This is a genomic window from Kineosporia babensis, from assembly GCF_021129305.1.
GTDB lineage: Bacteria > Actinomycetota > Actinomycetes > Actinomycetales > Kineosporiaceae > Kineosporia > Kineosporia babensis.
This window is the reverse complement of the sequence record NZ_JAJOMB010000015.1, coordinates 1-115343: the sequence shown is the minus strand read 5'-3', so window position 1 is coordinate 115343 and position 115343 is coordinate 1. Positions and strand designations below refer to the sequence as shown.

Here is a 115343-nt window from a genome sequence, read left to right as displayed (position 1 = left end):
TCCTTGTCAGTGCCGCCCGGCCTCACTCGGGGGCCGGCGGTCACCAGGAGAAGCTCTTGCGTTCACGAAGGTTGCGTTCCGGTCTGCGGACCGGCGTGGCCGGGGCGGCTGCGGTCGTCGCCTCGGTCCTGCTCAGCGGTTGCGGTCTGCCCCAGGTCTCGGTGGTGCGATCGGATGCGCCGGAGCCGACGGCGACTGCGAGCACGGCGGTGGCCGAGCCGATGTCCACTCAGGCGGCCCCGGTGCCGGAGGAGGCCGCCGCACCCGCCAAGAACCAGCAGCGCAAGGTCAGCTACCCGTACACCGGTCAGGACAAGTGGGTCGTGGCGCCGGCCGGCTCCACCGGGATCAGCGGCAAGTCCGGACCGGTGCTGCGCTACCACGTGGCCGTCGAGCGCGGGATCAAGGGTGTTCCGGCCAAGCAGTTCGCCGAGCAGGTGGTCACCATCCTCGACGACAAGCGCAGCTGGGCCGGGCAGGGCGGGCTCCGGCTGCGGCAGGTGGGTCCCGACGACGCCGCGGACTTCACGATCCGGCTGACCACCCCGGGCACCCGGGACGTGTGGTGCGCTGACGGCCCGGACGGCTACACCTCCTGCCGCAACGGCGACAACGTGGTGATCAACGTGGCCCGGTGGGTGCACGGGGTGGAGCACTACCCCGCGCCGCTCAAGGTCTACCGGTCGTACCTGATCAACCACGAGACCGGGCACCGGCTCGGGCACGGTCACGAGCTGTGCCCCGGCGCCGGGCAGCCGGCGCCGGTGATGCAGCAGCAGTCGCTGGGCATGCACGGCTGCAAGGCCAACGCCTGGCCCTCGCCGAAGGGCAAGGCCTACCAGGGCTCCCCCGGCGAGTACGCCGACCCGATCCCGCAGGAGTCCACCGGCACCCGCTGACTCTCATTGCCCGGTCGAGGCCGCCCGGCGCCGGGACAGCGCGTCCACGCTGGCCGCGAGCAGCAGCACCGCCCCGGTGACGATGAACTGGATACCGGACTTCTGGGTGATCAGCGGCAGGCCGTTCTGGATCACCGCGACCACCAGCCCGCCCAGGATCGCGTCGATCACCCGGCCCTTGCCGCCGAACAGCGAGGTGCCGCCGATCACGGCCGCGCCGACCGCGTACAGCAGGGTGGACGAGCCGCCGGTGGTGGGTGAGACGCCGTTGCTGTACGAGGCGAACAGGATGCCGGCGAACGCGGCCATCATCGAGCCGATCGCGAAGCAGGCGATCTTGACCATCGGCACGTTGATCCCGGCCCGGCGGGCCGCCTCGGGGTTGCCGCCGACCGCGTAGACGTGCCGGCCGAACCCGGTGCGGCCCAGCAGGAAGGTCAGCACCAGCAGGAACACCAGGGTGACGGGGACGATCAGCGGGATGCCGCGCAGCGAGCGGATCGCCGGGTTGACCGCGCGCTCGGCGTTGAACACCAGGGTGACCGCGACCATGATCGCCGCCAGCCCGGCGACCTTGAGCCCGATCACCGCCGGGCTGACCACTGGCAGCCCGGCCCGCCGGCGCCGGGCGCTGCCGAGGAACGCCCCGGCCGCGTAGCCGCCGACCACCAGCAGCGAGAGCACCCAGCCGAGCGCCGGGCTGAGGTTCTTGTTCAGGATCGACAGGATGGTCTCGTCGCTCAGGCTGATCGTGCCGCCCTCGCCGACCACCAGCAGCAGCACCCCCTGCAGGCCCAGGAACCAGGCCAGGGTGACCACGAACGAGGGGATCTGCAGCCGGGCCACCAGCGCACCCATCACCGTGCCGATCACCAGGCCGGTGGCCACGCAGGCGAGCACCGCCAGCGGCCAGGCCACCCCGTGCTCGGTCAGCAGCACCACCAGCACGGCCGCGCCGACCCCGGAGGTGTAGCCCGCCGCCAGGTCGATCTCGCCGAGCAGGAGCACGAAGATCAGGCCCATCGCGATGAAGATCACCGGGGCGGCCTGGTTGAGCAGGTTGGCGGCGTTGCGGGTGGAGGCGAAGCTGTCCGGGCGCATCGCCGAGAAGAAGATCACCAGTGCGACGAAGCCGAGAACGGCCGGCAGCGAGCCGACGTCGCCGCCCCGCACCCGGTCCAGGTACCCGCGAAAAGCCCCGGCCACGGCCTGGTCCTGGGTGTCGGAGGGCACAGCGGTTGCGGTACTCATGCCACGGCCTCCTGAGCCAGGGTGGGCGGAAGACCGAGATCGCCGCTGCGGCCCGAGGTGATCAACTCGACGATCTGGGTGGTGCTGGTGCTGCCCGCGTCCACCTGGGCGGCGGTGCGGCCCAGGTACAGGGCGCACACGCTGTCGGCCACCTGCAGCACGTCGTTCATGTTGTGCGAGATCAGCACCACCGCCAGGCCGTTGTCGGCCAGCCGCCGGACCAGGCTCAGCACCTGCTCGGTCTGCGCCACCCCGAGCGCGGCGGTGGGTTCGTCCAGGATGACGACCTTGCTGTTCCAGAGAACGGCTTTCGCGATCGCCACGGTCTGCCGCTGACCGCCGGAGAGGCTGGACACCTTCTGCCGCACCGACTTCAGCGTGCGCACCGACAGCCCGCGCAACGTCTCCTCGGCCCGGCGTTCCATCGAGTTCTCGTCCAGGGTCAGGCCGGAGCGAATCTCCCTTCCCAGGAACATGTTCTGGACCACGTCGAGGTTGTCGCACAGGGCCAGGTCCTGGTAGACCACCTCGATGCCGAGCTCCGCAGCCTGTTTCGGATGGCTGACCGAGACCGGACGGCCCTCGAAAAGGTATTCACCGGAGTCGAAGCCGTAGATCCCGGCGATGCCCTTGACGAAAGTGGACTTACCGGCGCCGTTGTCGCCGACCAGCGCGGTGACCTTGCCCGCCCAGGCGTCCAGGCCGACGTCCTTGAGCACGTGCACCGCGCCGAAACTCTTGTTGATCCCCCGCAGGCGCAGAACCGGGGCCGGATCTTCGGTCATCTGCTCGCCGCTCCCACCCGTGTCCGCGTCACTGACGCGAAGATAGGTAGATATGACCGAATTGACCAGCGATCTGTGCGGGATTGGGGTTTACGGCGACGAACGGTAGCGGGAATGTCCCCAGCCACAACCAATGGGAGACGCCCGCGCGTCCGTTGCGCACAATCGTCTCAAATTTTCGGTAACCACCACCCACAAAACTGGAGACGCCCGCGGCCAGGTGGCCACGGACGTCCCCTTGCGGTTCTGCTGATCAGCCGACCAGGCTGCGCAGCACGTACTGCAGGATGCCGCCGTTGCGGTAGTAGTCCGCCTCACCGGGGGTGTCGATCCGGACCACGGCGTCGAAGGCGACCTTGGAGCCGTCCGCCTTGGTCGCGGTGACCTTGACGGTGGACGGGGTGGAACCGTTGTTGAGCTCGGTCACCCCGGCGAAGTCGAAGGTCTCGGTGCCGTCCAGGCCCAGCGAGTTCGCGCTCTCGCCGGCCGGGAACTGCAGCGGCAGCACACCCATCCCGATCAGGTTGGAACGGTGGATGCGCTCGTAGCTCTCGGCCACGACCACGCGCACGCCCAGCAGGCGGGTGCCCTTGGCCGCCCAGTCCCGGCTGGAGCCCGAGCCGTACTCCTTGCCGGCCAGCACCACGAGCGGGATCTCGGCGGCGGCGTAGGCCTGGGCCGCGTCGTAGATCGTGGTCTGCTCGCCGTCGGCCAGGAAGTTCCGGGTGAAGCCACCCTCGACGCCGTCCAGCAGCTGGTTCTTCAGCCGGATGTTGGCGAAGGTGCCGCGGATCATCACCTCGTGGTTGCCCCGGCGGGAACCGTAGGAGTTGAAGTCCTTGCGGGCCACGCCGTGCTCGGCCAGGTAGACACCCGCGGGCGAGTCGACCTTGATCGAGCTGGCCGGGCTGATGTGGTCGGTGGTCACCGAGTCACCCAGTTTGGCCAGCACCCGGGCGTTCTGGAAGTCCGTCACCGGAGAAGGCTTGATCTGCATGCCCTCGAAGTACGGGGGCTTACGGACGTAGGTGGACTCGTTGTCCCAGGCGAAGGTGCCGCCCTCGGGGGTGGGCAGCGACTGCCAGCGCTCGTCCCCGGCGAACACGTCGGCGTAGTCCCCGACGAACATCTCCTTGGTGATCGAGTCCTCGACCACGGCGGCGACTTCCTGCGCGCTGGGCCAGATCTCGTGCATGAAGACGTCGTTGCCGTCGGAGTCGGTGCCGATCGGGTCGGTCGCCGGGTCCCAGTCGATCGTGCCGGCCAGCGCGTACGCGATCACCAGCGGCGGGGAGGCCAGGTAGTTCTGCTTGATGTCCGGGTTGATCCGGCCCTCGAAGTTCCGGTTGCCGGACAGCACCGATACGACGGTCAGGTCGTTCTCCTGCACCGCCGCCGAGATCGCCTCGGGCAGCGGGCCGGAGTTACCGATGCAGGTGGTGCAGCCGTAGCCGACCAGGTGGTAGCCGAGCTTCTCCAGGTACGGCACCAGGCCGGCCTTGGCGTAGTAGTCCATGACCACCTTGGAGCCCGGCGCCATCGTGGTCTTCACCCACGGCTTGACCGAAAGACCGCGTTCCACCGCGTTCTTGGCCAGCAGCGCGGCGGCCAGCATGACCGAGGGGTTGGAGGTGTTGGTGCAGGAGGTGATAGCCGCAATGGTGACGTGACCGTGGTCGAGCTCGGTCTTGGTGCCGTCGGCCAGGGTGACCGGGACCCGCTTGTGCGGCCTTTCGGCCTTGCTGCCGGGCTGGGCGGGCTCGTCTGCGGCTGTGCTGCCGGAGGTTGCGGGGGCGTCGCTGGCCGGGAAGGACTCCTCGACGGCCTCGTCCTGCTTGCCCGGCGTCCAGTCCTTGACGTAGTCGGAAATGCTGGCGCGCCAGGCCTGCTTGGCCCCGGAGAGCTCGATCCGGTCCTGCGGGCGCTTCGGGCCGGCGATGCTCGGGACGACCGTGGACAGGTCCAGCTCGAGGTACTCGGAGTACTTGGCCTCGCTGGCCGGGTCGTGCCAGAGGCCCTGCTCCTTGGTGTACGCCTCGACCAGGGCGACCTGCGCCTCGCTGCGGCCGGTCAGGCGCAGGTAGTCCAGGGTGACCTCGTCGATCGGGAACATCGCGGCGGTGGAGCCGAACTCGGGGCTCATGTTGCCGATCGTGGCCCGGTTGGCCAGCGGCACGGCGCCCACGCCCGCGCCGTAGAACTCGACGAACTTGCCGACCACGCCGTGCTTGCGCAGCATCTCGGTGATGGTCAGCACCACGTCGGTGGCGGTCACGCCGGCCGGGATCTCGCCGTTCAGCTTGAAGCCGACCACCCGCGGGATCAGCATGCTGACCGGCTGGCCGAGCATCGCGGCCTCGGCCTCGATGCCGCCGACGCCCCAGCCCAGCACGCCGATGCCGTTGACCATGGTGGTGTGCGAGTCGGTGCCCACGCAGGTGTCCGGGTAGGCGACGCCGTCGCGCTCGAAGACCACGCGGGCCAGGTGCTCGATGTTGACCTGGTGCACGATGCCGGTGCCCGGGGGGACGACCTTGAAGTCGTCGAAGGCGGTCTGGCCCCAGCGCAGGAACTGGTAGCGCTCGCCGTTGCGCTGGTACTCCAGCTCGACGTTCTTCTCGAACGCGTCGGGCCGGCCGAACACGTCGGCGATGACGGAGTGGTCGATCACCAGCTCGGCCGGGGCCAGCGGGTTGATCTTGGCCGGGTCGCCGCCCAGGTCGGCCACGGCCTCGCGCATGGTGGCCAGGTCGACCACGCAGGGCACGCCGGTGAAGTCCTGCATGATCACCCGGGCCGGGGTGAACTGGATCTCGGTGTCGGGGTTCGCGTTCGGGTCCCAGCCGGCCAGCGCGCGGATGTGGTCGGCGGTGATGTTCGCGCCGTCCTCGGTCCGCAGCAGGTTCTCCAGCAGGACCTTCAGGCTGTAGGGCAGCTCGGCGGCGCCAGGGACGGCCGAGAGCCGGAAGATGTCATAGCTGGCGTCTCCGGCCGCGAGTTCGCCGCGGGCGCCAAAGCTGTCGAGGCTTCTCACACTGCTCAACGAAGAACTCCTTAGATCGTCTTAGATCGTCGTGTCACCAGGCATCATACTGAAGTATCTCGACGTCAAGATAGTTAGGCTGGGCTAACTACCCCCGAGCCTGCCCCCAGTTGCGGGCCGGTGCAGGTCGGCGCACCGCGCGCCACCACGGCGGGGCGCGGAATGCCACCGGGTTGGCCGTGGTGAACATCGCGCCGGGTGTCGCAAAGTGGGGCCTCGCCGAGCCAGACGCTACCGGCGCGGTGAGCGGCCGAAGCCGGAACCACCCTGACGACGCCGGTTCGGGGCAGGACGGCGGGAGGACTCAGCGGCGGCGGGGACCTCGGAAGGCGAAGGGCGCTCGCCGGCGGGGACCAGGACGGCGACGCATTCCACGTGGTGGGTCATCGGGAACAGGTCGAACGCCCGAAGACCGTCCAGCTCGTAGCCCAGCCCGGAGGCGAAGGCCAGGTCGCGGGCGAGCGCAGCCGGGTCACAGGCCACGTAGACCACTACCCGGGGAGCGAGCGCGGCCACCTGCTTCATCACGTCTTTACCGGCGCCGGAACGCGGCGGGTCGAGCACGATCACGTCGGCCCCGCCCTGCGCCAGGGGGCCACCGTCGGCGGCGAGGCGGGGCAGCACCCGGGGTACGGAGCCGTTCTCGACCCGGACCTGGCCCAGGTCGTGCAGCCCGCGCCGGGCGTCCGCCGAAGCCCGGGCATCGCCCTCGACCAGGAGCACGCTGCCGGTGACGCCCACCTGATCCGCCAGCCCGGCCGCGAAGAGCCCGACGCCGCCGTAAAGGTCCACCGCCCGTTCCCCCGGCTGGGCCTGGGCGGCCTCGAGAACAGCATCGAGCAGGGTCTGGGCGGCAGCGGGGTGGACCTGCCAGAAGCCCGTGCCGGTGACCCGGAAGGGCCTGGGGGCGCCCGCCACGGTGACCTCTTCCGAGACCCACGTGCGGCCCTTCACCTGGTGCAGGCCCTCGTCGTCGCGGGTGGCCACGCAGGCCTCACCCAGCTTGGGCATCCGCAGCGAGGGACCCTTACGTCCGGCGACAGCCTCGGCCACCACCAGCGGGGCACCGGTAGACGGTTCGACCACCTCGACCGCGAGCGCCCCCGGCCAGCGGGCCTGGGTGATCCCCAGCGCTGAGGCCGCGGGGGAAGCGATCAGGCATTCCTTCACCGCAACCACGTCGTGCGAACGATGCTTACGCAACCCCGGACGTCCTTCGGTATCAACGGTGAACCGCACCCGGGTACGCCAGCCCAGCCCGTCCCCCTCCGGACCTTCCACCACCACGGTGGGCACCTCGTCCAGGCGAGCAATCCGGCGCAACTGCTCCATCACCACGTCGGCCTTCATCCGCCGCTGGGCGCTGAGATCGGCGTGCTGCCAGTCGCACCCGCCGCAGATCCCGGCCACCGGGCAGGGCGCGGGTACCCGGTCCGGCGAGGGCTCCAGCACCTCGGCCGTGTCTGCCCGCCAGAACTTGGCGTCCGGCGCGGACTCGGTCAGCCGGGCCAGCACCACCTCGCCCGGCAGGGCGTGCCGGACGAAGACCACCCGCCCCTCGTAGCGCGCCACGCAGTGCCCGCCGTGCGCCACCGGGCCGACCTCCAGCTGGATCAGCTCGTCGGTGACCAAGCCGGGCCCGGAGGCGGCGTCCGGGGTGACGGAGCTCTTGGAGTCCAGGGGATCGCTAGGCATTCTGTTCCTTCTTCGCATTCTCTTCGGTACCCGCCGGCGGCGGCACTGCACCCCGCCGCGCATCGCCCGGGGCCGGGCGGTTCTCCCTGCCCAGCCGGTGCCGCGAGGAGCGCAGCTGCCAGGGCACGCTGGCCACGATCACGCCGGACATGAAGTGCAGACCACCCTTCAGCCGCAGCGCGCTCTGGTTGTGCAGCAACTGCTCCCACCAACGCCCCACCACATACTCGGGCACGTACACCACGACCAGATCACGGGGGCTGTCGCGGCGGATGCTGCGCACGTACTCCAGCACCGGGCGGGTGACCTCGCGGTAGGGCGAGTCCAGCGCCCGCAGGGGCACCGGGATGTCCCGACGGTCCCATTCTTCCTGAAGCCGGCGGGTCTCCTCACCGTCGACGGTGACCGTGACCGCCTCCAGCACCGACGGTCGCGAGGCCCGGGCGTAGGCCAGTGCCCGCAGCGTGGGCTTGTGCAGCTTGGACACCAGCACGATGGCGTGCACCCGGGAGGGCAGCACCCGCCCGGCCACCTCGTCCTCCTCCGCCAGCTCGGCCCGGACCTTGCGGTAGTGCCGGCGGATCGCCAGCATCAGCCCGAACAGCAGGGCCATGAAGATCAGGGCCAGGTACGCACCGCGGGTGAACTTGGTGATCAGCACCACCACCAGCACGCTGCCGGTGATGCTCAGGCCGATCGCGTTGATCACCCGGGAACGCTGCATCCGGCGGCGTTCGGCCGGCTCCTCGCAGGTGCGCAGCAGCCGGGTCCAGTGCCGCACCATCCCGGTCTGGCTCACCGTGAACGAGATGAACACGCCCACGATGTAGAGCTGGATCAGCCGGGTCACCTGGGCGTCGAAGGCGATGATCAGCAGGCTCGCGCCGACCGCCAGGGCGACGATGCCGTTGCTGAAGGCCAGCCGGTCGCCGCGGGTGTGCAGCTGGCGGGGCAGCAGGTCGTCGCGGGCCAGGATCGAGCCGAGCACCGGGAAGCCGTTGAACGCGGTGTTGGCGGCCAGGATCAGGATCAGCCCGGTGGCGAAGGTGACCAGGTAGAACGCCGGTGGGAAGCCACCGAACAGGGCAGCGGCGATCTGGCCGATCACCGGGTCCTGGACGTAGCTCTCGCCGACCGGCACGCCGTCGCGCAGCAGCTGCTCACCTGGGAACTCGGCGAAGCGCACGTGCATCAGCCGGGACAGGACGATCGTGGACATCAGCATCAGCACCGCGATCGTGCCGAGCAGGGCCAGCGTGGTGGCGGCGTTGTGGCTCTTCGGCTTCTTGAACGCCGGCACGCCGTTGCTGATCGCCTCCACCCCGGTCAGCGCGGCGCAGCCGGAGGAGAACGCGCGCAGCAGCAGGAAGGCCCCGCCCAGGCCGACCAGGCCCTGCTCGAACTGGGTTTCTGGGATCAGCTCGAGCACCGAGCTCTCGGCCTGCGGCAGGTCGCCGAAGAAGTACTGGACGAAGCCCCAGCCGCTCATCCCCAGGATCGCCACCATGAACACGTAGGTGGGCACGGCGAACGCGGTGCCGGACTCACGCACTCCGCGCAGGTTGATCGTGGTGAGCAGGACCACCACGCCGACCGCGACCAGGGCCTCGTGGCCGCGCAGGAACGGCAGGGCCGAGGCGGCGTACTGGGCGCCGGAGGAGATCGACACGGCCACGGTGAGCACGTAGTCGACCAGCAGGGCACTGGCCACGGTGATCCCCGCGGTGGGGCCCAGGTTGACCGTGGCCACCTCGTAGTCACCGCCGCCGGAGGGGTAGGCGTGCACGTTCTGCCGGTACGAGGCCACCACGATCAGCATCACCAGGACCACCGCCAGCCCCACCCAGGGCGAGAGCGCGTACGAGGTCAGGCCGGCCGCGGCCAGGGTGAGCAGGATTTCGTCCGGGGCGTAGGCCACCGACGAGAGCGCGTCCGAGGCGAACACCGGCAGCGCGATGCGCTTGGGCAGCAACGTCTCGCCCAGCCGCTCGCTGCGTACCGGCCGTCCGACGAGCAGCCGTTTGACGGCGCCGGGAAAGGAGGGCACGGCCGGTCATCGTATTGCGATACAGCTGTCGCGAACCGGAGACAACGAGCGAGCAGAGGGAAAAGTTGCCGCCGACGGCCCGGGTGCTGCGCCCGGGGAGCCGGCCCGCCCGCCGCAGCGGTGTACCTTCAGCGACGGGTCAGGCCGAGAGGCGGCCGCACCGCGCCAGACAGGTCAGCTGAGAGGGCCGACGAGACGTGCACTTCGTGATCATGGGATGCGGCCGGACCGGCTCCACCCTGGCCCAGATGGTCGAGGACCGCGGGCACACCGTCGCGGTGGTGGACCAGAACGCGAACGCCTTCCGACGGCTGGGGCCGCATTTCGAGGGACGGCGGGTGGTCGGGCCCGGGTTCGACCGGGACACCCTGACCGAGGCTGGGATCGAGGACGCCTACGCGTTCGCCGCGGTCAGCAACGGCGACAACTCCAACATCCTGGCCGCCCGGGTGGCCAGGGAGACGTTCGGGGTGAGCAACGTGGTGGCCCGGATCTACGACCCCGGACGCGCCGAGGTCTACCAACGTCTGGGCATCCCCACCGTCGCCACGGTGCGCTGGACGGCCGACCAGATGGCCCGGCGTCTGCTGCCGGCGGGCGCGATCTCCGAGTACCGCGATCCATCCGGCGCGGTGATCCTGGCCGAGGTACAGGTGCACACCGGATGGGTGGGCCGCCGGATGGTCTCCCTGGAGGCGGCTTCCGAGGCGCGCGTGGCCTTCCTGACCCGCCTGGGCGAGGGCATCGTCCCCGGGGCCGACACGCTCTACCAGGAGGGCGACCTGGTGCACTTCGTGCTGCGCCACGACCGGCTCACCTCGGTGGAGCAGAGAATGGCCGTACCGCCGTCGAAGGATGAGCACTGATGCGGATCGTCATCGTCGGAGCCGGGAGTGTGGGCCGCTCGATCGCGCGGGAACTGCTCACCAACGGGCACCGGGTGCTGCTGATCGACAAGGACCCGAACGCGATCCGGGTGACGAGCGTGCCGGAGGCGGAGTGGCTGCTGGCCGACGCCTGCGAGATCACTTCACTGGCCGACGCCGGGCTGGCCGAGTGCGACGTGGTGGTGGCAGCCAGCGGCGACGACAAGGCCAACCTGGTGGTCTCGCTGCTGTCCAAGACCGAGTACGGGGTGCCGCGCACGGTGGCCCGGGTGAACACCCCGGCCAACGAGTGGATGTTCGACGAGGCCTGGGGCGTGGACGTCGCGGTCTCCACCCCGCGGCTGATGACGGCGCTGGTCGAGGAGGCCGTCTCGGTCGGTGAACTGGTCCGGATCTTCACCTTCCAGCAGGGTCAGGCCTCGATGGTCGAGCTGACCCTGCCGGCCGAGTCGCCGCTGGCCGGGACCACGGTGGGCGAGATCGTCTGGCCCGCCGACACCGTGCTGGTCGGGATCATCCGGGGGGAACGGCCGATCGCGCCGAGCCGGGACGACGCGCTGGAGGCCGGTGACGAGCTGATGTTCATCACCGTGCCGGAGAGCGAGGACCCGTTGCAGGAACTGCTCAACCCGCGCGGCTGAGGTCAGTGCGCCTTGGGGGGTGCGGGGGTACCGACGGTCGCCGGGGGGACCTTGCTCAGCACCCGCCAGATCAGCCAGAGCGCCACCGCGAACAGCGGCAGGCCCAGCACCAGGCCGTTCAGCATGCCCAGCAGCGAGGTCTGGTCGGCGATGATCAGCGGCACCTGGACCACCAGGCGGACCAGGAACAGCGCCACGAAGATCCAGGTCGCGGTGACGAAAGCCTTGTACCGCGGCCGGTTCTTGCGCCACTCGAACATCTCGCCGGTGAGCGGGCCGACGAACACCCCGACGATCGGCCAGCGCACCGCGATCGAGAGCATCGCGCCGAGCGCCGAGCCGCCGTTCTTCAGGATGCTGGGCAGGAAGAAGTCCGAGGCCCGGCCGGTCTTGCTGGCGATGTAGGCGCCGATCCCGATCCCGATCGCCCCGGAGAAGATCTGGGTCAGCGGCTCGCGCCGGACCAGCCGGACCAGGGCCAGCACCACCAGCGGGGTCAGCGCGGCGTAGACCGAGGGCCGCAGCTCCTGGGTGATCGCGAAGGCGATCGAGAAGACCGTGTAGGGCAGGATCGACTCGATCACCCCGCGCGGGCCGCCGATCGCCTTCTTCAGGTCGAACTCGTCCGCCACGGCCTGGGCGAACGAACTCTTGCCGGCCTTCTCGGCGGCGTTCTCGGCCACCTGCTCGGCGCGGTGGTGGTCTCCAGGTGCGGGGGCGTGCCCGCGCGGCTGGTCCGGCATCGGCTCTGTTCAGCTCCGGTCGGCTCTAGTTCGTGACTGGTCTGGTCGGTGAGCCTAACCCGAGGTCAGCTCGGACCGCCCGGAACCAGCTCGTAACGCGGGTTGAAGATGGTGGCCGTACCGCTCGCCTCGCACACCACACCCTGGACCCGGATGCGGCGGCCGGGCTCGACCCCACCGATGTGCCGGCGGCCCAGCCAGACCACCGAGATGCTGCCGGTGCCGTCGTACAACTCGGCGACCAGCGCGGGAACCCCGGCCCGGGGGCGCAGGGTGACAGCGCGCAGGGTGCCGCAGACCATGGCCTGCTGGCGGGAGCGGAGCTGGTCGATCGGGGTACCGCCGAGCCGGACGGCCTGCTCGTGCTCTTCGTCGGCGTGCACCACGTGCTGCGGTGCGGTGAACCGGGCCAGGGCCCGGAAGAAACCGGAACGGCCCGGCGACCCGGTCTGCTTTTCGGCCGGTGCTCCAGCGTGCGGTCCGGCCTGCGCCACGACCTGCCTGACCGGCGCCTGATCACCGGTGATCTGCTTACCCACGGCCTTCAGCGTACCCATCACGAACCTGCTTCCTGCCCGCTCCCGGCCTGATCCGGAAGTGGCCATGCGCACTCTTTTGCAGGTGTCGACCTGTTGCTCAACAGGCTGTTTCACATTCTATTCCGGTAGTGCGCCTCGTTCTTGGCGTACTGACGGGACACCATCGGGCACCCTCGGCCGACACTGCGTGATCGGGCACCTAGACGGCAGGCAGCCGCCCGGCCGAAACGACGGAACAGGAAGTGGCCGAGAGTTCAGCCGGACGGGGCAGGCCCCGAGCATGCGCCCTGCCCAGGCGCTCTGAGACGCCCTTAGAAGCTCCGAGGAGCTCTGGCCGAGGAAATCGCCCAGGGGCCGGGCCGGCGGTCTATATCTCAGATACCCGGCTGCCCAGAAACAGAGTGCAGCGCCAGGGCGCCTCGGCTCCGGGACGGACTCAGCCACTCGCTGCTCGCAGGGTGCGGTTCGCTACATCGGGGCAATAAAATCTGGGTATAGCAAACTTTATTGCCCCGATCCTGGGATGCGCCCACCGTCACCGGACGAGGAAAGCAAATCCTGGATTGCGCGGGTCAGCGCACTTCGGTGATCTCCGGGCCTCGCTCGGGCGGACGCAGGGTTTCCTTCTGGCCTTCGCCGGCGGCCTGGCCGGCTTCCTCGCCGTCGGCCGGGTGCGCGTTGTCCGGCAGGCTCAGCGGCAGCAGCTCGCGCGGGGCCATCGCCTCGGTGCCGCGGACCACCACCACGTCGCGGACCAGACTCTCCAGCTCCAGCGCCTTCTCCTCGTCCAGCGCCGCCGCCCCGTGGAACACCGCGCGCAGGAACCAGCGCGGGCCGTCGACCCCGGAGAACCGGGCCGGCTGCAGCACCGTGCGGCCGTCGGGGGTACGCGCGGGCACCTTGGCCAGGAGCTCACGGCCGAACACGCCGGGCACGTCGTCGACCTCGCCGCCCTGCCGGCTCACGCTGGCGGAGATCTCGGCCCGGATGTCGTCCCAGATCCCCGAGGTGCGCGGCGCGGCGAAGGCCTGCAGCTGCACGGCGGAGTCGTTGAGCTGGACGGTGGCCGCGATGACCTTGTTGGTCTTCTCCTCGATCTCCAGGCGCATCTGGATGGTGCCCTCCTTGGCGGGCAGCCGGATCGCGCCGAGATCGATGTAGGTGACCTCCGGGTCGGCCTCGGACTCGTCCCAGGGGCCGTTCGAGCGGTCGTACACCTCGGTGGGACCCGAGACCGGGGCCACCGCGTCCGCGTCCGCGTCCCCGGACGCCGCGGAGGTGGTCTCCGGCTCGTCGGTCGGGGACGACTCGTCCCCCTTGTTGCGTCGGAACCAGCTCATCAGTGCTCTCCTCGTTGCGTTCCCAAGCCCGTGCCGTCGTCGGCGCCGTCAACGCCCGCGGTGGTGCCGCTCGTGCTCTGAGTGGTGCCGAAACCGCCGGTGGAGCCGAACCCGCCGGCCCCGCGGGCCGAGCCCGGCAGGCTGCCGGCCTCGATGAAGAACGCCCGGCTGACCGGCTGGACCACCAGTTGCGCGATCCGGTCACCGCGACGCAGTTCCACCGGGGTGCTGCGGTCGGTGTTCAGCAGGGTGACCCGGATCTCGCCGCGATATCCCGCATCGACCGTGCCGGGCGCATTGACCACCGTCAACCCGAGACGCGCGGCCAGGCCGGAGCGGGGGTGGACGAAGGCGGCGTACCCCTCGGGCAGCGCGATCGCGATGCCGGTCGGGACGGTCTGCCGCTCGCCCGGGGCCAGCGTGACGTCGATCGAGGTGACCAGGTCGGCCCCGGCGTCGCCCGGGTGCGCATAACCGGGCACCGGAAGCTCGGGATCCAGGCGCTGGACCAGCACCTCGACCTGGCCCGGGACGAAGTCCGCCCAGTCCGCGGAGGCGCCCGAAGGCGCGGAAGACGTGCTCACGGTCGGACAGCCTATCCAGCACCGGGACCTGCTCCGGTGCCTTGGGCCGACGCAGCCGTCTGCGCAGGTCGCGGACGGGTGGTGCGAGGTGGCCCGAAGGCGGCGTGGGAAGCTGCTCACATGAGCCCGGATCAGACCCCGGCGGCGGCTTCCGCCCCGGCCCAGAAGGTCAAGAACCTCACCGAGTCCCTGTGGCCGACCCCCGGCGTATGGCTGGGTTTCACTGCCTTCGGAGCGGCCTTCGGGCTGATCCCGGGCCCGATCAACGTGCCCTTCGCGATCGGCACGGCGGTGGTGATGGCCGCGGTGGTGCTCGGCCTGGTGGTGCTCTGGACGCCCCGGCTGGACCTGACCAAGGGCGTGTTCAGCGCCGGGCGCGCCAAGGTGCCGGCCACGCTGGTCGCCAAGGTCGAGCCGCTGGACGCGGCCGAGATGAGGACAGCGCTGGGCGCCGGGCTGGATGCCCGGGCCTACCGCAGCACCCGGGCCTGGGTGAAGACCGGGATCAAGGTCACCCTGGACGACCCGCAGGACCCCACGCCGTACTGGCTGCTGTCGACCCGCCGCCCGCAGGAGTGGGTACGGGCGCTGGGCTCGTAGCCGTCACGGCCGCACGAGCCCCCAGCGCCCACCCCTGCAGATCAGGCCGCGCATTCCTTGCAGATCAGCTGGCCGTTCTTCTCGCCGGCCAGCTGGCTGCGGTGGTGCACCAGGAAGCAGCTCATGCAGGTGAACTCGTCCGCCTGACGAGGCAGCACCCGGACGGACAGCTCCTCGTTGGACAGGTCGGCACCGGGCAGCTCGAAACCTTCGGCCGCCTCGGTCTCGTCCTCGTCGACCTGCCCGGCGGACTTGTCCACCCGGCGGGCCTTCAGTTCCTCGAGCGAGTCCTCGTTGAGGTCGTCGTCGGTCTTGCGCGGCGCGTCGTAGTCGGTTGCCATCTTTAGGTCACGCTCCGGTGTGTGGAACTCACGCGGGACGTGCCCCGGTACCGGATTCGCACATGCGAACCCGGTCTGGTGCGCGCTGCCCCCATGAGAACAGGATTGCTGGTCGTTGCTTTGCTGGTGGTGCTGTCGCCGAATGCGGTGCTCGCGCCCTGCTGGATCAAGGTCGTTGCTACCGGACTGTGGACTAACGCGCCCGGGGCCGGATTTGTGCCCGCTCTCGCGGCAGGGATTGTGCACCAGTCGAGCCTGCTTGGCCATACCGGCACACCGAGAGATCGACACCGATTCCCGTCACAGTGAGAACCGCCGATAACTCTCCGTACCCGGATGTGGCGCCTAACGGGTGGACGTTACGAAATGTTCCCGCACGTGTTCGACGGACGGCACCGGACCGCCCTGTCCGGCAACTAAGCGTCGAACGTAGAGTGGCCGCCGGTGCAGTGCGTCTCACGGTCGTTGCGCGGGCTTAACCGGCCCGTCATCACCCGTGGGGCGCAACCTGCGCCAGTGCCGGAGGAGATGGCTTCCGGCGCTGTTGGGCTCGCGGATTGGCGTCCGGGGGCGAGTGAGGGAGAAAACCACATGAGCGAGTTCGTCGCGCAGATCAGGGGCCGTGCGGCAGAGGCGCTGAGCTGGCTCCAGGAGGCACAGAACAGCGGTGACGAGTACCTCGTCAACGTCTCGCTCGACCAGATCGAGTCGATCGCCCGGGTGGCGGCCGACCACAGCATCACCCTGGAGGGAGTGGCCGAGTCGCTGAGCGCCTACGGCCTGTCGGTCCCCCAGGGCCGCGCCGGTGAGGCCACCGCCTGAGGGACCACCCTCGGCCGGGCCTAGGTCGGGTCGGAGTCGGCGTCCAGCTGCCCGAGGACGTCGCACAGCCCCTCCAGGAGGGGGGACGCCGCTCCGACGACCATCGCCCCACCGGCCGGAGCCCCACGCAGGCCGGCCAGCGCACCACCCGCCTCGGTGAGCACCAGCACCGCTGCGGCGATGTCCCAGACGTTCACGCCCCGCTCGTAGTAGGCGTCCACGGTCCCGGTCGCCACCCCGCACAGGTCCAGCGATGCACTGCCGATGCGGCGGATGTCACGCACCTGCGGGAGCACCCCGGTCAGCACCCGGGCCTGTCCGGCCCGACGGGTCGCGGCATATCCGAAGCCGGTGGCCACCAGGGCCTGGCCGAGCTCCGGCGGCGGCCCCAGCTTCAGCTCCCGCGGCGCCGAGCCGTCCCCGGGCTGCAGTTGCGCCCCCAGGCCCCGCCCGGCCGTCCAGGTCTCGCCGGTGGCCGGGTTGTGCACGCAGGCCGCGACCGGCTGCCAGGCCCCGTCCACCGTCGGGTCGCCCTCGACCACGGCCACGCTGACCGCGTACGCGTCGATCCCGTAGCGGTAGTTCACGGTGCCGTCGATCGGGTCCAGCACCCAGGTCAGGCCGGACTCCCCCGGGCTGTAGCCGGCCTCCTCACCGAGCAGGCCGTCGGCCGGCCGGGCCTCGGCCAGGCGCTCGCGCAGCAGCCGCTCCACGGCCTGGTCCATCGCCGTGACGATGTCGGTGGAGCTGGACTTGGTGCCGGAGACCTCGCGGGCGTCCGGGTCCTCGGCCAGACCGGCCCGGATCAGGTCACCGCCGGCCCGGGCGACCTGCTCGGCCAGTTCGCGCAGCCCGGCCGGATCCACCCCGGCGGAGCTCATCGGGCCGCCTCGCCGACCGGGGCGGCCGAGGCCTCGGCGCTCTTGTCGATCGGCAGCACCCAGTCCACCCCGCAGGCCGCGGGCTTGTCCGGGTTGCGCAGGTTGGTGCAGCAGGTGGCCGGGCAGACGTCGTGCCAGGCGCCGGCGCCGGCCTCGGAGGGCCGCTGCGGGTTCTCGCCGCGCTCGGCCGCCGCCCGCTCCACCACCAGCCGGGCCAGCGAGGCGGCGAAGGCCGGGGCCCGGCCGGACGTGGCCGCCCGGACGAACGGCAGGTCCAGGCCCTGGGCGATCTCCTCGGCCTCGGTGTCCAGGTCGAACACGACCTCCATGTGGTCGCTGACGAAGCCGATCGGCACGACCACCACCCCGGGCACCCCTTTGGCCTTGAGCTCGGCCAGGTGGTCGCCGATGTCCGGCTCCAGCCAGGGCTGCGAGGGCGGGCCGGAGCGCGAGCAGTAGACCAGGTCCCACTCCGGCACCGTGCCGACCCGCTCGGCCACCGCGGCGCACGCCTCGCGGTGGGTCTGGGTGTAGGCGTTGCCGAGGGGGCCGGAAGCGTCGTCCATGACATCCGGGATCGAGTGCGTCACGAAGACCACGCGCGAGCCGTCGGGCAGGCTCTGCAGCGCCGCTGCGACCGAGTCGGCGATCGGCTGCAGGAAGCCGTCCTGGTCGAAGTAGTGCCGGATCTTGTCGATCCGCAGGCTGCGGCCCTCACGGGAGAGCGTGATCAGCGCCTCGGCCAGGTCCTCGCGGTACTGCCGGCAGCCGGAGTAGCTGGGGTAGGCGCTGGTGACCACCGTGAGCACGCGCCGGGCGCCGGCCTCGTGGGCCTCGCGCAGCACGTCGGTGGTGAAGGGGGCCCAGTTACGGTTACCCCAGTAGACCGGCACGTCCCCGACCCCGGCCAGGTCGAGCTGCTCGCGCAGGTTCGCCAGCAGCAGCCGGTTCTCGTCGTTGATCGGGCTGCGGCCGCCGAAGTGCTGGTAGTGCACCTCGACCTCTTCGAGTCGCTCGCGCGGGATGCCCCGTCCCCGGGTCACGTTCTCCAGGAACGGCATCACCTCGTCCGGGGCCTCGGGCCCGCCGAACGAGAGCAGGAGGACGGCGTCGTACGGCTTCAAGGAGCTCACCCGTAGATCCTGCCAAGTCGCGCCGCGACCCGCGCGTCCGGGTCCAGGTCGCCGCGCCGTACCAATCGCCGACCAGCCGCCGACCGGCGCGCCTCCCACCGGGACCGCCCGAACCCGTCCAGGATCGGTCCCCTCCCGAGCCCTACACTCAGTGTGATTTCATCGATACCCCGTGTTCAATGTGGACAACGGGGAGATGGGTGTGGTTTGGATGGATCGCCGACTCGCCCAGTCATGTGCTTCGCCGACGAGGTACGAAGTGGCACAGTCTTCACGCAGGTCCGATCTGACCTGGGGTTGCCGGAGGGAGTGAACATGGAAGATCTTTCGCTCGTCGGCGTCCACGAGGACGGGGAGCACCTGCTGCTCTCCGGCCCGAACGGCCAGCGCTTCCGGTTACGGGTGGACGACGCGCTGCGCGCGGCGATCCGCCGGGACCGGGCCCGGCTGAGCCAGATCCAGATCGAGACAGAGGGCCGGCTGCGGCCCCGGGAGATCCAGGCCCGGATAAGAGCCGGCGAGACGGCCGAGGAAGTGGCCGAGGCGGCCGGGCTGGCGCTGGAGCACGTGCGCAAGTACGAGGGTCCGGTGCTGGCCGAGCGTGAGTACGTCTCGGAGCAGGCCCGCCGGGTGCGGGTGCGGCGTCCGGGCGGCGGCGAGTCCCTCTCGCTGGACGAGACGGTGACCGAGCGCCTGGTGGCCCGCGAGGTCGACCTGGACAGCACTACCTGGGACGCCTGGCGCGGCGACGACGGCCTGTGGGTGCTGTCGCTGGAGTTCATCGCCGGTTCCACCCGGCGGCAGGCGCGCTGGACCTACAACGCCGGTCTGCGGCAGGTCACCCCGCACAACGACGAAGCCCGCTGGCTCACCGAGGACGAACCGCCGCAGCCCCAGGCCGAGGCGGCTGCGACCGCGCCGACCGGGATGCGCCGGCTGAGCACGGTACGCGGCGCCGACCGCCCGTACGACCAGGAGATCACGGCGCGCGCGACGTACGAGGAGCCCGCCGCCGTCAATCTGCTGGACACGCTGCGCGAGCGGCGGGGGCGCCGTAATCGCGCGGTCAGCGAAGAGGAGGAGCGCGGGGGGCAGCCCGATCCCGTGCGCGAGGCGATCGACACGCTGCTCAGCCGCAGCGACACCATGGGTGAGCCACCGGCGGCGCACCCGGCCCGGTCCCGTCCGCAGGATGCGCGCGACGGGGAGGTGCTGGTGCTCCCTGAGGCCGAGTCGGTGTACGACCTGGACTCGGCCGAGTCGACGGCGCGGGCGGATCGGCCCGACCGCGACAGCCTGGGCCGTGACCGCGGTGAGCGGGAGCGCTCCGAACGCGAGCGGGAACGGGTCGAGCGGGAACGCCGCGAACGGTCCGAGCGGGAGAAGGCCGAGCTGGAGCGGGCCGACCGCGAGAAGAAGGCCGAGGCGGAGGATCCCGAGCGGGTGGTCGACGTGGCCGCCGCCGAGAAGGAGGAGCCCGCCCCGGTTCCGGCCGGTCGTCGGCCGGCGAGCAACCGCAAGCAGCGCCGGGCCAGCGTTCCTTCTTGGGACGACATCGTTTTCGGCCAGCGTCGCGACTGAAACGACAACAACCGATGGGGGACGTGGTGCGTCAGGCGCGCACCACGTCCCCCGTTGGTTTGTGGTGACCTAGAACCGAACTGGAGACGTTGTGCGCCAGACGCGCACGGACGTCCCCCATTGGTCGGTAGTCAGGTCTGTGAGACCAGGAGCGGGATCTCGGTCTCCACGCTGGTCCGCGAACCGTGTAACCCGAGCAGCCGTAGAACCTGCGGGCGAGCGGTCCGGGAGTCGACCACCGCTACCTCGGTGATCGCCGCGGTGAGTACATCGCCGATCCGGGGTAGGACGTGCGGCTCGACCGGGCCGAACCACCCCTCGTCCACGGCCTGTTCGCGGGTGACCACGGTCATGTCCTGCCCCACCCGGGCGTGCCAGGCGGCGGCCACGTCGTCGGCCGCGCCGGCTTCGCAGTACAGCTGCAGCGAGCGCGGTTCCCCGCCCAGATGCCTTACCCCGGTGAGTAGTTCGGGCTCGTCGGCGATGTCCAGCCGGTTCTCGAAGGGCACGTCGACCATGCCGTGGTCGGCGGTGATCACCAGCATGGAGTCGGCGGGCAGACCGGCGGCGAGGGCCTGGGCGGCGGCGTCCACCCTCTCCAGCTCGGCGGTCCAGCGCCAGGAACGGCAGCCCTGCTCGTGGCCGATCTTGTCCAGGTCGCCCCAGTACAGGTAGATCAGCGCGCCCTGGCCCTTGGCCCGGCGGGCGGCGGTGATCGCCACCTCGACCCGTTCGTCCAGCGACTGGGCGGCCACGAACCGGCCCCCGCGCTGCACCGCCTCGGTCAGGCCGGAACCGTCGAAGTAGCCCGGGCCGATCCGGACCACTTCCCGGCCGGCCGCCACCACCTGCTCGAACACGGTGGGGGCGGGCTGCCAGGCGCGCGGGTCGACCGCCGGGTCCCACATCAGCTCGTTGAACAGCTGGTCGCGGTCCGGGTCGAGGACGTCGAGGGCGACCAGGCCGTGCGCGCCGGGCGGCAGACCGGTGCCGAGCATGCCCAGGCTGGTGGCCGTGGTGCTGGGGAAGCCCGAGCTCAGCCGGGTGGAGTGCGGGTTCTGGCGCAGCCGGCGCAGGAACGGTGCGTGGCCGGAGCTGGCTTTGAGCAGCTGATCGCCCAGGCCGTCCACCAGCATCACCACGACCGTGCGGGCCTTGGGCAGCGGACCGCGTTTCTTGTCCAGGGAGAGGGCGACCGAGGGCAGGACGTCGGCGAGGGTGCGCATCAGGCGCGGGCGGTGGCGGCCGACAGGGCCCGGGCGAACCCGGCAGCCTTGCGGACCGCGGGCTCCCCCTCGGCCTCGGCCGAGAGCCGGACCGTGATGTCGTCGGAGGCCAGGGTGCCGGTGTAACCGTGGTCGGCCTCGCAGTCCGGGTCGGCGCAGGAGGCGGGCTCCAGGTCGACGCGGGTCAGCGAGCCCCAGCCGATGGTCAGGCTGAGCTCCCGCGGGACCGCTCCGCCCCGGTGCTGCTCGGGCGAGGTGACGGCGTGTGAGAGCACCACCGAGGTGACCTTGCTCAACGGCACCGCCTCGGTCGAGGCCGAGGCGTAGGGCTCGGGGCTGAGCGCGTCCGGGTCGTGGTCGTCGGCGTGCGCCACCACCAGCCGGGTCGACGTCAGCGAGAGCACCGTGACGTGCCGGCGCACCTCCACCCGGTCGAACGTGGTCTCCTGCTGCACCAGGTACGACAGCACCTCTTCGCCGGCGATCGCCACGTCCAGGGCGTCCAGCACCAGTGCCGGGTAGAAACCGGCCCGCTCCACCTCGGCCACCAACTCGTCGGGCAGGCCGCTCGTCTGGCTCACGGCGGCGTCCGTCCCGGGTCCTTCACGCATTGCCCCATCTTGTCACTCCGCCCAGATCCCGGCGCAGACACGCCCTAGGCACCCGGCCCGGCCGGGCTCAGCTGGGCAGTTCGCGGCGCACCGAGTCGGCCCGCTCGATCGGCCGGGCCACCCGGATCTGGGCGTCCAGCACGGCCAGCCCGGTCTCGGCCACCACCACCGGGTTCAGCTCCAGCTCGGCCACCTCGGGCAGCTCGTCGGCCAGCACGGCCAGCCGCCCGAGCACGTCCTCCAGCGCAGGCACGTCCACCGGGGCGGCGCCCTTGTGACCGAACAGTTTGGGGGCGGCCTTCACCGAGCGCACCAGGTCGGAGATGTCCACGTCGGTCAGCGGCGGGATCCGGTGCGCCACATCACCCAGCAGGCCCACCGCGTCGCCGCCCAGGCCGAACGAGACCACCGGCCCGAAGAGCGGGTCCTCCACCGTCCGCAGCACGCAGGCCACGCCCGGCTCGGCCATCCGCTGCACGACCAGCTGGTCGGTGCCCAGCGTCCCGCTCATCTGGGCGAAGTCGACGCGCAGCTCGTCCTCGTCGTCGATGTTCAGCCGGACTCCCCCGAGGTCGACCCGGTGCCTCAGGTGCGGCGCGGTGGTCTTCAGCACCACCGGGTAGCCCATCTCCTGCGCAGCCTGCACGGCCGCGTCGGCGGTGCTGACCGAGGTACGCGGCCATAGCTTGATGCCGAAGGCCGCGAGCAAACGGGAGGCCGCCTCGGGCTCCAGGAAGGCGCTGTCTTCCCAGGGAGAGGCGGCGAGTGCCTCGGCGATCACCTTGCGGGCAGCGTCCAGATCCACGCCGGAGGGCTCGAACCGCTCCCCCGGGTCACGCCGCCGCCAGCGGGCGTACCACTCGGCTTTGGCCAGTGCCCTTACGGCTTCTTCCGGCGTGGGGTAGGAGGGGATGTTGGAGAGCGCGCTGTTGATCCCGTGCACGCCGACGAAGCAGGCAACCACCGGGATGTCCGGGGACTGGGCCGACACCTCGGACAGCGCCCGGGCCACCTGCCCGGCTTCGGTGGCGATGGGCGGGATGAACGCGGCCGCCACCGCGTGCACCTCGTCGGCCGCGAACGCCTCGGTCAGCGCCGCGCGGAACTGCCCGGCGTCGGCCTGCGGGTGCAGCGCGACCGGCTTGTGCACGACCACCAGGCCCGCGGCCACGCAGGCGTCCGCGATCAGGGTGCTCAGCGCGTCGCTGTTGCCGACGATGGCCACGTTCGGCCCGGCCGGCATCGGCTGGTGCATGACTACCTGGGCCACGTCCAGCATCTCGGCCACGGTCTGCACCCGGATGCACCCGGACTGCCGCAGCATCGCGTCGAAGGCCTCGCGCGGCGCGGTCGATGCCCGCACCGAATGACCGGGCGGCACACCGAAACTCGACAGGCCGGACTTCAGCACGATCACCGGTTTGGACCGGGCCAGCCGCCGGGCGATCCGCGAGAACTTGCGCGGGTTACCGAAACTCTCCAGGTACAGGCCTACTGCGTCGGTGCTGGCGTCCTCTTCCCAGAACTGCATGCAGTCGTTGCCCGAGACGTCCGCCCGGTTGCCCGCGGACAGGAAGGTGGACACCCCCAGACCGCGCCGCTCGACCGCGTCCAGCACCGCCACCGCCAGCCCGCCGGACTGCGAGAACAGACCCAGACGGCCTTCTTTCGGAAGGTCCGGGATCAGCGACATGTTCAGCCGGACGGCCTCGCCGGCGTTGATCAGACCCCAGGAGTTCGGCCCGACCACCCGCATCCCGTGCGAGCGGGCCAGCCGGACCAGTTCCCGCTGGCGGGCCAGGCCCTCGGCGCCGGTCTCGGCGAAACCGGTTGAGACCACCACCATTCCGCGCACGCCGTGCTCGGCGCACTCGCGCACCACGTCCAGCACCCCTTCGGCCGGGATCGCGACCAGGGCCAGGTCGACCGTGCCCTCGATGTCGGCCAGGCTGCGCACGGTGGGCCGGCCGAGCAGCTGGTCGGCCTCGTGGTGGACGATGTGCAGCTCACCGGTGAATCCGCCGGCGATCAGGTTGGCCAGCAGCTTGTGCCCGACCGTGGCCGAGCGCCGGCTCGCCCCGATCAGGGCCACCGAGCGCGGGCTGAGCACCCGTTCCATGCTGCGTGCTTCGGCCCGGTGCTCGCGCGACTCCATCACCGCCCGGGACTTCTCGGTCGGGTCGATGGTGAACCGGACCTCGATCACCCCGTCGTCGAACCGGCTGGTGAGCTCGTACCCGGCCTCACGGAACACGGTGAGCATCTTGCGGTTGCGGGGCAGCACGTCGGCCACGAACCGGCGGATCCCGTTCTCCCGGGCAGCCGCGGCCAGGTGCTCCAGCAGCACGGAGCTGATCCCCCGGCCCTGATGCGCGTCGCTGATGTTGAACGCCACCTCGGCTGCGTCGGAACCGCGGTCCAGGCGGTCGTAACGGCCTACCCCCACGATGTCCTCGCCCAGGATCGCCAGCAGCGCGGCCCGGTCCCGATGGTCGACGTTGGTGAAGTGATGCAGGTCGCGCGGCGACAAACGGGGCATCGGCGCGAAGAACCGCAGGTAGGTGGAGTCCGGAGACTGGTGCATGTGGAAGCGCTGGAGCGCATCCGCGTCCTCGGCGGTGATCGGCCGTAGGTGCGCGGTGGCACCGTCGCGCAGTACGACGTCCGCCTCCCAGTGCTGGGGGTAGCCCGGTCGCGCCGGCGGGTCGTTCATCACCTGGCCCACGTTCACCAGGCTACGCATCAACCGGTGGCACGCGCGTCGGGCCTTCTGTCCTTTTGCTCACGCGGTTCATTCCCCCGGCGCCGCCACGGGCGTTCCGTGAAAGTCTCCGACCATGGAATTCGAGGATGTCGTCCGCGCCCGCCGGATGGTGCGCACCTACGACCCGAACCGCCCAGTCCCCCGCGACATCCTGGTCAAGCTCCTCGATCTCGCCGTCCGGGCCCCGAGCGCAGGCTTCAGCCAGGGCTGGGACTTCGTGGTGCTCAGCTCCCCCGAGCAGGTAGGCAGGTTCTGGACCGCGACGGCCGAGCCCGACAAGGAGCCGGACCGCTGGCTGCGGGGCATGCAGACCGCCCCGGCGCTGATCGTCTGCCTGTCCAACCGCGACGCCTACCTAGACCGCTACGCCGAACCGGACAAGGGTTGGACCGACCGCGACGAATCCCGCTGGCCGGTGCCGTATTGGGACGTGGACACCGGCATGGCCTCGCTCATCGTTCTGCTCGCGGCGGTGGATTCGGGGCTCGCCGGCTGCTTCTTCGGCGTACCCCCAACCAGAACGACGGACGTCCGCCAAGCCTTGGGCATCCCGGAGGACCGCCGCCTCGTCGGAGTAATCAGCCTGGGTTATCCCCCGGCCGACGGCGCCGACCGTAAGTCGCCCTCGCTGCGACGCGGCCGCAGACCAATGGGGGACGTCTGCCACGACGGATCTTTCGGCTCGCCTTGGCGGCGGGAGGAGTAGGGCCTGTCCTGTGGATCAGGGCCGTAGCGAGGAGGTGCCCGGGGCGCTGGCTGGGCGTGGCCGGTGGGGCCCCTCGCAATGGTTTTGCGTGGGGCCACGCCGGACGCGGTCAGACGGCGTCCCGGGTGCCCCGCAGTAGGCAAAGATCCACAGGACAGGCCCTAGCTGCTCAGACCAGGATGAGCCCGGCGATCCAGACGGCGGTGGCGATCAGCCCGGCGGCCAGTTCGATCAGGATGGACAGGCCGACGGCCCGGACCGCGGCCAGGGTGGAGGGCCAGGCGGACGAGTGATTTCCCAGCCGGGTCAGCTCGGCCAGATAGATGCCGAGGACGAAGCCGATCAGCAGGCCGATCACCGGGATCAGGAAAAACCCGATGACTCCCAGTAGCGCCCCGAAGGCCAGCGTGATCCACGGCACACCGCCCTCGCGCAGCCGCTTTCCGGGCAGCGTGTACTTCACGATCGTGCCGAGCACCAGCACCGCGGCCGCGACGCCGAACACCGTCCAGCCCGCGGCCGAGGACTCGGCCACCGCCCAGATCCCGATCCCGGCGGCGACCAGGACCAGACCGGGCAGGACCGGAACGATCACGCCGGTCAGGCCGACAAGGATGAGCGCCGCGGTCAGCAGGGCCACGGCGCTCATCTCAGGTCAGGTCAGTAGTGGGCAGAAATCGGTTCAGCGTTCGCCCTCGGGGGCGGTGCTGGGCGTGGTGGTAAGGCTCTGCGACTCGTCCTGGATCGAGGCCGAGGCCGCGGTCAGCGCTTCCTTGTGCGCGTGGCCGTGGTGTCCGCAGAACAGCAGCTCGCCGCCGCCGGGCAGGGTGACCCGCACGTAAGCACGAGCACCGCAACGGTCGCACCGGTCGGTCGCGGTCAGCGTTTCTTGAGCAATGGCAGCACCCACTGGTGACCTCCTTGAACATCCCGTCGTACCAGACGGACCCTGACGGGATTGGACATCGGTGACACTGAGAGAACAGTCAACCAGGCTTCGGGCTTCCCCGGGACGTCAGACGGCCCCGTTCGCTGTCCGCGTAGTCACAGCGAAACCACTGGACGCACTTCTGTGATCACACAGAGCTACCGAGAACACCCTCCGGAGCACCCCCGAGAGACCCTCGGCACGCTGCGGATCCCGGCGCGTTGGGAACCACGCCCCCAGCCATCCGGGTAATCTGCCCGCAAGCGGGCCGAAAAGACGCCGTCCCGGACTCCCCCGCGTCCGGGATATATTCGAACGCGCGTTCGACCCGCACCACAGACCTGATGTCGCACCACCCGATCAGCAAGGAGCCGCCCGTGGCCGTGCAACCCAGCGAGACGGCCCGGTCCCGCGCCGCCAGCAACGGCAAGCGACCGGCTACCGCGGGCGCACGCAAGTCCGGCGGGTCCGACTACACCGCTCGCCACCTCTCGGTGCTGGAAGGCCTGGAGGCCGTCCGCAAACGTCCCGGCATGTACATCGGCTCGACCGACTCGCGCGGCCTGATGCACTGCCTGTGGGAGATCATCGACAACGCGGTCGACGAGGCGCTGGCCGGGCACTGCCAGCACATCCGCGTGGTGCTTCACGCCGACGGCTCGGTCGAGGTGCACGACGACGGCCGGGGCATCCCGGTCGACGTGGAGCCCAAGACCGGCCTGACCGGCGTCGAGGTGGTCTTCACCAAACTGCACGCCGGCGGCAAGTTCGGCGGCGGTTCGTACAACGCCTCCGGTGGTCTGCACGGCGTCGGCGCCAGCGTGGTCAACGCGCTCTCCTCCCGGCTCGACGTCCAGGTCGACCGCGGTGGCCAGGTCCACGCGATGAGCTTCCGCCGCGGTGAGCCCGGCCTGTTCGACGGCCTGGACCCGGAGGCCGAGTTCACCCCCTTCGTGGACAACTCGGCCCTGCAGATCGTCGGCAAGGTCAAGCGCGGGGTCACCGGCTCGCGGATCCGCTACTGGGCCGACCGGCAGATCTTCATCAAGGACGCCACCTTCTCCTACGACGAGCTGGTCACCCGGGCCCGCCAGACCACCTACCTGGTCCCGGGTCTGGAGATCGTGCTGCGCGACGAGCGCGGCCTGCCCGGCACCCCCGGCGCCGACGGCCCGGTCGAGGAGAAGTTCCTGCACGAGGGCGGGATCGGCGAGTTCGTCGAGTTCCTGTCCACCGACACCGCGGTCACCGACGTCTGGCGGCTGGAGGGCACCGGCCACTTCAAGGAGAACGTGCCGGTCCTGGACGGCCGCGGCCAGATGGTGCACACCGAGGTGGAGCGCGAGTGCTTCGTCGACGTGGCGATGCGCTGGGGCACCGGGTACGACACCGAGCTGCGCTCTTTCGTGAACATCATCGCCACGCCCAAGGGCGGCACCCACGTCGCCGGGTACGAGCAGGCGATGCTGAAGACGCTGCGCAACCAGATCGCCGACCCGGCGAACAAGCGCAAGCTCAAGTTCAACGAGAAGAACGACAAGATCGAGAAGGACGACGTGCTCGAGGGCCTGACCGCCGTCGTCACCGTCCGGCTGGCCGAGCCGCAGTTCGAGGGCCAGACCAAGGAGATCCTGGGCACCAACGCGGTGCGCGGCATCGTCTCCCGGGTGATCGAGCGCGAGCTCACGGCCAAGCTGACCAGCGCCGCCCGGGCCGAGAAGGCCCAGGCCACCCTGGTGCTCGAGAAGGTCGTGGGGGCGATGCGGACGCGGGTCACCGCCCGCCAGACCCGGGAGACCCAGCGCCGCAAGAACGCGCTGGAGACCTCGTCGCTGCCGACCAAGCTGAAGGACTGCCGCAGCGAGGACGTGGACCGCTCGGAACTGTTCATCGTGGAGGGCGACTCGGCCCTGGGCACGGCGAACTTCGCGCGCAACAGCGAGTTCCAGGCGCTGCTGCCGATCCGGGGCAAGATCCTGAACGTCCAGAAGGCCTCGATCTCGGACATGCTGAAGAACGCCGAGTGCGGGGCGATCATCCAGGTGATCGGGGCCGGCTCGGGCCGCACCTTCGAGCTGCCGGCCGCGCGCTACGGCAAGATCATCCTGATGACCGACGCCGACGTGGACGGCGCGCACATCCGGACCCTGCTGCTGACGCTGTTCTTCCGCTACATGCGCCCGCTGGTCGAGGCCGGGCGGGTGTACGCGGCGGTGCCGCCGCTGCACCGGGTCGAGGTGATCGGCTCCGGCCGGCAGAAGAACGAGATGGTCTACACCTACTCCGAGCAGGAGCTGACGAAGCTCCTGGCCGACCTGAAGAAGCGCGGTCGCAGCTGGAAGGAGAACATCCAGCGGTACAAGGGGCTGGGTGAGATGGACGCCGACCAGCTGGCCGAGACCACGATGGACCCGCGCCGGCGCACGCTGCGCCGGGTCCGGATGCAGGACGCGGCCGCCGCCGAGAAGGTGTTCGACCTGCTGATGGGCAACGACGTGGCCCCGCGCAAGGACTTCATCGTCGAGGGCGCCGCCCGCCTGGACCGCGAGCGGATCGACGCCTAGGCCCAACGATCGCGGCCTGGTGACGGTTTCACCAGGCCGTGGTCGAAGGCCAGCACCACCGCACCGGCCCGGTCGCGCACGCCCAGCTTTGAGAACACCCGGCTGACGTGGCTTTTCACCGTGCCTTCGCCGAGGACCAGCCGGGCCGCGATCTCGGCGTTGGTCAGCCCTTCGCCGATCAGGGCCAGGACCTCACGCTCGCGCGGGGTGAGCACATCCAGCGCCGGTCCAGCTTCCGGGCTCGGCGCGCCGTCCCGGTAGGCACTGAGCACCCGCCCGGTCACCGCCGGGTCCAGCCAGGAACCGCCTTCGGCAACGGTTTTCACCGCTCGCTGCAGATCCGCGGCCGGAACCCCCTTGAGCAGGAATCCGGCTGCCCCCGCGCGCAACGCCCCGGCCAGCACCTCGTCGTCCTCGAACGTGGTCAGCACCAGCACCGGCGGCCCTTCCGCGGCCCGCACCCGCCGAGTTGCCTCTACCCCGCTCACGCCCGGCATCCGGATGTCCATGACCACAACGTCCGGTGCGTGTTCGGCCACCGCGGAGACCACCGACGTCCCATCGCCCAGTTCTGCGACGATGTCAAAGCCGAAGCGGGGTCGCAGGATTCCGCGTAGCCCGGCCCGGATCAGTTCCTGGTCGTCGACCAGCAGCACCCGGATGCTCATCGGGGCAGCACCGCCTCGACCCGCCAGCCATCCTGGTGAGGGCCGGCGCTCAAGGCTCCACCGACCGCTTCCGCACGCTCACGCATCCCAGTCAGCCCAGAACCACTACGAATTGGGGACGAGGGACGCGCCGGGGTACCGACCACCAGTTGGGTACTGATTGCGTTCTGGGTCAGCTCGACAGTCACCGGTGCTCCGGGTGCGTGGCGGGTGGCATTGGTCAGGGCCTCCTGGAGGATCCGGTAGATGGTGAGCCCTTGAGTGGCGGTGAGCTCACCGAGTTCGTTGCGCAGGCTGATCTCGCTGCCGGCCCGGCGGAAGGACTCGATCAGCTCGGGCACATCGGCGAGACCGGGCAACGGCGTCTGAATGCTCTGCCCCTTCAGCAGGCCGACCGCCGCCCGCACCTCCGCCAGCCCGGCCTGGGTCAGCCGCTCGGCCTCGGCCAGCGACTTCTCGGCCTCCGCGGGATCCTCTTCCAGTGCCAGCCGGGCGCTGCTGATGTGCAGCGTGGAAACTGTTAGGGCGTGGCCGATCACGTCGTGCATCTCACGGGCGATCCGGGCCCGTTCCTCGGCGGCGGTGCGGACGACCAGCTCGGCCTGGGTCTGCTTCAGCTGCTGCATCAGCTGGTCCTGACGCCGGGACTGCACGCAGGCGTACGAGGTGAACAGCGTGCCCGCGATCCAGGCGGCCCAGCCGGTGTCGGGCACCAGCAGCCACTGCCCGCCGAGGATCAGGCAGAGCACCCCGGCCAGGCCGAACGCCACTCGCTCGGGCAGCGCGTAGGCGGCCCAGCCGGCCAGGATGCACATCGAGAACCAGCTGAAGGTGGCCGAGCCGCCGTAACCGATCACCGCCGAGGCAGCAGCGATCAGCAACAGCCCGGCCAGCAGGTTCCGGCCCGAGGTGCGGTTACGGGCCAGGGCGACCGCGATCGCCGCAGTCACACCGACCGCGGCGATCCGGGCCCACGTCGGTGTCGGGCCGAACGGGAACACCGTCCCGGCCAGCGCGAACACCGTGACCGAGATCGACGCGACCCATCGAGGGGATCGCTCGATCACGGTCATGGCCACAGGCCTCAGTGTCACAGAGCGGTCCGGCGCACGGCCAACACCGAGGCGATGACGGCCAGCACACTCACCGCCAGCAGGGCTCCGGTCTCGTTGCCCAGGCCCAGCCACGGCCCGCGCATGGCGTCGGTGACCAGGGTCAGCGGCAGCACCTCGGCCACCGAACTCAGGGAGTCACTCATCGCGGCCGGGGGCGGGCCTCCCCCACCGAGCAGGAACGACGGGAAGTACAGCACCATGCCGACCGCCTGGGCAGCCCGGGCACTGGGCAGGAGCGTCCCGAGCAGCACGCCCAGCGCCACGAAGAACAGGGAGCCGGCCAGGGTGGCAGCGAGCACGCGGACCGGGTCCTCGACGGCGGGTACGCCGTAGACCGGTGCGGCCACGGCCAGCAGCAGGACGGACGAGACGGCGATGGCCAGGAGCCCGACCGCGATCTCGGCCACGGCGAACGACCAGCGGGGGAAGCCGGAGGCGGTCAGCCGACGGAGCACGCCGCGCTCGCGGTAGGAGGCGATGTGCACCGGCAGCATCACCAGGCCGGTGGCGCCGATCACCACGGTGACGTACGACGCTACGTACCAGTGCGCAGGATTCACCGGGAACGCCGCGTCCGGGGTGGTCCCGAACGATCCACCGATCACCAGCATGGTGACGATCGGGAAGACCAGGACGAAGGTCAGGGTCATCGGCTCGCGGCTCAGCATCCGCAGTTCCGAGACCAGCAGCCGTCGCGCGGCCGAAGGATGCCGGGTGACGGGCGCGGCAGCGGTGTTCGCGGTCATGACGTCTCCAGAAGGGTCAGCAGAGCGGTTTCCAGGTCGGGGATCTCCACCCGCAGGTCGGCGGGGATCTCGCCATTGGCCAGCAGCCAGGCGCCGGTGTGGGCGATCACGGCCCGGCCCCCGGTCACCGCCACCTGATTGCCCTGCCGCGAAACGTCCTGCACCCCGGGCAGACTGCTGAGTTCCTGAGTTCTCGGTGAGGGCAAGCTGAACCGGACCGTAGCCCAGCCACCGTGCCGCGCCACCAGATCGGCCGGCGTGCCCTGGTCCAGCACCCGCCCGGCGCGCATCGCCACCACCCGGTCGCACAACGCCTCGGCCTCGTCCAGTTCGTGCGTCACCAGGAGCACGGTGGTGCCCTCGTCCCGCAGCCGGGCCACCGCCGACCAGACCTCGCGGCGGGCCGCCGGGTCCAGCCCCTGCGTCAGCTCGTCGAGAATGACCAGCCGGGGCCGGTTCAGCAGAGCGAGCACCAGGAACAGGCGCTGCCGCTCTCCCCCGCTCATCCCGCCGAACGCGTAGCCGCGCCGATGCGCCAGGCCGAAGCGCTCCAGCAGGTCGTCGGCATCGGCGGCGTCCGGTCCGGCGAACAGGGCTACCGCCTCGTGTACTCGCATCCGGTCCGGCAGCGCCGAGTTCTGCAGTTGGCTGCCCACCTGCTGGCGCAACCGGTCGGCGTCGCGAAGGGGATCCAGCCCGAGTACCCGGATCGTGCCGCCGTCAGGCCTGCGCAACCCCTGCAGGCATTCGACGGTGGTGGTCTTGCCCGCACCGTTGGCGCCGATCAGCCCCAGCACCTCACCGGCCCGGACATCGAGATCCACCCCGTCGACCACCGTGCGCCCGCCGTAGGCTTTCTGCAGCCCCCGGACGCTCACCACCTGGTCTCTGTCGATGTTCATGGCGAAGACTCTGCCGGGCCTGCCCTGCGCAGACATCGCCCCACAGGCAGAACCTCGCCTCTACCCCAGGGCAGAGATCGCCGCGCGTATTCACCCTCCAGGCTCAAGCCCGCTCCGGAGCCGACCGAAGTCTGTGCCATGAAGCGCCCGAGGTTTTCATCAGTCGCTTCCTCCAACCGGGGGAAGCCTTCGCCCGCATTCCACCTGCCCGGTCGCCAGGATCTGGCGAACCTTCACCTGCCGTCGTTGTCGTCGCTGCCGACGCTGCACCTGCCCACCCGGTCCAAGTCGCACACCAAGCGGAACCTGCTGATCGGCGCGGGGATCGCACTGGCGCTGGCCGCCGCGGGGGCGGCCTACGCCTCCCGGGAACGGATCAAGGCGCTCTTCGACAAGCGCACTCCGGAGAACTCCGAGCGGGGCCTGGACACGCTGACCGGTCTGCCGAACCGGGCCGAGGCCCAGTGGTGGCTGAACACCCGGCTGGCCCGGGCCCGCAACCGTAACCACCGGCTGGCCGTGATGATCCTGGACATCAACGGTTTCGCGGACCTCAACGAGATCCACGGCCGTGAGGTCGGCGACCACGTGCTGCAGGTGACCGCGGCCCGGATGCAGTCGCAGTTGCGCACCGGCGACATGGTCTGCCGGATCGCCAACGACACGTTCATGGTGATCATGGACGCGATCGGCCCCGACCACCTGATCTCCCGGATCGGCGAGCGGGTGGTGACCACGGTGAGCGAGCCGATCAGTTTCCACGGCGAGCCGGTGACCATCTCGGCCAGCGTCGGTTTCGCGATCTCGCAGGACAAGGACAAGACGCCGGAACTGCTGCTGGACCGCGCCGACCGGGCGCTGGTCCAGGCCAAGGCCTCCAACCGCAACGTGGTCCAGTTCTAGAACCAACCAGGACAGGCCCTGATTGAGGACGTCCCTGCGCTCGGGCCCAGGGACGTCCTCACTCGCTTTTGCTCGCCTTTTTGCGGGCCCGCAGGGCCGCGACGTTCATCCGGGTGCTGCAGCGGGTGGAGCAGAACCGGCGCGAGGAGTTGGCCGAGGTGTCGATGAACGCGTTGCTGCAGCCGGTCGCCGCACAGCGGCCGATCTTGGTGGCGCCGTGGTCGGAGATCAGCATGGCCAGACCGAAAAGCGCCTCGGCACAGACCGTCTCGCTGACCGAAGCGTCCTCGTCATAGACGTGCAGGTGCCAGCTGTTCTCGTCGTGCCCCGAGATCACCGGCCGGATCGGATGCCTGGCCAGCAGCCCGTTGAGCTTGGCCACCGTGGTGGCTCCGTCGCGGGCCGCCGAGGCATCGGCCACTTCGGCCAGCCGGGCCCGGAACTCCTGCAGCAGGCTGACATCCGCGGCCCGGACCGCCTCCACCATCCAGGCCCGGTCGCCGAGATAGGCACGCAGGTCGTCCTCGGTGCCCAGGGGTGCGTTCACCAGGTCGACAGCTCGTTGTGCGTAAGCGGCTGTATCCACTTGTGCAGCTTACAGGGCACGGGCTACCGTAATGATCAGTCGGCCAGACAGACCATTACAGGCGAGGGGATCGGCCATGGGTGAGAGCACCACTACCGGGATCAGCGGCGGCACCGACTGGGAGGCCTGGCAGCAGCAGTGGGATGCGCAACAGGAGGCCTACCTGCCCGACCGGGAGGAGCGGTTCGCCGCCATGCTCGACGCGGTGGAAGCCTCGCTGCTCGCCGACGGGGAGGGCGAGGCCGGGCCCGCCAGCGAACTCACCCCTCGGGTGCTCGACCTGGCTGGGGGTACGGGTTCGATCAGCCGCCGGGTGCTGGACCGTTTCCCCAAGGCCACCACCGTCGTCCTCGACATTGATGCCGCGCTGCTCGCGATCGCCCGGGGCACCTTCGCCAACGACACCCGAGTGCAGGTTGCGGCCGTAGACCTCGGCGCTTCTGATTGGCCGGCCAACCTGACTTCCGCGGTGGGCCCTGCCCCCTTTGACGCAGTGCTTACGGCTACCGCGCTGCATTGGCTCCCCTCCGAGCGTGTGGCCGGGGTCTACGCCGAGGCCCGTACGTTGCTGCGGCCGGGCGGGGTATTCATCAACGCCGACTACATGCCGGACCCGGGACTGTCCTCCCTGACCAACGGTTTCGCTCAGGTGGAGCGGCGCACCCGCCACCAGCGCTGGTCTTCCGGCGTGCTCAGCTGGGAAGCCTGGTGGGATCTGCTGCGCGCCGACCCCGCGCTGTCCGGCCCGACCGCCGAGCGCGACGCCTTCTACGCCGAGCGCCGGGGCGACAACCACACCGAATCGCTGAACACCGCGGCCTGGCACCAGGAAGTCATGCGGGCGGCCGGTTACGCCGAGACCGGTCTGGTCTGGCGGGGGCTGCTCGACGCCGCGGTGGCCGGGCGCACTGCTCACTAGAAGCCCAAACCAGAGACGGTGTGGTCACCTTCGTAGGTGACCACACCGTCTCTAGTTTGGTACTGAAAGGTCAGACCCCAGGCAGCGTCTCGGTGTCAGCTTCGGCTTCGGCCGCGCCTTCTGATTCGGTCTGCCCGAACACCGGCCGCGGACCGCCAATGGCGGCGACCGCCTTCTTCAGGGGAACGCCGGAGCCGTCCCGACGCTGGTCGGGGGCCGGGAGCTCGACCGCTGCCCCGGTCGTACCGGCCGCGTACGCCGGCGAGGGACCCGCCCAGGCCAGCAGCAGCGTGTCCTCACCCTTGACGAACCGGTGGCAGCGCACCCCGCCGGTAGCCCGCCCCTTGGCCGGGTACTCGGCGAACGGGGTGACCTTGCCGGCCCCGGTCTGGGTACCCGGAAGCGCCGACGTGGAGCCGGAAATCGTCACCACGACGTTCCCCCACTCCCCGTCCTTCACGTTCAGGTCCACCGCGCCGAACCAGACCACCTTGGCCCCGGCGGCCAGGTTGATCCCGGCCATACCGCCGGCCGCGCGGCCCTGCGGACGCACCAGCTTGGCGCTGAAGCGCAGCAGCTGGGCCTCGGAGCTGATGAACACCAGATCGGCCTCGTCGGTGGGCAGGTCGACCACGCCGACCACCTCGTCGCCCTCGCGCAGGCCGATCACCTCCCACTCGTCCTTGTTCGCGGGGTACTCGGTGGTGACCCGCTTGACCACGCCGCGCGCGGTACCGAGGGCCAGGCCCGCGGTCTCGGTGTTCAGCGACGTCAGCGCGAGCAGCCGCTCGTTCTTAGCCAGGGTCACGAACTCGGTGGCAGGGGCTCCGCCGGACAACGTGGGGGCGGTGGAGGTCGGGGGTAGCGCGGGCATGTCCACCACCGGCACCCGGATCATCCGGCCGAAGTTGGTGATCGCCGCAACCTCCCCGCGAGTGCTGGTACGCACCGCCGAGACCAGGAGGTCGTGGGCCTGACGCTCCGCCGGGTCGACCGGCACCAAGGGCTCGACGTTGGTGGTGCGGGCCAGCAGACCGGTGGAGGACAGCAGCACCCAGCACGGGGAGTCGGCAACCTCCAGGGGGGTGGCCGAGGCCGACTTCACCGCGACGCCCGAACCCTCCAGAAGCACGGTGCGCCGCGGGGAGCCGTAGGTCTTGGAGACCTGGGCGAGCTCGCCGGAGATCAGCTTCCGCAGCACCTTCTCGTCGGAGAGGATCTTGCTGAGCTCCTCGATGTCCTTCTCGAGCTCGCTCTTCTCCTTCTCCAGCTCGATCTTGGAGAACTTGGTGAGCCGGCGCAACGGCATCTCGAGGATGTAGTCGGTCTGGGTCTGGGTCAGCTCGAAGGCCGCGATCAGCCGCTCGCGGGCCATCGCGGTGTCGTCGCTGGAGCGGATGATCCGGATCACCTCGTCGATGTCGACGATCGCGATCAGCAGGCCGTCGACCAGGTGCAGCCGGTCCTGGCGCTTGGTCCGGCGGAAGCTGGTGCGCCGGCGGACCACGTCGATCCGGTGGTTGACGTAGACGCTGAGCAGCTCCAGCAGGCCCAGGGTGCGCGGCTGGCCGTCGACCAGGGCCACGTTGTTGATCCCGAAGGACTCCTCGAGCGGGGTGAGCCGGTAGAGGTGCTCGAGCACGGCCTCGGGGTTGAAGCCGGTCTTGATCTCGATCACCAGGCGCAGGCCCTGGGCGCGGTCGGACAGGTCGACCACGTCGGAGATCCCCTGCAGCTTCTTGGCCTGCACGAGCTCCTTGATCTTGGCGATCACCTTCTCCGGGCCGATCAGGTACGGCAGCTCGGTGACCACGATGCCCTGCTTGCGGGCGGTGACGTTCTCGATGCTGACGGTGGCCCGGGTCTTGAAGATGCCGCGGCCGGTGGCGTACGCGTCGCGGATGCCCTCCAGGCCGATGATCCGCCCGCCGGTGGGCAGGTCCGGACCGGGGATGAACCGCATCAGGTCCTCGAGCGAGGCGTTCGGGTGGCTCAGCAGGTGCCGCGCGGCCGCCACCACCTCGATCAGGTTGTGCGGGGCCATGTTGGTGGCCATCCCGACCGCGATCCCGCTGGCCCCGTTCACCAGCAGGTTGGGGAACGCCGCGGGCAGCACCTCGGGCTGGGTCAGGCTGTTGTCGTAGTTCGGGACGAAGTCGACCGTGTCCTCGTCCAGGCCGTTGGTCAGCTCGGTGGTCAGCGGGGCGGGCCGGGCCTCGGTGTACCGGGCGGCGGCCGGGCCCTCGTCCAGCGAGCCGAAGTTGCCGTGCCCGTCGATCAGCGGGGCGCGCATGGTGAAGCCCTGGGCCAGCCGGACCAGCGCGTCGTAGATCGCCGAGTCGCCGTGCGGGTGCAGCTTGCCCATCACGTCGCCGACCACGCGCGCGGACTTCACGTGCGGGCGCTCCGGGCGCAGGCCCATGTCCTGCATCGTGTAGACGATGCGCCGCTGCACCGGCTTGAGGCCGTCCCGGGCGTCGGGCAGGGCGCGCGAGTAGATGACGGAGTAGGCGTACTCGAGGAACGCCCCCTGCATCTCCTGCTCGACGTCGATGTCGACGATCCGCTCAGTGAAGTCCTCAGGCGGCGGTGGTGTGGAAGAACGACGGGCCATGCCCGCATTGTCCACCGTCCGGACACCTGTTCGTACCACGGGCGCGCGGGACGTAGTGAGAATTACTCCCTGTTGGCTTGCAGGAACGTCAGGAAGCGGGCCACCGCGGGGCTCAGCTGACCGTGCGTCGGCCAGGCGATACCCACCTGTCGCTCGGCTCCGGGGTTGTTCAGGGGCAGGTAGACCACGCTGGTGCTTTGCGGGTTCGTGCCGGTGCTTTGCGCGCTTGCCGGGGCCGGGACCACGGCGACGCCGAGACCGGCGGCGACCAGGGCGCGGGCGGTGGCGACCTCTCCGGTCTGCACGGCCACCGAGGGGGTGAAGCCGGCCTGACGGCACAGCTGCTCGGTGAGCAGGCGGACCTCGGCGCGCGGCCAGAAGGTGATGAACTGCTCGGCGGCGGCCTGCTTCAGATCGATGGACGAGTGCGCGGCCAGGGCGTGTCCGGCCGGTACGAGCAGGCACAACCGCTGGCGCTCGATCGCCGTCCAGGTGACGTCTTTCCAGTTCGGGTCCGCCCCCGGCCGGGTCCGGCCGGTCAGGGCGAGGTCCACCCGGCCCTCGCGGACCCACTCCACCACGTCGGTGGAGTGGCCCTCCTTGAGCACGAACCGCACTTCGGGCGCCTGCCGCCGGTAGCGGGTGAGCACATCGGGGACGATCGACTCGCCCATGGTGGCCAGGAACCCCAGCCGGATCAGGCCGCGCTCGGGATGGTTCAGCTCGGCGATGCGTTCCTTGGCGGTGTCGATCTCCTGCACCACCAGCTGCGCGTGCCCCACCGCCAGCTCACCGCTGCGGTTCAGCCGCAGCCGGCCGCCGGCCCGGTCGAACAGCGCGGCCCCGAACTCGGCCTCGAGCCGGGCCAAGGCCCGGGAAACGGTCGGCTGGGGTACGCCGAGCTGGTCGGCCGCCTGCGAGACGTGCTGGGTCTCGGCCAGCAGGATCAGCCAGCGCAGGTCACGGTCGTCCATCCCTTGACTATACGTACGGCGCATCAAGTTGAGCCGGTATATGCATTTCACAGATGGACGGCCGGTGCCGCAGCATAGGAGATGTTCGACGAGGAGCCGGTTTTCCCACCGATCTACGGAGGTTGCCGCTCGTGCTCGCGCCCCAGGCCCGCCCGTCCTTTCTCAAAGCCGCTCTCACCGCCGCGGGGATCGCATCGCTGGGCACGCTCCCCTTGCAGTTGCTGAGCAACCAGTCGGTGCTGATCCGCGAGGACCTGCACTTCGGCGAGGCCGCGCAGGGGCTGCTGGTGTCGGCCGCGTTCGGCATCGGGGCGCTGGTGTCGGTGGCGATCACCCGGTTCGGCGAGGTCTACGGCCGGCGTCCGCTCACCCTGCTGGCCGCCGCGTGCACGTTGTCCTGCGCGCTCGGCATCGCGCTGCTGGCCCACCACTACCTGGTGCTGCTGCTGTTCGTGCTGATCGGTGGCGTCGGGCAGGCCGGGCTGACCACGGCCGCAAACTTCAGCCTCTCGGCGACGGTGGCGCCCGGCCGTCAGGGCCTGGGCTTCGGCGTCAAGCAATCTGCTCCCCCGGCCGCCGCGCTCATTGCCGGTCTGGCGGTGCCCGCGGTCGGCCTGGTGCTGGGGTGGCGCTGGACATACCTGTTTCTGGGCCTGGCCGCGGTTGTGCTGCTGATCTCGGCCACCCGAATCCCCCGCGTTCCAGGTACCCCTGCCACCCCGTCCTCCCCCATCGACGATTCCTTGGCGCCGGTACCCGAAACCGCCCCGCGTCCGGCTCTTCTCCTTACGGCCGCCGCCATGCTGACCGCCAACGGATCAGCCATGGCCCTGATCGCTTTCCTGCCCCAGTGGGCTCATCTCTCCGGGATGCCAACCGCTACCGCCGGGCTTTTCGTAGCCGCCTGCAGCGCTCTGGCCATCGCCGGAAGGCTTTTCGTGGGCGCGGCTGCCGATCGCCGCAACGGGCGCAATCTGCCGGTGGTGACCTGGCAGATGGCCGCCGGCGCGGTAGGCCTGGCGCTGCTGGCCCTGGGCAACGTGCCAGTAGTTGTCGCGGGCGGACTCGTAGCTTTCGCTCTGGGCTGGTCCTGGCCCGGCCTGCTGCTCTTCGCCGTGGTCCGCCTGGGCCGCGACCGCCCCAACAGCGCTGCTGCTTACGTCCAGTCCGGAGCCTTCGCCGGCGGTGCCTTGGGGCCCCTGGTGTTCGGCCTGATCGCGGGCTCGGCCGGCTACCAGGCCGCGTGGTTCACCATGGCGGCCGGCATGGCTCTCGGCGCCGGCCTGCTCATGGCCGCCCGCCGCCTCTTCATCGCCGACCTCAAACTCCGCCCCGTCCCCCGCCCCGCCTGAAGTCCACGCTCGCCCCGCCGCTCCCCTTCCCCCGCCTGAATCCGCGCAATGTCGCAGTCCGCGGCCGCTAGGGAGTGTTTTGGAATTCGCTGCCGTAGCGAGGAGGTGCCCGGGGCGTTGGCTGGGCGTGGCCGGTGGGGCCCCTCGTAGCGGTGTTCTACGTGGGGCCACGCCGGACGCGGTCAGACGGCGTCCCGGGTGCCCCGCAGTAGGCATGGAATTTCAAAACACGACCTAGTCGCACTTAGCGGCCGAAAGTTGCAAATACAGCCTCGTTCAGGCGGCAAAACTGCGACTTTGAGCCGCGAACTGCCACTTTCGCTCGCCAGGTGCGACAAACGTCTCCAAGCACCCGCGCCCAGAGTGGACATTCGCGCCCCAGGTGCGCCGAACGCCCCCAAAGCACCCGCACCCAAGGGCAACACTCGCGCCCTAGGTGCGCCGAACGTCCCCAAATTCGCCGGTGCCCCGCCCGCAAACGCAAGCAACCCCCGGTCCGCAGCAGCAGACCAGGGGTTGCGAAGCGTTACCGCTCAGTCCAGGTAGTCGCGCAGCACCTGGGAACGGCTCGGGTGACGCAGCTTCGACATCGTCTTGCTCTCGATCTGCCGGATGCGCTCACGCGTCACCCCGTAGACCTTGCCGATCTCGTCGAGCGTCTTCGGCTGACCGTCGGTCAGGCCGAAGCGCATCGAGACCACGCCGGCCTCCCGCTCGGACAGCGTGTCCAGCACCGAGTGCAGCTGCTCCTGCAGCAGGGTGAACGACACCGCGTCGGCCGGGACGACCGCCTCGGAGTCCTCGATCAGGTCGCCGAACTCGCTGTCGCCGTCCTCACCGAGCGGAGTGTGCAGCGAGATCGGCTCACGGCCGTACTTCTGCACCTCGATGACCTTCTCCGGGGTCATGTCGAGTTCCTTGGCCAGCTCCTCCGGGGTGGGCTCGCGGCCCAGGTCCTGGAGCATCTGGCGCTGCACGCGGGCCAGCTTGTTGATGACCTCGACCATGTGCACCGGGATCCGGATGGTGCGGGCCTGGTCGGCCATGGCCCGGGTGATCGCCTGCCGGATCCACCAGGTGGCGTACGTGGAGAACTTGTAGCCCTTGGTGTAGTCGAACTTCTCGACCGCGCGGATCAGACCCAGGTTGCCCTCCTGGATCAGGTCCAGGAACTGCATGCCGCGACCGGTGTAGCGCTTGGCCAGCGAGACGACCAGCCGCAGGTTGGCCTCGAGCAGGTGGTTCTTGGCCCGGCGGCCGTCCTCCGCGATCCACTGCATCTCGCGGCGGTTCTTCGGCTCCATCTTCTCGCCGGAGTTCAGCCGCTCCTCGGCGAACAGGCCGGCCTCGATCCGCTTGGCGAGCTCGACCTCCTGCTCGGCGTTGAGGAGGGCGACCTTGCCGATCTGCTTCAGGTAGTCCTTGATCGGGTCGGCGGTGGCGCCGGCCGTCATGACCTGCTGGGCCGGAGCGTCGTCGTCGTCGTTGTTCGACAGGACGAACGCGCCTTCCTCCTCCTTGGCCGGGGCGGCGGGCGCACCGGCGGCCGGAGCAGCGGCGCCTTCCTTGGCGGCGGGCGCGGCGGCCTCGTCGCCCTCGTCGTCCGAGTCCTCGGTGTCGGAGTCGTCCGAGTCGGTGTCCTCGACCTCGACCTCGACCTCCTCGAGGTCACCGTCGCCGATCTCGACGTCCTCGATGTCGCCGTCCTCGGTGTCGTCACCGTCGGTGTCGGCGCCGTCCTTGGGCTTGGCGGTCTTCTTGGCCACGGCCTTCTTGACGGTCTTCTTCACCGTCTTCTTGGCCGCGGGCTTGGCCTCGCCTGCCGGGGCGGCGGCCGGCTCACCCTCGGCGGGGGCCGCAGCGGCCGCCGTCGTGGTGGTGGTGACCGGGGCCGGCTTGGGCTTGGCCGGGGTCTTCGCGGTGGCCGCGGTGACCCGGGACGCGGTGGCCGCGACGGCCCGCCGCGAGGTCTTGGCCTCCTGCGGGACCTCGATCACGACGCCCGCGTCGTCGAGAGCGCGGAGGACGGGACGCATGCGCGCCATCGGGACGGCCGCCTCCTCGCAGGCGACGCGCACCGCGGCGGCGTCGACGGAGCCTCGGGTCGAGCCGAGGCGAAGCAGCTCTTGGAGCGCGGGATGACCGAACTCGGGCGGGAGAGGCCGGGGGGACGGAACCGACGACACGGACTACCTTTCGTCGTGAGCCAGCGCACCCGTGAGGGCACGCTGTGCTGTCGAACTGCGGCTTGAAAATTACGTCTGAAGTGAGTGGGCGACCCTGTTACTCAACGCAGGAAGGGCCCCGATGATGCCCAGTTAGCGCCGGTGATGTTGAGAGTCAAGCCCAGTCAACTGTTCATTGTGGCATAACTGCTGGCAGGTTGGCTAAACATGCCGCAACCTCCAGCGTACGGCCTACTGCTCGACCGGCCACCGGAATAACCTCACGCCACGCGGACGTGACGTTTTTGTGACTACCCGGTGCTCAGGCCCGGGCCGCCTTCGCCGCCGCTTTGACCGACTTCTTGTAGTCGCGGACCTTCAGCAGCGAGTCGTCGTCGACCACGTCGGCCACCGAGCGGAAGCCCTCCAGCCCGTAGTCACCGGCCGCCTGGCGCCACCCCTGCGGGCAGACCCCCACCTGCTTGCCCAGCAGCGCAACGAAGATCTTGGCCTTCTGCGGCCCGTACCCCGGCAGCGCGTTCAGCCGCTTGTACAGCTCGGCCCCGGTGGCCACGTCCTGCCAGATCAGCGAGGCGTCCCCCTGGTACTGCTCGAGCACCGCCCGGGCCAGGTCCTGCACCCGGGCGCCCATCGAGCGGGGGTAGCGGTGCACCGCGGGCGGGCCGGTCATGATCGCGATGAAGGCGTCGGGATCGGCCTCGGCCACCGTCCGCGGGTCCAGGCCGTCGGTGCCCAGCCGGTCGGCGATCAGCCGGGGCCCGGCGAAGGCCTTCTCCATCGGCACCTGCTGATCCAGCAGCATGCCGGTCAGCAGGGCGAACGGGTCACGGCCGAGCAAATCGTCGGCCGAGGCCGACTGGGCCAGGCGGATCGTGCTCAACGGATGCTCTGGTGCTCGTCGACACTGCTCACCGAGAGGGTGAACACCTCGCCGTCGTGGCCGGAGTCGTCGAGCGGGGCGCGCTGGTCGATCTTGACCGCCAGCACCGGGCAGGAGGAGTCGAGCAGGATGCGCTGGGCGCTGCCGCCCAGAATCCGCTTGCCCACCCCGGTACGCCGGCGCAGGCCGATCACGATCAGCTCGGCGTCGGTCTCCTCGGCCACCGCCAGGACGTCGTCGGCCGGCTCGTAGGCGTCCCGGATCCAGCGGATCTCGAGTTCGGGCTCGGTCAGGCCCAGTTCGGCGCAGATCGAACGGACCTCTGCTTCGGAGGCCTCGAGCGCCGGCCGGCGGGCCCCGTAGTTCTCGGCCGGCGTCTGCTCGGAACTGACCACGATGAGACGGGTCCGGCGCAGGCGGCACTCCTCGACGGCGCGCCGCAGCGCGGCCCGGCCCTCGGTCGTGGGCACAAATCCGACCAGTACTGGCATAGGAAACCTCCTGCCTGGGACGTTACCTCACTGCCCACCCCAGGGGCACCGACCGCCGGTGGCGAAAGTACGGTGAACCCCATGGCCGGCGGCGATGGCAACGGATGGGTGCACTGCGATTGCGGCCATCGGCACTGGGGTCTGCACGGCGCAGCCGGCCTGGCCCTGGTGCGGACGGGCACGCGCCCGCGGGTGCTGCTTCAGTTGCGTGCTGCCTGGACGCACGAGGGCGGTACGTGGGGCCTGGTGGGTGGCGCCCGGGACAGTCACGAGACTGTAGCCGAGGCCGCGCTGCGCGAAGCGGCGGAAGAGGCCGAGGTGGAGCCCGATCTGGTAACGGTTGCCCGGGAGCTGGTGGGCACCGACCACGGAAACTGGGCCTATACGTACGTGATCGGTCTGGCCGACGACGCGCTGACGGTGACGGACGTAACGCCGGAGAGCGATGCCCTGGAGTGGGTGGAGCTGGACGAGGTGGCGGATCGCGAGCTGCATTCCGCGTTCGCGAGCTCATGGCCGGTGCTGCTCACCGCGATCCGCGAGGTGCTGCTGGTCAGGTCGGGTCTCTAGGACTGTCCTGAGAAGCAACGGACGTTGTGGCCGGGTGGGGCGGCGGCCGGTCACCGAGGGTGCCGGGTGGGTCGGTGGGCGACGGCGAAGCCGTCGGTCCTGGCGCGCAGCCATTGACGTGCTTCGGGTTCGGTAGCCCGGCCCCGATTGCGTTCGGAAGGGCAGATCCGCGGCGATTTCCGGGCGGTGATCCTGGTCCTGCGGCCGTAGGCGGGGTTCACCGCAGGGGGTGCTCAGCGCGCGGCGAGCTCAGCCTGAGCCGGTTCACCCAGCAACTCGGTCAGGATCTCCCCCACCCGCTCGATCTCGACCAGGAAGCCGTCGTGACCGTAGGGCGAGTCGATCACCCGCAGCGGAGCGCAGTCGGGGATGCCCGCGGCGATCTCGGCGCTCTGCTCGGGGGTGTAGAGCCGGTCGCTGGAGATCGCGGCGATCGCGGTGCGGGCGGTGACCCGGCCCAGCGCGGCGGCCACCCCGCCCCGGCCCCGGCCCACGTCGTGCGCGTTCATCGTCTGGGAGAGCACCAGGTAGGAGTTGGCGTCGAAGCGGTGGGTGAGCTTGGTGGCGTGATGGTCCAGGTACGACTCGACTGCGAACCGGCCGCCGCCCCCCAGCGGGTTCTCGCCCTGCTGCGGCAGCCGGCCGAAGCGCAGGTTCAGCTCCGCCTCGGAGCGGTAGGTGGTGTGCGCGATCCGGCGGGCCACCCCGAGACCGGCGTGCGGCCCACGGCCCGGACCCGCGTCGTAGTAGTCGCCGCCGCGGAAGTTGGCGTCGCTGCGGATCGCCATCAGCTGCGGCGAGCACCAGGCGATCTGGTCTCCGGTGGCGGCCGCGGTGGAGGCCAGCACGTACAGCCGCTCCACCCGGTCCGGCTCCATCACCGCCCACTCCAGGGCCCGCATCCCGCCCATCGAGCCGCCGACCACCAGGCCCCAGCTGCGAATGCCGAGCTGATCGGCCAGGGCCCGCTCGGCGGCGACCTGGTCGCGCACGGTCAGGTAGGGGAAGCGACTGCCGTAGGGACGGCCGTCGGGGGCCGGGCTGGAGGGACCGGTGCTGCCCTGGCAACCACCGAGCACGTTGGGGGCGACCACGAACCAGCGGTCGGTGTCGAGCTCACGGCCCGGGCCGATCAGCCCGTTCCACCAACCGGCGGTGGGGTGCCCGGGCCCGGCCTCGCCGACCACGTGGCTGTCGCCGGTGAGGGCGTGCAGCACCAGCACCGCGTTGTCCCCTGTGGGCGAGAGGGTGCCCCAGGTCTCGTAGGACATCTGGACGTTCTCGAGCACACCACCGCGCTCGAGCGAGATGTCCCCGATCTGGGCGAACCGGCGTCCCCCGCGGGGATCCCCGGCCCGCCAGGCGCCGGATGCCGGCGGCACGGCGGGCACGGAAACCTCCTGCGTACTCATATGTTCAGCCGACCTCAGCCGCCCGGAACCCGGCCTCGAGGTCGGCAAGGATGTCCGTGATGTTCTCCAGCCCCACCGACAGCCGGACCAGACCCGGGGTGACCCCGGTGGCCCGCTGTTCCTCCTCGGTGAGCTGGCTGTGCGTGGTGCTGGCCGGGTGGATGACCAGGCTGCGCACGTCGCCGATGTTGGCGACCAGGCTGTGCAGCTCGAGGGCGTCGACGAAGCGGCGCCCGGCCTCCACCCCACCCTTGATCTCGAAGGCCACGATCGCCCCGGTGCCCTTCGGCGCGTACTTGCGGCCGAGCTCGTACCAAGGGCTGGTGGGCAGGCCGGCGTAGGCCACCGACTCCACCTCGGGCCGCTCCTGCAGCCAGTTGGCCACCTTCTGGGCGTTCTCGACGTGCCGCTCGATCCGCAGGCTCAGCGTCTCCAGGCCCTGCGCGATCACCCAGGCGTTGAACGGTGAGGCCGCCGGGCCGAGGTCGCGCAGCAGCTGGACCCGGGCCTTGAGGATGTAGGACAGGTTCGCCCCGAGCGGGCTGCCGACCCCGAGGTCACGGCCGTAGACCAGGCCGTGGTAGCTCGGGTCGGGCTGGTTGAACCCGGGGAAACGCTCCGGCTGGGCGGCGTAGTCGAACTTCCCGCCGTCCACGATCACCCCGGCGATCGCGCCGCCGTGCCCGCCGATGTACTTGGTGGCCGAGTGCACCACCACGTCGGCGCCCCACTCCAGCGGGCGGATCAGGTACGGCGTGGCCACCGTGTTGTCGACCACCAGCGGCACCCCGGCCTGGTGGGCCACCCCGGCCACGCCCTCGATGTCGAGCACGTCCTGCTTGGGGTTGGAGATGGTCTCGGCGAAGAAGGCCTTGGTGTTCGGCCGGACCGCGGAGCGCCAGGACTCCAGGTCGTCCGGGTCGGCCACGAAGCTGACCTCGATGCCGAGCTTGGGGAAGGTGTAGTGCAGCAGGTTGTAGGTGCCGCCGTACAGGCTCGGGCTGGCCACGATGTGGTCGCCGGCCTCGGCGACGTTGAGCAGCGCCAGCGTCTCGGCGGACTGCCCGGAGGCCACCAGCAGGGCCCCGACCCCGCCCTCGAGACTGGCCAGCCGCTGCTCGACCACGTCGGTGGTGGGGTTGTTGAGCCGGGTGTAGATGTTCCCGAACTCCTTGAGCCCGAACAGGTTCGCCGCGTGCTCGGTGCTGTCGAACACGTACGAGGTGGTCTGGTAGATCGGCAGCGCGCGGGCGCCGGTCGCCGCATCGGGCGTCTGCCCCGCGTGGATCTGCCGGGTTTCGAACGACCAGTCGGTGCTCATGTTCTGCACTCCTCCAGGCTCAGGGGCACAGGGGACCCGTGCCCTGGCAGGCTGTGGGGCCCGCCGGTGTTGAGACGGGTCGACTGGCGTCGACCGCGCTTGCTGTCGCATGTGCGACGGCCTGGTCATCACCCGGGGCACCCCACCGCGGAACGAGGGTTGCCGACCAGCAAGCCGGGGCTGTGTGCTGGTACTCATGACCTGGGATGCACAGTAATCGAGCGATCCCGGGTTGGCCCAGAGCGTCTCAGAATCTGGACTTCCGCGGTGGGATTCGCCGGATTCGTCACCCCGCCCACCCTTGCGCCGCCGGCCCCGAACCTGGCCCGTCGGCGGACAGTTCGACCCACGGCGGCGCCGTCCCGGTGGCACAGAGCGTCTCGACCAGCCCGGCCAGCCGCGGCAGCTCGTCCGGCAGAACCGGGTTCTCGGACCGCAGCCGTTCCATCAGCAGCCGGGTGCGCACCCCGTTGCCCCGGTACCAGGCCAGCAACGCGAGAACCGCCAGCACCGGCCCCCGCTCGGCCGCGGTACCCCGCCGGGCCAGCGCGGCCAGCACCTCCTCGCCCCGGGCGAACAGCTCACGATCGGGCGGGCCGGTGAAAAGCGTGCCCCAGTGCTCGGTCAGGTCGGGCGGCGCCTGACCGGCCAGCAACTGATGCAGCAGACGCACCCGGGTGACCCCCGGTGTGGCCGCCAACCGGACGAACACCGCGTCGCGCAGGTAGGAATCGCCGAGCTCGGCCACTCCCAGCCGGTCGGTGTCCCAGCCCTCGACCCGGCCGAGCAAGGCGTTGAAGGTACGCCACCACCGGCGCCGCCGACGCTCCGCCGCCGCCTCGTCGCCGGCCCCGTCACCGGCCCCGCCGTCGGCATCGTCCGCGTCGGCCGGATCCAGTTCGTCTGCCTCGGAGGACATCTCGTCCAGACTCTCGGCCACCGGCTCACCGACGTCACCGATCACGTCGTGCTCGCTGTCGGCCAGCCGCTCACCACGCATCACGTGAGCCACCGCCACCCGGCTGGACTCCACCTCGGACAGCGGACGGCCGGCCGCCGGGCAGCAGTCCTCGTCGGGACAGGTGAGCGAGCGGTAGGTGGTGGGAGTGACCCCGATCAGGTCGTACACCCACACCCCGGCCCGCAGCAGCCGGTGCGGCAACGCCCGGATGACCTGCGGCGCAGGCACGATGAGGGCATCAGCGGTGGCGACCACCGCGACCACCCGCAGCGGCAGCACGCCCGGCGAGAACGACGAGCCGGGCGGCACCCCGGCGAAAGCCGCTGCGCCGGGCCCGGTCACCGATTCGACGGCGGCGTCCAGCACGTCGGACACCCCGTCCGGGCCGAACCAGGCGGGCGTCAGATCGATCCGGAGCATCGAGCCGACCCGCCCGCGCGGGCCGTGCAACGCGATCAGCACGAGACTGTTGAGCGGTCGGAAACCCAGCGTGTACCAGACCGAGGCGATCAGATCAGCGGGACCGGCCTGGTTCACCGTTAGCTCGGAGGATGACATGCCGTCATCGTGCCCGGAAGCAGCCCACCCGAACCGGTTTCGGCGGCCGCCTGTGGACAAACCGGCGATCGTGTGAGTCACGGGGAGCCGGAGGTCAGAAGTCGCGGAAGCAGGGCCCGCCGGAGAGCCGGGCCAGCCCGCGACGGTCGCCGAGCTCGAACCCGTCGCTGTGCGGGCGCGCGGTCGGTGTGCGGTACATCAGCTCCGCCGGGTCGTCCACGTGGTCCAGGCCGACCAGGTGACCGAACTCGTGCAGCACCACGGCGTCCATCCGCTCCTGTCCGTCGGCCCAGCTCGCCACCTCGGAAAGGTGCTGCCGATTGAGGTAGACCACGCCGCTGACGTACCGGCGGTGCCCGGGCGCAGTCCCTGAGACCGCGTCCGGCCCAGCCAGCCCGGCGAACCCGGTCATGTGCGGGTACTCGGCCGGATCGGTCCACGCGACCAGCACCGGGGACCAGCGGTTTCCGTAGCGCTCGGGGTTGTGCGCGGGCCGGTTCACGGTAGGCCGCTCGGTGGTCTCACCGTCGTAGGCGAAGCGCAGCCCGGTGATCCGCTCGATCTCCTTCACCGCCCGCCACACCGCCAGTGCCCCACCCTGCGGCGCCCCTTCGGCCCGCACCACGTAGTGCACCGGACGGCAGGGATCCCAGCGCACCGGTACCTGCGAGCCGTCGTCCTGCAGCTCGAGCAGCTTGAAACCGCCTGTGCCGGAAGGAGCCGGGGCCGGGGCTGCGAGCGGAGCGGTGGCCACGTCCTGCGGCAGCGCCGGGTTCATGGACGATGCCCCGCCGCGCATCCAGCGCCCGCTCTGGTCGGAGGCGAACACCAGCGACAAGGCGAAGAGCAGGACCAGGCAGGCCGCCAGCGCAGCGGTCAGGAAGGCCGAGGTGCGCTGTTTCCGCCCGGCCGGGGCCAAGGCGGCCGCGGCCGGCTCCAGAGGGGCCGTTTCCACAGCAGAGACGTCGTCGCGGGGGCAGGACGGCTACATCGGCCCAAAGGGTGGTGACTTCTCGTCCACAGGGTCCAGTAGCGCGCAGAGATCCGACAAATGGACGCTCGCCTCACCGATCGCTACCGGCGTGGACCCCGAACGGGGAGACGAACGTCCATAAGTAGTGCTCTTAGGGCCTGTCCTGTGGATCATGGCCGTAGCGAGGAGGTGCCCGGGGCGTCGGCTGGGCGTGGCCGGTGGGGCCCCTCGCAATGGTTTTGCGTGGGGCCACGCCGGACGCGTCCAGACGGCGTCCCGGGTGCCCCGCAGTAGGCAAAGATCCGCAGGACAGGCCCTATCCCCCGACTGCGGAGTTACCCCCGGCCCGCTTGGCTGTGTACATCGCCTCATCCGCCCGCCGCAGCCACTCCTGCTCTTCGATCGCCGCCGTCCGCACCGCGATCCCGATACTTGCGCTGACCCGGGCCTGCGCCGAATGCGGGCAGTTGCGAATGGTCTCCAGCAATCGCTGGGCCAGTGCCTGCGCCCGCCCCTCGTCCAGCGCCGCCACCACCACGAACTCGTCACCACCCCAGCGCGCCACCACGTCCTCCAGCCGCGCCGCGGTCCGCAACGCCGCCGAGACCTCCTGCAGCACCTGGTCACCGGCGAGGTGTCCCTGCGAGTCGTTGACCTCCTTGAAGCCGTCCAGGTCGATCAGCAGCAACGCCACCGGCTCCCCGGCGGGCATGACCGCCGCCTCGGAGATGGCATCCGCTCCCCCGCGCCGGTTCACCAGGTTGGTCAGCGGATCCAGCCGCGCCGCCCGGGCCAGCACCCGCCGCTCGTCCGCGCCCCGCAACAAGTCCACCCGCGCCCGGAACAAGGCGTTCAGCAGCAGCGCAGTCTCGTCCTCGCGCCGCGCCGCCAGCGTCAGGTACTCCACCGTGCCGCTGCCCGGCAGCGTGACCAGCGCCTGCTCGGCCAGCATCACCTCGTACGCCAGCACCTGCCGCTCGATCTCCACCGGGTGCTCGTGCGACATCGCCAGCACCCGCCGCCCGAGGGTCACCCCTTCCTCGGCCCGCTCCAGCCGGACCAGCGATCGGATCACGCCGATCGCCCAGAACACCTGCGCGGAAGCAGCCTGCGGACCGCGTTCCAGCGCATCGCGTACCCCGGGCGTCTCGGTCAGGTGGGCCAGTGCCTTGGCGGGGTCACCGAGCATGGCGTCGGGCAGCGCGCTGAGCACCTGATGTTCCAGTTCGACCACCCGGAAGGTGTGCCCGTTGTCGATCGCGGCGGCCCGGCCGATCGCCGCCACCGCCTCGTCCAACTGGTCCCGCCCGGCCGTGAAGGGAGGCCGGTGAGCCGCACGTACGCCGCGCTCGGCGTACCCGAAGGCCAGATTGCTCAGGCGGGCGACCTGCTGGTGGCGAGGCAGATGCTGCTCCACGGAGGCCAGCCGGCGCTGCACCTCCTGCTCGCCCTCGGTGACCCCGGTCATCCGGTGCGCCAGGAGCAACGCCCCCAGCGCCGTCTGCACATCCTCGTCAAGGAGGTCTTTCAGGCCGTCCGCCGCAGCGGTGGCGTGGGCCAGCTGTTCCACCGCCTGCTCGCGCTGCCCCTCGCGGCGCAGCAGTTCCACGAGCAGAGCGCGGGCCTGCACCGCGCCGGCCGCGTTCCCGGTGTCCCGGCAGAACGCGACCAGCTCGCGGGCGACCATGGTGCCGATCGACGTCTCGCCGAGCGTCATCAGGCTCAGGGCCTGGACGAAGAGGGCGGCGGCGTGCGCCCTCGGCTCGATCGGTGAGCGCAGTGCCTGTTCCACCTCGGCCAGCACGTCCTCGGCGAGCCCGTCCTGGGCCCGCACCACCCAGTCGGCCCGCGCGTCCAGCACCGCCGCGGAGCTCCAGCGCCGGTGGGCGCCGGGTCCGGCGTCGGCCAAGGGGACGAGCGCGGCGTCGAGGGTGTGGGGAAGATCGGCCTGGTGGGCGTCGGACGAACTGATGGGGCCCACCTCCTGGTCGGGCTGCCGTCGCCGTCCCGGCGACGGTCCGTATCTCTTACCGGGCGTTCCGTAGTATTCCGGTCGTTGCTGTGCGCGATCTACATGGGCCCATGTTTCGGCACCGAGCGCCAGAACCGGTGGACCACCCGCCGATAAACGACAAAATATTCGCCCGTGTTTCATCCCGGCGAACCGATCACCTGAGACTAATGTCACGATTCGCTACCGTCGCACCGCCCAGCGTGTCCGGCCCGAAGGCCTGATCCCGGACGGGGCGAAGGTCCCCGGATACTGTGGCAGCGCCAATTGCCGTCCGGTTTGCACGGGAGCCCGAGCCATGTCCGTACGTCGTGTCGCACTGCTCACCGCAGGTGGTCTGGCCCCCTGCCTGTCCTCCGCCGTCGGTGGGCTGATCGAGCGGTACACCGAGATAGCCCCCGAGGTGGAGCTGATCGGCTACCGCAGCGGTTACGCCGGCCTGCTGGCCGGTGACTACCTCCAGGTCACCCCCGAGATCCGCCAGAACGCCCATCGGCTGCACCAGTTCGGTGGCAGCCCGATCGGCAACAGCCGGGTCAAGCTGACCAACGTGGCCGACTGCGTCAGGCGCGGTCTGGTCCAGGAGGGCCAGGACCCGCTCAAGGTCGCCGCGGAACAGCTGACCAAGGACGGCGTGGACGTCCTGCACACCATCGGCGGTGACGACACCAACACCACCGCCGCCGACCTGGCCGCCTACCTGCACGGCAACGGCTACGAGCTGACCGTGGTGGGCCTGCCCAAGACGATCGACAACGACGTGGTGCCGATCCGCCAGAGCCTGGGCGCCTACACGGCGGCCGAGCAGGGCGCGATCTACGCCCGCAACATCGTCGCCGAGCACTCCTCGAACCTGCGGATGCTGATCGTGCACGAGGTGATGGGCCGTAACTGCGGCTGGCTGACCGCGGCCACCGCGGCCAAGTACCGCGAGTGGGTCACCCAGCAGCAGTACGCCGGGTTCGGCAACGACATCCGCTCCTGGGACGTGCACGCGGTGTTCGTCCCGGAGCTCGACATCGACCTGGACGCCGAGGCCACCCGGCTGCGCAAGCAGATGGACGAGGTCGGTGCGGTCAACATCTTCCTGTCCGAGGGGGCGGGGGTGGACTCGATCGTGGCCGAGCTGATCGCCAAGGGCGAGGAGCCCGACCGGGACGCGTTCGGGCACGTCAAGCTGGACACCATCAACCCTGGTCAGTGGTTCGCCAAGCAGTTCGCCGAGAAGGTCGGCGCCGAGAAGGTGCTGGTCCAGAAGAGCGGCTACTTCTCCCGCTCGGCCGCCGCCAACGCCCAGGACCTGCACCTGATCAAGGGCTGCGTGGACCTGGCCGTGCAGAGCGCGCTGGAGGGGGTCAGCGGGGTGATCGGGCACGACGAGGAACAGGGCGACAAACTCCGGGCGATCGAGTTCCCGCGGATCAGGGGCGGCAAGCCGTTCGACACCGCGCAGCCCTGGTTCGACGAGCTGCTGGGCGCGATCGGCCAGGAGAAGGGCAAGCCGGTCAGCACGTCCCACTAGAACTTGGGACGTCGGTGCAACCTCCACGGGTCCTGTCTCGTTTGGGACCTGTGGAGGTTTTGTCACAACAGACCAAGAAAGCTGAGGGCTCGCCGTGGACGCGATCAACTTCGTCCTGAACGTGATCTGGTTCCTGTTCGTCGGGCTCTGGCTGGCCATCGGGTACGCCGTCGCCGGGCTGATCATGTTCGTGCTGATCGTGACCATCCCGTTCGGCATCGCCTCGTTCCGGATCGCCGGGTTCGTGCTCTGGCCGTTCGGGCGCACCATCGTGGCGCAGCACGACGCGGGCACGCCGTCGTTCATCGGTAACGTGCTGTGGTTCGTGCTGGCCGGGGTGTGGATCGCGATCGGTCACGTGGTCACCGGCGTCGGCCTGTGCCTGACCATCATCGGGATCCCGTTCGGCTGGGCCAACATCAAGCTGGCGCTGGTCGCCCTGGCCCCGCTGGGCAAGGAGATCGTGCCCTCCGGCAGCCCGCGGGCGCTGCCGCGGGCCTACGCCTGATATCGGCTTGAGTTGCGGCCCAGGATGAAACATCCTCTGGGTCATGTCTGCAACCCTGCTCGCCCGCGACCTCGCCGCCGGGCACGGTGACCGTCAGCTCTTCACCGGTCTCGACCTGGTGGTCGCGCCCGGCGATGTGGTGGGACTGGTCGGCGCCAACGGCGCCGGCAAGTCCACCCTGCTGAAGATCCTGGCCGGTCTGGGCGAGGCCGAGGCCGGCCAGGTCTCACTGAGCCCGGAACAGGCCACCGTGGGCTACCTGCCGCAGGAGCACGAACGGCGGGCCGGCGAGACCGTGCTGGAGTTCCTCTCCCGGCGCTGCGGGATCACCGCTGCGCAGGCCGAGATGGACGCCACCGCAGAGGCTCTGGCCAACGGCGGGGACGGCGACGCCTACTCGGTCGCGCTGGAACGCTGGCTCGCGCTCGGCGCCGCGGACTTCGACGAGCGGGCCGAGCAGGTCACCACCGAGATCGGGCTGGCCACCGGGCTGGTCGGGGGCCTGGACACGTTGATGAGCGCGCTCTCGGGCGGCCAGGCGGCCCGCGCCGCACTGGCCTCGCTGCTGCTCAGCCGCTACGACGTGATCCTGCTGGACGAGCCCACCAACGACCTGGACCTGAACGGCCTGGCCCGGCTGGAGCGCTTCGTCACCGAACTGCGCTCCGGCGTGGTGGTGGTCAGCCACGACCGGGAGTTCCTGACCCGCACGGTGACCCGGGTGGTCGAGCTGGACCTGGCCCAGCAGCAGGTCAGCGTCTACGGCGGTGGCTACGAGGCCTATCTGGAAGAGCGTGAGGTGGCCCGGCGGCACGCCCGGGAGGCTTACGAGGAGTACGCCGACACCAAGTCCGGCCTGGAGGAACGCGCCCGTACCCAGCGCAACTGGATGGACAAGGGCGTGCGCAACGCCCGGCGCAAGGCCACCGACAACGACAAGTTCGTCCCCAACTTCCGCGCCGAGTCGGCCGAGAAGCAGGCCGCCAAGGCCCGGCAGACGCAGCGGATGATCGAGCGCCTGGACGTGGTCGAGGAACCGCGCAAGGAATGGCAGCTGAAGTTCGAGATCGCGGCCGCGGCCCGTTCCGGTTCGGTGGTGGCCACCCTCGACCAGGCGGTGGTGCAGCGCGGCGAGTTCCGGCTGGGCCCGCTCACCCTGCAGATCGACTGGGCCGACCGGATCGCGATCACCGGTCCCAACGGCTCGGGCAAGACCACTCTGCTCTCACTGCTGCTGGGACGGGTGGAGCCGGTTGCCGGACGAGCCTCGCTGGGGTCGGGGGTCGTGGTCGGCGAGATCGACCAGGCCCGCTCCGCCTTCACCGGGGACGACACGGTGGCCCGGGCCCTCGGCGCACAGGTCCCGGACTGGCCCGATGCCGAAGTGCGCACGCTGCTGGCCAAGTTCGGCCTCGGCGCCCGGCACGTGCTGCGCCCGGCGGGCACGTTGTCGCCGGGCGAGCGCACCCGCGCGGGGCTGGCGCTGCTGCAGGCCCGCGGGGTGAATCTGCTGGTGCTGGACGAGCCCACCAACCACCTCGACCTGCCCGCGATCGAGCAGCTGGAGCAGGCCCTGGAGTCGTTCAACGGCACGCTGCTGCTGGTCTCGCACGATCGGCGGATGCTCGAGGCGGTCCGGGTGACCCGGCGCTTCGCGGTCGCGGCGGTGGACGGGGTGGGAACCGTTCGCGAGAGCTGAACGGACTCGTCGAAGTGTTCTTGTCGGTGGTCACCGGCAGAGTGGTCCCGTGCTTCTCTCCGAGATCGCGGCGGCCTCCGAGGCCGTCTCGGCCGCCTCCGCCCGGCGCGACAAGATCGCGCTGCTGGCGGCCTGCCTGCGTCAGGCCTCGGGTCGTGACGCCCCGGTGGTGGCGGCCTGGTTGTCCGGTCGCACGTTCCAGCGCCGCACCGGTCTGGGCTGGGCCTCCCTGCGCTCCGCTCCCCCGCCGGCTCCCGAGTCCACGCTCACAGTTCGATCAGTGGACGATTCGCTGGCCCGGGCCTCTTTGCTCACCGGTCCCGGGTCCGCCACCGAGCGGCAGGTCATCGTCACCACGCTGCTGGCCTCGGCCACCGCTCAGGAGCAGCGCCTGCTGACCGGGCTGATCTCCGGTGAACTGCGGCAAGGAGCGGCCGCCGGGCTGATCGTGGACGCGGTGGCCAAGGCGGCCGAGGTTCCGTTGGCTGCGGTGCGGCGAGCGCTGGCCGTGCACGGCGATCTGCCGGACGTGGCTGCCGCGGCGCTGGAGGGCGGCGCCGATGCCCTGAACGCCTTTCAGTTGTCGGTCGGGCGGGCCCTGGCCCCGATGCTCGCCGCGCCTGCCCCGGAAATGGGTGCCGCGCTGAGCAAGACCGGCCCGGCCGGCGTGGAATGGAAGCTCGACGGGGTGCGAGTCCAGATCCACCGGCAGGCCGACGAGGTCTCGGTGTTCACCCGCACCCTGGACGACATCACAGCCCGTGTGCCCGAGGTGGTCGACGCGGTGCGCGGGCTCGACCTGTCGGCCGCCATTCTCGACGGCGAGGTCATCGCGAGCACCGCCTCCGGCCGCCCGGCCCCGTTCCAGATCACCTCGGCCCGGGTGGCCCGGCGCGACGTCGAGAAGGCCCGGGCCGCAACACCGCTCGGCCTGACCCTGTTCGACGCCCTGCACGTCGACGGCGACGACCTGATCGATCTGCCGAGCTCCGGCCGCCGCACCCGGCTGGAGGCGGCGGCACCCGAACTCGTGGTGCCGCGGCACGTGGTCGAGGACCCCTCGGACGAAGCCGCCGTGGCCCGGGCCGAGGCGTTCGCGGCCGACACGCTGGCCCGCGGTCACGAAGGCGTGGTGGTGAAGTCGCTGGCCTCTGCCTACACGATGGGCCGGCGCGGGGCCGGCTGGGTCAAGGTCAAGCCCCGGATCACGCTCGACCTGGTGGTGCTGGCCGCCGAGTGGGGTCACGGGCGGCGCACCGGCAAGCTGTCCAACCTGCATCTGGGCGCCCGCGACCCGGAGGGTGAGTACGGCCCGCCCGGCGGCTTCGTGATGCTCGGCAAGACGTTCAAGGGCCTGACCGACCAGATGCTGGCCTGGCAGACCGAGAAGCTGCAGAGCCTGGCCGAGCGCGAGCTCAAGTGGGTGGTGCACGTGCGTCCCGAGCTGGTGGTCGAGATCGCCTTCGACGGGGTGCAGCGCTCACCTCGCTACCCGGCCGGCCTGGCCCTGAGGTTCGCCCGGGTCCTGGCTCATCGGCCGGACAAGCCGGCGGCCGAGGCGGACACCATCGGAACTGTTCGCAGCCACCACATCGTCGAAGAAGAAGAGGACCACGAGGCCGAAGCGGGAGCGGCCGCCGAGGTGGGCGAAGGATCGGAGCAGGTTTGACGAGCAACAGCCAGGATGACGACCACCACGGGCAGATGAGCCCGGCCAGGAACCCGCACCCGGCCGGCCTGCCTGCCGAGCCGGCGTCGCAGCCTGACGATCTGGCCGGAGACGATCCTTCGGACCACGAAGGGCGGCTGGTCCTGGCCGGAGTGCTGCTGTTCCTCGGCACCGCCCTGCTCGGTGGGTTCGTCCTCGTGATGGTGCTGGTGGCCACCGGCCTGCCCGGTGTGCCCGAGATCGACAACGAGGTGGCCACCGGGCTGCACGGCTACGTGGTGGACCGCAGCTGGCTGGAGCACACGCTCAAGGTGCTGGGCCATGCCACCGAGCCGTTCGTGCTGCGGGCGGTGTTCCTGATCCCCGCCTTCATCCTCTGGCGGCACGGCGCCCGGCGGGCGGTGGCCTGGATGGTCGCCACGCTGGCGGTCGGCGGGGTCCTGAACGCGCTGATCAAGCTCCTGGTCGATCGGGCCCGGCCGGACCTGCCGGAGCCGATCTACCTGGCGGCCGGAGCCAGCTTCCCGTCGGGGCACACCACCAACGCGGTGCTGTTCGCGGGCATCGTCGTGGTGCTGCTGGATCCCAGCCTGCGTCATCACCTGCGGTTGCCTGCGGACGGCCACGCCCTGCACCGCCTCGGGGCCCGGATCGCGCTGTGGGCCGGGGCTTTCGGGTTCGTGCTGCTGGTCGCCCTGGACCGGCTCGGCCTGGGCGTGCACTACCTCACCGACGTGGTGGGCGGATTCGCGTTCGGCCTGTCGATCCTGATGATCACCCTGGTCGCCTTCAGCCGCAGCAGCACGCTGAAGCTCTGGCCCCGAAAACAGGTGCCCACGAACTGAGAGCCGGGGACGGACACCGGTGGGTGCGCAGCGGCGGGCCCACCGACGTCCGTTGTTGTTGTTTCGCCTACTGCACGAGGTGGTCGAACTCGCCCTTCTTGGCCCCGTCCAGCCAGGCGTCCCACTCGGCGGGCGTGAACGACAGGACGTCGCCGGTCTCGCCGTCCTTGGAGTAGCGGACCTCGATCATGCCGTCGATGCGGCGCATCTCGACGAACTCGTCGCTGTCCTCGGCGCCGCTCGCCTTGATCCACGTGCTGTCGATGCCCATCACGAACTCCCCGAAAGGTGCAGAAATCACCGATCAAACACCGGCAGACTACCCAGATCGCGACGGGCGGTCACCTTGCCCGACCACACCGTCATCGATCCAGGTCGCCTCCGACGTCGTTGAGCCGTCGCCCAGGCGTCGATCCGCCGTTGATCAGACGTCGCCGCGGCCCTTGCGGTCGTTCTCCTCCGCCAGGAAGCGCTCCAGCTCGGCACCCAGTTCATCGGCCGTGGGCAACTCGCCCGGGCCGTCAGCCAGCGGAAGGGCGTTGCCCTCACCGGCCACGTAGGCGTCGTACTGCTGTTCCAGCGCGCTGACCACGGCGGCCACCTCGGGCTGGCCGGACACCTGCTCCTCGATCGCCACCCGGGTCTCGATGCCCGCCTCGATCAGCGAGCCGGTGGGCAGGGTGAGATCGGCCGCGTCGGCCACCGCGTCCACCAGGGCGACCGCCGCGTCCGGGAACTCGGCCTGGGTGAGGTAGTGCGGCACGTGCACGGCGAAGCCGGCCGCGTCCTTGCCCGCCTGCCCGAGCCGGAACTCCAGCAGACCGGCCACGTTACCCGGCACCTGCACATTGCCCGACCAGGTGTTCTTGATGCTGATCAGATTGCTGCGGGTGGCGTGCGCGGTCATCCCCGAGGGCCGGGTGTGCGGCACGGCCATCGGGATGGCGTGGATGCCGATGGTCAGGCGCACGTCGTAGTGGTCCACCAGTTCGGAGACCGCGGCGACGAACCGTTCCCACTGGATGTCCGGCTCGGGGCCGGTCAGCATCAGGAAGTTGCGGCCCTGAACGTCTTTGACCTCTTCGAGGATGAGCTGCGGAGCCTCGTAGCTCTCCCAGTGGTTCTCCATGAACGTCATCGGGGGACGACGGGCCCGGTAGTCGTACAGCTGGTCCACGTCGAAGGTGGCCAGGACCCGGTGCTCCAGCGAGCTCAGCAGGTGCTCACCCGCGAGCCGGCCGGCGTTACCTGCGTCGATGAATCCGCCGAGGGCGTGCACCAGTACCGGCCGGTCGAGCTGGCCCTCTTCCGGCTGCTCCTCGGCGAGCGTGTACAGATCCCGCGGATCCAGCACGTGCGTCCTCCTCTGTTGCCGGGCGCGCATTTCACCGTCGCGCACTGTGCTTCGTCGGCCCGCCGGCAGGCACCGATCCGCGAATCGGCGCGCCGGGACGGGCACCCGGCATCTACAACGCTACCGGTTCGTCGCAGAATCCCCGATCTCGTGTCCACTCTCAGCGAACAGCCTGAACCACTCCCGCGCGGACCGCACACCGGGACACCGGGACCGGCCTGCCGCTTTGCCGGAACGGACTTCCGGGCGTTCGGACCGGCCGTCCCGAACGCCCGGATCTGTCACTCTTCGTCACCGGCGACAACCGGCTCGTCCTTCTCCGCGGAACCGGCCGAGGCCTCCTCGGCGAGGATCAGGTAGATCCGCCGCCGGGCCTCGTCCAGCGCCAGCCGGGCCCGCTCGACCTGCTCGTCCGTGCCCAGCCGGGCGACCTGCTGCGTGGCCTGGCCCAGAGCGCCCATGCCCTCGAACAGGGTCTGCACTCGCTGCCGCTGCCCGGGCCCGGCCATCGCCCAGGGCTCGGCGAACTCCGACGGGTTCTGCTGCACGGTCTCGACGCCGGCGCCGGTGATCGAGAAGACCTTGCGACCGCCCTCGGCGTCCGCGGCCGTGATCAGCCCTTCGTCCTGCAACTGCTGCAGCACGGGGTAGACCGATCCGGGGCTGGGACGCCACAGGCCACCACTGCGCTTGGTGAGCTCGGTCATGATCGCGTAGCCGTGGTAGCCCTGCTTGGGATCCTCGGCCAGCAGCGCGAGGATCGCGGCCCGCACGTTGCCCCGCGGACGGCGCCCGCCGCGACCTCGGCCCTGACCTCGGCCCGGCCCGTCACCGCCGGGCCCCCAGCCACCACGGCCGAATCCACCGGGACCGAATCCACCCGGGCCGAAGCCTCCAGGACCGAACCCACCGGGACCGAAACTGCCCGGGCCGGGCCGGCCGAAACCGCGCCGACCACCGTGGAACGGGCCGTGACCAGGGAACCCCTCGCCACCGTCCTCACTTTCCGGGAAGTCCTCGGGGTCGATTCCCCCGCCTCGCGAGGCCTGCGCCCCGAACCCCGGACCGAACCCGCGCCCCGGTCCGAACCCACGGCCCGGACCAAATCCACGACCTGGGCCGAAACCGCGACCGAACCCGGGCCCGAATCCATGGCCGGACTCAGGACCACCCGGAAAGCCGAACCCCGGACGGAAACCCCGCCGTAGACGCCGGCCGCCGCGCGCCCACGGCGCTCGCCCCTCGTCCCCCTGCACATCGGCAGGCGAACCGTGCTCGCCCGGGGAACCCCAGGCCGGTTCTTCGCCGTTGAATTCCCCGCTGTCGAACTCTTCGCCGCGCCGATCTGCGCGGGGCTGCTCCTGCTGCATCATCTGCTGCTCCTTCCAGGCCATCGCCCGGGCCAACGCCGGGCCTGCGCTTCTCATCACTCGTGGTCGGTGCTTCGTCATTTCCTCCCACCCTTCTTTCGATACGTTGACGATATATCGCTAACGTATCGCTGTCGAGAGGGAAGCGAAGACGTCCTCCGAGCGGGTTGACGAGGCCGGGCGGCGGCCCGAGGCCCCGACGGTCCGGAGCAGTACCCGGCAGCAGGGACAATGGGCCGGTGAGCGCCGATACCCAGACTCCCGGGCCGACCACCAGCCACACCGCCGCGCAGGTCCTGGCCGAAGCAGGTCGCCGCCGCACCGTCGCCGTCATCAGTCACCCCGACGCCGGCAAGTCCACCCTGACCGAGGCTCTCGCCCTGCACGCCAACGCCCTGCGCGAGGCCGGGCACGTGCACGGCCGCTCCGGGCGCGCGGGCGTGGTCACCGACTGGCAGGACATGGAGAAGCAGCGCGGCATCTCGATCAGCTCGGCGGTGCTGCAGCTCAGCCACCGCGGGCAGGTGATCAACGTGGTCGACACCCCCGGCCACGCCGACTTCTCCGAGGACACCTACCGCGCCCTCACCGCCGTCGACGCCGTGATCATGCTGATCGACGCGGCCCGGGGCATGGAGGTGCAGACCCGCAAGCTGTTCGGGGTCTGCAAGCAGCGCGGCCTGCCGGTGATCACGGTGGTGAACAAGTGGGACCGGCCCGGCCAGGAGGCCCTGCAGCTGCTCGACGAGGTCGAGACGGTGACCGGCCTGAAGCCCACCCCGATCACCTGGCCGGTCGGGATCGCCGGCGACTTCCGCGGCCTGCTGGAGCGGCACAACGGCGGCTACGTGAAGTACACCAAGGCTCCCGGCGGCGCCACCCTCGCCCTCGAGGAGCGGATGAGCGCCGAGCAGGCGGCCGAACTGGAGGGTTCGTCCTGGCAGACCGCGCTCGAGGAGTCCGATCTGCTCAGCGCGACCGACGCCGACCACGACGAGGCGCTGTTCCTGGCCTTCGAGACCACCCCGGTCTACTTCACCGCCGCGGTGGCGAACACCGGGGTCGGCCAGGTGCTCGACGCCCTGGTGGACGTGGCCCCGATGCCGCGCGACCACCTCGACCAGGCCGGTAAGACGCACGAGGTGACGTCCGACTTCAGCGCCCAGGTGTTCAAGACCCAGACCGGCATGAACCCGGCCCACCGCGACCGCCTGGCCTTCGCCCGCATCCACTCCGGGGTGTTCCACCGGGGTATGACGGTGCGCGACAACCGCAGCGGCCGGCCGATGGTGCTCAAGCACGTCCAGACCGTGTTCGGGGCCGACCGTTCCACCGTCGACGTGGCCTACCCCGGCGACGTGATCGGTCTGGTCAACGCCCGGCACATCAACGTCGGCGACACGCTGTCCGAGAACGGCCGGGTGGCCTACCCCCCGCTGCCGGTCTTCGCCCCCGAGCACTTCCGCACGGTGCGGCCGAAGGATCTGGGCTCAGGCAAGTCGTTCCGGCAGGGGCTGCGCGAGCTGGACGCGGAAGGCGTGGTGCGGGTGCTCACCTCGGACACTCGCGGCCACGGCGAGCCGGTGCTCAGTGCGGTCGGCGCCCTGCAGTTCGACGTGGTCCAGCACCGGATGACGAACGAGTTCCGCTCCGCCGTGACGTTCACCGAACTGCCTTACACCACGGCCCGGATCGTGAACGCGGCCGACGCCCCGAAGCTGCGGGCCCGGCGGGACATCGAGGTGCTCGAGGACTCCGACGGCCTGCTGTTCGCCCTGTTCAGCGACGACTGGCGGGTGCGCAACTTCGAGCGCGACAACCCCGAGGTCAAGCTCGAGAAGCTGGTCGCCACCAGCATCTAGGTGCGGGACGAAAGGTCGCGGGCGATCTCGACTTCCAGCGGGAATCGCTCCGCGTCCCAGTCGTCCGCGGTCAGCGCCCACTGGTTGTCCGGCTCCCGCCCCGGCGAGGCGAGCGTCAGGGTGTTGCGGGGCGGCTGGGGCACCGCCTTGCGGGTCGATTCCAGCGTCATCCGGGCGGAGCGGCCCTCCAGCACCAGGGTCGCGATGGCGTTGCCGAAAACCGGCCCGCCGATCGACTTCCAGCGCATCAGCGTCTCCGGAATCGTACGCGGCCGGGTGAACAGCAGCCGGGCGATCCGGGTGACCGGGGCCGTCCAGGAGATGCTGAAGGCCAGCCGCATCACCGCCGGAATGGTGTTGTGCACCGGCGAGCAGGTCAGCTGGTAAACCTTCGAGACGTCCTTCGGCACCGTCTGCATCAGCGGCGTGACATCGGCCTCGCAGACGTAGCTGTGGTGCACGTCGCCGGACAGCACGCAGACGGTGGCCGGAGCCCCTTCCCGCGACGCAACGTCGGCGATCAGCCGGGAGAGCCGGTCGAACGAGGCCCGGAAGGCCGGCCAGTGCTCCAGGTCCGAGGCCCGGCGCAGCTTCTCGCCGATCTGCCCGCGCCGGCCGCCGCTCTCGGCCAGGTGCTCGTTCCAGGCCTCGATCTGATGCAGTGCGGGGGCCATCAGCCAGGGCAGCGAGGTGCCGATCAGCAGGTGGTCGAAGTCGCCCTGGGCCTTGTCCTGCACCCAGTCGAACTCGGTGTCCGAGAGCATCGAGCGCATGTCACCGTCGAGCATCCGGCCGCAGCGCGAGTCGATCACCACCAGCCGGGTCCGCCCCAGGTCCCGCCAGAACGACCAGCGGTAGCCCTTGCCCCCGTCCGCCTCGGCGTCCGCCATCTCGGCGAACTCGCGCAGCATCGGCCCGGCGTCCTCCCCCGACTCGGCCAGAGCCCGGACCCGCTGGTAGATCTCGTCGGCGGCCAGCTCGTCCGGGGCCAGGTTCCCGATGTGCTGGTAGACCCAGTACGAGACCAGCCCGCCGATGATCCGCTCGGACCACCACGAGGTCTGCTTCATGTCGGCCCGCCACGGCCTCGAGGTGTTCCAGTCGTCGTGCACGTCGTGGTCGTCGAAGATCATCGCGATCGGCACGGTGGACATCAGCCAGCGGATCTGCGGGTCACTCCACGACTCGTGGTAGAGCCAGGTGTACTCCTCGAAGTCGGCCACCTGCCCCTTGGGCTCCTGGGTGATGTCCCGGTGCCCGGCGATCCGCTGCTGGGTGAGCTCGGTGGTCTCGTCGGCGTAGACCTGGTCGCCGAGCATCAGCATCAGGTCGGGCCAGGCGTCCTCGGGATGGTTGGCGATCCGGACCGCGTAGGCCTCCAGCGCGTCCACCCCGTACTTGCGCCGCCCCTTCAGGGTGCGCTGGGTCGGCACCCGGCAGGAGCCGAAGGCGATCCGCTGCGGACGGCTGTGGTCGAGGGTGCGGATCCGCGAGGACGGCAGGGCCGGTTGCGACACGCCGGGGTCCACCGGTGGCCAGACAAGTTCACCGTTGAGACGCACGTCATACTCCACCACCTCGTCCGGGGACAGGTCCATCACCTGCACCAGGGCGTAGTGATGGCCGCTGACCTCGAAGGTCTTTTCGGTGGCGCCGAGCACGGACACCTCACAGCGGGTGTCCACCTCGACCCAGACCGTGGCGTGAGAGGCACCTACGTGCCGGAGGACCGGACCAAGGATCAAGGAGGGCACGCCCCCTTTCGTACCGCAGGCCCGGCTTGACCGCTACCGTCGACGACCGTGAACCGTCGCGTGCTGATCTCCGTCCTGGTCGCCGTACTGGTCCTCGCCGGTGCCGGGGGTGCAGCCCTGTACCTGCTCAGAGGCAGCGATCAGAGCGGGGCGCAGGAGACCGCCGCGAGCGCCTTCGGCCGGGCCTGGACCGGTGGCAACCTGGCCACCCTGGCCTTCGCCCCGGGCGCCGAGGACCCGGCGGGATCGATCCAGAAGATCACCGCGGGCCTGACCGCGGAGAAGACCGACAAGCCGAGCGACGTGAGCCCGGGCACGGTGACCGAGTCCGACAGCGGCGAGACCGCGAGCGTGCCGCTGACCGTGACCTGGTCGCTGGCCAAGGACCAGGAATGGTCCTACGAGAGCACGCTGACGCTGGTCAAGCAGAACGACGCCTGGCTGCCGGAGTACAGCCCCGAGCTGGTGCACCCCGAGCTGACCGGCACGCTGGCCACCGCCACCCTGGACGCCAGCACGCTGCCGGGCCGCCGTGGGCAGATCGTCGGCGCGAACGACAAGGTGCTGGTCGAGGACCGCGAGGTCGTCACGGTGGGGATCCAGAAGTCCCGGGCCGACGACGTGAAGAAGACCGTCAACCAGGTCGCGAACATCGTCGAGGTGGACGGCGCCGCCCTGCTGAAGCGGGTCGAGGCGGCCGGCGGTGACGTGTTCGTCGAGGTGATCACGCTGCGCCGGGCCGCCTACGACAAGGTGGAGCCGAAGCTCAAGCCGATCCCCGGCACGGTGTTCCAGACCAAGGACCTCTCGCTGCCGCCGACCTCGGACTTCGCCCGGCCGTTGTTCGGCACGGTCGGCACGGCCACCGCGGACATCGTCGAGGAGTCCGGCGGCCGGGTGCAGGCGGGCGACGAGACCGGCCTGTCCGGCCTGCAGCGCACCTACGACGAGCAGCTGTCCGGCACTCCGGGCGTGGTGGTCACGGCCGCGGTGCCCGATCAGGAGGACAGCGAGAAGGAGCTGTTCCGGGCCGAGCCCAGCAACGGCGAGAACCTGCAGATCACCCTGGACGAGGACGTGCAGAAGGCCGCGGACAAGGCGCTCGGCTCGGCCAAGAAGCTGGCCGGGATGGTGGCGATCGACACCAAGACGGGCAACATCCTGGCGATCGCCAACGGCGGGCCCAACGGCAACAGCTACAACCGGGCGCTGCTCGGGCAGTACGCCCCCGGCTCCACCTTCAAGGTCGCCTCCACCTTCGGCCTGCTGGAGTTCGGCGGGATGACCGCGAACAAGACCGTGGCCTGCCCGGCCACGCTCGCGGTGGGCGGCAAGACGTTCAAGAACGCCGAGGACGAGGTGCTCGGCCGGACCAGCTTCGCCAACGACTTCGCGCACAGCTGCAACACCGCCTTCGTCGGCAGCGCCAAGCTGATCAGCCAGGAGGAGCTGGCCGAGGCGGCCAAGTCGCTCGGCTACGGCCAGCCCAACTCCACCGGGGTGACGGCCTACCTGGGTCAGGTGCCGACCGAGGGCGACACGGTCGAGCACGCCGCCTCGATGATCGGCCAGAGCAAGGTGCTGGCCAGCCCGCTGAACGTGGCCAGCGCCTCGGCGGCGGTCGCCGAGGGCACCTGGCACGCCCCCAAGCTGGTGCTCAACGGCAAGCCGAGCAGCGACGAGAAGAGCGAAGAGCCCACAACTGAGGACGGCGAGGTCGCCTCGAGCGCGGAACCCACCGACGAGGAGGCGGCTGAGGAAACCCTCGCCGAGGTGGAGCCGGTCAAGCTGAACGCCGACGCGGCCAAGACCCTGCGCTCGCTGATGCGCGGGGTAGTGACCAACGGCACGGCCACCGCACTGAAGGGCGTTCCGGGCGGCCCGGTCTCCGGCAAGACCGGCACGGCCGAGTACGGCAGCGACACGCCGCCGCGAACTCACGCGTGGTTCACCGGTTTCCAGGGCGACATCGCGTTCGCCGTGGTGGTCGAGGACGGTGGCTTCGGGGCGCAGACCGCAGTACCACTGGTGAAGAAGTTCCTGGCCGACCTGGCGTAGTGCTCGGCGCTCACATCCGGGGTCGGTAGAGTCCCCGCCGATGACCGCGACGACCAGCCGACTCTTCGACCGGAGCCTGCGGACCGGGCTGGTCCTGATGCTGCTGGCCGTCCTCGGCCTGGCGGTGGGCTGGGTGGCCAAGGCGCCGTGCATCGACACCTACCGCACGGCGGACGGCCAGATCGCCCTCGACTGGCGCGACGCCCGGCAGTACTCGCTGCACTGCTACTCCGACGCCATCCCGCTGTACGGCGTGGACCGGCTGCAGGACGGCACGCTGCCGTACAAGACCACCTGGACCGACACCGACGGCACGGTCCGGGCGATGGAGTACCCGGTGGTGACCGGCCTGCTCCAGTACGGCGTGATGAAGGTGACCAAGGCCTGGGTGAACCTCAGCGGCGCGGTCGGGCCCGAGGTGGTGCCGTACTTCGCGATCATGGCGATCGTCCTGGCGCTGGCCTGGCTGGCCGCGGTGGCGTGCACCATCCCGCTGGCCGTGCGGCACTGGCACGTGGCCCTGATGGCACTCTCGCCGCTGGTGTTTGTGCACGCCTTCACCAACTTCGACACCCTGGCGGTGGCCCTGGCCGCCGGGGGCATGCTGGCCTGGGCCCGTAACAAGCCCGTCCTGGCCGGGGTGCTGCTCGGGGTAGGGGCGGCGGCCAAGCTGTACCCGCTGTTCATCCTCGGGCCGCTGCTGATCCTGTGCTGGCGGGCCGGGGTGATGCGGCCCTGGTGGAAGGCCACGCTGACCGCGGGCGCCGCCTGGGTGGCCTGCAACGCCCCGTTCGCGCTGCTCTTCCCGCGCGGCTGGTACGAGTTCTTCCGGCTGAACTCGGTACGCCCGGCCGACCACGACTCGATCTACAACGCGCTGACCACCTTCACCTCCTGGCCGGGCTTCGACGTCCCGCTGTACGCCGGGGAGTCACCGGAGAAGCTCAATCTCTTCACCCTGGTCGCGTTCCTGGCCCTGTGCCTGCTGATCGGGCTGATCGGGCTGACCGCGCCGCGCCGGCCCCGGGTGGCCTCGCTGGCCTTCCTGGTGATCGCCGCGTTCCTGCTGACCAACAAGGTCTGGAGCCCGCAGTACTCGCTGTGGCTGGTGCCGCTGGCGGTGCTGGCCCTGCCCCGGGTGTTCCCGCTGCTGGTCTGGATGGGCGTGGACGCCTACCTCTGGTACCCGCGGCTGGGGTACTTCCTGGGCCTGCAGGACCCGGCCCGGGGCAACTCCCCCGAGCAGTTCCTGACCGTGGTGCTGCTGCGTGACCTGCTGGTGGTGATCCTCTGCGGGATGATCATCCACACCATCTACCGACCCGGCTCCGACCCGGTCCGCCGCCTCGGCGTGGACGATCCGGCCGCCGGGCCGATCGCCGGCCGCCTCGAGGACCACCGGCTGCGCCTGCCCGGGAAGCGCGGCCGGTCCCAGGCCGGCGACCCGCTGACGACCGCTCAGCCATGACCCCTACCCTTGGCGAAATGTCATCGGCCACGAGCTCCACCCTGGATTGGGACAACCTCTCCTGGGACTCCCTGGGCGACGAGCGTCTCCTGGTGATCGTCCTGATGGTCGCCGCGGTCGTACTGACCGGTGAGCGCACCACCTGGCGGGTGCTGCGCAACGTGGTCACGATCGCGCACGAGGGCGGGCACGCGGTGGCCGCCCTGGTGATGGGCCGCGAGCTGGCCGGGATCAAGCTGCACTCGGACACCTCCGGGGTCACGCTCTCCCGGGGCAAGCCGCGCGGGCCCGGCATGATCTTCACCGCGCTGGCCGGATACCCCGCTCCCTCACTGCTCGGGGTGGGCCTGGCCGCGCTGGTCGGCCTGGACCGGATCCAGTGGCTGCTGTGGATCGTGGTGGCGCTGCTGGCGATCCTGCTCACCCAGATCCGCAACGCCTTCGGCCTGCTCACTGTGGTCGCCACCGGCGCCGCCGCAGTGGCGGTGATCATCTGGGGCAACGAGCGCACCACCCTGGGCTTCGCCTGCGCGGTGACCTGGCTGCTGCTGATCGGGGGTTTGCGCGCGGTGATCGAGCTGCAGCGCTCGCGCCGGGCCCAGGGCAGCGGTTCCCGGGGTGGCCCGCCGGTGACCTCGGACGCCGACCAGCTGGCCTGGCTGAGTCACATCCCGGGGCTGTTCTGGGTGGTGGTCTTCTTCGCCGTCTCCCTGGTCTCGATCGTGGCCGGCGGCTGGCTGATGCTCAGCTGGAACCCGTGACCCTGACCGAGCCGAGCCCGTAAGCGCAGCGTGCCCACAACGTCCGTAAGCAAAAACAGGTACCCCCGACCGAGTGATGCGACCCGGTCGGGGGCGAGTGTGCGTAGTAGATCTACAGGCAGGTACGGGCGAAGTCGTCCAGCCGGTGCTCCCACTTCTCCTGCATCGCCCGCCGCATGGCCGGGGGAAGGCCCTCGTGCCACAACCGCAGCCTCGTACCCCCGGCGACCGGGGTCAGGTCCAGCTCCACCAGACTGCTCTCGTCCTGCGCGCCGTCCTGCCAGGACAGCCGCAACTGCTCCAGGGGGTGGAAACTACGCACGACGCCGGCATCGCCTTCGTCACTGATGTAAGTCTCGCCACGTCCGGCGAGAACCGCGCCGTGTCCCAGCCACACCGACGTACCCTCCGGGCTGACCAGAACCTGCCAGACGTGACCGGCAGTACCCGGTACCACCCGGCGGACGTAGACCAGACGCTCGGTGGCCACAGCAGCATCGTCGTCGACCAGTGCGGGAGGCAGCCCGGCCTCGATCCGGCCCAATTGCACGTACGTGGACATATTGCCCCCTCGGTCAGCAGCCTCACCGATTCAGCACCCCCTCCCCGAGTCGGAGGGGCCGGTTTCGGTCGTCGTCGATACACCGTCGGCGGGAAGGCTGGGTGCTTGAATCCCCCAAAAGCCTGTCTCATGAAAAGTCTGGGAACATGGCGGCACGACCCCTGTGAGAGGTACCGCTGGTGAACACTGTTTCTATCCAAAGCCGGAAGACCCTGCAGGTCTTCTCCGGCCGGGCATACCCCGAACTGGCCGAGGAGATCGTCAAGTACCTTGACGTGAGCCTCACCCCCCAGTCGGCCTACGAGTTCGCCAACGGCGAGATCTTCGTGCGGTTCGAGGAGTCGGTGCGCGGGGCGGACGCCTTCGTCGTCCAGTCCTGCGGCGCCGGCATCAACACCTGGGTGATGGAGACGCTGATCATGATCGACGCGCTCAAGCGCGCGTCGGCCGACCGGATCACCGTCGTCCTGCCCTTCTACCCCTACGCCCGGCAGGACAAGAAGCACCGGGGCCGCGAGCCGATCTCGGCCCGGCTGATCTCCGACCTGCTGCACACCGCGGGTGCCGACCGGCTGATGACGGTCGACCTGCACACCGACCAGACCCAGGGCTTCTTCGACGGCCCGGTCGACCACCTGTTCGCGATGCGCCTGCTCGGCGACCACATCGCCGGCAAGTACAAGGGCGAGCAGATCACCGTGGTGGCGCCGGACTCCGGCCGGGTCCGGGTGGCCGAGCGCTGGGCCGACCTGCTGGGCGGGGCGCCGCTGGCGTTCATCCACAAGACCCGCGACCCGAAGGTGGCCAACACCGTGGTCACCAACCGGGTGGTCGGTGACGTCGAGGGCCGCACCTGTGTGCTGGTCGACGACATGATCGACACCGGGGGCACGATCACCAAGGCCGCCACCAAGCTGTTCGAGGCGGGCGCCAAGGACGTGATCATCGCCAGCACCCACGGCATCCTGTCCGACCCGGCCACCGAGCGACTGCGCGACTGCGGCGCCACCGAGATCGTGCTGACCAACACGCTGCCGATCCCGGCCGATCGGCTGCTGCCGAACATGACGGTGCTCTCGATCGCCCCGCTGATCGCCAAGGCGATCCACGAGGTCTTCGAGGACGGCTCGGTCACCTCGCTGTTCAGCGCGGACGAGGCGTAGTCCGCAGAGCAGTGCTTCAGGGCTTAGGGACGGTGTCCGTCCCGGTGCGTCGTCGCCGTCTCGGGGGTCTCGTCCCCCGAGACGGCGACGTGCACGCTCCCGCTGAGGCTCGGCAGACTCCTGGCGTCTTCGTCTGCTGCGCGCTCGGGGGATCGCGGTGCCTTACTACACACGCTCATTTCTGGCCGGGACGGCCACTTTTGCCCTGATTCTCGGCGGTGTGGGAACGGCCCAAGCCGACACCGAGGTCCCGGCGCACATCGAGGCCACCGGCGTAACTCTGCTCGGGGCCTCACCCAGCGGAGTGGCCGTACAGCAGGACGCGGCCGCCGGCGGGCAGTCGGTCGTTCACACCGGAGCCTGGGGAAGCACGCTCACCGCTCGTCCGCAGATCCCTGGCGCTCTGGGTTCTCGCGAGCGGTTCATTTCCGGTGAAGTCACCGGCGACCAACTGTCCTGGGGCATCGCCAGCTCCGGGTCGGCCAGCTCCAGCACCCTGCTGCACCGCACCGACCTGCTCACCGGCCGAACCACGGTCGACGGCCGGGCCTCCGGGACGGATTTCAGTCTCCTGGGCGCCACGGCGTGGGTAGCCTCGCCCGATCCGTTCAGCACCTATCCCCTGCCCTCCCCGGCGCTGCAGGTGCTCCCAGTGCCGACTGCCCCGGGCAAGGACAGCTCCGCCTGGACTGGAAAGACCAGCCTCTACGCTCCTACGCCGATGGCCTCCATGGCGGGTTGGGACGCCGACGCGACCACGGCCGTCGCAGCCGTCCGTAACTACCTCCCGGGCGACAAGTCGTTCAGCCCGACCGGCGACCTCCAGCTACTCCAGATCCCGCTCAGCATCGGGCTCCCCTCCACATTGCTGACCGGGGGTAAGACGGGCCTGGTCGATCTGGCGCTCGGTTCCCGCACCGTCGCCTGGGCCACCAAAGACGCAGCCGGCACCACCACAGTCTCTTCCATGCCGCGAACCGGTGGAACCGCGGCCTCCCGGGTGGAGAGCGACGCGAAGGCGATGCTGGACGAACTGGTGGTGGCCGACAACGGAACGGTGGGCTATCTGGTCCCGGCCGAGGGCAATTCCGTGTCGTTGCGGATGGTCAGCGGTAACTCGGCCACCGACGTGCAGCTCCCGGTGGGCAGTTCCGGTCTGGCGGCGGTGGGCAACGACTTCGTCACGGCGACCGGTCTGGGCAGCGCGCCGGGGGTCTACCGCATCGCCCCGGGCGGCGCGCCCGTTCCGGCGGCGTCGATCCCGGTGGCCGAGTTCCCGATGAACGCATGGAGTCTGAACTCGGGCAAGATCTACTACGCCGACCGCTCGCAAGGGTCGGGCCGAAGCCTTGCTCTCTGGGCCCGACCGGTCTCCGCGCAGGCCCAGCTCGGTGACGAGAGTCTGCTGGACACCCCGGCCGGCGGCCTGCCCGACGCCGAGAATGCGCTTCCCATCTCGTTCTCCGGCGCCCGAGGGCTGGTCGCAAGCAACCGGTACAACCTGCAGTGGGATCTGCTGGACCGAGACCGGCGCACAACGAGCCTGGAGCAGAGCCCGGTACGCCGTAAGAACCGCAGCGTCCTGGTCGATCCCGATCCGCAGGTCTCCGGGCCCTACGCGCTGCTGGCCGGCCAGGTGTTCCGGGCGAACGGCGAACTGCTGCAGACCCTTCCGGCCGCGGCCCGGCTCGCCGAGCAGGACGACCTGTTCGGTTCCCAGGTGCTGTACGGCACCACAGCGAAGAAACGCGCTCAGGTCTGGCTGTCCAACTCCGAGAACCGCAAGCAGCGCAAGCTGTTCGAGCAGACCTGTGCTCGGGCTCCGGAGGTCTCTCTGTGGGGACGAAAAGCCGCCTGGACCAACTGCAGCCGCACGCAGGCGTCCGTACGTGATCTGGTGACCGGAAAGACCCGCTCGGTCGCCACCGGAAAGGCGACCACGAACCTGACTCTCGGCGAAGGAGCTCTGGCCTGGACCAACTCGGGCCGGGCGGCCGTGCTCGACCTGTCGTCAGCCACCAGCACCCCGACCACGCTGCCGGGCACGACCCGTTCTCTGGTACTGGATTCGGGGCTCGTGGGCCGTTCACTGGCCGGCCCCGCAAACCTCGATCTCGCCGTCTCGGCGCTGCCTTTCGAGGTCGTCTCGCACCCGCGGCTCACCGGCCGGATCAGCATGCTGGGCTTCACCCCGAACGGTGACGGCAAACGCGACACCTGGGCCCCGCAGTTCGACACCACCGAACCCCTGGCCGAGGCCACGCTGCAGATCGTTTCCGAGCGATCGGGCAACGCGATCCGGACGCTGCGCACCACCGACACGGCCGACGGCGGCATCCGCGACCTGGTCTGGGACGGCAAGAGCAGTTCGGGCGACAAGGCCGCGGTCGGTTACTACCGCTGGAACCTCACTGCCCGCTCGGCCTCCGGTGCAGCACTCACCACGGCCACGGACGGCAAGAAGATCTCCGGGCGGATCGAACTCGGCCGTTGAGTCCCCTGAGAAGGGGACGTGCGTGAGAATTCTTGAACCGGCATGCTCTTCACCGTCATCGCCGCGCGTTCGGGGAAGTCGGACCACGTCACTTCCCGTGTGCAGGCACCGGTCCTCTCACCGGTACCCAGGCTGATTCCACCACCTCTACGGGGATTTCTTTTCATGCCCACGTCATTCCTGCGCAGCAGGCCCGTCTCCACCCGTCCGGTCTCCCGCCCCCGCCGGGCTCTGCAACTCCTGATCGCCCTGGCCCTGCTGCCGGCCACCACGCTCGGCCCCAACGCTCTGCAGGCTCAGGACCTCGGCGAGCCGATCCGCATCTTCGACCTGAGTCTGGCCCGCTGGGCGGCGCTGCTGCCCGGCTGAGTCCGCCCCACAGACGGTGGGCCCGGCCGACCAGGGGGGACGGCCGGGCCCACCATCAGGTTGCGGTAACCGCGCGGACCGGGTTGCGGTACGGGCAAATCCCCCGTGGGGCAACAGATGCGGCGGGTCCAGGGCAAGGCCGGGCGCCGCCCCGGTCTGAGCTGACGTCCACCGAATATGGGCCGGTGAGGTGCGTGCATCCGTCCTGATCGCGGAGCACCATTCCCAGGTGTCCGGATCCCAGGCGCAAGACGCTCAGACGACTCCGCGGCCCAGCGTGGTTGTCCGCCCCCGCAGCGCGCCCGACCTCGAGGTCCGCCTGGACACCGACCTGGAGGTCGTTCACACCACTCCGCCAGGCGAACCCCCTACCCCCGAGAAAAGCCCGCGCGGGTACCCGTTCCGCTACATCCACCTCTTCCCTGCCACGCTGGCCCTGTCGCTGATCCTCACCGGAGCGGTCAATGCCCCCGGGAGCGCCGACGAACCCGTCCGTACCCGCGCCGAAGCCCTGGCTGCGCGCACGGTGCAGCCCGAGGCCACCCTCAAGATGCTGGGGCACCCGGCCCCTACTGCGACGCGGCTGATCGGGGCGTCGGAGGACGGGATAGCGGTGTGGCAGGCATCCGCCGAAGGATCAGACTCTCCGCCCGTCGTCTACACCGGAGCGCTGACCGGTCCGGACGGTTCGATGAAGCTGACGGAGCGGCCCGGGGCGGGGGTACCCACGCGCGACGGCTCGCTGGTCCGGCTGAGCGTGGCCGGAGGGCTGCTGACCTGGTACGAGCTCGGCGGCGGGCGTAGGGGTAATACCTACCCCCAGGAGAACCGGCTGGATCTGGCCACCGGTGAAGACGTGACCAAGAGCGATGCACGCTCCCTGGCGGTGCGGGAGAAGCCTCGGGGCGGCGAGGCGACCACGCCGTACACGCAGCTCGGCCCCGACGGGAAGATCGCCGCCGGAGGCGCGGGGAAATGGTTGCAGTTCGGTGATCGGGCCGGCCGGATCGTGCGCTACCGAGGACGCTGGGTCCTGGAGCACCGGACGAGCGGCATCAAGAAGGTCGTTCGGGTGGTCCTGCCCAAGGGGGTGACCGCCGGCTCCGGGCTGGACATGGTCAGCGACCGCTTCTACACGGCCGCCAGCGGACGTCACCCGGCGGTGGTGCTGATCCAGGGCCGGTCGGTGACGAAAATCGCCCAGATCCCGCCCGCGCGTTATCCCCTCACCTCCTGGGCCCTGTCGGCCGGTGCTCTGCACTACACCGACCGCTCCGCCGCTCGTCCGCAGGCGGCCGCGGTCTACGGCAATCTGCTCGACGCCGAGCCGGACCCGATCGCGCTGGGCACGAAGACCCGGCTGCGGCAACTGGCGGGCTTCCCGTCCAAAAGCACTTCTGCTGTCCCGATCTCGTACTCGGCCGGCCGCGGCGTCCTGCAGAACCCCGGCACCGCCACGCAGTGGCAGCTGATCGATCAGGGCCGCACCACTGCCGTGGTCGCCCAGCGCTTCGTGCAGGTTCCCGGCCAGGGCCGCGCCCGGGTCACCGACGTGGAGCCGCTGGTCTCCGGGGCGTACACCCTGGTGGCGGGGCAGGTGTTCCGGCCGGACGGGGAACTGGTCTGGACCGAGCCGGCCGCGGCCGCGCTCGGCGGGGACGACGACCTGTTCGGGCCCGACATCGTCTATTCGGTGCCGGAGGGCGGGACCGACGAGAGCGGCGCCGACCTGGCCGGGGTGTGGTCGGTCAACGCCGATCGCCCGCTGCCGGTCCGTCTCGACACCAGCAAGTGCCCGAAGGCGCCGCAGGTGGCGATCTGGGCCGGTACCGCCGCCTGGACCAGCTGTGACGGTGGCCGGATCTCGGTGCAGAACCTGCGCACCGGACAGATCCGCGACGTGGACACCGGCCTGGGCCTGATCATCGGCTCGGATCCACAGCCGATCACCGGCCTGACCCTGCGGGAGAACGTGCTGGCCTGGCGGGACGGCGAGGCGTTGAGCCTGATCGATCTCTCGGCTCCGGGCTCTACCCCCGTCGTGCTGCCCGGCGCCACCACTCGCTTCGCCCTGGACGGCAATCTTGTGGCCCGGGAGGTGCGGGGGGTCTTCGGTAGCGAGGTGTTGCTGCAGCGGCTGCCGTTCGCGGTGGACTTACGCCCCCGTCTGATCGCGCCGGCCGCTCCCCTGGGTTTCACTCCGGACGGGGACGGCAAGTACGACCTGTGGCAGCCGCAGTTCGACGTGACGCGTCCGATCCGCGACGCCACGCTGCGAATTGTGGGCCCCGCCGGACGGGTGGTGCGCACCATCAAGGTCACTGCGCCCGACGGCTCCCGGACGATAAGCGACGGGAGCCTGCGCGGTGTGGTCTGGGACGGCCGTTCCGGCGGGGGTACCCGCCTGGCCCAGGGGCAGTACACCTGGGAGCTGACGGCCCGGGCGGTGGACGGCGCCGGCACTCTGATCTCCCCCACCGAGCCGACCCGCGCCCGGGGGACGATCGAGCTCACCCGCCAGGCCCGGTAAGTCGTTTGACTTGCCGGGCCCGGCGCCTGGATCCTGCGACGATGAGCAGGGAATGGGTCAGGACGTGACGATGTTCCCGTTCTCGACCGAGACCTCGACCGGGGTCAGCCCCTGGCCGTCCGCCGGACCTGAGACGAAAGCGCCCGTGTCCTTCTCGAAGATCGAATTGTGCAGCGGGCAGACGAGCTGGTCACCCTGGACCTGGACGGTCGCGCCCTGGTGCGGGCAGACCGCGGAGAAGGCCACCGGCTGTTCGGCGGCCGGCATCGCCACGATGATCGGGTCACCGTCCAGCTCGAACCCGGCGGCCTCACCCTCGGCGATGTCGGACACGGCGGCGATGGTCTGGCCACCGGCCGAGCCGCCGGAGCTGCCCGAGCTCTCGGGGGCACTGGTGCCGGTACCCGTGGAGGCCTCGTCGTCGCTGCCACCGCCGCAGGCGGCCAGGCCCGCGGCCCCCAGCAGGGTGAGGGAGCAGACGGTCATCGCCCGGCGGCGGCTGAAGCCGGTGGACGCGGCTTCGGCGGCGGGCTGCTTCTCTCCGGTGCTGCGGAGGGTTGCAGTCATGGTAGATCCTCCCAAGAGGTCGTTGAAGATGAAAATAGTAATGACAAGGCCACCCGGCCACGCAAGTTTTCCCTGTGGTGTCTAGGATTTCGCGCAGATGAGCACACAAACCTGGGTTTCAGCTGTAAACCAGCTGCGGACCGACCTGAATCTGGTATCCCTGAGCGACGAGCGCCGGCTGGGCCGGCGGCTCGACTCGGTGTTGCACTCCCGACGGCGCACCGAGGAGGAGAAGAGCACCGAACTCGCGCAGATCGAGCGGGAGATCGCTGCCGCCAAGGCTCGGGTGGAGCACCGCCGGGCCTCGGTCCCGGCCGTCAGCTACCCCGAGCAGCTACCGGTCAGCCAGCGCCGGGACGACCTGCTCAAGGCGATCGCCGAGAACCAGGTGGTGATCGTCGCCGGGGAAACCGGCTCGGGCAAGACCACCCAGCTGCCCAAGATCTGCCTGGAGCTGGGCCGCGGGGTGCGCGGGATGATCGGGCACACCCAGCCGCGGCGGCTGGCCGCCCGTTCGGTCTCCGAGCGGATCGCCGAGGAACTCGGTGGCGAGGTCGGCGAAACCATCGGCTACACCGTCCGTTTCACCGACCAGGCGAGCGAGGCGACGCTGGTCAAGCTGATGACCGACGGCATCCTGCTGGCCGAGATGCAGCGCGACCGGCTGCTCTCGCGCTACGACACGATCATCATCGACGAGGCGCACGAGCGCAGCCTCAACATCGACTTCCTGCTCGGCTACCTCAAGCAACTGCTGCCCCGGCGGCCGGATCTCAAGATCGTGATCACCTCGGCCACGATCGATCCACAGGCCTTCTCCCGGCATTTCGACGACGCCCCGATCATCGAGGTCTCCGGCCGGACCTATCCGGTCGAGGTCCGCTACCGCCCGCTGGTGCTGTCCGAGGAAACCGATGAGGAAGGTGTCACCACCGAGGTCACCCGCGACCCGCTCGAGGCGGTGATCGAGGCGGTCGACGAGCTCGAGGCCGAGGGCCCGGGCGACGTGCTCGTGTTCTTCAGCGGTGAGCGCGAGATCCGTGACGCGGCAGAGGCTCTCAACCGGCACGTGGGCGCGAACACCGAAGTGGTGCCGCTGTACGCCCGGCTCAGCGCGGCCGAGCAGCACAAGGTCTTCGCACCGCACACCGGCCGGCGGATCGTGCTGGCCACCAACGTGGCCGAGACCTCGCTCACGGTGCCGGGAATCAGGTACGTGATCGACCCGGGCACGGCCCGGATCAGCCGGTACAGCTTCCGGACCAAGGTGCAGCGGCTGCCGATCGAGCCGGTCTCGCAGGCCTCGGCGAACCAGCGCAAGGGCCGGTGCGGCCGGCTTTCGGACGGCATCTGCATCCGGCTGTACAGCGAGGACGACTTCGAGAACCGGCCGCAGTTCACCGATCCGGAGATCCTGCGGACCAACCTGGCCGCGGTCATCCTGCAGATGACGTCGCTGAACCTGGGCGACGTGGCGAAGTTCCCGTTCCTCGACCCGCCGGACCCGCGCCAGATCAAGGACGGCGTGGCCCTGTTGCACGAGCTCGGGGCCATAGACCCGGAACAGACGGAGGAACGCAAACGGCTGACCGGGATGGGCCGAACGCTGGCCCAGCTCCCGGTGGACCCGCGGCTGGCCCGGATGCTGGTCGAGGCCGACCGTAACGGTTGCCTGGCCGACGTGCTGGTGATCGTATCGGCGCTGTCGATCCAGGACCCGCGCGAGCGGCCGACCGACAAGCAGGCCCAGGCCGACCAGTCGCACGCCCGGTTCAAGGACCAGCGCTCGGACTTCCTGAGCTACGTGAACCTGTGGAACTACGTGGGCGGCAAGCAGAAGGAGTACGGCTCCGGGCGCTTCCGGCGGATGTGCCGCGACGAGTTCCTGCACAGCCAGCGCATCCGGGAGTGGCAGGACCTGCACGGTCAGCTGCGGCAGGTGCTGCGCAGCGCGGGAATTCGGGTGGCCGGTGGGCGGGCCACGTCCAGCTTCGATCCCGAAGCAGTGGATGTGGAAGAGATTGAGGATGTCCTGGAGCCGGTTTCCGACTCCCAGGCGGAGAAGGTTCATCTCTCGTTGCTTGCCGGGCTGCTTTCCCAGGTCGGGCTGAAAGAGGCCGAGACCCGGGAGTATCTGGGTGCGCGCAGCGCCAAGTTCGCCATCCAGCCCGGGTCGGCGCTGTTCCGCAGCACCCCGCGCTGGGTGATGGTCGGTGAACTGGTCGAGACCTCCCGCCTGTGGGGCCGCACCGCCGCCCGGATCGACCCGTTGTGGATCGAGCGACTGGGTGGGCACCTGGTCAAGCGGCACTACAGCGAGCCGCGCTGGGAGAAGAAACGCGGCTCGGTGGTGGCCACCGAAAGGGTCACGCTGTACGGCATTCCGGTGGTGGTCGGGCGCACGGTGGGCTACGGCCGGATCGATCCGGAGCTGTCCCGCGAGCTGTTCATCCGGCACGCCCTGGTCGAGGGTGAGTGGCGGACCAGCCATGCGTTCTTCCACGAGAACCGCAAGCTGCTGGGCGATGTGGAGTCGCTGGAGGAGAAGGTGCGCCGCCGCGACATCGTGGTGGACGACGAGATCCTGTTCGACTTCTACGACCAGCGGGTCCCGGCCGACGTGGTCTCGGTGGCGCACTTCGACTCGTGGTGGAAGAAGGCCCGCCGCGAGCGCCCCGACCAGCTCAGCTTCTGGACGTCCATGTTGTTCGCACCCGAGGCCCCCAAGGTCTCGGCCGAGGACTACCCGGCCACCTGGCGGGCCGGCGGGCTCGACCTGAAGGTGACGTACCAGTTCGAGCCCGGTACCGCGGCCGACGGGGTCACCGTGCACCTGCCATTGGCGGCCCTGAACCAGGTGCGCGAGCAGGACTTCGAGTGGCAGATCCCGGGTCTGCGGCAGGAACTGGTCACCGAGCTGATCCGGTCGCTGCCCAAGCCGCTGCGCAAGAGCCTGACCCCGGCCCCGGATCGGGCCAAGGGGGTGCTGGAGCGGCTGGCCGACACCGAACCTGGCTCCGAGCCGCTGTTCCCGGCCCTGGAGGACGAGCTGTACGAGCTCACCGGGGTGGACATCCCGGAGGGCTCGTGGGACCTGGCCAAGGTGCCCGATCACCTGAAGGTCACCTTCCGGGTGCACGACGAGAAGGGGGCCCGGCTGGGTGAGGACAAGAGCCTGGCCAAGCTGCGCGAGAAGCTCCGGCCCAAGCTGCGCCAGGAGATCTCCTCCGCGGTCGCGCAGACCGAGTCCAAGGGCCTGAAGACCTGGACGGTCGGGACGATCCCGCGCCACGTCGAGCACAAGTCGGCCGGGCTCACCGTGCAGGGGTATCCGGCGCTGGTGGACCGGGGCGAGGCGGTCGACGTGAAGGTGCTGGAGGACCAGGGCGATCAGCGGCGCTCGATGAAGGCCGGCACCCGCCGGCTGATCATGCTGAACATCGCCTCGCCGGCCAAGCCGGTGCTGGCCCGGCTGAGCAACCGGCAGAAGCTGGCGCTGGCCCAGGCCCCGCACAAGACCCCGTCCGACCTGTTCGACGACTGCCTGGGCGCGGCGATCGACAATCTGGTGGACCAGGCGGGCGGCCCGGCCTGGGACCAGGCCGGGTTCGAGCGGCTGCTGCTGGAGGTGCGGCAGGAGGTGCACCCCGAGGTGACCACCGTGCTCGCCACCACCGCGACGATCCTCGGCCTGGCCCGGGAGATCGAGCTGGCGCTGAAGTCGACGTCCAGCCCGGCCCTGCTGCCGGGGCTGACCGACCTGCGCTCACAGCTGGCCGCTCTGGTCTTCCCCGGATTCGTCACCGCAACCGGCGCGACCAAACTGGCGGACCTCGTCCGTTATCTGCAGGCCATGCAGCGCCGGCTGGAGAAGCTGCCCGAACGTCACCAGCGCGACCGCGGTTTCCAGGAACAGGTGCTGGCGCTGCGCTCGGAGTTCCAGGAGACGGTGGCCCAGCTACCCCCGTCCCGGCGGCGCGAGGACGACGTGATCGGCGTGCGCTGGATGCTGGAGGAGCTGCGGGTGAGCCTGTTCGGCTCCGGGCTGAAGACCGCCTACCCGGTGTCGGAGCAGCGGGTCCGGAAGGCGATCAGCGACCTGCGCTGAGGTTCAGCCCTCGCCGCCGCCCGAGCTACCGGAGTTGTTCAGCGGCGGCGGGGGCACCAGCGTGCCGTCCGGGTCGAGCTTGCCCAGGATGGCCGTGGAGATCTCGTTCAGCTGCTGCACCTGCTCGGTGCTGAGCGCGTCGAAGACGAACCGCTGGACCGCCTCCACGTGCCCCGGCGCCATCCCGACCAGGGCGTTCATCCCCTCGTCGGTGAGCTGCGCGACCTGGCCGCGGCCGTCCTCGGCGGCCCGGAAGCGGCGCACGTAGCCGCGGTTCTCCAGCCGGCTGATGGTGTGCGAGAGCCGGCTGGGCGAACTGCTGGAACGGGCGGCCAGCTCGCTCATCCGCAGCTTGCGGTCCGGCGCCTCGGACAGCATCGCCAGGGCGAAGTAGGCGAAGTGGGTGAGCGAGGCGTCGTGCTGCAGTTGGGCGTCGAGAGATGCCGGTAGCAGGGTGAAGACCGCGGCCAACTTTCGCCAGGCCTTCTGTTCCTCGTCGCTCAGCCACCGCGGTTCGCTCACCGGCACACTGTATCCAGGCTCTTTGGGATTCTGCGGGATCGGACGCTCCGGCCGTTCCTCCCGCAGCCCGGGCGGACAGGGTGATCCGGCTCACTCGATCGAGGCAGGTCGAACACTCGTTCGAGATTTTCCGGGCCAGGAGCGTGCGCCGACGCGATCGTCTGAGGCATCCTGGGGCACGTGCCCGTTCCCCTGCTGCTGGCTGTCGACGGCAACAGCCTCCTGCACCGCGCTCACCACGCGATGTCCCAGGGTGACCTGCGCGATCCCGACGGGGCCCCGGTCTGGGCGCTCAAGGGGCTGATCAGCTTCCTGGCCACGGCCGCCGCCCGCCTGCGGCCGGATGCCCTGGTGGTGGGCTTCGACTGCGCCGCCGGGGAGTCGGTGCGGCGCGGGGACTACGACGGGTACAAGGCGCACCGGCCGGAGAAGTCCGAGGACCTGTGCCTCCAGCTCGATGCCGCCCCCGGTTTTCTCGCCGCTGCCGGGATCACCGTGGTGGTGCCGAAGGGCTACGAGGCCGACGACGTGATGGCCTCCTCAGCGCGCGCCGCCCGCCGGCACGGCTACCGCTCCACCGTCGTCACCAGCGACCGCGACATGTTCGCCCTGGTCGACGACAACACCTCGGTGCTGCGGGTGATGAACGGCGGGATCGACGGATCGCCGCTGATCGACCCGTCGGGGTTGCAGGCCCAGTACGGGGTACGTCCCGATCAGTACAAGGACTTCGCCGCGCTGCGGGGGGACGCCTCGGACAACCTGCCGGGGGCCTTCGGAGTGGGGCCCAAGCGCGCGGCCAGGTTGCTCACCGAGTTCGACACGGTTGAGAACGTCTACCTGGTGCTCGACAACGGCCGGGAAGAAGACATTGCTGCGCTGATCGGCCCGGCCGCCACCGCTGCGCTGGCCGGCCAGGAGGCCCGGGACAACGTGGCCCGCAACCAGCACCTGATGGAGATGCGGCGTGACCTGCGCATTCCCAAGGTCGCCACGATGACGCTGCCGCTGGATCCGGCCCGCCTGCAAGAAACGCTGCGGGCCCGTGACATCCGGCTCGGCGCCTCGCTGTGGGCGCTGACCGGTGGGGATCCGCCTTCCTGGTACGGCGAGCGGGTCTACGGGCAGGGACCGCGCTCCCGTCCGGAGAACAAGGACAGGGTGATCACGCTCCCCCGGCCCACGATCAGCCGGGCTGCCCGTAATGCGGCCGAGCTGGCTGACGCGGGGCAGATGTCTTTGTTCTAAGAGTTAATCAGGGACGTTGTGGGCACCTGCGCATGCGGTGGCCACGAACGTCCGTTGGTCTCCTTTATTAACTGCTCGTTGCACGCCCGCTGCACCACCCACCTCCTCCGGTAGCTTGCCCCGATGAGCCAGGGACGGCGTTCGGTTCTACTCGACCAACTCGAACCACGCCGGAACGGCAGCCCACAGCAGGTCATTCTTGACGAGCTCCGGCGGGCGATCCTGGAGGGAGGGGCGCCACCTGGTACCCCCATTCCGCTGGCCGAGGTAGCGGCGTTGTTCGGGGTAAGTCCGATCCCGGTGCGGGAGGCGCTGAAGACGCTGGTGGGCGAGAACCTAGTGGCGCACCGGCCGAACGCGGGCTACGTGGTGGCTCAGTTGACCCGGCGGGAACTGGCCGAGATCTACCTCGTGCGCGGAGTGCTGGAGTCCGCGGCCCTGCGCGCCGCCGTAGAAATGGCTACCCCGACCGACATCGCCGTGGCTGCCGAGGCTCATGCCGCTCTGGAGGCGCTGCAGACCGATTGGGATCCACGCAGCTACCACCGCGAGAGCCGGCACTTCCACCTGGCGCTGATCACGCCCTGCCGGATGCACCGCCTGCAGCGCATGTTCGAGTCCGCCTGGAACGTGACCGAGCCGTTCCAGCCGATGCGCTGGCTGCCTGATGCCGAACGGTCCAAGCTGCACCGCGAGCACACCGCGATGCTGGCGGCGTTCATCGCCCGGGACACGAATGCCCTGCTGGAGGTGGCCGCGCAGCATCACGAACGGCTGGAGGAAGTGATCGCGCGGCTGCCCTCACGCGCAGGTCTCCTGGCCGACCAGGAAGATATATGAGTGCTGACATCAGGTAGCAACAAAGCAGACCTAGCGTCATAAGAGCCCCTGATCCCCCTCTGACCTGGGAGCAAGCTCATGGCCGAAGACGTCGCTCATCATCTGACCCCCGAGCATCCAGCCGGGGTACCGGTGATCAAGGCGGGGTACGACCCACGTCTCACCAACGACGATCTGGCGCCCCTGGCCGAGCAGAAATGGGGCACGTACAACATCTTCGCGTTCTGGATGTCGGACGTGCACAGCGTCGGCGGTTACGTCACCGCCGGAAGTCTTTTCGCCCTGGGGCTGACATCCTGGCAGGTGCTCGTCTCCCTGGTGGTGGGCATCGTCATCGTCCAGTTCTTCTGCAACCTGGTGGCAAAACCCAGCCAGGTCGCCGGAGTTCCGTACCCCGTGATCTGCCGCGCCCCGTTCGGCGTCCGGGGCGCCAACATCCCGGCCATCATCCGTGGGGCGATTGCCGTTGCCTGGTATGGCATTCAGACCTACCTCGCCTCAGCCGCCCTCGACATCGTGCTGGTCCGGCTCTTCGACGGCCTGGCCCCCTACGCGGACGCGGGGCAGTACGGGTTCCTCGGCCTGTCCTACCTGGGCTGGGGCACGTACGCGTTGCTCTGGGTGCTGCAGGCGGCGGTGTTCTGGATGGGCATGGAGAGCATCCGCCGGTTCATCGACTTCTGCGGCCCGGCCGTCTACGTGGTCATGTTCCTGCTCTGCGGCTATCTGCTGTGGAAGTCCGAATGGCACGTCTCACTGAACCTCTCCTCGGAGAACCTGACCGGCTGGAGCGTGGTCACCACCATGCTCTCGGCGATCGCGCTGGTGGTCTCCTACTTCTCCGGGCCGATGCTGAACTTCGGCGACTTCTCGCGTTACGGGCGCAGTTTCGATGCGGTCAAGCGCGGCAACTTCCTCGGCCTGCCGGTCAACTTCCTGGTGTTCTCGCTGCTGACCGTGCTCACCGCGGCGGCCACCCTGCCGGTGTTCGGCGAGCTGATCACCGACCCGGTGGAGACCGTCTCGCGGATCGACAACACCTTCGCCATCGTCCTGGGCGCCCTGACCTTCACCACCGCGACGATCGGGATCAACATCGTCGCCAACTTCATCTCCCCGGCCTTCGACTTCTCCAACGTGAACCCGCAGAAGATCAGCTGGCGGGCCGGCGGGATGATCGCCGCGGTCGGATCGGTGCTGCTGACCCCGTGGAACTGGTACGACAACGCCGACGCGATCCAGTACACGCTGGGGGTGCTCGGCGCGCTGATCGGGCCGCTGTTCGGGGTGCTGATCGCCGACTACTACCTGGTGCGGCGTGAGCACGTGGTGGTCGACGACCTGTTCACCATGTCCCCGGACGGAAAGTACTGGTACGTCGGGGGCTACAACCCGGACGCGGTGCTCGCCACGGCCATCGCCGGCGCGTTCTCGATCGCCTCGGTGGTGATCCCCTCGGTCACCGGATCGGGTGGCTGGGTGAGCGACTTCAGCTGGTTCATCGGCTGCGCGCTCGGTTTCGTGGCGTACTTCGGGCTGGCCGGACGGCCCGGATCGGCCACCCAGCAGGCGCTCGCCGGGGCGGATCACTGAGCATGCTGATCCGGGTGATCAACCCGAACACCACCGCCTCGATGACCGAACTGATCGGCCGGAGCGCCCGTGCGGTGGCGCATCCCGGCACGGTCGTCGAGGCGGTGAACCCGCAGTGCGGTCCGGTCTCGATCGAGAGTCACTACGACGAGGCGCTCGCGGTGCCCGGGCTGCTGGCGGAAATCCGACGCGGCGAGCAGGACGGTGTTTCGGCCTACGTGGTGGCCTGTTTCGGTGACCCCGGCCTGGACGCCGCCCGTGAGCTCGCACGCGGGCCGGTGATCGGGATCGCCGAGGCAGGGATGCATGCGGCGGCGTTTCTGGGGCGCGGTTTCAGTGTGGTGACCACGCTGGAACGAACCACCGGACGGGCCTGGGACCTGGCGCGGGCGTACGGCTTCGGCGAGCGCTGTCTGGGCGTGTACAGCTGTGACATCCCGGTGCTGGCGCTGGAGACCGACCCGCAGGCCCGGGCGGTGGTCACCGAGCAGTGCCGGCGGGCTTTGGAGCGGGACGGCTCGGATGCGGTGGTGCTGGGCTGCGCGGGGATGGCGGACCTTTGTGCGGTAATTGAGGACGCTCTCGGCTCACCGATCGTGGACGGGGTGGCCGCCGCCACGGTGTTCGCCGAGTCCCTGGTGCGGCTGGGACTGGCCACCGGAAAACACAGCGAGTTCGCCCGGCCACCGGCGAAGCCCTACACCGGGGTCTTGAGCGCCTGGGGGCTGTAGAGCTGAGCCCACCTCATTGCCTCTGAGCTCGCACTGCCTGCCCCCGAGCCCGCCTGATCACGCCTGATCACGCCTGGGCCCGCCGGCCGAGGTGGGGTAGGCGGGGCTGAGATGAGCATGCAGGTGGGCCCCGTAGGGTTGGGCCCGTGGAATTCGCTCTTCTGATCGTGCTCGCCGTGGCGGCCATCGTCGTGATGATCCTGGTGCTGCGCATCGTCATCGCGGCCTATCAGCAGTCCCGCCGGGGCGAGGTGCCCACCGAGCAGCAGCGCACCCAGATCATGGTCCTCGGCGGCATCGGCCTGGCGCTGGCCCTGCTCTCGTTGCTGGTGCCCGCCCTGTTCTGAGCGAGCTGGTTCGTCAGCCGTCCAGCTTCCGAGCCATCCGGACCCAAGCAGTCCCGGTCTTCCAACTGGCCCTGGCTCCAACTGGCCCTGGCTCCAAGCGGCCCAAGCCATAAGCCGTCCAACCCTAAGCCGCCCTGGCCCCAAGCCGTCCTGACCCCAAGCCGTCCAGGCTCCAAGCCATCCAACCCCAAGCCGCCCTGGCCCCAAGCCGTCCTGACCCCAAGCCGTCCAGGCTCCAAGCCGTCCAACCACAAGCGGGCCAGGCTCCAAGCTGTCCTGACCCCAAGCTGCCTGGGCTCCAAGACGTCCGGTCAGCGCAGGCGGTGGGCCACCAGCACCCCGCTGACCAGGAGCAGCACGATCGCCGCCGGATAGATGCTGCCCGAGAACGCCAGACCCGCCGCAATCAGCAGCGCCACCGCACAGATCAGCCACACCCACGCCGTCGGCTTCATCGCAGACCCCTCCCGCACGCTCCGTCCCCGCAGCAGCACACTACGTCGGCGAGATCCTTTTGCCCAGATTCTTCCGGGCCATCGATGTCAGCGGCCGCCCTCCTCAGCCGTTGGCCAGCCGGAACGAGGTGCAGGAGATCAGGGTCTCGCCGGTGATCACCAGGCCATAGGACTCCCAGAACCTCCGATGAGCCACGGCCCAGGCGGCGTGGTCGGCGAAGCCCTCCCCCTCGGATCGCGCGAACTCGTCGGTGACCTGGTCGAACGGCACCACCTCGAACCCGGTGATCACGATCCGCCCCACCTCGGCCAGATCGTCGTCCACCAGCACCATCACTTCGCCCGGCTGCTCGATCGCCTCGCCGTCCTCCTCGTAGTCCGAGAACAAGCCCGCCGTAGCCCGCTTGGTCCCGGCCAGCACCAGCCCGTTCAGCTCGGCCCGCATCTCCCCCGGGCTACCCAGTTCCATAGCGCGTAGCCCATCCACTCGCGGCCAGCCCATCGCTTCCTCCTCATCGACGCGGTCACCCCAAGGGCCGACCTGTTCACCGCATCCTGCCCGTGGGCCGGAGCAGGCAGAGCACCGGGTGCCCCGGATCGAGCACCGCGGTCTGGTTCTCCTCCTATTCTCGGCCGCCGGCGGTGAGCGCGACATCGTCCGGCAGGCCTGCAATCCAGTCCTTTTCGGCCTTCAGCCGTGCTTCTCCCTCCGGTGTGGCCCAGCGAGCAGCGAAGGCTTCTTCTCCGGCTGCCACCCGGCCCCGGACGAACCGTTCTCCGACCTCGGCACGTTGAGCGGCGACGCGGGGAAAGGCCAGCCGGTCCTCGTGCGAAAGTCCGTAGGCATCCAGGAAAACGTGTAGCCGTCGGCGCATCTCGGCCATACCCAGAGGTGGGACGGACGGGTCGTGACGGCTGGGATGAGTGAAGGGGACACACAGGCGGGCGGTGCTGACCACGTCCCAGACTGCTCGCCCCGGCGCAGCGAATTCCCAGTCCAGCACCGCAATCGCAGCGCCGTCGCGGGCCACGATGTTCTCGGGGCAGATGTCGGCGTGGATGATCAGGGGACCACCTTCAGGGTCGGTCAGTTCCGAGGCCCAGACGCTGCCCAGAGGGGGCTGCCATCCTTCCAGCGCCTGGTGTATCCGACGCAGCAGCCGGCCTAGCGAAATCAGGTAGAAGTCCTCGAACGACCAGGCCGGGAAGGGTGGAATGGCCACGTCACCGGCCAACCAGCCAAGGACCTCGCGGCCTTGCTCGTCTTGGCCGAGGGGTACCGGGGCAACGCCGGGCGCGACCTGGGCCAGGTGCTCGAGGAGTGCGTGGGTGGCCGGGGTGTGCGGACGCCAGGGTCTGCGCACGGTGTCGCCGACGCGGAACACCTTGCCCGCGTTGCCGACCGATCCCGCCAGAGGCACTTCGTCTGTCATGCGTTCCCTTTCTCCGGCCGTCCAGAACAGCTGATTGACGTCTTTCTTGCCGTACGTGCCCAGGCAGGGCGCTACTCCATCAGCGCATCGAACAGGTCGGTGGTGGTGAAGAGAAGGACTCCCGCGATGGCGATGATCCAGGCGGTGTCCTCACGTTCGGTGCGCTGGATCCAGGCGTTGATCCGGACCAGCAGAGGCTGCAGGAGGTGCCCGGCAAAGCGGCGGCCGATGGTGAGCACAGCCGCGGGCAGAACCATCAGCAGGCAGTACAGAGCCAGCGAGAACGCGTTGCCCAGCCAGGTGTTGCCCGAGCCGTCCAAGCGGTCGACTGCGATCAGGTACGGGAACATCATGACGCTCTCGAGCAGCACCGCGACAACCCCGATCAGCAGCACCCCACGCCAGGACGCCTCCGGGCCCACCACCTTGTCCCGCCAGCCCAGAAGACGGCTCTCGCCCGCGGGTTTCAGCCGCTGCCACAGGCCGTAGCCAGCCGCGAACAGCACCAGGCCGATGGCCAGCCCAGTGATCGCGAGGTCGCCCGGGCCGGACTGGGCAACCTCGGCCGCGGTGGTGCGGAACGTGCTCAGGCCGGCGATCAGCAGCAGGCCGAGCAGCAGATAGCCCGCTGCCACCACGAGCAGATAGCGGAACACATTGCCGTAGCGCAGCGGGCCCTCGCCCAGCAGGAAGAGCACCGGCACCAGCAGCGTGGCCACGCTCACCGAATCGAGCAACGCCAGCGGCATGATCTCGCCAAGAACCCCCGGATTCATGGGAACACCGTAGCCGGGGGCACCGACAGAACTCACCTTCCGGGAAGGGTGCGTAAGATGGCGGTACGAGATCGCTCTGACCGCAGACTTTTTCAGCACCGAACGATGGCACGGACGATCTGCGGCGCGGTACCGCGAGATGGGTTCTGACCTGGAAGTTCTGGTAGCTCCAACGGACGATCACGCTGGGTGGGCGGGGACAGTGACAGTTCGGAAGATCCTCGGGTGGGGCCGGCGGACGATCGAGCTGGGCAGGCAGCGGGTGTCGCCGAACGCTCGGGCCCGGTTGGTGGATCTGGCGCTGGCGGCCGGCACGACCGGGATCGAAATTGGTCTTCTGTCAGACAGTTTTGGTGCACCGGAAGCACCGCACCCGAGCATCACGGTGGCCTTGAGCGTCTGCGCCGGGATGCTGATCTTGCTGCATCGCCGCTGCCCCCTGAGTGTTCTCACATCGATTCTGCTGATCGAGGCCGTCCTGGCGGCGATCGGGGCCTACCCCGGCGGGGCGCCTGCGGTCGTGGCGATCGGACTGGTCGGGCTGCGGGAAGAACGACGTCGATCGGTGCCGGCAGTGGTGGTGACCGCGATCGTGCTGCAGGTCAGCTCGATCAGCGCAGTGCCGGTGCCCATCCTGGCCTGGGCAGCGGGTGTTTACGTCCAGACCCGGCTGCGCTACGTCTCGGCCTTGTCCGAGCGGGCCGAGCAGCTGGAACGCGAGCGCGAGCAGCGGGATCTGATCGCCGCTCAGGCCGAACGTACGGCGATAGCCCGCGAGCTGCACGACATCGTCGCTCATTCGGTCACCGTGATGCTGCTGGGGGTTCGAGGTGCCCGTGACTCGGTGCGCAGCAACCCTGATCTGGCGGAAGAAGCGCTGCGCCGGGTGGAGAAGAGCGGCGAGGAGAGCATGGCCGAACTACGGCGCATGCTGCACGTGCTGCGCGAGCCGGACGCCGCCTCGACGCAACAGGCGACCGGCAGACCATCGAGCACCATCGATCTGGCTCCCGCGCCGACCGCATCGCGGATCCCCGATCTGGTTCAGCAGCACCGCCAGGCCGGGATGCCGGTCACTCTGCAGCTGACCGGCATCACGCGCGAAGCCCCGCCGGGCATTGAGCTCACTGCGTATCGCATCGTTCAGGAAGGCCTGACCAACGTGCTCAAACACGCTCAGGACCCGAGCCGGGTGAGGGTCGAGCTGAACTATCAGGGCGAGCAGCTTCACGTCATGGTCGAGGACGATGGAAGAACCGCCGCCAGCATCGTCAGCAACGGCCACGGGCTGCGCGGCCTGCGCGAACGCGTGTCCGCAACCCATGGTGAGCTGATGGTCGAGAACCCAGCCACCCCGTCCCCCATTGGTTTTCGCCTGACTGCCCACCTCCCCCTGCCGAAGGACGAAACCCCGTGACCATCCGTCTCCTGCTCGCCGACGACCAGGAACTCGTCCGGATAGGACTACGCCTGGTCCTGGCCGCCTTCGACGACCTCGAGGTGGTGGCCGAGGCCGCCGACGGCACCGCAGCACTCGAGGAAACCGAGCGGCACCGACCCGACGTGGTCCTGATGGATCTGCGCATGCCCCGGACCGACGGCATCACCGCAACCGCTGCGATCACCGAAAAGTACCCGAGCACACGAGTTCTCGTGCTTACGACATTCGAGGAGGACGAGTACGTCTTCGGGGCTGTCCGGGCGGGGGCCGCGGGTTTCCTGCTCAAGGACGCCTCCCGCGAGAAACTGCTCGAGGCGATCCGGGTGGTGCATTCCGGCGACTCGCTGCTCTCCCCCTCGGTGACCCGTCGGCTGGTCGAGACTTTCGCGCGACGCGGCGTCTCCAGTGCTCCCAGCGCGGCCGCCGGGAAGCTCACCGCCCGCGAGCGCGAGACGCTGATCCTGCTGGCCAGGGGCTTGTCGAACGCGGAGATCGGGGCGCAACTGCACGTCGCCGAGACCACGGTGAAGAGCCACGTCAGCAGCCTCCTGCTGAAACTCGGCCTGCGGGACCGGGTGCAGGCGGTGGTGTTCGCCTACGAGAACGCTCTGGTGGTCGCCGGGCAAAACGACTGAGGACGTCGGCGGCCAGTTGGCCACCGACGTCCTCAATCGAGGGGGATCAGCTCGCGGCGACGAGGTCCTTGCTCTCGGCCGGCTTGACCTGGGCCTGCTCCAGGCCCTCGGTGGCCTTGCGCTTGGGCCACCAGGACGGGTTGCCCCGGCCCTGACCACCCAGCGCGGCGGAGACCCGGTCGAGGTAGATGGCCAGCACCACCACGGCCAGGCCGCCCTCGATCGAGGCGCCGATCTGCAGGCTCTGGACCGCCGAGACGACGATCCCGCCCAGTCCTTCACCGCCGACCAGACCGGCGACCACGACCATCGACAGAGCCAGCATGATCACCTGGTTGACGCCGGCCATGATCGAGGGCCGGGCCAGCGGCAGCTGCACCTCACGCAGGATCTCCCAGCGCGAGCCGCCGAACGCGGCCGAGGCCTCCACCGTCTCGGCGTCCACCTGGCGGATGCCCAGCGTGGTCAGCCGCACCGCCGGCGGGGCGGCGAACACGATGGTGGCGATCATCCCGGGCACCGCGCCGATACCGAAGAACAGCACCGTCGGCAGCAGGTACACGAAGGTCGGCACGGTCTGCATGAAGTCCAGCACCGGGCCGACCACGGCCCGGACCACCGGGTTGAACGCCGCCCAGATGCCCACCGGGATCCCGATCAGCAGCGCGACCGCGGTGGCCAGCAGCACGGTGGCCAGGCTCTGCATGGTCTCGTACCACAGGCCCATCCCGTCGACCAGGAGCAGGCCGACGGTCAGCAGCACGGTCAGCCCCACCTTGCGGGTGATCACCAGCGCGATCACCGCGAACACGACGGTCATCGGGATCGGCTGCAGCCCGGCGACGATGTCGTAGGTGAACCGCAGCAGGTGGCTCAGCAGGGTGGTGAGCCAGTCGAAGAAGCCCTCGAGGTTGTCGGTGAGCCAGTTGATGACGTCCTCACCGTACTGGCCGATCTTGATCTCAGGCATTGACGGTCGCCTCCTCGCGGGCCTCGGCAACGCTCGAAAGGCTGGACAGGATGGCCGCGCGGGGCACCACGCCGGCCAGCTTGCCGTTCTCGTCCACCACGGTCACCGGCACCACCTGGCGCCCGGCCAGGTGCATGAAGTCACCGATCACGGCGTCCGGGGCGACCGCGTGGTAGTCCTTGGTCACACAGCGGGCCAGGTCCTTCTGCTTGCGGTTGATCGCGTCGTGCAGGTTGGTGTCGGTGACCACGCCGAGCAGGTGCCCGTCGTCCTCCAGGACGAACGCGCCCACCGCCTCGTTGTCGGCCAGCCGGGTCAGCGCGGCCGCCGGGTCCTCGTCCACCTTGAAGGTGAGCAGGGCCGGGCGCACCAGGTCGGCCGCGGTGAGCACCCGGGCCCGGTCGACGTCGGAGACGAACTCACTGACGTAGTCGTCGGCCGGGCGGGCCACGATCTCCACCCCGGCCCCGACCTGGACCACCTTGCCGTCGCGCATCACCATGATCCGGTCGCCGATCCGCATCGCCTCGTTGAGGTCGTGGGTGACGAACACGGTGGTGCGCTTGTCCTCGGCCTGCAACTGGGTGAGCAGGTCCTGCATGTCCCGGCGGATCAGCGGGTCCAGGGCCGAGAACGGCTCGTCCATCAGCAGGATCGGCGGGTCCACGGCCAGCGCCCGGGCCAGGCCGACGCGCTGGCGCATACCGCCGGACAGCTCGTGCGGGTACTTCGAGCCGCGCCCGTCCAGGCCGACCCGGCTCAGCGCGGCGTCGGCCTTCTCGAACCGCTCGGCCTTGCCGACCCCGCGTACCTTCAGCCCGTAGGCCGCGTTCTCCAGCACCGTGCGGTGCGGGAAGAGCGAGAAGTGCTGGAAGACCATGCCGATCTTCTCGTTGCGGATCTGCCGCAGCCGGGAGTCGGCGACCTTGACGATGTCCTCGCCGTCGATCAGCAGTTCACCGCTGCTCGGCTCGTTCAGCCGGTTGATCATCCGCAGCACGGTGGACTTGCCGGAGCCGGAAAGACCCATCACGACGAACATCTCGCCGGTCTCGATCTTGAAGTTGACGTCGTGCGCGCCCAGGTAGCCGCCGGCCCGGGCCACCGCGGCGGCCGGGTCCTCACTGGCCAGGGCCCGGCGGGCGGCCGCGGTGCTGAGCCCGTAGGCCTTGCTGAGTCCTTTGCCTTCGATCATTTGAGGATCACCGACTCCGCTTCCTGACCGTCACTGGACTTCACGCCTTGCAGGAACTCACCGACCCGCTCGGGGTTGGCCTCGATCCACGCGGCCGCGATGTCGCTCAGCGACTTCCCGTCCTTGTCGTGGTCGTAGTAGAACTGCCCGGCCTCGTCGGTGGTGAAGCTGAGCTGCTTCAGGAACGTGGCGATGTTGGGGTTGTCCTCGGCGAAACCCTTGCGCGAGACCGTGCGGATCTCGCCGGCGCCGCCCCAGACGCCGTCCGGGTCCTCCAGGAACACGGTCTTGAACTGCACCGTCATCCAGTGCGGGCTCCAGCCCAGGAAGGCGATGGCCTGACCGGAGCCCTGCGCCTTCTCGGCCTGGGCCAGCATCGCCGGGGTACCGCTCTCGATCAGCTTCCAGTCACCCAGACCGTAGGCGTCCTCGTCGATCGCCTTCTGGATGGTCTCGTTGCCCGGGGCCCCGGCCTCGATGCCGTAGATCCGGCGGCCGAACGCGTCGGCGTGCTGGTCGAGGTCGGCCAGCGACTTGATGTTCAGCTTCTCGGCGGTGTCGCCGGGGATCACCGGCGAGTATTCGGTGCCCTCCAGGATGGTGCTGTCCACCACCACGTCGCCGCCGTCGATCAGCTCGCCGTAGGTGGGCTCCTGCGAGGGCCACCAGTTGCCCAGGTAGGCGTCCGCGTCACCGCTGGCGATGGCCCGGGCGCCGAGCTCCACCGAGACCTCGTTGACCCGGACCGAGTAGCCCAGGTCCTCCAGGATCTGCTTGGCGATCTCGTTCTCCGCCTGCAGGTCGACCCAGGGCTGCTGGATCAGCGTCACCGACTCGCTGCCGCTGTCACCGCCGCCTCCACTGTCACCGACCAGGGCGAAGTCGCCCTTGTCCTCGGCGCTGGAACAGCCGGCGGTGACCACGGCCACGCACAGTGCGACGGCCAGTGCCCTCAGACCATTTCGTCCGGGAGGCCTCATCCTGCTTCTCCTTCTTCCGGTGCTGCGGGGGAGATCGACGACGGGACGTGCGCGGGAGGCAAACCGTCCGGCGGGGGCCAGGTTCGGTTGCGGCAGGTCCCGGGAACAGCGAAAGTTGTTGCCCGGCGCGCGGACAGCGCAGCGCGGGCGGGCGTTTCGGGGCAGCGCGCAGGCATCATCGTCAAATCGTTCGTCAGGCGCACGACTTCGCCGGCGTGCGGTTTCCGGACGGCCAACCATGCCAGGAAACCACGCGGATGGCTCGCGCAGAACGGAAAATCCGGGCCGGATACCACACCTGGCGCCGACCGGGCCAGCGGGGCCGGAAGTCGGCCGGGCGCAGACAGAAGCGCTCCGGCAACCCTGGCCACCGTGAGCGTTCTCACTCGCCGGCGGGCGAATCCGATGACTGCGAGCAGCAATCCGGTTACACCGATCCCTGCCCGGACCGGGCGCCGCCGTTGCCCTCCCAGGCATCCTCATCACCTCCGTCCGATACCCGAAACCGTGCCGGTGCGTGTTCTTCACCTTCCCGAAACACTGCTTGCCGCAGGCCTTTACCAGCAGGCCGACAGCGGTCGCCGGCGAAAGTGGCACCTCGCTGCGGCTGAGCTGATCGTGGCAGTCGAAGCCACGGGCGTCGATAGCCGCCCACCAGGGAGGAAGATCAGTTCCCTTTAAATTCTATAGACAAAATCTATAGCCCAGCCAACGGCCCGGACAGATCGGGGAACATCGTGGCCGCCAGGGCCCGGAACCTCTCCCCCGGGCTGCTCAGTCCCCGAGAACGCCAGATCAGGTGCACCGCGGTCGTGGTCGGCCGCCGCAACGGCAGCACCCGGGCTCCACGCCGGCCCGCGTCCTCGGCCAGACCCGCGGGCAGCAACGCGGCGCCCGCTCCGGCCAGCACCAGCGGGATCACCGAGGCCAGGTGCGCCGTCTCCACCGCCAGGTCCGGAGCCTCCCCGGTCACCTGCAGCTCAAGGTCGAGCAGATCCCGCAGGGCGGTGCCGGGCAAGGTGCTGATCAGGCCGAACGGAAGCAACTCGGCCAGAGTCACCGAGGCCGGACCGGGCAGCGCCTCCGGCGGCAGCACCGCCACCAGCCGGTGCTCCACCAGCCACTGGCTCTCCAGCACCCCGGTCGCCGGGGGCGTGCCGTCGACCAGGCCGAAGTCCGCCTCGCCGGAGCGGACCTGGCTGAGCACCTCCGAGCGCCGGGCCGGGTGATCCACGCTGAACTGCACGGCCGGGTGCGCCTGCCGGAACTCACCGATGATCTGGGTGAGCGGCTCGACCGCCCACAGCGTGTTGGAGATGATCGTCAGCCGGCCGAAGCCCACGTCGGTCACGCTGCGCACCGCCGTGGTGGCCACCTGGAACGAGCGCAGGGTCCGGCGGGCGGGCAGCAGCAGCGCCTGCCCGGCCGCGGTCAGCCGCACGCCCCGGCCCAGCCGCTCGAACAGGGTCGAGCCCAGCTCCCGCTCCAGCAACCCGATCGCGTGCGAGAGGCTGGGCTGGGCGATGGTCAGGGCCGCAGCCGCCCGGGTGAAACTGCCGTACTCCGCCACGGCCAGGAAGTACTCGAGCTGACGACGGTCCATCGCCCCACGGTAGGGGCAAAAGCCCGCAAAAGGATCAGCCGGATGAGAGGCCCTTCATCATCCTCTCCTGTTCGGCTCACCCCTGGCCGGTGAAGTAGTCACCAGTTCACAGGCGACTACTTCAGGAGTGAGCATGTCCCGCAAGCTGATCCGTACCGTCCCGTTCGCCGTCACCGCGGCCGCCGCGATCGGAGCCGGCACCTTCCTGCTGGCCGGTCCCGCCGCCGCGAGCTCGGCGCCGCAGGCCGCCGCGGCCAAGTACACCTGCAACGGGGTCAAGGCCACGATCGTCGGCACCAACGGCGACGACGAGATCCGGGGCACGAACGGCCGTGACGTGATCGTCGCCCGGGGCGGCGAGGACGAGATCGACGGCCGCGGCGGGAACGACCTGATCTGCGGCGGCGCCGGTGAGGACGAGATCGAGGGCGGCGCCGGGGCGGACACCGTCTTCGGTGGCTCGGGTGAGGACGACATCGAGGGCGAGTCGGGCAACGACAAGCTGTACGGCGGCTCCGGCAGCGACGACATCTCCGGCGGCCGCGGCAACGACCGGATCTGGGGCAACTCCGGTAACGACGACCTGGAGGGCAACTCCGGCAAGGACAAGCTCTACGGCGGCCCGGGCCGGGACGACGTGCACCAGGGCAACGACGATGACGACTGAGTCACTGCGGCTCTGACCTCACCTGGGGCACCGGCGAAACCGCCCGGTGCCCCAGGTAGGCGCGCCCACGTCCCCAGTCCTTGCCCGAAATCCCTCAGCGATCCTGCGGGGTCCGGTCGAAACCCTTGTACCGAGTGCCCTGATAGGTGAGGCGACCGCGATCGCCCTCAACCAGCGTCCCCCATTGGTGGCCGTGCACCGGCAGCTCGACCCGCTCGTGGCCCTGCAGCTCGAAAGTCAGGTAGTACCAGGTGCTCGAGCCGTTCTCGTTACGGCTGTTGTGGCGGCGCTTGGCCACCACGACGGCCGGCACGGTGAGCAGCGGTGAGTTGTTGTTCCGGTTCCACTGCAACAGGCCCTTGACGATGATCGTCGCGAACACGGCCAGGACCAGAGCGAGGATGCCGAAGAAGAAGACGAAGAACGCGACCATCCCGAAACCGAACGTGTCGTCGAACTCGCTGAACGAACCTACGTCCATCGGGACCTCCTGCGGTGGTAGTGACGCGCCACCGTACAGACGCCGGACACCGCGCCGGCGATGCATCCGGGACCTGTGACCTTTTCGGCCCAGTCGCCGATTCAGCGATCCTGCGGCAACCGGTCGAACCCGCGGTAGCGCGTGCCCTGGAACCGCAGGGTTCCCCGGTCCCCCTCGGCCAGCAGGCCGCTCTCGGGACCTTCGACCTGGAACTCCAGACGCTGCTCAGAGCGCAGTTCGAAGGTCACGAAGTACACCGTGTACCTCCCCTTGTCGCCGCCGCGGAGGCGGATCTCGTGGCGTTTGGCCAACAGCCGGGCCGGAACCTCTTCCTTCACCACGCTCGCTTCGCGGATGCGCTGGCGGACCGTCCGCGGATTGATCCCGAAGACCCCGTTGAGGATCGCCCCGAGAAAGCACACGACGAGGACCAGCAGGGTGAGTGTCTCGGACACGGCTACTCAGGCCTGACTCGTGCGGTTGAAGCCCTGGTACCGGGTGCCCTGATACCGCAGCAACCCGCGATCGCCCGGGGTGATCCAGAGGTGATCACCGTTGTAGATCCCGAACTCCTGGCGGGCGTGGCCCTGCACCTCGAAGGTGACGTAGTAGAGGTGGGACGCCGTTTCGGGGCGTGAGTCACCGCCGCGGACCTCCAGCCGCTGCCCCACCACGACCGCCTCCATGGTCTGTAAAGGGGTGTTGTTGTTCGCGTTCCAGGTTCTCAGCGACTTGATCAGGGAGAACCCGATGAACCCGAACACGGTCACGAAAGTCAGTGCCACCCCGCCGAAGAGCACGAACGAGAGGAGACCGTTCAGCGTTTCCACGGCGATCTACCTCCTCACCGGCGGCTCGACTGGTGCGGTCAAGACTATCGAGCTTGTGGACGTTTCATGCCACCTTTGGCGCTTTTGCCAGTCTTGTGCGCCTGGTTGAGGTCAGGGCAAACGCGAATGTCCCCCGGACCGTAGTGGTCCGGGGGACATTCAGGCTCTCAGCGCGGCCGTGGTGAAGACCCGCCGGGCACCGTCATTTTCAGCTGCAGCCGGAGGTGCTGCCGCAGCCTTCGCAGACGTAGCAGGAACCGGCCGGGCGCATCTTCGTGCCGCAGGTGAAGCACATCGGCGCGTCGGAGGTGCGGCCCTGCATGGCCTCGAACAGCTCGGCCGAGGAGTGCACCGCGGTCGGGGCGGACTTGGCCGAGGCGGCACCGCTCACGTTCACCACCGGCAGCGTGCTGCCGGCGTCGCCCGTGGTCAGGGGCTGCTGGGCGGCCTCCTGCTTCTCCTTGGCCGCCGGCGCGGACTGAGCCAGGGTCTCCAGCTCCTCCTCCACGTCGTCACCGTCGTCGTCCTGCGGCAGGTACGAGCCGGTCGCCAGCTCGCGGGCCCGCTCGTCGGCCGAGTAGATGCCCAGGGCCGAGCGCTCCTCGAAGGACAGGTGGTCCAGCGCCAGGCGGCGGAACACGTAGTCCATGATGCTGGAGCTCATCCGCACGTCCGGGTCGTCGGTCAGGCCGGCCGGCTCGAAGCGCAGGTTGGTGAACTTCTCCACGTAGGTCTGCAGCGGAACCCCGTGCTGCAGCGCGATGCTCACCGCCACCGAGAAGGAGTCCATCATCCCGGCCAGGGTGGAGCCCTGCTTGCCGAGCTTGATGAAGACCTCGCCCAGGCCGTCGTCCGGGTAGGAGCCGGCGGTCATGTAGCCCTTGGCCCCGCCCACGGTGAAGCGGGTGGTGATCGAGGGCCGCGACTTCGGCAGGCGCTTACGGGTCGGGCGGTACTCCACGACCTTCTCGACGACCTTCTCCACCTGGACCGGCTCGTCGGCCTTCTTGGCCTTCGCGTCCGACAGCGGCTGGCCGACCTTGCAGTTGTCGCGGTACACGGCCAGCGCCTTCAGGCCCAGCTTCCAGCCCTGGAAGTAGACGTCGGCGATGTTCTCGACCGTGGCGGACTCGGGCAGGTTGACCGTCTTGGAGATGGCCCCGGACAGGAACGGCTGGGTGGCCGCCATCATCCGGACGTGGCCCATCGGGGCGATCGCGCGCTCGCCCATCGCGCAGTCGAAGATCTCGTAGTGCTCGGTCTTCAGCCCGGGGGCGTCGATCACGTGGCCCCGCTCGCCGATGTACTCGACGATCGCCTCGACCGTCTCCTCGGCGTAGCCCAGCTTGCGCAGCGCCCGCGGGATGGTCAGGTTGACGATCTGCATCGACCCGCCGCCGACCAGCTTCTTGAACTTGACCAGCGAGAAGTCCGGCTCGATGCCGGTGGTGTCGCAGTCCATCATGAAGCCGATGGTGCCGGTCGGGGCCAGCAGCGAGGCCTGCGCGTTGCGCCAGCCGTTCTGCTCACCGATCTTCAGCGACTTCTCCCACTCCTTGGTGGCAGCGCGCTGCACGGCGATGTCCATCGGGTGCATGGTGCGGATCGTGTCGTTGGCGGCGGCGTGCTTGCGCATCACCCGGCGGTGCGCCTCTGCGTTGCGCTTGTAACCGTCGTAAGCACCCACCACACCGGCCAGTTCGGCCGAGCGGCGGTAGGCCGCGCCGGTCATCAGCGAGGTGATCGAGGCGGCCAGGGCGCGGCCACCGTCGGAGTCGTAGCCCAGGCCGGACTCCATCAGCAGCGCGCCGAGGTTGGCGTAGCCGATGCCGAGCTGGCGGTAGGCGCGGGTGGTCTCGGTGATCGCCTCGGTCGGGAAGTCGGCGAAGCAGATCGAGATGTCCATCGCGGTGATCACCAGTTCGGTGACCTTGGTGAACTTCTCGACGTCGAAGCTGCCGTCCTCCTGGACGAACTTCAGCAGGTTCAGCGACGCCAGGTTGCAGCTGGAGTTGTCCAGGTGCATGTACTCCGAGCACGGGTTGCTGGCGGTGATCCGGCCGGACTCCGGGGTGGTGTGCCAGTCGTTGATCACCCCGTCGTACTGGATGCCCGGGTCGGCGCACTCCCAGGCGGCCTGGGAGATCTTGCCGAACAGCTCCTTGGCGTCGACGTACTCGATCACCTCGCCGGTGGTACGGCTGGTCAGGCCGAACTGCTCGCCGAACTCGACGGCGCGCATGAACTCGTCGCTGACCCGGACCGAGTTGTTGGCGTTCTGGTACTGGACGCTGTGGATGTCCTTGCCACCGAGGTCCATGTCGAAACCGGCGTCGCGCAGGGCGCGGATCTTGGTCTCTTCCTTGGCCTTGGTCTCGACGAACTCCTCGATGTCGGGGTGGTCGACGTCGAGCACGACCATCTTGGCCGCGCGCCGGGTGGCCCCGCCGGACTTGATCGTCCCGGCCGAGGCGTCGGCGCCGCGCATGAAGGAGACCGGGCCGGAGGCCGTGCCGCCGCTGTTCAGCAGTTCCTTGCTGGAACGGATCCGGGAGAGGTTCAGGCCGGCGCCGGAGCCGCCCTTGAAGATGAAGCCCTCTTCCTTGTACCAGTTCAGGATCGAGTCCATCGAGTCGTCGACGGACAGGATGAAGCAGGCGCTGACCTGCTGCGGGGCGCTGGTGCCGACGTTGAACCAGACCGGGGAGTTGAACGCGAACACCTGGTTGAGCAGCATCCAGGTGAGCTCGTGCTCGAAGATCTCCGAGTCCTGCTCGCTCAGGAAGTAGCCGTTGTCCCGGCCGGCCTTGGTGTAGGTGAGCACGACCCGGTCGATCAGCTGCTTGAGGCTGGACTCACGGGTGTCGGAGCCGACGGCGCCCCGGAAGTACTTGGTGGTGACGATCGTGGAGGCGTTCAGGCTCCAGAAGTCGGGGAACTCGACGCCCTTCTGCTCGAAGATCGTCTCGCCGGACTTCCAGTTGGTCTGGACGACGTCACGCCGTTCCCAGGTGACCTGGTCGTAGGGGTGGATCCCCTCGGTGGTGTAGACCCGGCCGATCTTCAGGCCGGTCCGGCGCACCTGCGGTGCCCCGTTACGCGTCTTGCGCGACCCCTGGCCTGAGGCGGTCTCCGTCATTCTTCCGTTCCCCTTAGGTACTGGCACCGGCGCACGCGTTTTCTGGCGTACGACAGCGCACTTGCGCCGATCTGCGGCGTATTGATGGATTTTCGTTGCGTTGCAGGCGTACTGCTACGGGTGGTGCAGGGTGGGACCGGTGGTGCTGGGCATCTGAGGTCTGGTCCGGTCAGCTGGCGCCGGTGGTGGGCGGCCCGCCCGGCTCGACGCCGGTCGGCTCCCGTTCGGCCCGCAGCACGGTGATCGCCGACTCGAAGTCCTCGAGCGACTCGAAAGCCTGGTACACACTGGCGAACCGGAGGTAGGCGACCTCGTCGAGTTCACGCAGCGGCGACAGGATGGTCAGGCCGACCTCGTGCGCCTCGATCTCGGCGCAGCCGGTGGCCCGGATGGTCTCCTCGACCCGCTGGGCCAGCCGGGCCAGGTCGTCCTCGCCGACCGGGCGGCCCTGGCAGGCCTTGCGCACGCCGGTCATGATCTTGGTGCGACTGAACGGCTCGGTGGCCCCCGACCGCTTGACCACCGTCAGGCTAGCCGTCTCCAGCGTGCTGAAGCGACGGCCGCACTGCGGGCACTGCCGCCGCCGGCGGATCGCGGCGCCGTCGTCGGTACTGCGGGAGTCGACCACCCGGGAATCGGAGTGGCGACAGAAGGGACAGTTCATGACGACTCCTCCCAAGAGGCTCGGGCAGACCGATCCGGCCATCCGAAGCCGGCCCGGCGAGCGGGACGCACGGAAGAGCCGGCTCCGCCCTGTGACCATCGGATGACTAGATGTGGATTGCTTACAGGTATGTAACTACTACATCTAGGGGTAACGCTAGGACGGCGGCGGACGACACGCAAGCCGCCCGAATCCTCGGCGAGCCGCTCGGAGGCCGAGTCCCGGCCCGGCCCGGCCGGATCCTGGACATCGGGGCGGCTTAATGATCCACCGCGGCCGACCGGCCTCCAGGACCTTAACCCGCGCATCCGGCACCCCTGGAACTCGTGCGTGCGACCTGCACCGTTGCCGGTCGGTTACCTCGATCGAGTGACTACCGGGCGCAACTATAAAGCTACCGATCGTGGCGGCCGATACGTGTCCGGATCGCGGATGATCTTGAGACACGCCGGTGCGACCCATCCGTGATCACGTGGCGGACGCGACACGCCCGACCCGATCCGGGCGCCCGAACCCCTACATCTAGTGCCCACTGCATGTCACCGGCCGAACATGCGCAGTTATTCGCCGGGAAGAGCGATCCGCTGCCCGGCCGCCACGGCGGCGCTGCTGAGGGCGTTCAGCTCCATGATGTCGGCGACGGTGTCCCCCCGGTCGCCCGCCGGATCGACCTCGCCGGCGATGCCCCAGAGCGTCTCGCCGGGCAGCACCATCCGGTAGGTCACCGGCATCTGGCCGGCGTCAGAGCCGGCTTCGGCGGTGCGGTTGACCATCAGAACCCCGGCACTGACCGACACCGTGGCCAGCAGCGCGGCTCCGGCCCGCACCACGACGTGCCCCCGGCGGGTGAGCCGCAGCGAGGATCCGCTGGAGACTGATTCCGCCCGATGGTGCTGGTTCTCGGCAATTCGGTGGCGCTGGTCCGGGCGCGACGTAGTGACGCCGCCTTCGGTGTGGCGGGAACCGACCGCGCCGGGCCGGCTGTGAGACGTCGCCGCATCGACATCGATGGTGTGAGTACCCGCCAGAACCGAAGCCCGCTGAACTGCATCCGACCGACGAGGCGTTACGCCGGGCCGGGTGGGCGCGCCGGCCCGTTCCCGATCGGCGTTCTGGGCCGGTACCTGGCCCGCACGTCCCGCACTGCTCCGCCCGAGCACGATGGCCCGCTGCCCAGTACCGCCCGCGGTGACCCGAGCAGCGTCCGCCTGCCTGCCCGCCCCACCGGCGAGAACTGAGGCCCGCTGCCGAACTTCACCCGAACGCACTACTGCCGCAGCACCGCTGTCCGACCGCGCAACCGCCCCACCCCGCCGGCCGGCCGCACCGTCTACGCCTGTCCGCTCCCGGGACTCTGCGGCGCGACTCCCGCGCACGCTCCCGTAGGACCGCTCAGTTCCGCCACTTACTCCCTGCGCGCCGCGCCCCCGAGGCTGCGCGGCGCTCCCCTCGACCCGAGCGCGACTGCGCCCGGCCGCGGAACCCGACGGCGACGTCCGCTGCTTACCCCGCGCGGACGCCTCCGCTTCACCTCGGCCGGAAGAACGCCGGAGGCCGAAACTCGCCCCCGGCGTCTTTCCCTCGCCCCGAGCCATAGCCCGCCCGCGCACGAAACCGGGGTTCGACGTCCATAGTTCGCCCGAAATCCGGCCGAATCCACCAAGGCGCCCCAGATCGCCCAGCCGCCGCATCAAAGCGCTCTCGACCCGCGGCGCGCGCTCGTCGTCCCGGACCAGACGAAGGTGCGGACGTTCTCCGCAGATGTCGGAACGGCCAGAGCGAGCGCGCTGCGAGGCCCGATTGCGGGCGGACGACGGAGCAGACGTCAGGCTCATCCTTCGACTCCTTCAACGACGGGGATTCTGGGACGATCGATCGGCATTCGAACACAGGTTCGATCGAACACGTGTTCAATGTGTACCACTCCCCGGGCCCCGACACGCGACACGTTCGAACACTTGTTTGAAAGTGTCGCCGGGCTTTCCTAGGGTGATCGTGTCCGGCGGTCCGCCGGGCACAGGGTCATGGAGGTGGCAGATGGCAGACGATCCGACCGCCGGCGCGGCGGTCTCGGAGAAGGGGGGCGCGACGGTGCGCACGCTCCCCGACGGCCCCCCGGACGGCGACGGCCTCACCGTCCGCCAGCGACGGGTGCTGGAGACCATCCGGGAGACCGTCGACCGTCGCGGCTACCCGCCCACCATGCGCGAGATCGGGGAGGCGGTCGGGCTGACCAGCCCGAGCAGCGTCGCCCACCAGCTCTCCAGCCTGGAGAAGAAGGGTTTCGTCCGGCGCGACCCGAACCGTCCCCGGGCGATCGAGGTGATCATGCCGGGCGAGCGCCCGGCGCTGGCCCGCAGCAGTGCCGGAGCAGCGGTCCCGGACGAGTCGTCCAAGAACGATGCGCAGCCCTCGCCGTCGTACGTCCCGCTGGTCGGCCGGATCGCCGCCGGTGGCCCGATCCTGGCCGAGCAGGCGGTGGAGGACGTCTTCGCCCTGCCCCGGCAGCTGGTCGGGGACGGTGAGCTGTTCCTGCTGAAGGTCGTCGGGGACTCGATGATCGATGCCGCGATCTGCGACGGCGACCTGGTCGCGGTGCGCCGTCAGCCGGTGGCCGAGAACGGTGAGGTGGTCGCCGCGATGATCGACGGGGAGGCCACGGTGAAGACGTTCAAGCGCAAGAACGGCGACATCTGGCTGCTGCCGCACAACGCGGCGTACAAGCCGATCCCGGGTAACGACGCGACGATCCTGGGCCGTGTGGTGGCGGTCATGCGGCGCGTCTGACCCGCGCAGACCGCATCGGCGCCCGCCGCAACGGGCGCCGCCCGAAAACGAAACCGGTTCCGCCTGGCCTGCGCGGAGCCGGTTTCTTCATGCCTGCCCAGCGCAGGCGGACAGCCGGCCCAGCGTTGATGGGCAGTCGGCCAGGGCCGACCGGGCGCAACGGCTGTCTGATATCTCACCGGGCCCGATCAGGGGTTTGGCGGCACCGCCCGAGGTCCGGGCGCGCTAGTGTCCTCCGGGCGTCGAGCGTGTTTCGGGCACGCGAACGCCAGCACCAGGCAGGTAACAGGCAGGCAAGACGCCGACCCGGCCCGTTCACCGGCGCCGGCCGGACAGGAAGGATCGCTGTGTCCGATCCCGTGGTGGACCTTACGGTCGTAGAACTCGACTCGGCGGTACGTGCCGTGGTCGCCCGGCAGCTGCGAGTCCCCGCAGACGGCCTGGCGGACGAGCACCCGCTGACCCTCGAGCTGGACGAGGCCGCGCGCCCCCGGCTGCTGACCGCGATGGGCGAGGCGCTGGACGCCACCTTCCCGGACGATTTCCTGGACGGGGTCGCCACCATCGACGACCTGACCAGCGCGGTCCGGGTCTCGCTGCGCGCCTGAACCACTCGAACGGGGTGGAGGGGCGTGGTCTCTCCACCCCGTCGTCCTAGCTGGCGGCCTCGTCGATCCGCCGTAGCGCCTTCAGCACGACGGCCTTGTCGGTGGTGGTCCAGAACGGCGGAAGCGAAGCCCGCAGGAAGCTGCCGTACCGAGCCGTGGACAGCCGCGGGTCGAGCACCGCCACCACCCCCTTGTCCTCGGACGAGCGGATCAGCCGGCCCACCCCCTGGGCGAGGCGCAGGGCGGCATGCGTGGCCGCGATCGACATGAACCCGTTACCCCCGGCCTGGGCCACGGCGCGCTGCCGGGCCGAGGCCAGTGGGTCGTCCGGGCGCGGGAACGGGATCCGGTCGACCACGACGAGCTGACAGTTGGGCCCCGGGACATCCACCCCCTGCCACAGCGTCAGCGTGCCGAACAGGCAGGTGCGCGGATCCGCCGCGAATTCCTTGACCAGCGTGTTCATGCTGTCGTCGCCCTGGCAGAGAATCGGCACGTCGAGCCGTTCGCGCAGCTCCTCAGCCGCCGCCTCGGCCGCCCGCCGGGAGGAGAACAGGCCCAGCGTGCGTCCGCCGGCCGCCTTGATCAGCTCCTCCAGTTCGTCCATCGACTGGGAGGAAGTGCCGTCCCGCCCGGGCTGCGGCAAATGCTTGGCCAGATAGAGGATTCCCTGCTTGGAATAGTCGAACGGGCTACCCACGTCGAGGCCCGTCCACTCCGGCGCGTCCTCTCCCCCGAGGCCTACCGAGCCGGCGGCGGAGTCGAAGGAGCCGCCCAACGTCAAAGTGGCGGACGTAAGCACCACCGTGCGGTCGGCGAACAGACGTTCGCGCAGCAACCCGGCCACCGACAAAGGCGCCACGTGCAGGCCGACGCGCTCACCCCCGTCCATCCGCTTTGACCGGGAAACCCAGATCACGTCGTACGCCTGGGCTTGCGCCGCGGCCGAGACCAGCCGCTCCGCCACGTCGAAAACCTCGGTGACCGCCGCCCGGGCGACCTGCAGGGCACCGTCGCCCTCGCCGCCCTTCTCGTCCTTGGCCAGCTGCTGGATCGACGAGATCACGGCCCGCGCCGTGTCCCGGATCTGCGTGATGGCGGCCAGAAGTCCTTCCGGGACGCCGTTTTCCAGCCGCCCCGCGGGCATCCCCTCGAGCACTGCCTCGAACGTCTCTCCGGCCACCTCGAGCATGGTGGTGTCACCGACCCCGACCCGCCGGGCGCCCCGGGCGGCCGACTCGACCATCGGGGCGGTCATCTCGTCGGTGGTGACCGAGGTGACCCGATCGGCGAACTCGTGCGCCTCGTCGAGCACCAGCACCTCGTGCTCGGGCAGCATCGCCCGGCCCTCGAACGAATCGATCGCTACCAGAGCGTGATTGGTGACCACGATGTCGACGTCGCGGGCGCGTTCGCGGGCCAGTTCGACGTGGCAGTCCCCCGCCATCGGGCAGCGGGAGGCGCCCAGGCACTCGTGCGCACTGACCGAGATCTGCCGCCAGGCCTTCTCCGAGACACCCGGAACCAGCTCGTCGCGGTCACCGGTGCGGGTGGATTCTGCCCATTCGCGCAGTCTCACCACCTCACGGCCCAGCTTGCTGGCCGCCGCGCTGTAGGTGACACCGGTGCTGGCCGGGGCCGGATGCGTGACCCCCTTGTCCAGCTGGTCGAGTACCGGGAGCTCGGCCGGGGAGTCGAACAGCGTGTCGTCGTCGGGGAAACCACCGGCGAGCTTGTGCACGCAGACGTAGTTACGCCGGCCCTTGACCAGCTGCCAGCTGGGCGAGCGGCCGAGTTCACCGGTCAGGGCCGAGGCCAGCCGGGGCAGATCGCGCTCCACGATCTGGGCCTGCAGGGCCAGCGTGGCGGTCGAGATCACCACCGGGCGCTCGGAATTGACCGCCTTCTTGGCCGCCGGGACCAGGTAGCCCAGTGACTTGCCGGTACCGGTACCGGCCTGGACCAGCAGGTGCTTGCGTGCATTGATCGCCTCGTCGACCGCCTCGGCCATCTGGATCTGGCCCTCGCGCGGGGTACCACCGATCTCCGAGACGGTGGCGGCGAGCAGCTTGCTCACCAGGCGCTTGCCGCTCTTCTTCTTCGGCTTGCCCGGCTCGGCTTCGGGCTTGGTCGCGCTTGTCTGAGGACGTCGGCCCGCCTCGGTCCCGTCGGTACCGGTGGGGTCGGTGGCTGGGGAGTCTGATCGAGGACGTCTGCCCGTGGCAGTCGCGTCCGTCTCCCCCTCCTCGAGCTGCTCGTCCGGCTCGGGATCGGGGGTGGAAGCCATCGGACCAGCCTAACCGTCCGTACTCCAAAGACCTGAATATGGCCCTCCGGGCCTCCGGGCACCGCCCTCGTACTGCAGTTTTGTCCGCAGCGCGAAGGTTGCGGCCGCCGAGAGCACGGCGGCGGGCCCCGTAGGGAGTCGGCGAGGAGCACACGGATGAGTACGACCCGGCGGGTGGGAACCCGCGCTGTCCGAAAGCAGGACGGCTGCCGACAAGAAGTGATGACCGTGCCGGCTCGCCGTCCTACCCCCGCTGTCGAGAGCGGCGGGCTGCTTTCCTGGACCTTGGACGCTGACGACCCTGCCAAGGTGCCGCACGTACGTCGCCTGGTGATGGCCGCGTTACGTAGCCGGGCCTCGGCCGACAGTGACCCGGCCGAGCTGGATGCCGCCGAGGTGGTGGTGGCGGAGCTGCTGAACAACACGTTCGCGCACACGCCCGGACCAGCATGGATCGCGCTGAGCTGGGACGGGCCGCATCCCCTGCTCAGTGTGGCCGACGTCGGGCCGGGCTTCACCGAACGCCCGGAACTGCTCGACGAGCAGCAGCAGCTGGTGCCGCGGCTGCCCGTCGACGCGTTCTCCGAGCACGGGCGCGGGCTCTACCTGGCCGCCGAACTGGCTCACGACCTGGTGATGACCCCGCGCCCGACCGGCGGTTGCGTGGTTTCGGTGACTCTGAAGCTGCACCGCTAGGAAACGGTGACTTCCCGCCGGTAGCCGGCCAGCAGGTGGGCCAGCCCGGAGTTCACCCGGGCGCTGATCCGCGTGCCCTCGGCCACGTGCTCCTCGGTCAGCACCTCGCCCCGCTCATGGATCTTGCTGACCAGGTCACCCCGGTCGTAGGGCACGAGCACGTCGATCTCGACGTCCGGACGGGGCAGCTCGTCCTGGATCAGGTCGAGCAGCTTGTCGATGCCCTCGCCAGTGTGCGCCGAGACCACGATGACCTGCGGCTCGCGCAGAACCAGACGGTTCAGCACCTCCGGGTCGGCCGCGTCGCTCTTGTTCACGACGACGATCTCCTTGGGCACGTCGCCGCGCAGCTCGGCCAGCACCGACCGCACCGCGCTGATCTGGCTCTCCGGGTCGGGGTGGGAACCGTCGACCACGTGCAGCAGCAGATCCGAGTCGGCGACCTCCTCCAGGGTGGAGCGGAACGCCTCGACCAGCTGGGTGGGCAGGCTGCGGACGAACCCGACGGTGTCGGCCAGGGTGAACTCCCGGCCGTCCGGGGTGCTCGCCCGGCGGATCGTCGGGTCCAGCGTGGCGAACAGCGCGTTCTCGACCAGCACGCCCGCGCCGGTGAGCCGGTTGAGCAGGCTGGACTTGCCGGCGTTGGTGTACCCCGCGATGGCCACGGCGGGGACGGCGTTGCGGCGACGGGAGTCGCGCATCGTCACCCGGGACGTCTTCATCGCTGCGATCTCCCGGCGCAGCTTGGCCATCTTGGCCCGGATCCGCCGCCGGTCCAGCTCGATCTTCGTCTCACCGGGACCACGCGAGCCCATCCCGTTACCGGCGCCCACCTGGCCACCGGCCTGCCGGGACATCGACTCACCCCAACCGCGCAGGCGGGGCAGCAGGTACTCGTACTGGGCCAGCTCGACCTGAGCCTTGCCCTCCTTGGACTTGGCGTGCTGGGCGAAAATGTCCAGGATCAGCGCGGTGCGGTCGATGACCTTCACCTTGACCATGTCTTCCAGGCCCCGGCGCTGCGAGGGCGAGAGCTCGCCGTCACACACCACGGTGTCGGCGCCGGTGGCCTCGACGATGGCCCGCAGCTCCTCGGCCTTGCCCCGGCCCAGGTAGGTGCCCGGGTCGGGTGAGGACCGACGCTGCAGAACGCCGTCCAGAACCTGGGATCCGGCCGTCTCGGCCAGGGCCGCGAGCTCCCGGATGGAGTTCTCCGCCTCGGCGGTGTTGCCGCTGGTCCAGATGCCGGCCAGGACGACCCGCTCCAGGCGCAGCTGCCGGTACTCGACCTCGGTGACATCCTCGAGTTCGGTCGACAGCCCGCTGACGCGCCGCAGGGCCTGGCGATCGGCCAGGTCGCTCTGGTCCCCGTCGTGCTCACCCCAGCGGGTGTTGCCCTCGGCCAGCGCGGTTCCCTGCCGGGACAGGATGCGCTCGACGGCCTCGCTACGGTCGGCAGTGCTGCGTTCCTTGATACTCAGGGTGTCCTCCATGATGTCGGGCGGCTGGACTTACGACATCCAGCCTTGCATGTCAACAGCGGCGGTGGCCAGTGAGATTCCCGCCCGCGGTGAAGAGTGTCGGTGCCGGGCCCTAATCTTGGACGGCGATGACCAGCGAACCTTCAGGCCCGGCCGAGCCCGGCGCCCACTACTTCCGTACGCCGAAAGAGACCTCCGCCCGTCAGGAGGTCGAGATCATGCTGGCCGGGCGTGAAGTCACGGTGACCACGGCCGGCGGCGTGTTCAGCGGCGACCGCCTCGACCTGGGCACCCGGGTGCTGCTGCGCGAGGTGCCCGCGCCCCCGCCCGAGGGCGATCTGCTCGACCTGGGCTGCGGCTGGGGGCCGATCGCGCTCACCCAGGCGCTGCACTCGCCCCAGGCCACGGTGTGGGCGGTCGACGTGAACGAGCTGGCCCTGGAGCTGACCGGCCTGAACGCCCGGCGGGCGGGAGCTTCGCGGGTGCGCCCGGTGAAGCCGGACCAGGTGCCGGACGAGGTGCGGTTCGCGGCGATCTGGTCGAATCCGCCGATCCGGGTGGGTAAGCCGGAACTGCACGCCATGCTGCTGAAGTGGCTGCCCCGGCTGCTGCCGGAGGCTTCGGCGCACCTGGTGGTGCAGCGCAACCTCGGGGCCGACTCCCTGCACGGCTGGCTGCAGACCCAGTTGCCGACGGGCTGGTCGGTGGTGCGCGCGGGTAGCGCCAAGGGTTACCGGGTCTTGCGGGTCACGGCTGCGGCTTCCAATTAGGGACGTTCTGGGCGCCATGCGTACGAATGGCGCCCAGCGTTCGTTACCAGTTCGAGGACACGGTGGCGACTTGCTCAGGAGGTGACTAGTTCGCCTTCGGCCACGATCACAGCCGGGCCGGAAAGCTTGGCCGAGTCGCCTTCGCTGGCCGTACCTTCCGCGTCGACGTAGAGGGTTCCGCCGGGTACGTCCACTCGCCAGTGGTCCGGGGCGAGGTTTCCGCCCCAGGCCCGGGCGGCCAGCGCGGCCGCCACGGTTCCGGTTCCGCATGAGCGGGTTTCGCCTGAGCCACGCTCGTGGACCCGCATCTTCAGATGGCCGAGCTCGGAGCGCACGCTCTGGTCGTGCAGCGGCACCACAATCTCGACGTTGGTGCCGTTCGGCGGAGCCGGGTCGACGATCGGGGGCACCGAAAGATCCAGTGCCGCAAGCGTCTCCACATCGGGCAGGGCGACCACGACGTGCGGGTTGCTCAACGAGACGGAGAGGCCGGGCAGCGGGGGTAGGCCCGGGAAGGTGACGGTGACGTCGCTGCCGGCAGCTACTGCGGGCGGACCGCCGGCGACCTTCCAGGCGCCGAGGTCGATGGTGAAGAGCTCACCGCGCCGCCGCACGGGCATCACGCCGCCGCGCGTCGCGATGTTGAGCTCCTCGCCGTCCTCCAGGCTGACCCAGCCCCGGCGCAGTAGGTACGCCACGAACACCCGACTGCCGTTGCCGCACATCTCGGCGGCGCTGCCGTCGGAGTTCCAGTAGTCCATGAACCACTCGGCGCTCGGGTCCTGCCCCGCGGCGGCGCTGCGGACGACGCGGATCACCCCGTCGGCGCCCAACCCGGCGCGGCGGTCGGCGAGGCTGCGGATCAGCTCCGGGGTCAGGTCGATCCGGCCCTCGGGATCGTCGAGCAGCACGAAGTCGTTCTCCGTGCCGTGGCCTTTGGCGAACGTGGTCACGAGGTAAGGCTACTTGCGGCCGAGACCGTGGCCAGCGCCTGCTCCCGAAGATCAGGGGCGTCATACGGCAACCAGGTGACGCGGTCGTCCCGCCGGAACCAGGACTCCTGCCGCCGGGCGAACTTCCGGGTGGTGTTGACCGTGTCCACCTGGGCCTCCACCTCGTCCAGTTCGCCTTCCAGCATCCGCAGCACCTGGGCGTAACCCAGCGCGCGGGGTGCGGTCTTCCCGTCCAGCAGGCCTTCGGAGACCAGTCGCACGGTTTCCTCGACGAGGCCGGCCTGCCACATCCGGACAACCCGGGCCGCGATCCGGTCGTCCAGTTCCTCGCGCGGCGCCAGCAGGCCGATCTGTACCGCCGGCACGTCGTACTCGGGCTTGGGCAGGGTTGCGCTGAACGGGCGGCCGGTGATCTCGATGACCTCCAGCGCCCGGACAATGCGACGGATGTTGCCGGGCAGGATCGCGATTGCCGCCGCCGGATCCTGTTCGGCCAGACGCCGGTGCATTTCGGCTGCCCCGGCCTGCTCACCTTCCCGCTCCAACCGCAGCCTTACGCGGGGGTCGGTGGGCGGGATCTCCAACTGGTCGAGAACCGCGCGTACGTACAGCCCGGAACCTCCCGCCAGGATCGGCGTCTTACCCCGGGCCAGGATGTCGTCGCGCGCAGCCCGGGCGTCGCGCTGGTAGGCGGCCAGGCTCGCTTCTTCGGTCACGTCGAGCACGTCGAACAGGTGGTGCGGGATGCCTCGCCGCTCGGCCACCGGGACCTTGGCCGTGCCGATGTCCATGCCGCGGTAGAGCTGCATGGCGTCGGAGTTGATCACCTCGCCGTTCAGCGCCTCGGCAAGTTCCATCGCCAGGTCCGATTTTCCGGTAGCGGTCGCACCGACCACCGCGATGATCATGTTGTTCATTCCCTCAGCCACGCTTGTCGTCAACGCCTTGCCGACGCCGGAACCCAGATCGTTCTTCTACGCCCTTTACGCCCTGAACTGCCAGTCGGCCACCAAGTAGGCCACGCCGAACGGGGCTCCCTCGTAACGCAGGGTGGCAGCGGCCGAGCCCGGCTCGTCCAGGGCCCCGGCGATCACCTGCCAGCAGGCCCGTCCGACGCAGCCGAGCTCGTCGGCCCGCTGGGGGTCGAGGGCGGACAACGCATCGGGATCGACGCCGACCAGGGCTTTGGCCACCTCGGCATCGAAGTCCTTGGCCAGAGGGTCCTCGAAGCCGGGCGACCTGATCCCCCGCCGGTTGGTTCCATCACCCACCACCAGCCAGGCCGTGTCCGGTCCGGCTTGCTGGTCGAGCGAGTGGCCCAGTTCGAGGCAGTCCGGCACCGAGGCAGTGGCGGCGACTTCCTGAAGAACCAGTTTGCCGGTCCATCCGACCCGCTCCAGCAGCCAGCGCGCGATGGTCAGCGACAGGGGAAGCTCGGGAGCCGAGTCCGCGTGCTGGTTCGGGGCCTCGACCGCCACGCCGAACCCCGTGAGTGTGCCCCATGCTTCGGACGGGTGACGCCAGGTGCGTTCGCCCGCGCCGACCACCACCAACGTCTGGGGTGCTACACCGACCAGACTAGAGATGGCCTGGTCGCAGGCGGCCAGCAGCGGAGCGGTCAGATCGGCGACCGACACCCCGGCACCGGCTGCCATGCCTGCGCTGTCCTCGATATCGGGACGCACGACCTGGCCGTTGGGGACGCGGTCTTCGGGGACGCGGTCTTCCCCCGGCGCGGTTCTGGCCGGAGCGCCGGTGAGGGCTGGAACCAGCAAGGGCGGACCCGGGACGAACGCAGCGGCTAGCACCCCGAGAGCCTAAACCCGCGCGCTCGGTTCTCCACCGAAGGACGTTCTTCGTGCCCCCGGGAGCGCCGACGAACCCGTCTGTGGCCGCACCGAAGCCATGCGCCCGTTGCTGCCATCGGCGATTACTCCTGTTGCTGCCGCCGGCGACTACCCCCGTTGCTGCCATCGACGACTACCCCCGTTCCTGCCGCCGGCGATTACCCCTGGTGTTACCGCCGGCGACTATCCCCGTTGCTGCCACCGGCGACTACCGGAGCTCAGCTGATCAGGCCCAGCCGGCTCATGATGGCCACGGCTTCGGTCCGCCCGGAAGCCCCGACCTTGGCCAGGACGTTGGAGACGTGGACACTGGCCGTCTTCTCGCTGATGTAGAGCCGTTCGCCGATCGCCCGATTGGTCAGGCCCTCCGCGACGAGCGCCATGACTTCTCGTTCACGAGGGGTCAGAGCCGGTTCAGCGGTGCTGGCGAAAGGTTTTCGTTCGCCAGCCGACTTCCGCGGCTCGATCGGATGTGCTTCGTCTACGGGGCTACTTCCGTTCTGCGGTCTGCCTCCGCCGGCGGTTAGTCGCTCGTCGGCGTGGTCCCGTTCACCTTCCTGGTTCGCTTCCCCTACGAGGCTTCCTTCGGCTGTGAGGCTTTCTTCGGCCGTGAGATCGGTGCTGGGCAGGGCGACGCCGGTCTGCTGAGCGAGCGGCTCCAGCCTGCGGATCAGTGGCACTGCCCCCAGCCGGGCGGCGTTCGTGTAAGCCAGCAGGATCTGCTCGCCGGCCTCGGCCTTCTTGTCCTCGCGGATCAAGCCGACAGCCGCCCGCCATCGGGCCCGAGCAACCTCGTAGACCGATACCCCTTCGAAGGCCTCGGCCAGCTCCAGCCAGGCGGCTGCAGTGTCCTTGCCTTGGGCCCGAGCCCATTCGAGTTCGAGTCGGGCCAGCCAGGCAATGCCTTCTGGGCCCATCACACCGCGGCGGGGCAGTCCGAGCCGACCCCGGGTGCGGCCGTCCTCGAGGAACTGCTCGATCTCGGCGAGAGCGAACTGCTCGGCCTCGGAATTGCCCTGAGCACGGGCATTCTCGGCACCGTCAGCCAGAACGCTCACACCCCGGGCATCAATCGCGACGCCGGACAAGTGCCAGGGTTCGGAGTCGGTAAGCACGTAGTCCAGGGCGTAGCGGGTCTGCACGGCTGCTTCTTCCCACTGCCCCAGCCAGGCCAGAGCCTCGGCGCGGGCGGTGTGCAGTACCTGCCGCTCCCAGGCGTCGTCGCCGATCACCAGCCAGTCGTCGGACCGCAGCACCTGTTCCGGATCGCGGGCGGCGATGACCGGCAACTCGATCAGCCGTAGATGGGTGACGAGTGACATGGGCAGGCGGGCGGAGCCGGTGTCGGGGCGGACCACACCGAGAGCGCCTTTGACGTCGCCGACGTGCCAGAGCGTGGTGATCAGCAGACGCCGGGCGTTGGCTCCGTACATGCTGGCGGTCAGCCCGTTGGCGTCGGCCACCTCGATCGCGATCAGCAGCTTGGAGATGCCGGCGGCCAGATTGCCCTGGTCCAGATGGTTGATCGCGATGTTGTAGAGCACCCGGACGGTACCGGCTGTGTCACCGGACATCTCGGCGGCAGCGCGGGCCAGCCGGTAGGACCGGGACGACTCCTCATCCCGGCGGAGCATGCCTTCGGCCACCGCCTGAGAGGTGAGCAGATCGACCTGGAGGGCGGTCATACCCAGGTTCTGAGCTTCGACCAGGCCCGGCGTCACCGCCTTCATCGCGTCGGACGGCTCGCCGAAGCCTAGATGGATGCGCGCGACCATGGCCCAGGCCAGAGCCCGGGCGGGCGAAGGGGCCTCGTCGTCCGCCAGGTCGCCGATCACCCGCAGGGCATGCTCACGCGCTTCGCGAGGCCGATCCACCTGGTAGGTGTGCAGCGACAGGGTGGCCCGGGCCTTGGCGGCAGCGGGGAAATCCGCTTCGCCTTCGGCTTCTTCGGTGGCAGCGGTAGCCAGATCGACCGCTCGCTCGTGGAGCCCGGCATCGCTGGCCGCATCGGCGGCCTGCAGGCTGACCGCGCTGCGCGGCAGCTGCTGCGCATGCTGCTCGGGCGGCACGACATCCCAGAGTTGAAGGGCCTGTTCGTAATGCTGCAGGGCTTCGGCCGGCGCATTTCCCCGCGCAGCGAAGCCAGCTGCTTGAAGCGAGGCGTTCAGGGCGCTGGGCATGTCGTTGGCGGCCAGGCTGTGCCGAGCCACCTCGGCCGCGACACCGCGGGCGCCGGGCGTGCCGATGATCGGTTTGAGGCAGGTGGCCACGGCCTTGTGCAAGCGCACCCGTTCACCGGGCAACAGGTCCGAGTAGACGGCCTCCTGCAGCAGAGCGTGCCGGAAGCGGTAGCGGTCCAGCTCTTCCGGCACGAGGACCTGCTGAGCCACGGCTTCGCGCAGCGCAACCTCCAGTTCGTCGCCGCTCAGCCGGTCACGCGTGTCGTTGTCACCGGCAACCGCCCGCAGGATCGAATCCTCGATGCGGGCCGAACCAAGAACCGAGGCCAGGCGCACCACCTTCTTGGCCGGGTCCGACAGCTGCTCCAGCCGTTCGAGCAGCACATCGGTGAGCCCGGCCGGCAACCGCCCGTCTTCGCCGGCCGCCAGAATCTCCTGGGCGTAGTAAGGGTTTCCTGCGGATCGAGCCGCGATGCGCCGCAGGAGAGCAGGCTTGAGCGGAGCACCGGTGACCCCGGCCAGCAGCTGACCGAGCTCGGCCTTGGACAGCGGCGGCAACTGCATCTGCTCGACCCGCGGCAGACGAGCCAGCTCTCCGACCAACGGCCTCAGGGGATGGCGCCGGTGCAGATCGTCGGCCCGGTAGCTGGCCAGCACCAGCAGACGGTCCGGGCCGAGCCTGCTGAACAGGAACCGGACCAGATCTCGGGTGGAAGCGTCGGCCCAGTGCAGGTCTTCGAGGACGAGAAGCACCGGAGCAACCTCGCCGGACACGCGCCCGAGCAGATGCGACACCGCCTCGAACAAGGCCAGCCGGTCGAGGCCGGCCTCACCGAGGCTGCGCGGCACAGAATCGGCCGCCGCCCCGATGATCTGAGCCAGGTTGGGACGCTGTTCGGCCACCTCGCGAACAACCTGGGCCACTCGCTCCTGATCGGGGCGGTCCCGCTCTCCCCACCGCAACGGTTGGGAAAGGGCCTCTGCGAAGGGCAGATATGGCAGGGACCCCATACCCAGGTCGACACAACGCCCGGTCAGGACCAAGAAGCCGGTGGACGCCGCGTGCTGCCCGGCCTCCGTGATGGTGCGCGTCTTGCCCACTCCGGCATCGCCGCCGATGACCACCCCCGTGGCCGTGCCGGAGCGGGCCAGCGCCATCAGTTCGCGCAGGCGCTCGAGTTGGCCGACTCGCGCGACGAACGGCGCGGCAGAACCGACGAAAGCCACGTTGTCCATCGTGTCACCATTCCCCCGTGTTGCGCCTGCGACTTTTCCTGGCCGGTGCCGCCGACCGGACCGGTGCTGCCGCCGGGGCTGGTGCACCGGCTCCGCGAGGAACGCCGGCCGGAGACCTCCGCCAGCATCCGCTGCTGCCGGTAACGCATCTCCGCCTCGGCAAATCCCTCCAGACGCTGGTACGGCAGGCTCTGCCCACGAGTGAGACCGGCTGCCGTGGCTGAAGTCAGGTCTTGCGGAGTGCCACTCCATGACGTGTGCATTGCGTTCCCCCAGCTGATTGGCTGCTCGTGCTTTCCGATACACCAACCTTCGCGCTAAGGCCCGGTCCGGAGGATCGGGAGATCACGCAGTACGAGCCCTCATTGGACCTCAGATGTGGGCGGCCGGGACCGGACCCCTTAGATAAGGCCTTAGACGAGCTGCGTGGCGGCCAGCCCAACGCCTAGCCGGCAAAATGCAGAAGGGGCGGCCCGCGCCGTCCAAGCTCTTTCAAGCTCGGACGGGGGCCACCCCTTCTGTATTAAATTTC

98 protein-coding genes and 1 riboswitch are annotated in these 115343 nt (G+C 69.8%); of the genes, 39 read left to right on the top strand and 59 right to left on the bottom strand.

What is annotated here, in order from left to right; all coding sequences use genetic code 11:
- The first annotated feature begins 56 nt into the window (after positions 1 to 56).
- A complete protein-coding gene (locus LR394_RS25195; RefSeq protein WP_231446523.1) occupies positions 57 to 899 on the top strand; it encodes a DUF3152 domain-containing protein in 843 nt (280 codons plus the stop codon).
- A 3-nt stretch (positions 900 to 902) separates the two neighbouring features.
- On the opposite strand, the gene LR394_RS25190 is transcribed toward LR394_RS25195, so the two are convergent.
- The 5 genes from LR394_RS25190 to LR394_RS25170 all read right to left on the bottom strand — a co-directional run bounded on the left by LR394_RS25190 (position 903) and on the right by LR394_RS25170 (position 9720).
- Positions 903 to 2150: a sugar ABC transporter permease gene (locus tag LR394_RS25190; RefSeq protein ID WP_231446521.1), complete on the bottom strand. Its 1248-nt coding sequence runs from the start codon at positions 2148 to 2150 to the stop codon at positions 903 to 905.
- Complete coding sequence (locus LR394_RS25185) at positions 2147 to 2935, bottom strand: ATP-binding cassette domain-containing protein (RefSeq protein WP_231446519.1); 789 nt, start codon at positions 2933 to 2935, stop codon at positions 2147 to 2149. Before LR394_RS25185 ends, LR394_RS25190 begins: the two co-directional genes overlap by 4 nt.
- Positions 2936 to 3188: 253 nt before the next feature.
- The gene (gene acnA / locus LR394_RS25180; protein WP_331283103.1) at positions 3189 to 5969 is read right to left on the bottom strand and encodes an aconitate hydratase AcnA; all 2781 of its coding nucleotides are present in this window, start codon (positions 5967 to 5969) and stop codon (positions 3189 to 3191) included.
- 240 nt (positions 5970 to 6209) lie between these two features.
- The gene (locus tag LR394_RS25175) at positions 6210 to 7673 is read right to left on the bottom strand and encodes a class I SAM-dependent RNA methyltransferase (protein WP_231446515.1); all 1464 of its coding nucleotides are present in this window, start codon (positions 7671 to 7673) and stop codon (positions 6210 to 6212) included.
- Positions 7666 to 9720: an APC family permease gene (locus LR394_RS25170; RefSeq protein WP_231446513.1), complete on the bottom strand. Its 2055-nt coding sequence runs from the start codon at positions 9718 to 9720 to the stop codon at positions 7666 to 7668. The genes LR394_RS25175 and LR394_RS25170 overlap by 8 nt, the downstream gene beginning before the upstream one ends.
- 197 nt (positions 9721 to 9917) lie before the next feature.
- Between LR394_RS25170 and LR394_RS25165 the strand changes: the two genes are divergently transcribed.
- Together LR394_RS25165 and LR394_RS25160 are read left to right on the top strand one after the other, a co-directional pair.
- On the top strand, positions 9918 to 10586 hold the full coding sequence (locus tag LR394_RS25165) for a potassium channel family protein (protein WP_407937121.1): 669 nt from the start codon (positions 9918 to 9920) through the stop codon (positions 10584 to 10586).
- Positions 10586 to 11248, top strand: a complete 663-nt coding sequence (locus LR394_RS25160; protein ID WP_231446511.1) for a potassium channel family protein — start codon at positions 10586 to 10588, stop codon at positions 11246 to 11248. Before LR394_RS25165 ends, LR394_RS25160 begins: the two co-directional genes overlap by 1 nt.
- A 2-nt stretch (positions 11249 to 11250) precedes the next feature.
- On the opposite strand, the gene LR394_RS25155 is transcribed toward LR394_RS25160, so the two are convergent.
- The 4 genes from LR394_RS25155 to dut all read right to left on the bottom strand — a co-directional run bounded on the left by LR394_RS25155 (position 11251) and on the right by dut (position 14385).
- The gene (locus LR394_RS25155) at positions 11251 to 11991 is read right to left on the bottom strand and encodes a DUF3159 domain-containing protein (protein ID WP_231446509.1); all 741 of its coding nucleotides are present in this window, start codon (positions 11989 to 11991) and stop codon (positions 11251 to 11253) included.
- 65 nt (positions 11992 to 12056) lie between these two features.
- A complete protein-coding gene (locus LR394_RS25150) occupies positions 12057 to 12548 on the bottom strand; it encodes an OB-fold nucleic acid binding domain-containing protein (protein ID WP_231446507.1) in 492 nt (163 codons plus the stop codon).
- Positions 12549 to 13102: 554 nt separating this feature from the next.
- Positions 13103 to 13870: a DUF3710 domain-containing protein gene (locus tag LR394_RS25145; RefSeq protein ID WP_231446505.1), complete on the bottom strand. Its 768-nt coding sequence runs from the start codon at positions 13868 to 13870 to the stop codon at positions 13103 to 13105.
- Positions 13870 to 14385: a dUTP diphosphatase gene (gene dut / locus LR394_RS25140; protein ID WP_407937125.1), complete on the bottom strand. Its 516-nt coding sequence runs from the start codon at positions 14383 to 14385 to the stop codon at positions 13870 to 13872. Before dut ends, LR394_RS25145 begins: the two co-directional genes overlap by 1 nt.
- Before the next feature lie 189 nt (positions 14386 to 14574).
- Here dut and LR394_RS25135 point away from each other — a divergent pair, with 189 nt between their 5' ends.
- Positions 14575 to 15054, top strand: a complete 480-nt coding sequence (locus LR394_RS25135; RefSeq protein ID WP_231446501.1) for a DUF3093 domain-containing protein — start codon at positions 14575 to 14577, stop codon at positions 15052 to 15054.
- A gap of 41 nt (positions 15055 to 15095) precedes the next feature.
- Here LR394_RS25135 and LR394_RS25130 read toward each other — a convergent pair whose 3' ends face one another.
- On the bottom strand, positions 15096 to 15395 hold the full coding sequence (locus LR394_RS25130) for a DUF4193 domain-containing protein (RefSeq protein WP_231446499.1): 300 nt from the start codon (positions 15393 to 15395) through the stop codon (positions 15096 to 15098).
- A gap of 591 nt (positions 15396 to 15986) precedes the next feature.
- On the opposite strand from LR394_RS25130, the gene LR394_RS25125 reads away from it, so the two are divergent.
- Complete coding sequence (locus tag LR394_RS25125; protein ID WP_231446498.1) at positions 15987 to 16217, top strand: hypothetical protein; 231 nt, start codon at positions 15987 to 15989, stop codon at positions 16215 to 16217.
- 20 nt (positions 16218 to 16237) lie between these two features.
- Here LR394_RS25125 and LR394_RS25120 read toward each other — a convergent pair whose 3' ends face one another.
- Together LR394_RS25120 and LR394_RS25115 are read right to left on the bottom strand one after the other, a co-directional pair.
- On the bottom strand, positions 16238 to 17098 hold the full coding sequence (locus LR394_RS25120; RefSeq protein WP_231446497.1) for an inositol monophosphatase family protein: 861 nt from the start codon (positions 17096 to 17098) through the stop codon (positions 16238 to 16240).
- Entirely contained in the window at positions 17095 to 18231 is a 1137-nt protein-coding gene (locus tag LR394_RS25115; RefSeq protein ID WP_231446496.1) for a ferrochelatase, read from the bottom strand. The genes LR394_RS25120 and LR394_RS25115 overlap by 4 nt, the downstream gene beginning before the upstream one ends.
- 315 nt (positions 18232 to 18546) lie before the next feature.
- Here LR394_RS25115 and sepH point away from each other — a divergent pair, with 315 nt between their 5' ends.
- Positions 18547 to 19812: a septation protein SepH gene (sepH, locus tag LR394_RS25110; protein WP_231446495.1), complete on the top strand. Its 1266-nt coding sequence runs from the start codon at positions 18547 to 18549 to the stop codon at positions 19810 to 19812.
- 131 nt (positions 19813 to 19943) lie between these two features.
- Here sepH and LR394_RS25105 read toward each other — a convergent pair whose 3' ends face one another.
- The 3 genes from LR394_RS25105 to LR394_RS25095 form a co-directional block, all read right to left on the bottom strand.
- Positions 19944 to 21038 carry an alkaline phosphatase family protein gene (locus LR394_RS25105; protein ID WP_231446494.1) on the bottom strand — a complete coding sequence of 365 codons (1095 nt, stop codon included), beginning with the start codon at positions 21036 to 21038 and terminating at the stop codon, positions 19944 to 19946.
- Positions 21038 to 21619 (bottom strand): DUF5998 family protein, encoded by a 582-nt coding sequence (locus LR394_RS25100; protein WP_231446493.1) that lies wholly within the window; start codon positions 21617 to 21619, stop codon positions 21038 to 21040. The genes LR394_RS25105 and LR394_RS25100 overlap by 1 nt, the downstream gene beginning before the upstream one ends.
- Before the next feature lie 97 nt (positions 21620 to 21716).
- Positions 21717 to 24374 (bottom strand): bifunctional acetate--CoA ligase family protein/GNAT family N-acetyltransferase, encoded by a 2658-nt coding sequence (locus LR394_RS25095; protein ID WP_231446492.1) that lies wholly within the window; start codon positions 24372 to 24374, stop codon positions 21717 to 21719.
- A 112-nt stretch (positions 24375 to 24486) separates the two neighbouring features.
- On the opposite strand from LR394_RS25095, the gene LR394_RS25090 reads away from it, so the two are divergent.
- Positions 24487 to 25119, top strand: coding sequence for a nitroreductase family protein (locus tag LR394_RS25090; RefSeq protein WP_231446490.1), 633 nt, complete (start codon positions 24487 to 24489; stop codon positions 25117 to 25119).
- Positions 25120 to 25288: 169 nt separating this feature from the next.
- Here LR394_RS25090 and LR394_RS25085 read toward each other — a convergent pair whose 3' ends face one another.
- Entirely contained in the window at positions 25289 to 25768 is a 480-nt protein-coding gene (locus LR394_RS25085) for a DUF456 domain-containing protein (protein ID WP_231446488.1), read from the bottom strand.
- Between the two features lie 33 nt (positions 25769 to 25801).
- Positions 25802 to 26029 carry a DUF7455 domain-containing protein gene (locus LR394_RS25080; protein WP_231446487.1) on the bottom strand — a complete coding sequence of 76 codons (228 nt, stop codon included), beginning with the start codon at positions 26027 to 26029 and terminating at the stop codon, positions 25802 to 25804.
- A 512-nt stretch (positions 26030 to 26541) separates the two neighbouring features.
- Here LR394_RS25080 and LR394_RS25075 point away from each other — a divergent pair.
- Positions 26542 to 28611 carry a DNA gyrase/topoisomerase IV subunit B gene (locus LR394_RS25075; protein ID WP_231446732.1) on the top strand — a complete coding sequence of 690 codons (2070 nt, stop codon included), beginning with the start codon at positions 26542 to 26544 and terminating at the stop codon, positions 28609 to 28611.
- Here LR394_RS25075 and LR394_RS25070 read toward each other — a convergent pair.
- From LR394_RS25070 to LR394_RS42000, 4 genes are read right to left on the bottom strand one after another with little or no spacing between them, the layout of a single operon-like run.
- The gene (locus LR394_RS25070; protein WP_231446486.1) at positions 28608 to 29279 is read right to left on the bottom strand and encodes a response regulator transcription factor; all 672 of its coding nucleotides are present in this window, start codon (positions 29277 to 29279) and stop codon (positions 28608 to 28610) included. The two genes, LR394_RS25075 and LR394_RS25070, sit on opposite strands and share 4 nt — an antisense overlap.
- A complete protein-coding gene (locus LR394_RS25065) occupies positions 29276 to 30352 on the bottom strand; it encodes a sensor histidine kinase (RefSeq protein ID WP_231446730.1) in 1077 nt (358 codons plus the stop codon). Before LR394_RS25065 ends, LR394_RS25070 begins: the two co-directional genes overlap by 4 nt.
- Before the next feature lie 17 nt (positions 30353 to 30369).
- Positions 30370 to 31140, bottom strand: coding sequence for an ABC transporter permease (locus LR394_RS25060; RefSeq protein ID WP_231446485.1), 771 nt, complete (start codon positions 31138 to 31140; stop codon positions 30370 to 30372).
- Positions 31137 to 32042, bottom strand: a complete 906-nt coding sequence (locus LR394_RS42000) for an ABC transporter ATP-binding protein (RefSeq protein ID WP_269329735.1) — start codon at positions 32040 to 32042, stop codon at positions 31137 to 31139. The genes LR394_RS25060 and LR394_RS42000 overlap by 4 nt, the downstream gene beginning before the upstream one ends.
- A gap of 246 nt (positions 32043 to 32288) precedes the next feature.
- On the opposite strand from LR394_RS42000, the gene LR394_RS25050 reads away from it, so the two are divergent.
- The gene (locus tag LR394_RS25050) at positions 32289 to 32945 is read left to right on the top strand and encodes a GGDEF domain-containing protein (RefSeq protein ID WP_231446484.1); all 657 of its coding nucleotides are present in this window, start codon (positions 32289 to 32291) and stop codon (positions 32943 to 32945) included.
- 58 nt (positions 32946 to 33003) lie between these two features.
- Here the strand turns inward: LR394_RS25050 and LR394_RS25045 are convergent, their stop codons facing one another.
- Complete coding sequence (locus LR394_RS25045) at positions 33004 to 33531, bottom strand: CGNR zinc finger domain-containing protein (RefSeq protein WP_231446483.1); 528 nt, start codon at positions 33529 to 33531, stop codon at positions 33004 to 33006.
- Between the two features lie 76 nt (positions 33532 to 33607).
- On the opposite strand from LR394_RS25045, the gene LR394_RS25040 reads away from it, so the two are divergent.
- Positions 33608 to 34450, top strand: coding sequence for a class I SAM-dependent methyltransferase (locus LR394_RS25040; protein ID WP_231446482.1), 843 nt, complete (start codon positions 33608 to 33610; stop codon positions 34448 to 34450).
- A gap of 70 nt (positions 34451 to 34520) precedes the next feature.
- On the opposite strand, the gene LR394_RS25035 is transcribed toward LR394_RS25040, so the two are convergent.
- Positions 34521 to 37064, bottom strand: a complete 2544-nt coding sequence (locus LR394_RS25035) for a DNA gyrase/topoisomerase IV subunit A (protein WP_231446481.1) — start codon at positions 37062 to 37064, stop codon at positions 34521 to 34523.
- A gap of 62 nt (positions 37065 to 37126) precedes the next feature.
- On the bottom strand, positions 37127 to 38038 hold the full coding sequence (locus LR394_RS25030; protein WP_231446479.1) for a LysR substrate-binding domain-containing protein: 912 nt from the start codon (positions 38036 to 38038) through the stop codon (positions 37127 to 37129).
- 131 nt (positions 38039 to 38169) lie between these two features.
- Here LR394_RS25030 and LR394_RS25025 point away from each other — a divergent pair, with 131 nt between their 5' ends.
- Positions 38170 to 39390 carry an MFS transporter gene (locus LR394_RS25025; RefSeq protein WP_231446477.1) on the top strand — a complete coding sequence of 407 codons (1221 nt, stop codon included), beginning with the start codon at positions 38170 to 38172 and terminating at the stop codon, positions 39388 to 39390.
- Positions 39391 to 39923: 533 nt separating this feature from the next.
- Here LR394_RS25025 and LR394_RS25020 read toward each other — a convergent pair.
- The 3 genes from LR394_RS25020 to LR394_RS25010 form a co-directional block, all read right to left on the bottom strand.
- Positions 39924 to 41576 (bottom strand): RNA polymerase sigma factor, encoded by a 1653-nt coding sequence (locus LR394_RS25020; protein WP_331283101.1) that lies wholly within the window; start codon positions 41574 to 41576, stop codon positions 39924 to 39926.
- A gap of 301 nt (positions 41577 to 41877) precedes the next feature.
- Positions 41878 to 42456, bottom strand: a complete 579-nt coding sequence (locus LR394_RS25015) for an HhH-GPD-type base excision DNA repair protein (RefSeq protein WP_231446476.1) — start codon at positions 42454 to 42456, stop codon at positions 41878 to 41880.
- Positions 42453 to 42947 carry a universal stress protein gene (locus tag LR394_RS25010; RefSeq protein WP_231446475.1) on the bottom strand — a complete coding sequence of 165 codons (495 nt, stop codon included), beginning with the start codon at positions 42945 to 42947 and terminating at the stop codon, positions 42453 to 42455. The genes LR394_RS25015 and LR394_RS25010 overlap by 4 nt, the downstream gene beginning before the upstream one ends.
- Positions 42948 to 43028: 81 nt before the next feature.
- On the opposite strand from LR394_RS25010, the gene LR394_RS25005 reads away from it, so the two are divergent.
- Positions 43029 to 43517 (top strand): NUDIX domain-containing protein, encoded by a 489-nt coding sequence (locus LR394_RS25005; protein ID WP_231446474.1) that lies wholly within the window; start codon positions 43029 to 43031, stop codon positions 43515 to 43517.
- 233 nt (positions 43518 to 43750) lie between these two features.
- On the opposite strand, the gene metX is transcribed toward LR394_RS25005, so the two are convergent.
- The 5 genes from metX to LR394_RS43180 form a co-directional block, all read right to left on the bottom strand.
- Positions 43751 to 44929, bottom strand: a complete 1179-nt coding sequence (metX, locus tag LR394_RS25000) for a homoserine O-acetyltransferase MetX (protein WP_231446473.1) — start codon at positions 44927 to 44929, stop codon at positions 43751 to 43753.
- A 4-nt stretch (positions 44930 to 44933) separates the two neighbouring features.
- Positions 44934 to 46250, bottom strand: coding sequence for a bifunctional o-acetylhomoserine/o-acetylserine sulfhydrylase (locus LR394_RS24995; protein ID WP_231446472.1), 1317 nt, complete (start codon positions 46248 to 46250; stop codon positions 44934 to 44936).
- A 90-nt stretch (positions 46251 to 46340) separates the two neighbouring features.
- A riboswitch (SAM riboswitch) is annotated at positions 46341 to 46452 on the bottom strand.
- An 84-nt stretch (positions 46453 to 46536) separates the two neighbouring features.
- Positions 46537 to 47769, bottom strand: coding sequence for a DUF4192 domain-containing protein (locus LR394_RS24990; protein ID WP_231446470.1), 1233 nt, complete (start codon positions 47767 to 47769; stop codon positions 46537 to 46539).
- 94 nt (positions 47770 to 47863) lie between these two features.
- Positions 47864 to 48724 carry a matrixin family metalloprotease gene (locus LR394_RS43185; RefSeq protein WP_231446468.1) on the bottom strand — a complete coding sequence of 287 codons (861 nt, stop codon included), beginning with the start codon at positions 48722 to 48724 and terminating at the stop codon, positions 47864 to 47866.
- A 334-nt stretch (positions 48725 to 49058) separates the two neighbouring features.
- A complete protein-coding gene (locus LR394_RS43180) occupies positions 49059 to 50723 on the bottom strand; it encodes a GGDEF domain-containing protein (protein WP_231446465.1) in 1665 nt (554 codons plus the stop codon).
- Positions 50724 to 51051: 328 nt separating this feature from the next.
- On the opposite strand from LR394_RS43180, the gene LR394_RS24975 reads away from it, so the two are divergent.
- The 5 genes from LR394_RS24975 to LR394_RS24955 all read left to right on the top strand — a co-directional run bounded on the left by LR394_RS24975 (position 51052) and on the right by LR394_RS24955 (position 56996).
- Entirely contained in the window at positions 51052 to 52275 is a 1224-nt protein-coding gene (locus tag LR394_RS24975; protein WP_231446463.1) for a pyrophosphate--fructose-6-phosphate 1-phosphotransferase, read from the top strand.
- 103 nt (positions 52276 to 52378) lie between these two features.
- Positions 52379 to 52783 carry a YccF domain-containing protein gene (locus tag LR394_RS24970; RefSeq protein WP_407937124.1) on the top strand — a complete coding sequence of 135 codons (405 nt, stop codon included), beginning with the start codon at positions 52379 to 52381 and terminating at the stop codon, positions 52781 to 52783.
- Between the two features lie 43 nt (positions 52784 to 52826).
- Positions 52827 to 54482 carry an ABC-F family ATP-binding cassette domain-containing protein gene (locus LR394_RS24965; protein ID WP_231446459.1) on the top strand — a complete coding sequence of 552 codons (1656 nt, stop codon included), beginning with the start codon at positions 52827 to 52829 and terminating at the stop codon, positions 54480 to 54482.
- A gap of 49 nt (positions 54483 to 54531) precedes the next feature.
- Positions 54532 to 56151, top strand: a complete 1620-nt coding sequence (locus tag LR394_RS24960; RefSeq protein ID WP_231446457.1) for an ATP-dependent DNA ligase — start codon at positions 54532 to 54534, stop codon at positions 56149 to 56151.
- Positions 56148 to 56996 (top strand): phosphatase PAP2 family protein, encoded by an 849-nt coding sequence (locus LR394_RS24955; RefSeq protein ID WP_231446455.1) that lies wholly within the window; start codon positions 56148 to 56150, stop codon positions 56994 to 56996. Before LR394_RS24960 ends, LR394_RS24955 begins: the two co-directional genes overlap by 4 nt.
- 67 nt (positions 56997 to 57063) lie before the next feature.
- On the opposite strand, the gene LR394_RS24950 is transcribed toward LR394_RS24955, so the two are convergent.
- The 3 genes from LR394_RS24950 to LR394_RS24940 form a co-directional block, all read right to left on the bottom strand.
- Positions 57064 to 57297: a DUF397 domain-containing protein gene (locus tag LR394_RS24950; RefSeq protein ID WP_231446453.1), complete on the bottom strand. Its 234-nt coding sequence runs from the start codon at positions 57295 to 57297 to the stop codon at positions 57064 to 57066.
- Between the two features lie 123 nt (positions 57298 to 57420).
- Positions 57421 to 58350, bottom strand: coding sequence for a PAC2 family protein (locus tag LR394_RS24945; protein WP_231446452.1), 930 nt, complete (start codon positions 58348 to 58350; stop codon positions 57421 to 57423).
- A 281-nt stretch (positions 58351 to 58631) separates the two neighbouring features.
- Positions 58632 to 59801, bottom strand: coding sequence for a PadR family transcriptional regulator (locus LR394_RS24940; RefSeq protein WP_231446451.1), 1170 nt, complete (start codon positions 59799 to 59801; stop codon positions 58632 to 58634).
- 158 nt (positions 59802 to 59959) lie between these two features.
- On the opposite strand from LR394_RS24940, the gene LR394_RS24935 reads away from it, so the two are divergent.
- The gene (locus tag LR394_RS24935; RefSeq protein ID WP_231446450.1) at positions 59960 to 61582 is read left to right on the top strand and encodes a peptide chain release factor 3; all 1623 of its coding nucleotides are present in this window, start codon (positions 59960 to 59962) and stop codon (positions 61580 to 61582) included.
- Here LR394_RS24935 and LR394_RS24930 read toward each other — a convergent pair.
- On the bottom strand, positions 61579 to 63336 hold the full coding sequence (locus LR394_RS24930) for an alkaline phosphatase D family protein (RefSeq protein ID WP_231446449.1): 1758 nt from the start codon (positions 63334 to 63336) through the stop codon (positions 61579 to 61581). The genes LR394_RS24935 and LR394_RS24930 overlap by 4 nt on opposite strands.
- 48 nt (positions 63337 to 63384) lie before the next feature.
- Here LR394_RS24930 and LR394_RS24925 point away from each other — a divergent pair, with 48 nt between their 5' ends.
- Genes LR394_RS24925 through LR394_RS24915 form a run of 3 tightly spaced genes read left to right on the top strand, consistent with a single transcriptional unit; the run spans position 63385 to position 67623 of the window.
- Entirely contained in the window at positions 63385 to 65394 is a 2010-nt protein-coding gene (locus tag LR394_RS24925) for a penicillin-binding transpeptidase domain-containing protein (protein ID WP_231446448.1), read from the top strand.
- Positions 65395 to 65434: 40 nt separating this feature from the next.
- Positions 65435 to 66862: a glycosyltransferase family 87 protein gene (locus tag LR394_RS24920; protein WP_231446446.1), complete on the top strand. Its 1428-nt coding sequence runs from the start codon at positions 65435 to 65437 to the stop codon at positions 66860 to 66862.
- 17 nt (positions 66863 to 66879) lie between these two features.
- On the top strand, positions 66880 to 67623 hold the full coding sequence (locus LR394_RS24915) for a M50 family metallopeptidase (protein WP_231446444.1): 744 nt from the start codon (positions 66880 to 66882) through the stop codon (positions 67621 to 67623).
- A 112-nt stretch (positions 67624 to 67735) separates the two neighbouring features.
- On the opposite strand, the gene LR394_RS24910 is transcribed toward LR394_RS24915, so the two are convergent.
- Positions 67736 to 68185: an SRPBCC family protein gene (locus tag LR394_RS24910; RefSeq protein ID WP_231446443.1), complete on the bottom strand. Its 450-nt coding sequence runs from the start codon at positions 68183 to 68185 to the stop codon at positions 67736 to 67738.
- Between the two features lie 179 nt (positions 68186 to 68364).
- On the opposite strand from LR394_RS24910, the gene LR394_RS24905 reads away from it, so the two are divergent.
- From LR394_RS24905 to LR394_RS24890, 4 genes are all read left to right on the top strand, one after another.
- Complete coding sequence (locus tag LR394_RS24905; RefSeq protein WP_231446441.1) at positions 68365 to 69348, top strand: ribose-phosphate diphosphokinase; 984 nt, start codon at positions 68365 to 68367, stop codon at positions 69346 to 69348.
- A gap of 157 nt (positions 69349 to 69505) precedes the next feature.
- Positions 69506 to 71842 carry a FlgD immunoglobulin-like domain containing protein gene (locus LR394_RS43175; RefSeq protein ID WP_231446439.1) on the top strand — a complete coding sequence of 779 codons (2337 nt, stop codon included), beginning with the start codon at positions 69506 to 69508 and terminating at the stop codon, positions 71840 to 71842.
- A gap of 165 nt (positions 71843 to 72007) precedes the next feature.
- Positions 72008 to 72211 (top strand): hypothetical protein, encoded by a 204-nt coding sequence (locus tag LR394_RS24895; protein WP_231446437.1) that lies wholly within the window; start codon positions 72008 to 72010, stop codon positions 72209 to 72211.
- A 229-nt stretch (positions 72212 to 72440) separates the two neighbouring features.
- On the top strand, positions 72441 to 74741 hold the full coding sequence (locus tag LR394_RS24890; protein WP_231446434.1) for a hypothetical protein: 2301 nt from the start codon (positions 72441 to 72443) through the stop codon (positions 74739 to 74741).
- Between the two features lie 57 nt (positions 74742 to 74798).
- On the opposite strand, the gene LR394_RS24885 is transcribed toward LR394_RS24890, so the two are convergent.
- Entirely contained in the window at positions 74799 to 75308 is a 510-nt protein-coding gene (locus LR394_RS24885) for a Rieske (2Fe-2S) protein (protein ID WP_231446432.1), read from the bottom strand.
- 97 nt (positions 75309 to 75405) lie between these two features.
- Here LR394_RS24885 and hrpA point away from each other — a divergent pair, with 97 nt between their 5' ends.
- On the top strand, positions 75406 to 79416 hold the full coding sequence (gene hrpA / locus LR394_RS24880; protein ID WP_231446430.1) for an ATP-dependent RNA helicase HrpA: 4011 nt from the start codon (positions 75406 to 75408) through the stop codon (positions 79414 to 79416).
- A gap of 3 nt (positions 79417 to 79419) precedes the next feature.
- On the opposite strand, the gene LR394_RS24875 is transcribed toward hrpA, so the two are convergent.
- Entirely contained in the window at positions 79420 to 79938 is a 519-nt protein-coding gene (locus tag LR394_RS24875; protein WP_231446428.1) for a MarR family winged helix-turn-helix transcriptional regulator, read from the bottom strand.
- A 180-nt stretch (positions 79939 to 80118) separates the two neighbouring features.
- Here LR394_RS24875 and LR394_RS24870 point away from each other — a divergent pair, with 180 nt between their 5' ends.
- From LR394_RS24870 to LR394_RS24850, 5 genes are all read left to right on the top strand, one after another.
- The gene (locus LR394_RS24870; protein WP_231446426.1) at positions 80119 to 81186 is read left to right on the top strand and encodes a 5'-3' exonuclease; all 1068 of its coding nucleotides are present in this window, start codon (positions 80119 to 80121) and stop codon (positions 81184 to 81186) included.
- 123 nt (positions 81187 to 81309) lie between these two features.
- A complete protein-coding gene (locus LR394_RS24865; RefSeq protein WP_231446424.1) occupies positions 81310 to 82026 on the top strand; it encodes a GntR family transcriptional regulator in 717 nt (238 codons plus the stop codon).
- A 78-nt stretch (positions 82027 to 82104) separates the two neighbouring features.
- Positions 82105 to 83619: an NCS1 family nucleobase:cation symporter-1 gene (locus LR394_RS24860; protein ID WP_231446423.1), complete on the top strand. Its 1515-nt coding sequence runs from the start codon at positions 82105 to 82107 to the stop codon at positions 83617 to 83619.
- 2 nt (positions 83620 to 83621) lie between these two features.
- Complete coding sequence (locus tag LR394_RS24855) at positions 83622 to 84350, top strand: aspartate/glutamate racemase family protein (RefSeq protein WP_231446422.1); 729 nt, start codon at positions 83622 to 83624, stop codon at positions 84348 to 84350.
- A 146-nt stretch (positions 84351 to 84496) separates the two neighbouring features.
- A complete protein-coding gene (locus LR394_RS24850) occupies positions 84497 to 84697 on the top strand; it encodes a hypothetical protein (protein ID WP_231446421.1) in 201 nt (66 codons plus the stop codon).
- Between the two features lie 311 nt (positions 84698 to 85008).
- On the opposite strand, the gene LR394_RS24845 is transcribed toward LR394_RS24850, so the two are convergent.
- The 4 genes from LR394_RS24845 to LR394_RS24830 form a co-directional block, all read right to left on the bottom strand.
- Positions 85009 to 85152 carry a hypothetical protein gene (locus LR394_RS24845; protein ID WP_231446420.1) on the bottom strand — a complete coding sequence of 48 codons (144 nt, stop codon included), beginning with the start codon at positions 85150 to 85152 and terminating at the stop codon, positions 85009 to 85011.
- 103 nt (positions 85153 to 85255) lie between these two features.
- Positions 85256 to 85621, bottom strand: a complete 366-nt coding sequence (locus LR394_RS24840) for an ASCH domain-containing protein (protein WP_231446419.1) — start codon at positions 85619 to 85621, stop codon at positions 85256 to 85258.
- Between the two features lie 154 nt (positions 85622 to 85775).
- Positions 85776 to 86585, bottom strand: coding sequence for a phosphotransferase (locus LR394_RS24835; protein ID WP_231446418.1), 810 nt, complete (start codon positions 86583 to 86585; stop codon positions 85776 to 85778).
- Between the two features lie 71 nt (positions 86586 to 86656).
- Positions 86657 to 87361 carry a GAP family protein gene (locus tag LR394_RS24830; RefSeq protein ID WP_231446416.1) on the bottom strand — a complete coding sequence of 235 codons (705 nt, stop codon included), beginning with the start codon at positions 87359 to 87361 and terminating at the stop codon, positions 86657 to 86659.
- A 202-nt stretch (positions 87362 to 87563) separates the two neighbouring features.
- On the opposite strand from LR394_RS24830, the gene LR394_RS24825 reads away from it, so the two are divergent.
- The gene (locus LR394_RS24825; protein WP_231446414.1) at positions 87564 to 88778 is read left to right on the top strand and encodes a sensor histidine kinase; all 1215 of its coding nucleotides are present in this window, start codon (positions 87564 to 87566) and stop codon (positions 88776 to 88778) included.
- The gene (locus tag LR394_RS24820; RefSeq protein WP_231446412.1) at positions 88775 to 89437 is read left to right on the top strand and encodes a response regulator; all 663 of its coding nucleotides are present in this window, start codon (positions 88775 to 88777) and stop codon (positions 89435 to 89437) included. The genes LR394_RS24825 and LR394_RS24820 overlap by 4 nt, the downstream gene beginning before the upstream one ends.
- Positions 89438 to 89483: 46 nt before the next feature.
- Here LR394_RS24820 and LR394_RS24815 read toward each other — a convergent pair whose 3' ends face one another.
- The 4 genes from LR394_RS24815 to LR394_RS24800 all read right to left on the bottom strand — a co-directional run bounded on the left by LR394_RS24815 (position 89484) and on the right by LR394_RS24800 (position 94185).
- On the bottom strand, positions 89484 to 90407 hold the full coding sequence (locus LR394_RS24815) for an ABC transporter permease (protein WP_231446410.1): 924 nt from the start codon (positions 90405 to 90407) through the stop codon (positions 89484 to 89486).
- A complete protein-coding gene (locus LR394_RS24810) occupies positions 90400 to 91602 on the bottom strand; it encodes a quaternary amine ABC transporter ATP-binding protein (protein WP_231446408.1) in 1203 nt (400 codons plus the stop codon). Before LR394_RS24810 ends, LR394_RS24815 begins: the two co-directional genes overlap by 8 nt.
- Positions 91599 to 92582, bottom strand: a complete 984-nt coding sequence (locus LR394_RS24805; RefSeq protein WP_231446406.1) for an ABC transporter substrate-binding protein — start codon at positions 92580 to 92582, stop codon at positions 91599 to 91601. The genes LR394_RS24810 and LR394_RS24805 overlap by 4 nt, the downstream gene beginning before the upstream one ends.
- Positions 92583 to 93279: 697 nt before the next feature.
- Positions 93280 to 94185, bottom strand: a complete 906-nt coding sequence (locus LR394_RS24800) for a LysR family transcriptional regulator (protein WP_231446405.1) — start codon at positions 94183 to 94185, stop codon at positions 93280 to 93282.
- A 133-nt stretch (positions 94186 to 94318) separates the two neighbouring features.
- On the opposite strand from LR394_RS24800, the gene LR394_RS24795 reads away from it, so the two are divergent.
- The gene (locus LR394_RS24795; protein ID WP_231446404.1) at positions 94319 to 94852 is read left to right on the top strand and encodes a calcium-binding protein; all 534 of its coding nucleotides are present in this window, start codon (positions 94319 to 94321) and stop codon (positions 94850 to 94852) included.
- 94 nt (positions 94853 to 94946) lie between these two features.
- On the opposite strand, the gene LR394_RS24790 is transcribed toward LR394_RS24795, so the two are convergent.
- The 6 genes from LR394_RS24790 to LR394_RS43170 all read right to left on the bottom strand — a co-directional run bounded on the left by LR394_RS24790 (position 94947) and on the right by LR394_RS43170 (position 100796).
- Positions 94947 to 95333: a DUF2500 domain-containing protein gene (locus LR394_RS24790; protein ID WP_231446403.1), complete on the bottom strand. Its 387-nt coding sequence runs from the start codon at positions 95331 to 95333 to the stop codon at positions 94947 to 94949.
- A gap of 101 nt (positions 95334 to 95434) precedes the next feature.
- The gene (locus LR394_RS24785) at positions 95435 to 95788 is read right to left on the bottom strand and encodes a DUF2500 domain-containing protein (protein ID WP_231446402.1); all 354 of its coding nucleotides are present in this window, start codon (positions 95786 to 95788) and stop codon (positions 95435 to 95437) included.
- Positions 95789 to 95794: 6 nt separating this feature from the next.
- Positions 95795 to 96163, bottom strand: a complete 369-nt coding sequence (locus tag LR394_RS24780; protein ID WP_231446401.1) for a DUF2500 domain-containing protein — start codon at positions 96161 to 96163, stop codon at positions 95795 to 95797.
- A 208-nt stretch (positions 96164 to 96371) separates the two neighbouring features.
- Positions 96372 to 99302 (bottom strand): vitamin B12-dependent ribonucleotide reductase, encoded by a 2931-nt coding sequence (locus LR394_RS24775; RefSeq protein ID WP_231446400.1) that lies wholly within the window; start codon positions 99300 to 99302, stop codon positions 96372 to 96374.
- Positions 99303 to 99471: 169 nt separating this feature from the next.
- Positions 99472 to 99966, bottom strand: coding sequence for a transcriptional regulator NrdR (nrdR, locus tag LR394_RS24770; protein WP_231446398.1), 495 nt, complete (start codon positions 99964 to 99966; stop codon positions 99472 to 99474).
- Between the two features lie 560 nt (positions 99967 to 100526).
- Positions 100527 to 100796, bottom strand: a complete 270-nt coding sequence (locus LR394_RS43170) for a LysM peptidoglycan-binding domain-containing protein (protein ID WP_231446396.1) — start codon at positions 100794 to 100796, stop codon at positions 100527 to 100529.
- Between the two features lie 57 nt (positions 100797 to 100853).
- Here LR394_RS43170 and LR394_RS24760 point away from each other — a divergent pair, with 57 nt between their 5' ends.
- From LR394_RS24760 to LR394_RS24750, 3 genes are all read left to right on the top strand, one after another.
- Entirely contained in the window at positions 100854 to 101204 is a 351-nt protein-coding gene (locus LR394_RS24760) for a hypothetical protein (RefSeq protein ID WP_231446394.1), read from the top strand.
- Positions 101205 to 102003: 799 nt separating this feature from the next.
- Positions 102004 to 102753 (top strand): transcriptional repressor LexA, encoded by a 750-nt coding sequence (lexA, locus tag LR394_RS24755; protein ID WP_231446393.1) that lies wholly within the window; start codon positions 102004 to 102006, stop codon positions 102751 to 102753.
- A gap of 347 nt (positions 102754 to 103100) precedes the next feature.
- Positions 103101 to 103361, top strand: coding sequence for a hypothetical protein (locus LR394_RS24750; protein WP_231446392.1), 261 nt, complete (start codon positions 103101 to 103103; stop codon positions 103359 to 103361).
- Between the two features lie 46 nt (positions 103362 to 103407).
- Here the strand turns inward: LR394_RS24750 and LR394_RS24745 are convergent, their stop codons facing one another.
- Positions 103408 to 105648 carry an ATP-dependent DNA helicase gene (locus LR394_RS24745; protein WP_231446391.1) on the bottom strand — a complete coding sequence of 747 codons (2241 nt, stop codon included), beginning with the start codon at positions 105646 to 105648 and terminating at the stop codon, positions 103408 to 103410.
- A 156-nt stretch (positions 105649 to 105804) separates the two neighbouring features.
- Between LR394_RS24745 and LR394_RS24740 the strand changes: the two genes are divergently transcribed.
- On the top strand, positions 105805 to 106344 hold the full coding sequence (locus LR394_RS24740) for an ATP-binding protein (RefSeq protein ID WP_231446390.1): 540 nt from the start codon (positions 105805 to 105807) through the stop codon (positions 106342 to 106344).
- Here the strand turns inward: LR394_RS24740 and hflX are convergent.
- Complete coding sequence (gene hflX / locus LR394_RS24735; RefSeq protein WP_231446389.1) at positions 106341 to 107837, bottom strand: GTPase HflX; 1497 nt, start codon at positions 107835 to 107837, stop codon at positions 106341 to 106343. The two genes, LR394_RS24740 and hflX, sit on opposite strands and share 4 nt — an antisense overlap.
- A 116-nt stretch (positions 107838 to 107953) precedes the next feature.
- Between hflX and LR394_RS24730 the strand changes: the two genes are divergently transcribed.
- On the top strand, positions 107954 to 108595 hold the full coding sequence (locus LR394_RS24730) for a class I SAM-dependent methyltransferase (protein WP_231446388.1): 642 nt from the start codon (positions 107954 to 107956) through the stop codon (positions 108593 to 108595).
- Positions 108596 to 108669: 74 nt separating this feature from the next.
- Here LR394_RS24730 and dapF read toward each other — a convergent pair whose 3' ends face one another.
- The 4 genes from dapF to LR394_RS24710 all read right to left on the bottom strand — a co-directional run bounded on the left by dapF (position 108670) and on the right by LR394_RS24710 (position 114811).
- Positions 108670 to 109548, bottom strand: a complete 879-nt coding sequence (gene dapF / locus LR394_RS24725; RefSeq protein ID WP_231446386.1) for a diaminopimelate epimerase — start codon at positions 109546 to 109548, stop codon at positions 108670 to 108672.
- Positions 109545 to 110465, bottom strand: coding sequence for a tRNA (adenosine(37)-N6)-dimethylallyltransferase MiaA (gene miaA / locus LR394_RS24720; RefSeq protein WP_407937123.1), 921 nt, complete (start codon positions 110463 to 110465; stop codon positions 109545 to 109547). The genes dapF and miaA overlap by 4 nt, the downstream gene beginning before the upstream one ends.
- A gap of 66 nt (positions 110466 to 110531) precedes the next feature.
- Positions 110532 to 111356: a class III extradiol ring-cleavage dioxygenase family protein gene (locus tag LR394_RS24715; protein WP_231446382.1), complete on the bottom strand. Its 825-nt coding sequence runs from the start codon at positions 111354 to 111356 to the stop codon at positions 110532 to 110534.
- Between the two features lie 257 nt (positions 111357 to 111613).
- Positions 111614 to 114811 carry a helix-turn-helix transcriptional regulator gene (locus LR394_RS24710; RefSeq protein WP_231446380.1) on the bottom strand — a complete coding sequence of 1066 codons (3198 nt, stop codon included), beginning with the start codon at positions 114809 to 114811 and terminating at the stop codon, positions 111614 to 111616.
- Between the last annotated feature and the right edge of the window lie 532 nt (positions 114812 to 115343).

Excerpts from the sequence above, each read along its gene's own strand:
- miaA (WP_407937123.1), bottom strand. The coding sequence starts at position 110,465 with ATGAACAACATGATCATCGCGGTGGTCGGTGCGACCGCTACCGGAAAA.
- LR394_RS24740 (WP_231446390.1), top strand. The coding sequence starts at position 105,805 with ATGAGTACGACCCGGCGGGTGGGAACCCGCGCTGTCCGAAAGCAGGAC.
- LR394_RS24915 (WP_231446444.1), top strand. The coding sequence starts at position 66,880 with ATGTCATCGGCCACGAGCTCCACCCTGGATTGGGACAACCTCTCCTGG.
- LR394_RS24790 (WP_231446403.1), bottom strand. The coding sequence starts at position 95,333 with ATGGACGTAGGTTCGTTCAGCGAGTTCGACGACACGTTCGGTTTCGGG.
- lexA (WP_231446393.1), top strand. The coding sequence starts at position 102,004 with ATGGCAGACGATCCGACCGCCGGCGCGGCGGTCTCGGAGAAGGGGGGC.
- LR394_RS25040 (WP_231446482.1), top strand. The coding sequence starts at position 33,608 with ATGGGTGAGAGCACCACTACCGGGATCAGCGGCGGCACCGACTGGGAG.
- metX (WP_231446473.1), bottom strand. The coding sequence starts at position 44,929 with ATGAGTACGCAGGAGGTTTCCGTGCCCGCCGTGCCGCCGGCATCCGGC.
- LR394_RS25145 (WP_231446505.1), bottom strand. The coding sequence starts at position 13,870 with ATGAGCTGGTTCCGACGCAACAAGGGGGACGAGTCGTCCCCGACCGAC.
- LR394_RS25030 (WP_231446479.1), bottom strand. The coding sequence starts at position 38,038 with ATGGACGACCGTGACCTGCGCTGGCTGATCCTGCTGGCCGAGACCCAG.
- LR394_RS24940 (WP_231446451.1), bottom strand. The coding sequence starts at position 59,801 with ATGACGAAGCACCGACCACGAGTGATGAGAAGCGCAGGCCCGGCGTTG.
- LR394_RS25125 (WP_231446498.1), top strand. The coding sequence starts at position 15,987 with ATGAGCGAGTTCGTCGCGCAGATCAGGGGCCGTGCGGCAGAGGCGCTG.
- LR394_RS24830 (WP_231446416.1), bottom strand. The coding sequence starts at position 87,361 with ATGAATCCGGGGGTTCTTGGCGAGATCATGCCGCTGGCGTTGCTCGAT.
- LR394_RS25160 (WP_231446511.1), top strand. The coding sequence starts at position 10,586 with ATGCGGATCGTCATCGTCGGAGCCGGGAGTGTGGGCCGCTCGATCGCG.
- LR394_RS25190 (WP_231446521.1), bottom strand. The coding sequence starts at position 2,150 with ATGAGTACCGCAACCGCTGTGCCCTCCGACACCCAGGACCAGGCCGTG.
- LR394_RS24920 (WP_231446446.1), top strand. The coding sequence starts at position 65,435 with ATGACCGCGACGACCAGCCGACTCTTCGACCGGAGCCTGCGGACCGGG.
- LR394_RS24865 (WP_231446424.1), top strand. The coding sequence starts at position 81,310 with ATGAGCCAGGGACGGCGTTCGGTTCTACTCGACCAACTCGAACCACGC.
- LR394_RS25175 (WP_231446515.1), bottom strand. The coding sequence starts at position 7,673 with ATGCCTAGCGATCCCCTGGACTCCAAGAGCTCCGTCACCCCGGACGCC.
- LR394_RS24860 (WP_231446423.1), top strand. The coding sequence starts at position 82,105 with ATGGCCGAAGACGTCGCTCATCATCTGACCCCCGAGCATCCAGCCGGG.
- LR394_RS25090 (WP_231446490.1), top strand. The coding sequence starts at position 24,487 with ATGGAATTCGAGGATGTCGTCCGCGCCCGCCGGATGGTGCGCACCTAC.
- LR394_RS25105 (WP_231446494.1), bottom strand. The coding sequence starts at position 21,038 with ATGCGCACCCTCGCCGACGTCCTGCCCTCGGTCGCCCTCTCCCTGGAC.
- LR394_RS24975 (WP_231446463.1), top strand. The coding sequence starts at position 51,052 with ATGTCCGTACGTCGTGTCGCACTGCTCACCGCAGGTGGTCTGGCCCCC.
- LR394_RS25150 (WP_231446507.1), bottom strand. The coding sequence starts at position 12,548 with ATGGGTACGCTGAAGGCCGTGGGTAAGCAGATCACCGGTGATCAGGCG.
- LR394_RS25010 (WP_231446475.1), bottom strand. The coding sequence starts at position 42,947 with ATGCCAGTACTGGTCGGATTTGTGCCCACGACCGAGGGCCGGGCCGCG.
- LR394_RS24800 (WP_231446405.1), bottom strand. The coding sequence starts at position 94,185 with ATGGACCGTCGTCAGCTCGAGTACTTCCTGGCCGTGGCGGAGTACGGC.
- hflX (WP_231446389.1), bottom strand. The coding sequence starts at position 107,837 with ATGGAGGACACCCTGAGTATCAAGGAACGCAGCACTGCCGACCGTAGC.
- LR394_RS24775 (WP_231446400.1), bottom strand. The coding sequence starts at position 99,302 with ATGACGGAGACCGCCTCAGGCCAGGGGTCGCGCAAGACGCGTAACGGG.
- LR394_RS24760 (WP_231446394.1), top strand. The coding sequence starts at position 100,854 with ATGGTGCTGGTTCTCGGCAATTCGGTGGCGCTGGTCCGGGCGCGACGT.
- LR394_RS25085 (WP_231446488.1), bottom strand. The coding sequence starts at position 25,768 with ATGAGCGCCGTGGCCCTGCTGACCGCGGCGCTCATCCTTGTCGGCCTG.
- hrpA (WP_231446430.1), top strand. The coding sequence starts at position 75,406 with ATGAGCACACAAACCTGGGTTTCAGCTGTAAACCAGCTGCGGACCGAC.
- LR394_RS24710 (WP_231446380.1), bottom strand. The coding sequence starts at position 114,811 with ATGGACAACGTGGCTTTCGTCGGTTCTGCCGCGCCGTTCGTCGCGCGA.
- LR394_RS25155 (WP_231446509.1), bottom strand. The coding sequence starts at position 11,991 with ATGCCGGACCAGCCGCGCGGGCACGCCCCCGCACCTGGAGACCACCAC.
- LR394_RS42000 (WP_269329735.1), bottom strand. The coding sequence starts at position 32,042 with ATGAACATCGACAGAGACCAGGTGGTGAGCGTCCGGGGGCTGCAGAAA.
- LR394_RS24745 (WP_231446391.1), bottom strand. The coding sequence starts at position 105,648 with ATGGCTTCCACCCCCGATCCCGAGCCGGACGAGCAGCTCGAGGAGGGG.
- LR394_RS24795 (WP_231446404.1), top strand. The coding sequence starts at position 94,319 with ATGTCCCGCAAGCTGATCCGTACCGTCCCGTTCGCCGTCACCGCGGCC.
- LR394_RS24885 (WP_231446432.1), bottom strand. The coding sequence starts at position 75,308 with ATGACTGCAACCCTCCGCAGCACCGGAGAGAAGCAGCCCGCCGCCGAA.
- LR394_RS25005 (WP_231446474.1), top strand. The coding sequence starts at position 43,029 with ATGGCCGGCGGCGATGGCAACGGATGGGTGCACTGCGATTGCGGCCAT.
- LR394_RS25035 (WP_231446481.1), bottom strand. The coding sequence starts at position 37,064 with ATGGCCCGTCGTTCTTCCACACCACCGCCGCCTGAGGACTTCACTGAG.
- LR394_RS25130 (WP_231446499.1), bottom strand. The coding sequence starts at position 15,395 with ATGGCAACCGACTACGACGCGCCGCGCAAGACCGACGACGACCTCAAC.
- LR394_RS24895 (WP_231446437.1), top strand. The coding sequence starts at position 72,008 with ATGCCCACGTCATTCCTGCGCAGCAGGCCCGTCTCCACCCGTCCGGTC.
- LR394_RS24805 (WP_231446406.1), bottom strand. The coding sequence starts at position 92,582 with ATGAGGCCTCCCGGACGAAATGGTCTGAGGGCACTGGCCGTCGCACTG.
- nrdR (WP_231446398.1), bottom strand. The coding sequence starts at position 99,966 with ATGAACTGTCCCTTCTGTCGCCACTCCGATTCCCGGGTGGTCGACTCC.
- sepH (WP_231446495.1), top strand. The coding sequence starts at position 18,547 with ATGGAAGATCTTTCGCTCGTCGGCGTCCACGAGGACGGGGAGCACCTG.
- LR394_RS25060 (WP_231446485.1), bottom strand. The coding sequence starts at position 31,140 with ATGACCGCGAACACCGCTGCCGCGCCCGTCACCCGGCATCCTTCGGCC.
- LR394_RS25135 (WP_231446501.1), top strand. The coding sequence starts at position 14,575 with ATGAGCCCGGATCAGACCCCGGCGGCGGCTTCCGCCCCGGCCCAGAAG.
- LR394_RS24815 (WP_231446410.1), bottom strand. The coding sequence starts at position 90,407 with ATGCCTGAGATCAAGATCGGCCAGTACGGTGAGGACGTCATCAACTGG.
- LR394_RS24810 (WP_231446408.1), bottom strand. The coding sequence starts at position 91,602 with ATGATCGAAGGCAAAGGACTCAGCAAGGCCTACGGGCTCAGCACCGCG.
- LR394_RS24730 (WP_231446388.1), top strand. The coding sequence starts at position 107,954 with ATGACCAGCGAACCTTCAGGCCCGGCCGAGCCCGGCGCCCACTACTTC.
- LR394_RS24995 (WP_231446472.1), bottom strand. The coding sequence starts at position 46,250 with ATGAGCACCGACTGGTCGTTCGAAACCCGGCAGATCCACGCGGGGCAG.
- LR394_RS25185 (WP_231446519.1), bottom strand. The coding sequence starts at position 2,935 with ATGACCGAAGATCCGGCCCCGGTTCTGCGCCTGCGGGGGATCAACAAG.
- LR394_RS25065 (WP_231446730.1), bottom strand. The coding sequence starts at position 30,352 with ATGACCGTGATCGAGCGATCCCCTCGATGGGTCGCGTCGATCTCGGTC.
- LR394_RS24965 (WP_231446459.1), top strand. The coding sequence starts at position 52,827 with ATGTCTGCAACCCTGCTCGCCCGCGACCTCGCCGCCGGGCACGGTGAC.
- LR394_RS25070 (WP_231446486.1), bottom strand. The coding sequence starts at position 29,279 with ATGAGCATCCGGGTGCTGCTGGTCGACGACCAGGAACTGATCCGGGCC.
- LR394_RS24910 (WP_231446443.1), bottom strand. The coding sequence starts at position 68,185 with ATGTCCACGTACGTGCAATTGGGCCGGATCGAGGCCGGGCTGCCTCCC.
- LR394_RS24990 (WP_231446470.1), bottom strand. The coding sequence starts at position 47,769 with ATGTCATCCTCCGAGCTAACGGTGAACCAGGCCGGTCCCGCTGATCTG.
- LR394_RS24845 (WP_231446420.1), bottom strand. The coding sequence starts at position 85,152 with ATGAAGCCGACGGCGTGGGTGTGGCTGATCTGTGCGGTGGCGCTGCTG.
- LR394_RS25120 (WP_231446497.1), bottom strand. The coding sequence starts at position 17,098 with ATGAGCTCCGCCGGGGTGGATCCGGCCGGGCTGCGCGAACTGGCCGAG.
- LR394_RS24840 (WP_231446419.1), bottom strand. The coding sequence starts at position 85,621 with ATGGAACTGGGTAGCCCGGGGGAGATGCGGGCCGAGCTGAACGGGCTG.
- LR394_RS24855 (WP_231446422.1), top strand. The coding sequence starts at position 83,622 with ATGCTGATCCGGGTGATCAACCCGAACACCACCGCCTCGATGACCGAA.
- LR394_RS24835 (WP_231446418.1), bottom strand. The coding sequence starts at position 86,585 with ATGACAGACGAAGTGCCTCTGGCGGGATCGGTCGGCAACGCGGGCAAG.